Origin of the sequence: Collinsella tanakaei (genome assembly GCF_021531055.1) — a bacterium.
GTDB lineage: Bacteria > Actinomycetota > Coriobacteriia > Coriobacteriales > Coriobacteriaceae > Collinsella > Collinsella tanakaei_B.
On record NZ_JADYTL010000002.1, the window covers coordinates 168,265 to 283,020 of the forward strand.

Genomic DNA, 114,756 nt, shown 5'->3' on the forward strand with positions numbered 1-114,756 from the left:
CCGCGCACAAGGAGCAGATCATCGACGCCCTGCGCGCCGCCGGCTTCGAGCCCCAGCTCTCGCAGACCATGCTCTAGCGACAGTGTCCCAAAAGGGGCCAGGAGAAAATTGGGACATCCGGGCGCACATCCGGATGTCCCAATTTTCTCCTGGCCCCTTTTGGGACATTTGGGACACCGCTGGCGCTAGGTTGTCGCTCTCGTGATCGTCTTCGCACCGATGCCCGTCAAGCGCTCGATTTGACGAACCGACAGCCGGCTGGCGCGAAGCGCGCGCAACAACTCGTCCCTTTTCTCACGCGAAAGGGACTTCACCTCGCTGAACCCGACATCCCCCAGAACGCGCCTGGCAACGTCGCCCGCGTCCTCGTCGGGGATCCGAACACCCTCGACGAACAGGTATTCCGCTGACGGGCCCTCTCGGCAAAACTCCGAGAAACCTTCCGGACCACCAAGCATATCGAGGACGACCTCGGTTTTCGCATACTCCGGAGTGCCCGCATACTCGTGATAGCTACTCCAAGGATAATCCTCGGCATCGCAAATGCCCGCCTTCGAAGGATTGTCGTGAACGTATCTGACCGCCTCGAGAAGATATCGATCGCACTCTATCGGGGAACTTTTGAATCTCCCTTGGAAAACATGGCCGACATGACCCGATCGGGCGTTGAACCATCTCGCGTACCGCATCGTCATCTTCCCCACGGCCTCGCTCAAACGCCCTGTGCGATCGCAAAGGATCACATGCACGTGATTGTCCATAAGACACCAGGCGATGATGTCGATCTCGCAAGCATGTGCATACTCGCGAAGGAGCTTGAGAAAGAACCGCCGGTCTTCGTCGTTCTCAAACAGCCTTTGCTTTCCGTTGCCCCTCACGACCACATGGTAGTAGCCGGATTCGGATATTCTTCTCGCTGCACGCATACGAACCCCTCCCCTAGATATCCCAATATTCTCCTGGCCCCTTTTGGGACATTTGAACCCCCTGGGTCCTCATCTGATACCCAGGGAACAGGAGTCCGACGCGCCGAACATGTCCCAATTTTCTCCTGGCCCCTTTTGGGACTGCCACCTTTTTGGGACATCGGACGCGTCAAGGCCGCTGGCCGAGAGATTGCGCGCTTTTGCCGAGTAAAGTGTTTCCTCTCGATAAACTCCTTGCGCGCAGGTGCGGCACTGTAGCATAGTGGAGCAACTTGAGGAAATGCGACGACAGGGCGAGTACCGGACGGACGCACCACAGCGAGCGGGCGGCGTGAGAACCCGCGGCGGACGGTCGGGAACATACCCTCGAGCAGCCAGGCCGAACACGGACGCGGCCCACGGGCGATCCCCGTGCCGCGCGTTCGCGAGTACGCCGAGCCGGAAGTCCCCCGTTACGGGCATCCTTGCAGGGCAGCTCCCTTGCCAGCGCATCTCCCAGCACACGACACTGCGAGAGCGAGGGGGATCGGATGCAACTGCGAAGCGATGCCATCAAGAAGGGACTGGCCAGGGCGCCCCACCGCAGCCTGCTCAAGGCCGACGGACTCACCGACGAGGAGCTCGAACGACCGCTCGTAGCGGTCATCTCCGCCCAAAACGAGGTCATTCCCGGCCACATCCACCTGCAGCAGATCGCCGACGCCGTGAAGGCCGGCGTGCGCATGGCGGGCGGAACGCCGCTGCAGGTCAACACCATCGGCGTGTGCGACGGCATCGCCATGAACCACGAGGGCATGCGCTACAGCCTCACGAGCCGCGAGGTCATCGCCGACTCCGTGGAATGCGCCGTGCAGGGCCACCGGTTCGACGCCATGGTCCTCATCCCCTCCTGCGACAAGATCGTGCCCGGCATGCTCATCGCCGCCGCGCGCCTGAACATCCCCACCATGCTCGTCTCGGGCGGCCCCATGCTCGCCGGCCGCGACAAGTGCGGGCGCCAGACCGACCTCAACAGCCTGTTCGACGCCGTGGGCCAGGTCACCGCCGGCACCATGACGCCCGAGGAGTGCGCATGGCTCGAGAACACCGCCTGCCCCACCTGCGGCAGCTGCTCGGGCATGTTCACCGCAAACTCCATCTGCTGCCTCGCCGAGGCGCTGGGCCTGGCGCTGCCCGGCAACGGCACCGTGCCGGCCGTGTACTCCGAGCGCATCCGCCTGGCCAAGCAGACGGGCATGAAGGTGATGGACCTCGTGCGCTCCGGCACCTGCGCGCTCGACATCCTGAACGAGAAGTCCATCCACAACGGCATGGTGCTCGACATGGCCTTCGGCGGCTCCACCAACACGATGCTGCACCTCACCGCCATCGCGCACGCCGCGGGTTGCCCCGTGACCATGGACGACTGGGACCGCGTCTCCGACGAGACCCCCAACATCGTGCGCATCGCGCCCGCCGGCCCCCTGCACATCGAGGACCTGAACGCCGTGGGCGGCATCTCGGCCATCATGGGCGTGCTCGGCCGCGCGGGCCTGCTGCGCGACGACGCGCTCACCTGCCACGGCACGGTGGCCGAATGGGTCGCCACGTGCCCCGAGCCCGACGGCGAGATCGTCCGCACCGTCGAGGGTGCCTACTCCCCCATCGGCGGCCTCAAGGTCATGCGCGGCAACCTCGCGCCCGACTGCGGCGTGGTCAAGCGCAGCGCCTGCTCGCCCGACATGTACCGCCATTCCGGCCCCGCACGCGTCTTCGACTCCGAGGAGGAGGCCTGCGAGGCCATCTTCGGCGGCAAGATCAACCCCGGCGACGTCGTGGTGATCCGCTACGAGGGTCCGGCGGGCGGCCCCGGCATGCGCGAGATGCTGACCCCCACCTCGGCGATCTGCGGCATGGGCCTCGACCACTCCGTCGCCCTCATCACCGACGGCCGCTTCTCCGGCGCGAGCAAGGGCCCGTGCATCGGACACGTGAGCCCCGAGGCGGCGGCGGGCGGCCCGATCGCCCTCATCCGCGAAGGCGATGTCATCGACATCGACATCGAGGCGGGCTCGCTCGACGTACGCCTGTCCGATGACGAACTGGCCGCGCGCCGCGCCGCATGGCAGCCGCCTGCACCCAAGTACACCACCGGCGTGCTCTCGCGCTACGCGAAGCTCGTCACGAGCGCAGACAAGGGGGCGTACCTCTCATGATCGACACCAGCACCACCGCAGGCGCCGTGCGCGCCGGAAGCCCGCGAACCGCCGACATGCCCGACGATATCCGCCAGCACGTCTGCACCGGCGCCGCCGCCACGCGTCCCGCGGTCGACATGAGCCGCGAGGCGCGCCTCGAGCGCAAGCGTCGCGCCGTCTCCGGTGAGCCCTTCGGCCCCGGCAGCCATACGGACAAAGAGGGCCGGACCATGACCGGTGCCCAGGCGATCATCGCGAGCCTCGAGGCCGAGGGCGTCGACACGGTCTTCGGCTACCCCGGCGGCCAGGCCATCAAGATGTACGACGCGCTGTACGACTCCACCAAGATCCGCCACATCCTCTCCCGCCATGAGCAGGGCGCGGTGCACGAGGCCGACGGCTACGCGCGCGCCACCGGCCGCGTGGGCGTGGTGCTCGTCACGAGCGGACCGGGCGCCACCAACACCGTCACCGGCATCGCCACCGCCTACATGGACTCCGTGCCGCTCGTGGTCATCTCCGGCCAGGTGACGCGCGGCGTCATCGGCACCGACGCCTTCCAGGAGGCCGACATCGTGGGCATCACCATGCCCGTGGTCAAGCACAGCTTCCTGCTGCAGTCCAACGACGACCTCACGCACACGTTCCGCGAGGCGTTCTACATCGCCTCCACGGGACGCCCCGGCCCCGTGCTCATCGACATCCCGAGCGATCTGGCCGGCGAGGAGATGGTCTTCCACTACCCCGACAAGATCGACATCCCGAGCTACCGCCCCACCTACAAGGGCAACGCCAAGCAGGTCCGCCAGGCCGTGGAGCTCATCCGCACCTCCAAGCGCCCGCTGCTCATGGTCGGCGGCGGCTGCGTGACGAGCCACGCCTGCGACGAGGTGGTCGAGCTCGCCGAGACCATGCAGATCCCCGTGGTCACCACACTGATCGGCAAGGCCGCCATCCCCTGCTCCAACCCGCTGAACCTCGGGCCCGTGGGCATGCACGGCTCCAAGTACGCCAACATGGCCGTCACCGAATGCGACCTCATCATCGCCGTGGGCGCGCGGTTCTCCGACCGCGTGACCGGCAAGATCACCGAGTTCGCCCCGCACGCGAAGGTCATCCATATCGACATCGACCCCGCCGAGATCGGCAAGGTGCGCGACCCGCAGGTGCCCATCGTGGGCGACGCGCGCACGGTCGTCGCGGCCATCAACGAGCGCATCGCCAAGATCGGCGCCGAACCGGTGAGCGACGAGTGGGTCAAGACCTGCTACGAGTGGCGCGAGCGCTGGCCGTTCTACACCACCGACTTCGCCGACTATCCCGACCGCATCGCGCCCGAGATCGTGCTCGAGCGCCTCTCCGCCAAGCTCGACCCGCACGCGAGCGTCGTGACCACGGAGGTCGGACAACACCAGATGTGGGCGCATCAGCACATCCATCGCGAGGAATCCCGCACGTTCATCTCGAGCGGCGGTCTGGGCACGATGGGCTTCGGCTTCCCCGCCGCCATCGGCGCCAAGATCGGCCGTCCCGACTGCCAGGTCGTCTGCATCGCCGGCGACGGCAGCATCCAGATGGACATCCAGGAGATGGCGACCGCCATCGGCAACGGCGCCGCCGTCAAGATCCTGCTCATCGACAACAACGCGCTGGGCATGGTGCACCAGTGGCAGCGCCTGTTCTACCGCGAGCGCTATTCGTGCACCGAGTTCACCGCCAACCCCGACTTCGTCAAGCTCGCCGAGGCGTACGGCTGGACCGCCGAGCGCATCACGCATCCCGACCAGATCGACGACGCCCTCGACCGCATGCTCACCTCCGAGATGCCCTACCTGCTCGACGTCGTCATCCCCACCAACCAGACCGTCTACCCGATGGTCGCCCCCGGCGCCGCCATCGACGACATCATCGGTGCCATCGACGTGACGCTCGGCGGCGTCCGCGTGACCGAGAAGGGCATGAGCCCCGCCGGCGAGCATGCCGGCGCCATCGCCGAGCCCCTGCCCTTGACCGACAACGACGCCGACACGCGCATCGCCGGCGCGACCGCCGATGTCGTCGTGGATGAATCGGCACAGAAGGGAGGCGAGTGAGCATGAAGCACATCCTCTCCGTCCTCGTCGAGAACAAGCCCGGCGTCCTGTCGCGTGTGACCGGTCTGGTGTCGCGGCGCGGCTTCAATATCGACTCGCTCACCGTGGCCCCCACCGAGGACACCACCATGAGCCGCATGACCATCATCGTCGAGGCCGACGAGGTGGGCTACGAGCAGATCACCAAGCAGCTGCACAAGCTCGTCTCGGTCTACAAGATCTCCGACCTCACCGACACCGACGCCATCGAGCGCGAGCTCGTGTTGTTCAAGGTCATCGCCACGCCCGATCGCCGGCACGAGATCATCGAGATCGCCAACATCTTCCGCGCCAACATCGTGGACGTGGGCAAGAACTCGCTCACGGTGGAGGCGACCGGCACGGCGAGCAAACTCGACGCCATGGAGGACCTCTTCCGTGGCTACGGCATCCGCCAGCTCACCCGTACCGGCAAGATCGCCATGTCGCGCGGGGCGAGCGACAAGTAGGGCATCCGCGGCATCCGTCCAGCCCGCGCCATCGGGAATGGGTTGGACGGAACACGTCCCCAACCAACCCATCGGTATCAACGGCCAAGACACGTAAGGAGAACATCATGGCTGTGACTATCTACTACGAGTCCGATTGCGATCCCAAGATCATCCAGGACAAGAAGATCGCCATCATCGGCTACGGCTCCCAGGGCCACGCCCATGCGCTGAACCTGCTCGACTCGGGCTGCGACGTGCGCGTCGGCCTGCGCGAGGGCTCCAAGTCCTGGGCCGCCGCCGAGGAGGCCGGCCTCAAGGTCTGCGACATGGACACCGCAGCCGAGGAAGCCGACGTCATCATGATGCTCGTGCCCGACGAGACCCAGCCCAAGGTCTACGAGGAGCACATCAAGGACCACCTCAAGGCCGGCGACACCCTCGCCTTCGCCCACGGTTTCAACATCCACTTCGGCTACATCAAGGCCCCCGAGGACGTCAACGTCATCATGTGCGCGCCCAAGGGCCCCGGCCACATCGTGCGCCGCCAGTTCACCGAGGGTTCCGGTGTGCCCGATCTGGCCTGCGTGGCACAGGATGCCACCGGCAACGCCTGGGACATCGCGCTCGCCTACTGCTGGGGCGTGGGCGGTGCCCGCTCCGGCATCATCAAGGCCACCTTCAAGGAGGAGACCGAGGAGGATCTGTTCGGTGAGCAGGCCGTGCTGTGCGGCGGCCTGGTCGAGCTCGTGAAGGCGGGCTTCGAGACGCTGACCGAGGCCGGCTATCCGCCCGAGCTCGCCTACTTCGAGTGCTACCACGAGATGAAGATGATCGTCGACCTCATGTACGAGAGCGGCATCCACTTCATGAACTACTCCATCTCCAACACGGCCGAGTACGGCGAGTACTACGCCGGCCCCAAGGTCATCAACGAGGAGAGCCGCGCGGCAATGAAGCAGATCCTGGCGCGCATCCAGGACGGCTCCTTCGCCCAGGAGTTCGTCGACGACTGCAACAACGGCCACAAGTGGCTGCTCGAGCAGCGCGAGAAGATCAACGAGCACGAGATCGAGAAGACCGGCGAGAAGATCCGCTCCATGTTCAGCTGGATCAAGAAGTAATCCAAGACTCGATATAACACGCTCATGACAGGTGCCCGACGTCCCACATGGAAACGTCGGGCACCTGTTCGTTTCCGGGTCGGTTGGGGACGTGTTCCTTTCATCCCCTTCCCCGACCGGAAACTCTGGAACGATCGGATGCGGGGGGCGGCATGGATAGCGACGCGACGGCTCAACACCAGCCGACGCGTCGCTGAACTCCTCGGTAATCCGAGACTCGCCTCAAGGCGCGTCTTCGCGCTACACCACCGTCACGCGGCCGCGGTTGCCCACGATGCCGCGGACCTCGGCCATGAGCGGGATGGAGCGGGCATTCACGCGCGTGGGGATCTCGGCGCGCATGGTCTGGCCGTCACCCTGCTCGATGAACAGCTCCACGCGGTCGCCGCCCGGATTGGTGGCGAGCACGGTGGCGAGACGCGCCATGTTGCCCTGCGAGAAACGCGAGCTCGGCACCATGATCTCGAAGACCTTGGGACGGTTGTTCTCCTCGGACAGCTCGAGCGGCAAGATCTCCTGGGCGATGATCTGGTCGCCGCGGTCGGAACGCTCCAGCTTGCCGCGCACCCGGATGAAGGCGTCCGACAGCACCGCACCCGTCTCGGGGTCGGTCTCGCCGTACAGGTACCCCTCGGCCTCCTTGTAGGTCTTGGGGAACACCACGACCGTGGCCTCGCCCTCCATGTCCTCCAGGCGCACGATCGCCATGGGGTCACCGTTTTTGGTCACGCGCTTGGAGACCTCGGCGACCATGCCCGCGAACCAGAACGGCTTGCCCTCGGGAATCTCCTGGTTGATGGTGCCCTCGCCTGCAGGGTTCGCCATCTCGAAACCCGTGTCGATCTGCGACAGCGAGTACTCGCGCGCCTTGGCGAGTGCGTATTCGAACGGTCGCAGCGGATGGTCGGAGACGTAGATGCCCAGCACGTCGCGCTCAGCGGACAGCTTCATGTGGCGGTCCCACTCCTGGCCGTCGGGCTCGGGGATGACGACCTCGAAGCCCGAACCCTCGACGTCGCCGAACACGTCGAACAGCGACGTCTGACCGGCGGCGCGGTCCTTTTGGCGCTTGGTCGCGGCGTCGATGATGTTCTCGGGATTGTTCTTGTCCACGAAGCTCATGAGTTGGCGGCGCGGATAGCCGGTCGAGTCGAAGGCGCCCGCCTTGATGAGCGCCTCGATGACGCGGCGGTTGGCCTGGGAGGAGTCCACGCGGTCCACGAAATCGTGCAGGTTCTTGAAGGCGCCGCCGCGCTCGCGCTCGGCGATGATGGCATCGGCGACACCCTCTCCCACGCCGCGGATGCCCGCCAGGCCGAAGCGCACGCCCTCGGCGGTCGCCGTGAACTCGCGGCCCGACTCGTTGACATCAGGCGGCAGCACGGGGATACCGTCGTGACGGCAGGCGGACACGTAGTGCACGATCTTCTCGGTCTTGCCCGTGTAGGAGGTGAGCACCGCCGCCATGTACTCGTGCGGATAGTGGGCCTTCAGCCACGCGGTCTGCATGACCAGGATGGCGTAGCCGGCCGAGTGGGACTTGTTGAACGCGTAGGACGCGAACTCCAAGACGTCGTCCCAGATCTTCTGCGCCGTCTCGCGCTTGTAGCCGTTTTTCTCGGCGCCGTTCATCCAGTGGTCGTAGATGGTCTCGTCCTCGCCGTCCGACCAGTTGAAGACCTGCTCGGTGAGCATCTTGATCTTCTTCTTGGCCACGGGCTTGCGGATGCGCGAGTCGGACTCGCCCTTGGAGAAGCCGCACATCTCGACCGAGATGTTCATGACCTGCTCCTGGTAGACCATGGTGCCGTAGGTCTCGCCTAGGATGTCGTCCAGGCGCGGATCGTAGGAGACCGCGGGCTCCTTGCCGTTCATGCGGTTGATATAGGACGAGACCATGCCCGCGCCCAGAGGACCGGGGCGGTACAGGGCGATCAGAGCGACCACGTGCTTGTACTCGGTGGGCTTCATGTTCTTGATGGTCGCCGTCATGCCGGCGGACTCGATCTGGAACACGCCCGCCGTGTGACCGGCCTGCATGAGCTCGAAGATCTTGGGGTCGTCGAACGGGATCGCGTCCACGTCGATGTCGATGCCGAAGTTCTTCTTGATGTTGGCCTTGGCCTTGGAGATGACCGTGAGGGTGCGCAGGCCCAGAAAGTCCATCTTGAGCAGGCCCATATCCGCGACCGTATGGCCTTCGTACTGTGTGATCTCCACGCCGCCCTTGGTGTCGAGCTTGGTGGGCACGTGCTCGTTGACCGGGTCGCGGCAGATGAGCACGGCGCAGGCGTGCACGCCCTCGCCGCGCGTCAGGCCCTCGATGGCGAGCGCCGAGTCGATGATGCGCCGGGCGTCGTCGTCTTTCTGATAGGCCTCGGCGAAGTCGGGGTTGTACAGGTCCTCCTTGCCCTCGACGCGCGTGAGCACCTGCTTGAGCTTGACCGATGGGTCGCTCGAGATCATCTTGGACAGGCGTTGTCCCACGTAGACCGGGTAGTCCAGCACGCGGGCGGCGTCGTTGATGGCTTGCTTGGCCTTGATGGTCGAATAGGTGATGACGTGGGTGACCTTCTCGGGGCCGTAGAGCTGTCGCACGTGCTCGATGACCTCGAGGCGCCGCTCATCGTCGAAGTCCATGTCGATATCGGGCATCTCGGAGCGCTCGGGCGACAGGAACCTCTCGAACATGAGGCCGTTGGACAGCGGGTCGAACGTGGTGATGTCCATGGCGTAGGCGACCAGGGCACCCGCGGCCGATCCACGGCCCGGCCCCACACCGATGCCGTTTTGCTTGGCCCAGCGCACGTACTCTGCCACGATCAGGAAGTAGGCGGCGAAGCCCTTCTCGCAGATGACCTTGTACTCGTACTCGAAACGCTCCTGGATGTTGACGCCGCCGATCGTCTGCTCGCGCCAATCCTCGCCGTAGCGCTTCGCCAGGCCCTCCTCGCACTCGCGGCGGAACTGGCTCTCATGCGTCTCGCCGGGATCGAGCAGCGGGTAGTTGGGCAGGATGATGCTGTCCCAGTCGAGCTCGACGTTGCACTTCTCGGCGAGCTCGACGGTGTTGTCGCACGCCTCAGGGCAGTACGGGAACAGCGCGCGCATCTCGTCCTCGGTCTTCATGTAGAACTCGGAGCCCTGCATGCGCATGCGGTTGGGGTCGTCGACCTTGGAGTTCATGCCGATGCACATCATGATGTCCTGCACCGGGGCGTCGTCGCGCGTGAGGTAGTGGAAGTCGTTGGTCGCGATGACCTTCACACCCACGCGGTTCGCGATATCGATGAGCTGGCGGTCGAGCTCCTCGTCGGTCATGCCGGAATCGGTCGTGATGCCGTGCTCCTGGATCTCGATGTAGAAGCTGCCGGGCTCGAACAGGTCGCGAAACGTCTCGGCCCAGGCGACGGCCGTGTCGATGTCGCCGCGGTCGATGCACTTGGGGATGATGCCGGCGATGCACGCCGAGCTGGCGATGAGGCCCTCGCGATGGCGGCGCAGGTTGTCCAGCGTCACACGCGGCTTGTAGTAAAAGCCCTGCACGGCCGCCTCGGACACCGTCTGCATGAGGTTGACGTAGCCGGTCTCGTTGCGCGCGAACAGCACCATGTGGTACAGCTCGGGCTTGCGGTCGCGGGCGAGCGTGTCGTCGGGGGTGAAGTACACCTCGCAGCCGAAGATCGGCTTGATCACGAGCGGCGGCTTGGTCGCGTCGAGGTTGCCTGAGCGGTCCCATTCCTCCATGTCCTTCATGTACTGCGCGTAGCCGCGCGGGTTCTTCTCGGGATCGGGCTGCTCGAGCTCGTCGCGGCGGCCCTTCTGGAGAAACGACTTGTCGTGGCTCCAGGTCTTGTACTCGGGCGTGCCGTGGTTCACGGCATCGCAGGCAAGACCGAGCTCGGGGACGCCGTACATATAGCCGTGATCGGTGATGGCCACGGCGGGCATGCCGAGCTCGACGGCGCGGTTTACCATATCGCCGATACGCGTGGCACCGTCGAGCATCGAGTATTCGGTGTGGTTGTGCAGGTGAACAAACGCCATGTACGCTCTCGCTTTCCGCCTTCGTCGTTTCGCAGGAAGCATTGTACCGCACGGCGCGGACGCGCCCGGCTCCCCTGCCGGCGGTCGCGCAACGCCCACAGGCAGGAGTACGGGCGGACCGAAACGCGGCAGGCGCGCCCCCCATCCCATGGGAAACGCGCCTGCCGTGGATCTCGGATATGGGTGCGGCGATGTCCTGCGACGGCTACTCGATGTAGATGAGCTCGTCCAGCTCGTCGATCGGCCACATGGGACGGAAGATGCGACGGAACGGCAGCTTCTCGTAGATCTGGTCGGTCGGACCGGGGGTGAGCGCCATGATGTGGTAGGCGGTCTCGGGGATCAGGTACGTGTCCAGATACCCCATCTTGACCACCACGATGTCGTAGTCGTGGAACTCCACGCCGGCGGCGTGGAACTGCTCCATGTGGCCGTACTGGACGTTGTGCGGCATCACGAGCACGTCGATGCCGGTGCCGTCGACCGTCACGATATAGCAGGAGCCGACGATCTTCTGGGAACCGACCGCGGCGTCGCCCACGCAGCTGAGCGTGCCGGCGAGCTCGACCGGCGCGGACACCTCGTCGGCGCCGACGCCGAGGGAGAACTCGACATGGTCGCCCACGTTCGCCGCGGACAGCTCGCGGCAGGCATCCACGTCGTTGACGCCGGCGACGAGCACGCGCTTACCCCGCAGGTCCTGCGCCAGAAGCTCGCGAAGCACGACCGTGCCGCAGCCGGAGGAGCCGGCGCCGCAGTTGTCGCCCGAGTCGGTGATGACGGCGGTCTTGCCCTCGAAGGCCACCGCCCGCGCCACGGCATCGGCCGCGTCGCCGTAGTTGCCCCCGAAGGTGAACTCGTCGCGATGCTCCCATGCGTAGCGGGAGATGCGCTCGGCGACCTGTTCGCAGTACGCGGCATCGGCCGGCGTGTTGGGAACCACGACCACGGCGGCACCGAGCTTGTCGTCGTCGTGGCGCAGGTAGCCCACGTGGTAGGAGCAGGAGAACACCCGCTCGTCGGCCTCGGCCTCGTCGAGCAGGCGGTTGATGGAGCGCATCGGCTCGTTGGCCGACACGCTGCGCTCGCCCTCCACGATGATGGGCAGCTTGCGCATGACGGGATGCATCGGACGGCGATGCCGCATGAGGTCGACGAGCTTCTCGGCGACGATACGCCAGGTATCGACCGTGTCGATATGCGGGGACTCGCGGAAGCAGCGCAGGATGTTCACGCGTGAGGCGAGCTCGGCGGTCACGTTGCCGTGCGGATCGAGCGCCAAGGCGATGGGCATATGCACGCCCACGATCGCGCGGATCCGGCGCAACAGCTCGTGCTCGCCCGACACGCAGTCCAGGCCGCGCACGCCACTCGCACCGTGCAGCTGCAGGTAGATCGCATCGATCTCGTCGAGATGTGCGCGAAGGTCGTCGATGATGCGCCCGGCGATGAACTCGTAGGCGTCGTGCTCGATCATGCCGCTCGGATTGATGCCCGCGAAGATGGAGGGCACGATCTCGATACCCCGTTCCTCGAAGATATCGCGGATGCGCATCTCGTCGATGCACTCCTGACCGTACAGCAACAGGAAATCCTCGAGCTTGGCATCGCGGGCAACGTGCTCGTTGCACTCCGCGCTCATGTGGGCGACGAAAACCTTCATGGCGACTCCTCGATAGGGCGGACAGCATCAAGCTCGTCACCCTAGCACAAACCGGTCGCCGATATGCATATCGCGGGCAAGAACACGTACGGGACACATAGCGGTGCGGACACCGGTCACGCCGGCGCCCGCACCGCGGCGAGCCCTACAGATCGTAGGTCACGACCTGCGGTTGCGTCGGATCGTCCGCATCGGGGACCTCGACGCGGACGAACGCGAGCCGCACGTGCGCGTAGCCCGCCCGATGCAGCACATCTGCATACACGCGTGCTTGGAGCGCATGCTTGTCCTGCAGCTCCGACGGCGTCTCGTGCGCGCTGCCACCGGTCTTGTAGTCGATCACGAGCGCGCGATCCGGATGTACGGGATCGGTCGCCAAGGCATCGATGGCGCCCTCGGCGAACCGCCCGAACCGCTCGCGGATCCGCGCCTCGTCGATTCCGAGCGAGTAGAACGGGACCTCGGCGCGGACCTGGGGCCATGTGCGCAACTCCCGACGGACCCGCGACGCCTCCCAGCGGTCGAGCGCCGTCTCGAGACGCGCGCGCTGCGCCGCGCTCACCTGCCAATAGCGCGCGAGCGCGTCGATACGCTCGACGGGGACATGCTCGAAGCCCGTCTCGATCAGCCACTGCGCGGCCGCATGGAACGCCGAACCGAGCGCGGTCGGATCGTCCTGCGGACCCGGCGCGGCATCGACGGCATCCGCGGGCACGTCCGCCTGCCCCGTCGCCTCGATCAGCTCGACGATCTCGCCGGCAGGCGCCGGTTCCCCGTCGGCACGGGCGGTATCGGGCGACGCCGTCGCGCCGATACGCTGCTCCTCGGGTGCCGTGACGGCAGCCTCCCCGCCCCCTCGGTCCTCGGCTTCGGCGTGCAGCTCCTTGGCGATGGACGAGTAGCTGTACGACGCGCGCGGCGGACGGGCGGCGGGTACGGCACGACACGCAAGCTGTTCGGGGTAGACGAGCGTGAAACTGTCCGCCTCCTCGTCCCGAACCGCATCGTCGCGCCCATCGACGGGCGCGCACGCCCCCTCGTCGCCTTCGTCCGCGGATACGGTCGCCTGATAGTCCTCACCGCCGTAGACGAAGTCGCGCAGGGCGATCAACTCGAAGTCGCCCTCGCGGGAGTCGTCGAACACGAGACGTCCGGCATCGAGCGGATGCGCGCCCTCGGGCAGGATGCGCGCGAGCACCGGACCGGTGAGGTCGTGCTCGTCGTCGAGCGTGAGCTCGGGTACCTCCCCCCTGCCCACCTTCGCGTCCATGGCCAGGATCAACAGCTCCTTCGCACGGGTCATGGCCACGTAGAGCAAACGGGCGCGCTCCTCGAGCTCGCGCTGCTCGGCCTCGGTGCGCATGGCGATGAAGGCCTCGGCGGCCGACCCGGTCGCGCATACCTCGTCGAACGCCTCGGGCGTCAGCCATTCCCCGTACAGTTTGCGGAACCGCTCCTCGACCTTCACCTCGGCGATGCGGACGCCGTCGGCGCGCACCGTGCCGGAAAAACGGGCTGGGACGAGCGCCGCCTCGACGGCGCCGGGAACGCGGCGCGTCTGCATGCGGTCGCCGTTGCGCTTGGTCGAGAAGCAGTCCGCGACCGCGACGATCGGGAACTCGAGACCCTTCGAGGCATGCACCGTCATGATGCGCACCGCGCCGCCCCCCTCCTCGTTGAGGGCGCCGGGCGCCTGTTTGGACGCGAGGGCGGCATCGAAGGCGCAGGCGACGGCACGCGGCCCTTCGCCCACCTTCGCCTGGGCCTCCTCGACCATGTCGAGCGCCTTCAGGACGTTCGCCGCGACGGCGCGCCCCTCCGGTCCCTGCGCGGCGAGGCGCACCATCCAGCCCGACGCGCGCACCACCTCACGCGCGATGTCGGACGGACGGTCGCGGCCGACACGCGCGAGTGCGACGCGCAGGACGTCGCGCGCCCGCTTGAGCAGCGGCAGGTCGTCGAGACCGGGTGCATCGCCATCGCTCATGAGGCCGGCGTCGGCGTTGCGCCGGCGCGTCTCGCCCGTCGCGGCGTCGAACGCCGTGCATAGCGCCAGGAACTCCTCGGCGCCCAAGGCGAACATGGGAGATGCCAGAAGGGGTACGAGCCCGGGCGTCGTGTCGGCCGGATCGGCGAGCGTCCACATGAGCGCGCGCACGCTCGCGACCTCCGCCGTCGACGAGAACACCGAGCCGCCCGCGATGACGCAATCGAGCCCCTCGGCGCGGATGGCGTCGGCGTAGATACCCGAATGCGTCATGCCGCCGAGCAGCAGCACCATGTCGCCCACGGGCTGTCCCGCATCGGCGAGGGCGCGGAACCGCGCGGCGATGGCAGCCGCCTTGGCCTCGGCGCGCTCCTGGGAGGTACCGCCCGCCACGAGCAGCGCCTGGCGACGCGAGGCCGCGGTGGCGACGAGCGTGTCGGTGCGCCCCTCGTTGGGCTCGAGATCCAAAAAGCCCCGCATGAGCCCGCCGTGCTCGCCGTCGAAGATGCGGGCGACGTAGGCGAGGATATCCGCATGGCTGCGGAAGTTGCGCACCAGCCGCACGACCGACCCGGCGTCGGGGCGCGCGGCATCGTCCCGCCCGTCCGCGATCAGCCGCTCCTGACGGCGGAACACCTCGACCTCGGCACCGCGGAAGCGGTAGATCGACTGCTGCGCATCGCCCACCGTGCACAGGCGACGTCCGCCGTCCGTCAGGTACCCGATCAGATCGACCTGCTGCTGATCGGTGTCCTGGAACTCGTCGATCATCACCATGCGGAACCGGTCGGCGTACGCGGCGCGGATATCGGCTCGGTCACGCAACGCCGTATAGGCGAGACGCAACAAATCGTTATTATCGAGCACGGAGGCCTGAAGCTTGAGGGCGCGGTACTCGCGCTCCACGGCGCGGGCAAGTGCGAGCAGCGCGTCGAGCGCGTCGCGCCCGCAGGCGAGATAGGCGTTGACGAATGTGTCGGCGACATCGGCGCGCAGCAAGTCGAGCTGCTCTTTGGGCAGCGCCTTGCTCGGCCGGGGAATCTCGCAGCTCATCATGCAGCGCGTCAGGTCGGCGAGGGTGCGCCCACTCGCGGCGTAGGCGTCGATCGCCGCAAGCGCATCCCGGCCGATCTGGGCCGCCTTGGGACTTGCGTCCAAGCAGGCGCGATACGCGTCGGCGAGCGATTCGACCCGGTCCTCGCCGTGCGCGAGCCGCACGTCGTCCATGCCGTTCGGCAGGCTGCACGAAAGCTCCAACAGACGCCTGACGAAGCCCTGCACGCTTCCGGTCCCCTCGCGCGCCGCCGGGCCGCCCTCGCTTTTGAGCGGATACCACGCCAGCAAGTCCGCGAGCCGATAGCCGCCTTCGATCGCGCCCGTCTCCTCGGCATGCGCGATCGCGCGGTCGACGGCCTGCTCGATCAGCTCACCGGTGTCCTCCAGGATGCCGAATTCGGGGTCGAGCCCGAGCTCCAACGCATGCGCACGCAGGATGCGGGCGCACATGCCGTGGATGGTCGAGATCCACGCGTCGTCGACGGCGAGCGCCTCGCGATCCATGCCGGCGTCGATGAGCGCCGCGCGGACACGTTCGCGGATCTCGGCGGCGGCGTCCTTGGTGAACGTGATGGCGAGCACCTGGTCGAGATGCTCGATGAACGGCCCCGATTCGGGCGAGAGGGCCCATAGGATGCGACGGGTGAGCGTGAAGGTCTTGCCCGAGCCCGCCCCCGCGGACACGAACAGCGGTCGGTCGAGCGTGGTGACGATCTCGCGCTGCTGCAGCATCAACGTGGATAGGTCCATGATCCTCACGCGTCCCTTCGAACGAAGCCGAGCGGATGGTTGTGCACGCAGCTCGGCTGTACCTCGGATGCCGCCGTGACGCAGCCGGCCGCAAGCTCCTCCAAGCGGATGCCGACTTCGCGCTCCACCCGATCGAGAAGCTCGTCGAACGCCATGGTCCCCCCGGCGTCGGCCGCGGGGAACCCGTCGCGCAGCCCGGGGACGCGCCCGTCGCCGGGGACCTCCTCGGCGAGCTCCTCCGAGACGGCTCCGCGCATGGCGACCTTGCCCTTGGTGGCGAAGTACACCGCCCCGCGCACGTCCAGGTCGAGCGCGCGCCTGAGCGCCTGGGCGTAGATCAGCGTCTGCGTGTGCTCGGGCAGCCAACGGGGGTCGTCGGCCGGTGCGACGCCCGTCTTCTTGTCGGGCGCCGTCGGGTCCTTGAGCCGAAACGGCGTGACGTCGGAGCGGTGCTTGTAGTCGATGACCACCGCATGCCCCTCGGCGTCGACGTCCACGCGGTCGATCCTGCCGCCGAGCGGCCAACCCGCGTACGTGACGCCCAAGCCGTTGAACGAGTACTCGAGATAGGCCGGCGCGTACGCGGCAAGCGCATCGGCCTCGTAGCGCACGACCTTTTCCAGCTGGGGCAAGATCTCGTCGACCTGCTTTTTCTGCGCGACCGACAGCGGCACGAGCGGCGCCGACGAGGAGGTCTTGCCGCGTGCGTGCTCGGCGGCGACCTCGGCGAACACGTCGTGCAGCAGCGTCAGCGAGGCGTCGAGGTTCTCGGGTGTCACGCGCGCGGAGCCGTCTTCGAGGAGGCGCTCGTGGAAGCGGTCCATGACGTCATGGACGAAGTTGCCCTTCTCCATGTTGGTGAAGCCGGCGTCGATGACGGAGGGGCGCAGACGGGACGACACGAACCAGCACAGCGGACAGGCGGAGTAGGTCTCGATCTGGGATGCCGAGAATTGGCGCGGCACCGGGTGGCCGTCGGTGTCGACCCGCGTGAGCACGAGGTAGCGCGTCGCCTGCGGCGAAAGCTGCCGGGGCGGCAGGCACGACACGCGCTCGAGGCGCGCGGTACGCCCGTCGGCGGCATCGAAATCGCCCGCAACGTCCTCCTCGCCCACCCGACGCACGTGGGCGCCATCGCCCACCGCCGCGCGCAGCTCGGTCCAGATGGCCGCCGGATAGCGGTCCTTCGCCTGGCGATCGTGCGTCACGCGCGCCAAGATACGCGCACCGCGTGCCGCCGCAAGGGCGCGGTACGTCAGATCGCGCAGGCAGGCGGCAGGCTCGAGCTCGAGGGCACGGGCGTCCAGGCGCGTCGCGAGGGTCGTGCGGGCGCTCTCCTCGTGCGACAGCGGATAGCTCGCCACGTCGACATCGGCGAACAGCAGCGCGTCGACCGAATCGGCTTCAAGACAGGCGGCGTCGGCGAGCGTCATGAACGCCACCTCGCCGGCGGGCTCGGCATCGGCGGAACCTTCCACCTCGATGCGCTCGCGCGAGACGACGCACAGTCCGTCAAGCACGCGGCACGCGACCGCCTGGCCCACACGCAGGGCGTGCGCGTCGTCGGCGACCACCTGCAGGGCGCGCTCGGCCATGGCACGTTCGACGGCGATGCGGCACGGGCCGTCACGCGACCCGAACGCCTGCGCAGGCAGCTTCTCGATCGCGGCGCAGATGGTCTTGAACGCCGATACCGGACGGTCCTGCCAGAGGAACTGAACGACGTCGGAGCAGATGGCCGGAACCGAGGCGAAGGGATGGTCGGCGGGAAGCTTGCGGCGGGCGGCGGCGACGCGCGACTGCACGCTTTGCAGCTCGCGTAGCACGCCCTCGACGCCCAGTGCCCGCGAGGAGCGGATCTTCTTGTCGAATCGTCGGGCGGTCGGGATGTCGATGCCCGACAGGGGCGAGTAGAGCCAATCGGAGAGCTCCGGGGCGGGCCACCACTCGGCCGCGCTGCCGGAACCGTCGAGATCGGCCTTCATGCGCCCGACCAGGTCCCGCAGCGCCGTGAACTGTCGGCCCACCGCCGTTCTCTCGAACCGCACGAACCGTGTGACCTCGGAGGCGATGCCCCGGGATGCGAGCCATGGCGCGAGCCGGTCGGCGAGTTCGGCGGGGCGCGCGGACACGACGACCGCGTGGCGACCCGGGGTGCCGACAAGGCGCGTGAGTTCCTCGGCGTAGGCGCGATCGCGGGCATGCGGCCCCGCGACCTCCAAAAAGCCGATCTCGGGTACACGGGCGATGCGCTCGGGCGCATCCTCACAGACGACCTCGCAGCCGGCGGAACCGAAGGCGCGGGCGAGCGAGGCCGCCCACACGCCCTGCTCGCCGCGCAGCAGCACGGAAACCTCGCCGATACGCGCCACGACGGATAGCAGGCGGGCCAGATAGGCGGGCACCTCGGTCACATCCCGCAGCACCACGCAGCCGGCCGCGGCGATCGGCGTGCGGTCGAGCGCGGATGCGAGACGGACCGCGGCGTCGGAGGCCTCGATCAACGCGCGGGACGCGAGCGCATCCCGATAGCGGGCAAGCAGGTCGAGCACCACGGCCTCGGCGGGACCGCCGGCGCCACCTTCCGCCGACGCGTCGGCGAAGGGCAGCAGGTCGCGCGCGATCGTGGCGAGCAGACGCACGGTGCCGGGGTTCGCGCGCAGTGGGGCGAGTTCGGACTCCACACGGGCATACAGGATGTCGGCCATGAGCAGCTGGCGTTGGATGCCCGTACACGGATGCTCGCCGCCTCCGAGCAGCTCCCACAGGTTCCCGATCCAGTCGCGCACCGTCGTGACGTCGACGCCCAGGCCGCAACCGGCCTCGGCGAGCGCGGTACGGACCACATCGCGCTCGCCGATGGACGGCACGAGCAGCGTGCACCGCCCGTACCGGGCGACAGCCTGGGCGATGAGCTCTACCTCCGCATCGTCGGGCCGCGTACCGGCCTGCGTGCCTATGATCCGTACTGCCATGGTCCTCCCGCGCTTTCCGTCGGCGGCGTTGTGCTGACACTATCCTACACGCCCGCATGGACATGATGACGAGACGGCACCGGGCCCATCGGCATCGGGCGCGACCCCTCGCATCCGACGGGGATGGATCCGGCGCCACCCGTTACCTCGACATCGCAAAAAACGTCCCCGACCCGCAGGCATGCGGACCGGGGACGGACGGGTACATCGATGCGGGCCATCAGGCGCGGCCGCGCTCCTGGTCCTCGAGCTTGATCAGGACGCGACGGTAACCGCCGTGCTCCCCGTTGAGCGCCTTGGATACACGACTCACCGTCGTCGACGATGCACCGGTGCGCGCCTGGACCTCGACGTACGGCTCGCCCTCGTCCAGGTACCGGGCGACCTGCAGGCGCTGCCCGAAATCGCAGACCTCACGCGGCGTGCACAGGTCGGTGAGGAACGAACGGACATCGTCTTCGGTCTCGAGCAGCAGCACAGCTCGGACGAGCTGCTGCACGTCCGGACGCTCGAACATCTTCTCGATATTCATAAGACACCGCCAAATCTACCTATAACAAGCCGAATTGATACCAAGAATGAGATTCAAATGCGGATAATATTCAACACCCTCGAATGAACACCCACGTGATGCAGTGTAACACACCACTTTGCTAAAGTGCCGATGCACCCGGCCAACGGATGCAACGTCCATCGAACGTACCCACCTCGCCTGCGAGCCGTCGGCCTCGCCTCAGCGCCCGATCACCCGGATACGGCCGTCGAGCCCCGACGTCCACGCCACCCGATCCGCATCGTCGACGATGACGGCATCGACGCCGTCGAGCGCCTCCACGAACGCCAGGGCCCCCGCCGCCCCCAGCATCACCGCCGTCGTCGAGTATCCGTCGCAATCCAGCGAGCGTGCCGCCACGATCGTCGCGCTCACCACGTCGGTCGCGGCGGGCATGCCGGTCGTCGGATCGAGGATATGGTGATAGGTCGTACCTCCGCGGATAAAGCACCGTTCGTGCAGCCCGCTCGTGACGACCGACCCGTCGACCACGTCGACGACCGCGCGATGCCGTGCGCGACCGAACGGGTCGCGGATGCCCACACGCCACGGCGAGCCGGTTGGCGGAACCGGCCCTGCAGCCGCCTGCGCGACGCTTTTCGCAGCACAGGCGGAATCCGGGCGCCCGCCGCGGACGAGCACGTTGCCGCCCAGGTTCAAGGCGAAGCGCCCGATACCGTGCGCCGTCATGATCTTCGCCAGGTCGTCGGCGATATAGCCCTTGGCGATGCCGCCGACGTCGAGGATGGTCGCCGGATCGGCTATGGCGAGCGTCGGCGCCCCGTGCGCATCGTATCCCAGCTGCACAAGACGGTAGTCCACATGGCAAAGCGCCTGGGCCAGAGCGCGCGACGACGGGATGCGACCGGCATGGAAGTCCCAAAGCGACGTCACGGTACCCATCGTGATGTCGAAGCGCCCGTCGCTGCGCTCGCAGTACCCGAAAGCCAGCTCGAGCAGCTCCGCCGTCTCGAGTGCGACCGCGATCGGCTCGGGCGATGCCGCGTGCGCACGTGCGATGTCGGAATCCGGCCTGGTTCGCGAGAGCCTGCGCTCGAACCACACGCAGCGCTCCCAGCACGCCTCGAGGGCGGTATCCAGGCGCATCCGGACCGATGGCGAGGTCGCCGCCTCGCCGTCGTCGGGGTAGGCATGCAGGCGCACCTCGGTATCGAACGCCGCGAACGTCACGGCACGCCCGCCGCCCTCATCGAGAAACGCCGCGCGCGTTCTGGGTTTTCCGTGTTCGCGACCGCTTCGCACAAAACGCCCTTCCCTATGGCACAATCATCACACCCATGATAGCGTCGATCCATCCGACGCCCACCCGACGAAAGGCGGCGCACATGCGCTTCATCCTCAACTGGCTGCTCATCTCGATCGCCATCTCCGTGGCGGCCTATATCGTGCCCGGCATCGAGCCGTACGGACCCGCCGACCCATGGCTGTGCTTCGCGTTCGTCGGGCTGTTCCTGGGCTTGGTGAACTCCCTCGTCAAGCCGGTGATCACCGTCATCTCGCTGCCGGTGACGATCCTCACGCTCGGTATCTTCCAGCTCGTCGTCAACAGCCTCATGCTCGAGCTCGCCAGCTGGTTCTCGCTGAACCTGCTCGGCGCGGGCATCGTCATCAACGGGTTCGGGGCTGCGTTTTTCGGCGCCATCGTCATCAGCATCGTGAGCGCCATCTTGAACGTCGCCACGGCCGACGCCCGATAGCGCGAACCGCCGCGAAGGGCCACGGACGCACCGTCCCGCGCGGACGCGGTTGCGCTACGGCTGCGTTAGAGGCAGTCGATGCCGCGCGGCGACGCCGCGAGGTCGGCGATGGAGATCCCGTCGAGATACGCCGCGATCATACGGTCGAGCTCCGACCACATGTGGATCGTCGGGCAGTCCCGAGCGCGCTCGCATCCCGTCTTGCCGCCTTCGAGGCACGAGACCGGTGCCAAACCGCCCTCCGTCAGGCGCAGGATCTCGCCGACGGTATAGCGCTCGGCGGGACGCGTGAGCCGGTAGCCGCCACCCTTGCCGCGCATGCCCGACAGCATGCCGTTGCGCACGAGCGCCGACAGGATGTTCTCGAGGTACTTCTCGGAGACCCCTTGGCGGGCGGCGATCTCCTTCAGGGGCACGCGGCCATCCTCCTGATGTTCCGCCAAATCGACCATCACGCGAAGCGCGTATCGTCCCTTCGTCGAAACCAGCATGGCTCTCCCCCTCCCAAACGTCCGTACAGCAGCAGGATACCAAAGAGTTGACATAAAGCCGACGTCGGAATAGCGAGGAACCGAGGGGTCGTTTTATTTACAGAACCCTCCCGAACGGACCATCCCCGCCCGAGCGCCCGATACGGGGTATACCGATATACTGGAACCAACGATACGTCCGTCCGGATAAGGAGCGTCCATGGAGCGCATTCGCACATCCGTCGACCAGCTGATCGGCCACACCCCCCTGCTCGAGCTCACCGGCATCGAGCGCGACCTTGGCCTCGGCGCCCGCGTCGTCGCTAAACTCGAGTACTTCAACCCAGCGGGCTCCGCCAAAGATCGCGTCGCCCGGCGCATCCTCGACGACGCCGAAGCGGCGGGTACCATCCGTCCGCATGCGGGGTGCACGATCATCGAGCCCACAAGCGGCAACACCGGCATCGGGCTCGCCGCCCTGGCCGCCGCCCGCGGCTACCGCCTCATCATCACCATGCCGGATTCCATGAGCCCCGAGCGCCGCAAGCTCATGGAGGGCTACGGCGCCGAGGTCATCCTCACGCCCGGTGCGCAGGGCATGGCGGGCGCCATCCGTCGCGCCGAGGAGCTCTCGCGCGAGATCGACGGCAGCATCATCGCCGGCCAGTTCACCAATCCCGCGAACCCCGCCGCCCACGAGGCGACGACCGGCCCGGAGATCTGGGAGGACACCGACGGGGGCGTCGACGTCTTCGTCGCGGGCGCCGGCACGGGCGGCACGATCACCGGCGTCGGGCATTACCTGCGCTCCAAGCGCCCCGACGTGCGTATCGTCGCCGTCGAGCCCGCCGGCTCGCCGGTGCTGTCGGGCGGTGAGGCCGGACCGCACGGCCTGCAGGGTATCGGCGCCGGTTTCATCCCCGAGGTGCTCGACACCGACGTGTACGACGAGGTCGTCCCCGTGACGGACGAGGACGCGCTCGCCTGCGCCCGCCTGATCGCCCGCACCGAGGGCGTGCTGGTGGGCATCTCGTCGGGCGCCGCCGCATGGGCCGCGATCGAGCTTGCCAAGGACCCGGCATACGCCGGCAAGACGATCGTCGTGCTGCTGCCCGATACCGGCGAGCGCTACCTGTCGAGCGCTCTGTTCGCCGAGTAGGCGCGACGTGACGACGGCAAAGCGGGCGCTCGTCGCCATGAGCGGCGGCGTCGATTCGAGCGTGACGGCCTATCTGCTCAAGCAGCAGGGCTACGACTGCATCGGCGCCACGATGCTGCTGCACGACGGCCCGGCGGGAACGGACGGTGCCGGCGCCTGCGGCTCGTCGCGCGACGCCGACGACGCCGCGAGCGTGGCGCGTGCGCTCGGGTTCCCCCACCACGTCCTCGACCTGCGCGAGACGTTCGCGCGCTGCGTGGTGGATAAGTTCGTGCGCACCTACGAGGCGGGCCGCACTCCCAACCCCTGCTGCGACTGCAACCGCTACCTCAAGTTCGGCGCGCTGCTCGACCACGCCCGGGAACTCGGGTGCGACGTCGTGGCGACCGGCCACTACGCGCAGGTCGCGCCTCCCGCGCAACCGGACGGGGCATGGCGGCTCACCAAGGGGATCGACGCCGCCAAGGAGCAAAGCTACGTGCTCTACGCGCTCACCCAGCGGCAGCTGGCGCATGTGGTGCTGCCGCTCGGCGCCCTCACCAAAGATCGTGACGTGCGCCGCATCGCGCGTGAGCAGGGCTTCGTCAGCGCCGAGAAGCCCGACAGCCAGGGGATCTGCTTCGTGCCGGACAACGACTTCGCCTCGTTCATCGAGGGCCGCCGCGGAAGCGCCCTGCCGGAAGGCGACATCCTCGACACGCACGGCGCCGTGCTCGGACGTCACCGGGGTGCGCTGCGCTACACCATCGGCCAGCGCAAGGGCCTGGGCGTCGCCGCCGCGCACCCGCTCTACGTATGCGGCATCGACGTCGAACGCAACACGGTGACCTTGGGTGATGTCGACGACCTGATGGCGGGCGAGCTTATGGCCGACGATTGGATCTGGAGCGCTCCGGCGCCCGCGATGGAGCGGCGCCTGCGCGATGCCGGGAAGACCGGGATCGCCGTCGCGGCCAAGATCCGCTACCACCAGCCCGACCAGGCCGCGCGCATGGCGCTCGTCGATCCCGATGCGGGGACCAGCGGCGGCATACGCGTGCGCTTCGAGACGCCCCAGCGCGGCATCGCCCCCGGCCAGGCCGTCGTCGTCTACGACGGCGACACGGTCCTCGGCGGCGGCACCGTCCGCAACGCACGGATGTAACAAAACCCCTGGGGTTTTCTTACATCGCCCCACTCGTGTAACAAAACCCCTGGGGTTTTATTACATCCAGCATGAACGAAAAGGGCGACCCGCCCGATCGGCAGGTCGCCCCATGCAACGGAACCGCTGAGGTCACGCTACTTCATGATCTTGCGGAACAGCTCCACGACGGTGGCGTGATCGGCGTCGCGCGGGTTGCCCGGGTAGCAGGCGTCGGCCAGCGCGTCGTCGGCGATCTGGTCGAGCTCGTCGGCGGTGATGGCCTCGCACACCGTGGGGATGTCCACGTCGACGGACAGCTGACGCACCGCGGCGATGGCGGCGTCGGCGGCCTCATCGGTCGTCATACCGGTGGTGTCCACGCCCATGGCGACGGCAACGTCGGCCAGGCGCTCGGCCACGACGGGCTTGTTGAACTCCATGGCGATCGGCAGCAGCATGGCGCAGGCCACACCGTGCGGGGTGTCGTAGTGGGCGGACAGGGTGTGCGCCATGGCGTGGTCGATGCCCAGACCGACGTTGGAGAAGCCCATGCCGGCGATGTACTGGGCGAGTGCCATGCCCTCGCGGCCGCTTCCGGGCTGACCGCTCTTGGCCTCGGCGACGGCGTCGCGCAGGTTCTTGGCGATGAGCTCGATGGCCTTGAGGTGGAACATGTCGGTGAGCTCCCAGGCGCCGCGGGTGGTGTAGCCCTCGATGGCGTGGGTCAGCGCGTCCATACCGGTCGACGCGGTGAGGCCGGCGGGCATGGTACCCATCATCTCGGGGTCGACGACGGCGACCTCGGGGGCGTCGTTGGTGTCGACGCACACGAACTTACGGACCTTCTCGACGTCGGTGATGACGTAGTTGATGGTGACCTCGGCCGCGGTGCCGGCGGTGGTGGGCACGGCGATGGTGAACACGGCGTGGTTCTTGGTGGGAGCGACGCCCTCGAGCGAGCGAACGTCGGCGAACTCGGGGTTGTTGATGATGATGCCGATGGCCTTGGCGGTGTCCATGGCCGAGCCGCCACCGATGGTCACGATGGAATCGGCCTCCGCGGCCTTGAATGCCTCGACGCCGTCCTGGACGTTCTTGATCGTGGGGTTGGGCTTGATCTCGGAGTACATGCTCCACGCGATGCCGGCCTCGTCGAGCAGATCGGTGACCTTGGCGGCGACACCGAACTTGACCAGGTCGGGGTCGGTGCAGACGAAGACCTTCTTGTAGCCGCGACGGGTGATCTCGCCGGGGATCTCCTTGATGGCGCCGGCGCCATGATAGGAGATGGTGTTGAGAACGATTCGATTGGCCATAGCCGCCTCCTTTTCTGAGCGGGACCGTGCGCCCCGCGCATATCGACGCGCCACGCGGGCGCATCGTATCTAACCGAATTGCATTATATGGATTTGACACCCGCCACCCGAAAGGCATCGACGAGCCGGGTTCAATCCTGCAAAAACGTTTTATCGAATCCGCGAACGGTCGAAATATGGTTACGAACGTGGTTCGCATATACGAACATATGGATATACGCCGCCTTCGCGGAGCCGGGGCGGCACCTGCCGGCTCGGTACTCCGTTAGTCGTCGGGCGCCACTTTGCGACACAAGCCTACTCGAGATGGTAGAGCTCCTCCATGAACTCCCAGTCGCCGTGCTCGCCGAAGGGCTTCATGTTCGGGCCGACCGCCGCCCACCACTCCTGCGTGCGGGGATCCGCCGCCATCTTGGCCATGTCGGCCTCGTAGTCGTCGCCGGTGTACTCGTAGTACGAGAACAGCAGACCGTCGTAGTAGTAAATCGAGTAATTCTGCAGGTTACAGGCCTTGATCATCTCGTTGACACCCTCGAAGGGCGCTGCGTGGTAGGCCTTGTACCGCTCGTAGCCCTCCTCACCGTTCGTACGCGAGATGGAACCGAAGCGTTGGATCTTGCCCATAGTGACCTCCTCGTCGACATACCTCGACTCTACCCCAGATGGCTTTCCGCAAACGTCGACGCATCGCCGAAGGCGCCCGATACGGCGACGCGCGGAATGCGACGCCGTGCGTTTCGCGCGTCGCCGGGCACGGCTTCGCCCGCACGGGCCTTCTAAGAGCAGTACCGCCAGTCCGGGTCGGTGAGCGCGCGGGCGAGCCCCAAACCCATCGGGAGGAACAGGATGATCATCACGGCGCGGATGATCCACTCCATGGCGTCGAGCGTCTGGAACACGCCCATGTAGTACACGGCGCGATACATGTAGAGGCCGGGCACCATGATCACGATAGAGGGCACCGTGATGGAGATGCGCGGGAACGACATCCTGCTCGCCACCACCGACGCCAGAAGACCGGCGCTCGTCGCGCCCACGAACGCCGCCGCCTCGGGAGGCATAGCCGCGAAATCGACCAGCGTCAGGCGCAGCGTGTTGGCGATAGCACCCACGACACCCGCCGTCGCCGCCATCTCGAGCGTCGAGTTGAACATCATGGAAAAGCCAAAGACGCCCACGAAGCTCGCGACGAGGCGCAACGCGAGCACGACCGCATCGGAAAGCCCCTGGTCGGTGAACTCATCGGGCGAAAGCTCGACCATCATCGCCACGAGCCATGCCACGAGCGTCGCCACGATGATCACGGCCACCGCGTACGCGAGACGCTCGAGGCCGGAGCGGAAGTCGAGCTTCGCGATGTCGAGCCCACTGGTGATGAGCGGGAAGCCGGGGATCACGAACAGCATGGCGCCGATGTAGCCCGCCTCATGCTCGAGCGCCCCGGGTATCGCAAGCGACAGCAGCGACAGACAGCCGAGATAGGCCAAGCAGGCGACCGCGACGGCGACCCCGATGCACACGAAGTGTGTGAGCCTGCGGTCGAGCATGATGCGGCGCACGAAGTTGCCGAGACCCGCCCCCACGAAGGCGCAGCCCATCTCGATGGGACCGCCGCCGAGCAAAAACACGAAGGCCGCGCACGCCGCGGCGGACGCCAAGCCGACCGCCCAAGGCGCGTAGTTGCCCGGCGTGTGCTCGATCTTGTCCATGCGGTCGTGGAACTCGCGCACGGTGAAGGTGTCGCCACGCGCCTGCACCTCGCGGGTGAACTGCTCCATGAGGCGAATGCGCTCGGTGTTGACGCCGGTGGTGTGCAGGGAGATCACCTCGGAGAAGCTCGTGTGCCCGTCGATGCAGGTGCACTCGATCGTGGTCAGGCTCACCGCCGCCGAGATGGTCACGCCCAGCACGTCGGCTATCTTGTTCATGCAATCGCGCACGCGCCAGCTGCCCGTACCGCCCGCGAGCAGCAACAGGCCCGCGCGGCAGATGATGGACGACTTGTCGTCGAGGTCGGCGTCGACGGCGAGCATGTCGTCGCAATCGGTCACCTCGTGCCAGGGCACCGCCATGTGGTTGCGATGCCGCACGCGGGCGCGATGCCCGTGCGGCACGTACGAATGGGAGAGCGCCTCCCGAATCCCCGAAACGACGTGGTTGTCATCAAGCGCCATGGGCAGAACCCCTCCCTGTCTCGCGCGTCCATCACCATATTACCTGACATGCGAAAACGCGAGGGTCGGTAACATGTCGAATAACCCCAGGGGTTTTTCTACACGTAAAATAACCCCAGGGGTTTTCTACATGCTTCCACATGCGCGTCCGTGTCGACGTGACGGAGGTACAGCCCGATTCGGTATACAGGCACCCGGGTGCGCGGCATCCGCGTATACTTGCACCGAAAGCACGACGACCCGCACAAGGAGACCCCATGGCAGACCGCTCGCAGTTCCTACCCGTCTCACGCGCCGATATGGATGCGCGCAGCTGGGATGCCTGCGATTTCGTCTACGTGTGCGGCGATGCCTACGTGGACCACCCCTCGTTCGGCATGGCGATCATCACCCGCGTGCTCGAGGCGCACGGCTATCGCGTGGGCGTCATCTGCCAGCCCGACTGGCGCGACCCGGCGAGCATCGCCGCGCTGGGCGAGCCGCGCCTGGGCTTCCTCGTGTCCGCGGGCAACATGGACTCCATGGTTAACCACTACTCCGTGACCAAGCACCGGCGTCGCACCGACGCCTACACCCCCGGCGGACGCGCGGGTGCACGCCCCAACCACGCGGCGGCGGTCTACGGCAATCTCATCCGCCGCACGTACAAGCACACCCCGATCATCCTCGGCGGCATCGAGGCGAGCCTTCGCCGCCTTGCGCATTACGACTACTGGTCCGACGGCCTCAAGCGCTCGATTCTGCTCGACAGCGGAGCCGACCTGCTCATCTACGGCATGGGAGAGCACGCGATCGTCGAAGTCGCCGACGCGCTCGACGGCGGCCTTCCCATCGATCAGATCACCTATGTGGCGGGCACCGCCTACCGCATGCGGGGCGGTGAGGAGGCGCTTGCCGAGGTATACGACTACGAGCTGCTGCCCTCGTGGGACGAACTCGTCGCCGACCGGCTCGCCTACGCCCGTAGCTTCGCCGTGCAGTACCGCAACATGGACCCCATCACGGGTGGCAGGCTCGTGGAGCCCTACCCACACGGCGTCTACGTGGTGCAAAACCCGCCGGCAGCCCCCTTGACGACCGAGAAGATGGACGCGGTCTACGAGCTCCCCTACGCGCGTGCGTGGCACCCCGATTACGACCAAGCGGGCGGCGTCCCGGCGTTTTCCGAGGTGAAGTTCTCCATCTCGTCCAACCGCGGCTGCTTCGGCGAGTGCTCGTTTTGCGCGCTGACGTTCCATCAGGGCCGCATGCTGCAGGTGCGCAGCCGCGAGAGTATCGTGCGCGAGGCCGAGGCGCTCACGCATGACCCCGACTTCAAGGGATATATCAACGACGTGGGCGGGCCCACGGCGAATTTCTTCCGCCCCGCCTGCGACAAGCAGCGCGAGCACGGCGTGTGCCAAAACCGCCGTTGCCTGTGGCCGACCGTATGCAAGAACATGGTGGTCGACGAGGACGGCTACGCCGACCTGCTGCGCGAACTTCGCGAGCTGCCCGGCGTCAAGAAGGTCTTCGTCCGCAGCGGCATCCGATTCGACTACGCGATGGCCGACCGCTCCGACAGGTTCCTGGAGGAGCTGGTGCGCCATCACGTGAGCGGACAGCTTCGTCTGGCGCCCGAGCACGTGAGCGACAAGGTGCTTGCCATCATGGGCAAGCCGAGCCGCGCGGTGTACGACGCGTTCTGCACGCGGTTCCGCGAGATCTCCGAGCGCTGCGGCCTCGAACAATACGTGGTGCCCTACCTGATCAGCAGCCATCCCGGCTCCACCCTCACCGAGGCGGTGGAGCTCGCCGAGGCCGTTCGCGACATGGGTTACATGCCCGAGCAGGTGCAGGATTTCTACCCCACCCCGTCGACGATGTCGACCTGCATGTACTACACCGGTGTGGACCCGCGCACCATGGAGCCCATCTACGTGGCGCGCGACCCGCACGAGAAGGCCATGCAGCGCGCGCTCATCCAGTACCGCAAACCCGAGAACTACAAACTCGTGCGCGAGGCGCTCGAACGCGCGGGCCGGCGCGACCTGATCGGCTACGACCGGCACTGCCTGATCCGTCCCGTCCCTCCGCGCAACGGCGCCGGCGACGGCAGACGCGGCAAGGGCGGCAAAGCTGCCGGCGGACGCGATGCGAAAGGGGCACCGGCGGAAAAGGGCGGCAAGGGCAAAGGCAAGGGCAAGGGCAAGGGGTCGACGGGCCGCGGCTCGCACGGCTCCGCGCCGCACGCGCGCAACCGCGCCGCACAGGGCCGCGAAGGCGCCCGGGGCGGACGCCGCCGCTAGCATATGGAGTTATGTCTGGGCTCTCTCACATGGTTTACGGTTCGGTTTTACCGGGATCCGGCGAGTAGCACGTAAAACAGCAAGCCCCGTACCTGCTGATTCTTTCGCCGAACGTCGCTCCTACTCGAAAGACGCCACTAAAACCGAACCGTAAACCCACCTTCGCCGCTTCGCCGCCGCATGAGAGGCTACATCTGACATTTTGCCACATCCGGGTGCGAGGCGAGCTGGAACAGCTGGATCCCGATGACGACCATCGAGACGGACGCCAGCACGGCAAAGGCGACGCCTCCCACCTCGAGCAGCGTCGACAACTCGTAGACGAAGTACGAGGAGAAGTTCACCGCCAGGTGCAGGCCGATGGAGTACACGAGCGCGCCCGTTCGCCACGCGATCCAACCCAGCACGACACCGAGCGCGAAGGCGTACAGTCCTTGAACGATGTTGAGGTGCAGGATGCCGAACAGCGCCGCCTGGATCAGGTTGGCGGCCCAAAAGCCCCGCGATGCCAACGGCGGCATCTTCGGCATCGGCGTGCCGGTGTACGCGCGCCAAGACCGGTCGCGCCAACGCGCCGCCCATTCGGGACACATCGCGCGAAGCGCGAATTCGAAGACCACGCCGCGGCAGGCGAGCTCCTCGGTCACCGGGGCGCCTACCGCCAAGATCAAAACCGACAGCATCGAGAACTCATTCGTGACCCCGTCGTTCATGATCTCGGAGTACTCGCTCTGCAGATCGGGGACAAGCGGCAGCAGGTACGACAGCGCATACCCGATCACCAGCTGAAAACCGATTCCCAGCAGCGCGATCGCCACCACGCGCAGCGCGACCGCCCGAGGCCCCCTCACCATGGTACCGCAGCGCTCCCTGATGAAGGAAACAGGCCGCAGGTGGAGCCACCAGGGCAAAAACACCGCAAGGCAGCCGAGCTGGGACGCGAGCATCGTCGGGCCGATGATGCCGCTGGCGATCGCATCCGCATCGCCGGACGGATCGAGGATGACGGCGAACACCGCCAGGACGACCGCCCCGACGATGGAGAACACACCCTGCGCGACGATGACGGCGGCAAAGGCCCCAAGCGCCGCCAATAGGTACCGAAACGCCTGGGCACCGACCGAGACCGGCTGGTCCGAGGGCCGCGGAGGCAGCGGCACCGGCGCGGGCACGGACGGCAGGGGCTCCGCAGCGGACAGCGGCGCCCCCGCGGACTGGGTCGGCTCAGGCTCGAGCGCGGGCTGCCGCACGGCGGCGCGTTGCGGCTCTCCGCATCCGGTGCAAGAAGCTTTCATATCCCCATCTGAAGGATGCCGACCTGTATCCATCGGCTCCCGATCGAATCCGCTCATGACATCACCTCGGAGGAAGTATCCCCCGAGACCGGCTCCCCAAACACACCTCGAGCGGAGATGTCGAACGGAAACGTCCCGCATCGGTTGAATGCGGCGATGAACATGCGGATGGCGTTGGAGGGCGTCGTGCCCACCTGTCGGGTCGCCGCCGCGAAGGCTGCCTTCTCCTCGGGCAGGACCTTCGCGACGACCGGGGTCATACGCTCTGCCATGACGTTAGGTCCTTACTGGTCGGTTGCTACTGCGTGTACCGCACGCGCGGTGCAGCATGGTGCGATGGTGCTTCGGTGGTATTACTTGGTATTCCGATATTATACCCCGCACCAAACTATAGCAAAGGCGCCCTCCCTATCGGGCGCTTCAACGAAAAATGGGGGCCGAAGCCCCCATTCGTCACCGTGAACGGCTCATGGCCGCACGCGACATCTGCCGCGTGCCGGATGTCGCTTAGCGCTTGCCACCGCGATCGCCCGGACGGCGGGTGGAACGGCCACGACCGGCCGACCCGTAGCTCGCGCGGTTGTCGCGACCACCGGAGCGACCTCCGCGCGAGCCCGCATGGGCGGCACGGCGGGCGCGTCCGGTCGGCTCATCGTAGTTGCGCCATGCATCGCGACCGGAACGCTCGCCGCGCTCGGCGGCGCGCTCATCGCCCGCGCGGGCGACACGATCGGCACGCGCCGACCGCTCCTCGCCGCGACCCGCTTTGCCGCGATGGGCGCGGGCGCCGTCACGGCCGGAGCGCTCCTGGTGGCGACCATGCACGACGGGGTCGCCGAACCGCTCGGCACGACGCTCGGCGCGGTTCTTGGGACGGGCATCCTGCTGGGCGGCAGCGGAGGCGGAACCCTGCGCGGACGGCTCGTCCGCGCGCACGCGGGCGCCACCCGGACGCTTGCGGGAAGACGGACGCGATGCGCCGCCCTCCTCCGCCGCCGCGCGCGCCGCGTCGCGGGCGGCGCGGCGCTCGATATCGCGCTGGCGCGGAGCGCGCTGACGGGGCTCGCGTTCACGCTTCTTGGCGGCCTTGGAACGCTGGTTGCGGCGCTTCTTGGCCTTCTTGGACGACACGTGCTCAGCCGGCACGCGGTCGGGATCGACCTCGGGCGCGCCCTCGCCGGTGCGGATATCGCCGGCATCGTAGAGGTCGACGGTCTTGCCCATCAGCGCCTCGATATCGAAGAACTCCGCCACGTCCTCGGTCGTGACGAACGTGAGTGACCAGCCCTCCTCGCCGGCACGGCCGGTGCGGCCGATGCGGTGGATGTAATCGGTCGGCTCCTCGGGCACGTCGAAGTTCACCACGTAGCGCACGTCGGTGATGTCGATGCCGCGGGCGAGCACGTCGGTCGCCACGAGCACCTGCACCTTGCCCTCGCGGAACTCCTGCAGGGCGCGCTCGCGCTGCGCCTGGCTGCGGTCGCCGTGGATCGTGCCGCACGTCAGCCCGGCGCGTGCCAGCCTGCGGGCGCAGGTGTCGGCGCGGCGCTTGGTGCGCACGAACACGATGACGTGCTCGGGCCCCTCCTTCTTGAGCACCGCGGTGAGCGCAGCGTTCTTCGCATCGCGCGAGACCGGCAGCACGTACTGCTCGACCGTATCGGCGGTCGAAGTGACCGGTGCGATCTCGACACGCACCGGATCGCGGACCAGGTCGGTGATGGCGCCCACACGCGACTCGTCGAGCGTCGCCGAGAACAACAGCGTCTGGCGTTCATCGCGGCACGCGTCGACGATGCGACGCACCTGGGGCAGAAAGCCCATGTCGAGCATGCGGTCGGCCTCGTCGAGCACGAGCACGCTCACCTCGTCGAGGTTGGCGGACTCCTGGTCGATCAGATCCACGAGACGGCCCGGCGTGGCGACGAGGATGTCGCAACCGCGGGCGAGCGCCTGCTTTTGCGGGACATAGCCCACGCCGCCCACCACGGTGACGGCGACGTGGCCCGTGCGCGCGGCGACGGCGCGGCAGACCTCCTCGATCTGCTGGGCAAGCTCGCGCGTCGGCGTGATCACGAGCATCGAGGGGCCACGGCCCTTCGCGGGGTTGCGCCGACGACGGCCGCGCTCGCCCTTCTTGACGGGCGGCACCACGTGCGGCAGGCGATCCATGGTGGGCAGCAAAAACGCCGCGGTCTTGCCGGTGCCGGTCTGCGCCGCGGCGAGCAGGTCGCGGCCGGCGAGCACCTCGGGGATGGCGGCCGCCTGCACGGGCGTGGGCGACTCGTAGCCCATGTCCGCCACGGCGGCGAGAACCGTCTCGGACAAGCCGAGATCGGCGAAGGTCGAAACAAGCTGTTCGGTTGTAGCCATAAATGCACAGTCCATTCCATACGGCGCATCGCGATGGCACGCCGCGTTCGAAGCATCGATCGGGTTGCAAAGGGGCGGTTCGCGCAGGATCTACGGTATTCACACGCGATGGAGCAGGTTCCGCCGCGGACCAGTATACGGACGCAACCGATAAACCCTATGGGAATGGCGTGGACACACCCGAACACCACGAAATCGCGGGCATCCCGGCGCTACGGGGTGAGATCGGACGACTGGTTTGCGACAAGTTTGAACCCGGCCCCTTCTTGTCACCCGACAAGTTGGCCCCTTCTTGTCACCCGACAAGTTTGTACCTGGCACCATCTTGTCAGGAGACGCGCTCCACGAGCTTGGGGCTGGCGAACCAGTCCACGTGCCCGCACGTCGCGCAGATGAGCGTCACCGCCGAGTCGCCCGCCCACTCGAGGCCTATGAACGAGCCCGCACGCCCGTCGAGCAGTGCGGAACTCTCGAAGAAGCGATGACTGCCGCAGTGCGGGCATGTCACCGCATGACCGGCGACCGCGTAGCGCTCTCCGGACTCGTCGCCGTTCAGCGCCTTGGAGAATTCGGAGAAGAACCCCATGGGCCACCTTCCTTCCGTCGCGCGAGCAGTTGTCCCGCTTATACCCGATGCCGCGACAAGATGGTGCCAGGTACAAACTTGTCGCGACAAGTTTGTACCTGGCACCATCTTGTCGCGTTCGTTACTTGACACCCCCTGGGGGTGGGGGTACTCTGCAAGCAGCAACGAAGGAAAGGAGCCACCATGGCTCATGAAAAGTTCGATGTCGGCGGCATGACCTGCGCCGCATGCCAAGCGCATGTGGACAAGGCCGTCTGCAGCCTCCCCGGCGTGACGGACGTCTCGGTGAACCTGCTCTCCGGGTCCATGACGGTGGACTACGACGAGACTCGGCTGAGCGCCGATGACATCTGCGCCGCCGTGGACCGCGCCGGCTATTCGGCCGCCCCGGTCGCCGAGGCCTCCAGCGGCGGTGCCGTGCAGGCGGGCCCGGGTGCCGCTCACCACGAGTCCCCCACCAAGAAGCTCGAGGCGGCTGCCGACGCCATGAAGACGCGCCTGGTCGTCTCGATCGTCTTTCTCATCCCCCTGTTCTACATCGGCATGGGCCACATGCTGGGCTGGCCGCTGCCGAGCGTCTTCACCGACCATATCCACGCCATGACGCTCGCGCTCACCATGTTCATGCTCCTGCTGCCCATCCTGTACATGAACCGCGCGTACTTCATCAACGGCTTCAAATCGCTCGTCCACCGGGCGCCCACCATGGACGCCCTCATCGCCATCGGCGCCGCGGCGAGCGTGGCGTGGTCGGTCTACGCCATGTTCGTCATGGCCGACCAGCTCGCCTACGGCGATGTGCACGGCGCGGCGGCCACGGCCATGGACAACCTGTACCTGGAGAGCGCCGGCACCATCCTCACCCTCGTGACCGTGGGCAAGTACCTGGAGACCCGTTCCAAATCCAAGACGGGATCGGCCATCGAGGCGCTCATCGACCTCGCGCCCAAGACGGCGACCGTCGTCGCGGCGGACGGCAGCGAGCAGACGGTGGATGTGGACGCCATCCAGGTCGGGCAGACCGTGCGGGTGCGCCCCGGCGAGTCGATACCGGTCGACGGCATCGTACTCGACGGCACCTCCGCCATCGACGAGAGCGCGCTCACCGGCGAGTCGATCCCGCAGGAGAAGAACCCCGGCGACACCGTGCACGCCGCGACCATCAACCGCACCGGCTCGTTCACCTTCCGCGCCACGCGCGTGGGCGCCGACACGAGCCTCGCCAAGATCATCCAGCTCGTGGAGGACGCCAACGCGACCAAGGCGCCCATCTCGCGCCTGGCGGACAAGGTCGCCGGCATCTTCGTCCCCGTCGTGCTGCTCATCGCGCTCGTCACGTTCATCGTCTGGATGGTCGTGGCCGCCGACGTCAACGAGGCGCTCACCGCCGGCGTCGCCGTCGTGGTCATCAGCTGCCCGTGCGCGCTCGGACTTGCCACGCCGGTCGCCATCATGGTGGGCACCGGCAAGGGCGCCGAGATGGGCGTGCTGTTCAAGAGCGCCGAGGCGCTCGAGACCCTGCACGGCGTCGACACCGTCGTGCTCGACAAGACGGGCACGGTCACGCAGGGACGCCCCGCCGTGACCGACATCCTGCCCGCGACGCGCGCCGACGGCCGCACCCTGAGCGAGAAGCAGCTGCTCAAGCTCGCCGCGGCGCTCGAGAAGTCGAGCGAGCACCCCCTTGCCGAGGCCATCATGACCGCCGCCGACGAGCGTGGCATCGTCGCGCGCCCCGTCGCCGACTTCGCCGCCATCCCCGGGCGCGGCGTGACCGCGCGCGAGGGCGACAACCCCATCGCCGCCGGCAACGCGCAACTCATGGCGGAGCTCGGCATCGATATCGATCGCGTACAGCTCGAGGCGTTCGCCCGCGACGGCAAGACGCCGCTGTTCTTTGCCAAAAACGGCGAGCTCGTCGGCACGATCGCCGTCGCCGACGAGGTCAAGCCGACGAGCAAGGCCGCCATCGAGGCGCTCGGACGCCTCGGCGTGCGCGCCGTCATGCTCACCGGCGACAACCGCACGACCGCAGACGCCATCGCACGGCGCGTGGGACTTGCGGACGTCATCGCCGACGTGATGCCCGCCGATAAGGAGCGCCACGTCCGCGAGCTGCAGGATTCCGGCCATACGGTCGCCATGGTCGGCGACGGCATCAACGACTCCCCCGCGCTGGCACGCGCCGACGTCGGGCTGGCGATCGGCGCCGGCGCCGACGTGGCCAAGGAGGGCGCCGACGTCGTGCTCATGCACAGCGACCTGCTCGACGTCGCCCGTGCGATCGAGCTGTCGCGCGCGGTGATCCGCAATATCAAGCAAGACCTGTTCTGGGCCCTATTCTACAACAGCCTGGGCATCCCCCTTGCCGCCGGCGTGCTGTACCCGGTGCTCGGCTGGCAGCTCTCGCCCATGTTCGGCGCGGCCGCCATGAGCCTGTCGAGCGTGTGCGTGGTGAGCAACGCCCTGCGCCTGCGGGGGTTTCTCCCCAAGATCGCGGATATGGGACAATAGGGCAGGCGCGGTTTCGCACGATTTAGCCGAAACAGCCTGATCCCGCACACCATACGATGGGCGTCATAGACGCCATCGAGGAAGGAGACCGACCATGAACTACACGATCAAGACCGAGGGCCTGCACTGCGGCCACTGCGACGCCGCCGTGGAAAGCGCGCTGCTCAGCGTCGCCGGCGTGACCGACGCCGACGCCGATCACGAGGTGAACGTCGTGACCGTCGAGTGCGACGACACCGTGACCGAGCAGCAGCTCACCGACGCCGTCGAGGGCGCCGGCGACAGCTTCAAGGTCATCGAGATCAAGGCGGCGTAACCGCCATGATGGCCGACCACGACCGCATCACGCGCCTGCTCAAGACGGCGCGCGGGCAGATCGACGGCATCTTGCGCATGGTGGACGAGGACCGCTACTGCATCGACATCTCCACGCAGCTCATGGCCACCGAATCGCTCCTCGCGCGCATCAACGCCGACGTGCTCAAGGCGCATGTCGAGGGCTGCGTGCGCACGGCGATGGAGACGGGCGACGAGGCGGAGAAGGACGCCAAGCTCGCCGAAGTCGAGATGATCATCGAAAAGCTCGCGAAGTGACGCTCCGCTCGGGGATGCCCCGCGCTTAGCCCGACCGCACAGCCCCTACCGCATGACAACAGCCGCCCCGCGCACGCCCGATCACGGCGTGCGCGGGGCGGCTGCCCGCGGTTCGGGTTGAACCTTTTTCTGAGATTGTATGCTTCATGCGCCCCTCCACGCGAAACGGCGCCGAAAACGAGTAAAATGCTGCCTGTTCGACCGACTGTCACGAAACGAGGCCTTTGCCCATGAACGATTTCATGAACGGACGCCGCGGCGTCGACGAGCTCACCACCACGCTGGGTGGCGCGAGCATGATCCTCGCCCTCATCGGGTCCATCTTCTCCATCTCCTGGCTCGGCTGGATCGCGCTGATCCTCGTGGTCATCGCGCTGCTTCGCGCGTTCTCCTCCAATATCGAGGCCCGTGAGCGCGAAAACGAGATGTTCCGCGATCTGCTCGCCAAGACGCCGTTCGGTAACGGCATGCCCGGCACCTCGCACGCCCAGGGCCCTGCCGGCAACCCCGGTGCCGGCGATTTCGACCGCAAGAAGCGCACGGCGCAGACCATGTGGGAGAACCGCAAGACCACGATGTACTTCAAGTGCAAGAACTGCGGCCAGCTCCTGTCGGTGCCCCGCGGCAAGGGTCGCATCCGCGTCACCTGCCCCAAGTGCGGTACCAAGGTCGAGAAGCGCTCCTAACGCGCTCCTTGCAGCCACTCAAACGACCGTTTTGGCGGGCACCTTCGGGTGCCCGCTTTTTATTCATGAGCTCGCTGATAATATGCATGTTTTCGGCATCGAAACGAGCGGTCGATTGTTCGTCCGTCCGGAGTGCGCCAAAAACGAAGTGTTACTAGTTAAAATCCATGCAGCGCGGAGGGCGACTCGCCCTTTCGAGATTTCTCACAAGCACCGAAAGGGGCAATGAGACCGAAATCCGCGGTCTCAAAACGACACTTCCAGACATATGGGCCATAACTGACATGCATAAATCAAAAGCGCGCCGTATTTCAACTAGTAACTGCTCGATTTTGTAACCGCACCGAAACCCCAAGCGCTTGGCGGCCCCAAGGCGCATAGGCAAAAGCCCGATAGCACCCGTTATGACGGAAAATCGCCTAGACGATCGGCATGGCCTCCCACGACCCGTCGGAGCGGGGCACCTCCACGCTGCGATAACCCACGCGCGCGGCGTGATCGTACGCTTGGGCGATCCCATCGCACATATCCTGCGGCGCATGGGCATCGGAACCAACGGTGATGGGCACCCCCGCACGGAAGAAGCGCTCGAGCAGACCTTGGGCCGGGTAGTAGTCCCCCACCCCCTTGCGCCATCCTGCGGTCGAGAGCTCGACCCGCTTGCCGGTATCGTGCGCGCACGCGGCCATCTCGTCCCACAGCGGACGCAGGTCGATCGTCGGCGCGAAGCCCTCGTTGGCAAAGCGCATCGCCAGGTCGGGATGGGCCATGGTGTCGAACAGGTCGCACGCGCAGGCGCGACACCACGTGGCGGCGTAGCGACACCACACCTCGTCGGGCCCGAGCTCCCGCCAGATGCGCCGGTCGCTCGCGTCGTCGATCCACGCGCCGCCATCGACCGGACCCAACCAGTGCACGCTACCCAAACGGACCTGCGCGCCCGCGCTCCAGCGCCGGATGTTCTCCTCGCAGCCCTCGTACCAGTCGCATTCGAACCCGTAGATGTACTCGAGCTCGGGATGCGCGGAGGCCGCCTCGTCGAAGGCGGCGCGGTGCGCAGCGAGCTCGTCCTCGACCACCTGCACCTCACCGGCAGGATCCATGATGTGCGGCAATGTGAGATGGTCCGTGGCGACCATCACCGCGCACCCCGCCGCCACGGCAGCGGCGGCGTTCTCCGCAAACGTGCCGACGCCGTCGGAAAACCGCGTATGCGTATGGGTGTCGACGATGGAACGGGCAGGTAGCGAGCGCATCATGGAAACCTCGATTCAGCAAAGCGTGCGCGCCGCGACGGGACGCCGGGCCACGGCGCCCCGTCCCTGCGCGCGATATCGCATCCCAACGATTGTACCGTGCAGCGAGCTACCGAAGCGCACAGGTCCAGGCGGTCTTACCGGACGCATCGGTACACTCAAGCCGGACGTAGGTCTCGTGGCCCGACAGCCTGAACTCGACGTGCTCGAGCGCATCCCCGTCCGGTGCGATCACGGTGCGGTTCCCGCCGATGGGACCGCCCGCCACCATGGTCACCCGCTCGCACGGACTGCAATCGACCCACAAGGTACCCTTACGGATGCCGAACCCCTGGATCTCAGGCCCGCTGGACGAATAGTACTCCCCCGCCATCAAAGCGCGCACGACCGCATCGCGCGTGAGCGACTCCGCACACACGACGACCCAGCCCCCGAACACGTCGTCGAACGCGGTGACGTGATGACTGTCATCGGAGGCGACGCCGCCCACCGCGACGCCGCGACGCAACAGCAGGTCCCAGTACACGGTATCCGCTCCGTCACCGCCCTCGTTCACGGTGTCGTAATTGAACACCTCGATACCGAAGATGCCGTCGAGACCCAAGATGTCCTCGGGTTCGATCCGGCTCCAGATGGGGTGGTTGTACATCACGGCACAGCCGCGACGCGCCAGCTCGTCACGCAGTGTGCGCGCGACGGACAGCCCGTCCCAGCTGCCATGGTAGACAAGGGGCTCCAAGCGCTCCATATGCTCGAAGCGCGCCGGTGCGGTGGCGACCATCTCATCGGTTCCCAGGATACCGTGCATGTGATGGCAACGCATCCGGGCGTGCCGGTCACAGGAATCATCGGCGAACAGATACGCGGACGCCTCGATGCCGGGCAGCAGGATGAAATCCTCGTCATCGAATTCGCTCGAAAGATCGGTGAACACATCGTGCTCGGACAGACACAGGAACTGGTAGCCATGTGTCCGGAAATCGGCGACCACCTCGGCGGGCGTCAGGCGTCCGTCCGAGATGGTGGAGTGGGCATGCAGGTTGCCCCGGTAGCGGCCGGTACCCGCGGGCAGGCCGACCTGATCGCTGATCATAATCGCTCCTTGTCGGTGAGCGCCCGCCGGGACGCAACCGTCCCGGCGGGCGCGGAGGATACGGACACCCGACGGCTACGCGGCCGTCCGCGCGAACGCCGCCTCCACGGGAATGTGCAGGCAATCGTGCTTGGGAATCGCGACGAAGACGCGCTCGCCATCGTCGAACAGATGGAAGCTGCGGAACAGCGTGTCGACACGGAACTCCACACCCGACGCCTCGAGCGTGTAGCGCAAGACGTTGCCGCGCGGCACGTTGCGCACCACGGTCGCCTCGACGACATAGGCCGCGTCGTCGGCCAACGGATCGGCGGAGACACCGATCGTCTCGGGACGGATCGCCACGACGTGCCCGTCATCGGCCGCCTCGCCCGTAAGCGCGCGGAACTCATCTGCGCGAAGGATGTTGTAGCTGCCGATGAAGCTCGCCGCGAACTCCGACACCGGATTCGTGTAGACCTGCACCGGACTGCCCGCCTGCTCGATGCGACCGGCGTGGAACAGCTGGATCACGTCGGACATGACCATGGCCTCGTCCTGGTCGTGGGTGACGAAGATCGTCGTGAGCCCCAGCTCCTGCTGGATCTCGCGGATGCGGCTCTGCAGGGCGCGGCGCAGCTTGGCGTCGATGGCCGACAGCGGCTCGTCGAGCAGCAGGACATCGGGCTCGGTCACGATCGAGCGTGCGAGCGCGGCTCGCTGCTGCTGGCCGCCGGACAGGCTCGCCGGGTAGGAGCGCTCCTTGCCGGTGAGCTCGACCATCGCGATGGCCTCGGCGACCTTCTTCTCAATGACGTCGGGCGCCACTTTCTGCATCTTGAGGCCGAAGGCGATATTCTGCTCCACCGTCATGTTGGGGAACAGGCTGTACTGCTGGAAGACCATGCCGATGTTGCGCTTGGACGCCGGCACGTCGGTGATGTCGCGTCCGTTGAGGATGATCTGACCCTCGCTGACCTGCTCCAGACCGGACAGGCAGCGCAGCAGCGTGGACTTACCGCAGCCGGACGGGCCGAGCAGCGTCACCAGATCGCCCTTCTCGATACCGAAATCGATATGGTCGAGGACGGTGTTGTCGCCGAAGCGCTTCACCACGTTCTTGAACTCGATGTAGGACATCGCATTACTCCTTCTCGGTTTTCCGTGCGCTGCTCTGCAGCTTGAGGACCAAGGCGGTCACCGCGCCCACCACCAGGAAGATGACGACGACGATGGCGCTCGAAAGGCCGCTCGATTTATCCATGTTGGCCTGCAGGAACACCTGGATGTTCTGGTAGTTGGTGCCCGCGATGTTGTTGGCGAGCACGAAGTCGCCGAAGACGATGCTTTCGGCCAGCAGGCTCGACACGAGGATGCCCGAAACGATGTTGGGCAGGACCACCTGCACGTAGGCGCGAAAGCGTCCGCAGCCGAGCATCTCGGCCGCCTGGATGAGCATCTCCGCGTCGATGGCGTTGAGCGCGTTGCGGATGCCCTGGTAGATATAGGGCAGCACGAGGATGGTGTAGGCGCCGAACAGCATCACCATGCGGTTGGACAGGATCGTGCCCGTACCCGTGTACAGCGAGATGATACCGATCGACAAGATCACGCCTTGCAGCGCGTAGGGGATCATGCACACGAACTGCATGACGCTGCCGAGCTTGCGGTTGATCGCGACGACCGCGTACATCGCGAGCAACAGCAGCACGATCGTGATGATGACGCTCACCAGGCACAGCACGAGCGTGCGGCCGATGGAGGCCCAGAAGGTCGCGTTGCTGAACAGCTCGATGTAGTTGCGCAGCGTGAACCCGGAGGGCAGGATGTCGGTCCATTCCACGAACAGCGAGTAGATGAACGTGATGGCAAACGGGAGCAGCAGGTACAGGCCTACGACGGCAAGGAAGATCTTGGCGCCGAGCGAGGTCTTCCCACCGCGCGGCGCGCTTTTGGCATGGGCACTCATACGATCTCACGACCTTTCGCGGCACGCTTGGTGAAGTGGTTGTTGACGAGGGTGCACGCGACCATGAGCAAGATGAGCACGACGGCAAGAGCGCTACCCGTCGCGGCGTCCACCTGGACGTCGCCTTTGAACTTCGAGGTGATCTGCAAGGGCAGCAGGGCGAAGTTGTTCATGACGAGCGCGTAGGCGGTCGCATAGGCCGCCAGCGCGTTGGAGAACAGCACTGACAGCGTGCCCAGGATGGACGGCATGAGGTTCGGGATGACGATCTTGAACCAGTAATCGACCGAGCTCGCCTTGAGTATGGTCGCCGCCTCGCGCCACTCCTTGCGGATACCGGAAAACGCGGGCAGAAGCAGCAGGGTCGCCAGCGGGATCTGGAAATAGATGTACAGGATCACGAGACCCTGGCTGCCGTACAGATCGAAGTCGGCCAAAAACGGAATGCCCCAGGTGCGCCCCATGATGGTGAGCACACCGGAATTGCCCATGAGCACCATGAAGGCGAAGGCGAGCGGCACGCCGGAGAAGTTCGACATCATGTTGAGGATGAGGGTGAAGACGCCCCGCACGCGCTCGCTCGACTCGTAGGCGAAGCGCGCGGCGAGAAACGCCACCACGATGCCGACGATAGCCGACAGCAAGCTGATCCAGACACTGTTCCAGATGGATTGCTGGTACAGCGGCGTCGTGAAGATCTTGATGAAGTTCTCGAAGCCGAGTGCGCCGGATTCCTTACCGATCAGGCTGTCGATCAAGATCTGTGCCAAGGGTAGCAGCTCGTAGGCGATGACCACGAGCGCGAACGGGATGAGTGCGGCGTATCCGAGCCACGTGCGGCGCATCGGCGCCTTGGCCAGGGAGCCCGCGGAGGAAGGTGTCGCCATATTCGACCTCCTTTGCAAACAAGACGCCGTGACGCGGGGCAGCTGGCGCAGCCGCTCCGCGTCACGGATCAGAAGGGGTTTCGGGTGATTAGCCGATCATCGGGATGATGTTCTCCTGGTACCAGGTGATGAGCTCCTCGCACACGCCGGTCCACTTGTCGTTGTCGACATCTACGACGTTGTCGCCGTAGGCGCTATCGTCAAGATGGAGCGCCTTGACGTCCTCGGGCAGCTCGACGTCGCGAATCGGGGTCGCGAAACCGCGGGCGAGGTTGATCTGGCCCTCGTCGGACAGGATGTACTCGCGAGCCAGGCACGCGGCGGCCGGATGCGGCGCGTACTTGTTGATGATGGTGCAGTAACCCGAGCGCACGCTGGCATCCTGCGGAATGGTCACCGTAAAGGAGGCGTCCGGATTGTTCTCGAGGATCTGGGCGCGATAGTTCATGGTGTTGTAGTCCCAGTGCAGGGCGACCGCGATCTCGCCGCTCTCGAGGCGCGCGATGGAAGGGTCGCCGGTGTCGAGACGGCCGGCCTCGGCGAGCTGGGTCAGGAAGTCATAGGCGGGCTGCATGTCGTCGATGCCACCGCCCAGCGCATACGCGGCGGCGAGCACGGCATACTGCGAAGAGGCGCCGGCGACGACATCGCCGATGGTCACCTTGTAGTCGCCGTCGAGGATGTCCTGGTAGCTCGTAGGCGCGCTGGGAACCTGCTCGTCGTTGGCGATGAAGGACATGGTGCCGTAGTACCCGACCACCCAGTCGCCGTCATCGTCCTTGGCCCAGTCGGGAATCTCATCCCAGTAGCTGGTCTTGTACTTGAGGGTGACGCCCTCCTCCTCGGCGGTCGGACCCCACTGCTGACCCACGTCGCCGATGTCCTTGGTGCCGTCGGTGCCCTCCTGCTTGAACATGGCGATCTCCTCGGCGGAGGACATGTCCTGATCGGTGTGGGCGATACCGTACTCGGCCTCGAGATCCTCCCAGGTCTCGATCCAGTTGGCCCAGGTGTCGGGCATGCCGACGGAGTTGACCTCGCCCTCCTCCTGAGCCTGCGCGATGATCTCGTCGAGCGACATGCTGTTGTAGTCGACTTCCTCCACGGCCTCGCCGCCCTCGCTGCAGCCCGTCAGGCCGATGCTCGCCGTGGCGGCCAGCCCGGCGGCACCCGCCAGCATCGCAAAGAACTGCCTACGCGACATACCGCGCTCGATCGCCGCGCGAACAACCATGTTCCTATCCATGGATGCTCTCCAATCTCCTCTTCGTGGAAAACCGTTTGCGCGGCGGGAAAACCCCTTCGACTCGATGGGGTGCCCGAGCTAGACGTCGTACTCGGAAAACACGCCGCGCGCAAAACCTCGGCCACTATACCGAGCCGATTGGGCGCCCAGGCGCGGCGGCCCTCATCCCTTGCAGGCGCTTGACGGATTTTGCGAAAGCGCTTACATCCCGTCCGCGCCTCTTGATGTATCCGATACGAAGCGCTTACGAACGCGGCTTGGGAGCGTTGCGTGCCGCCATGAAAAAGGCCCTCGCATCACCCGGATGCAAGGGCATTCGCACGTCCGCGCGCAAGCGCGGGCGGATCTTCGTGATATGGGAGCCTAGCGGTTGTCGCTCACGATGTTCAGCAGGCGGATGAACACGTTCACGATGTCCAAGAACAGGTTGCACGCCATGAACACCGCATTGGGTACCGTGGGTGCCACTGTCGTCGCCACATACATGTCATAGCCGATGAAACCGCAGAACACCACGATCACCGCGATGTCCAGCCATGTCTGGTCCACGCCCAAGAACATCATGACGAACTGCACGACGATGAGCGCGAGCAGGCTGATGCTGAGCACGCCCGCGATGCGCTGGAACACCTGCGGGAACGCCAGGCCGAGCGCACCGAACACGGCGGTGATGCCCGCCGTGGCGATAAACGCCGTGTTGATGGTCGGCAGGCTGTAGTTCATGAGGACCATGGACAGCATAAGCCCGAACGTGCAGATGAACAGCGCGAAGCCAATGAGCGAGCGCACGACGGACTGGCGCTTGACCGCGCTGCTCATGAGCACGATGCCGGCGATGGTGCCGACGATCGAGCCGAGCATGTACAGCAAGACGTTATGCGACATCCACATGAGGAACGCCGGTGTCGAGACGATGTTGACACCCAGGCTCATCACGCAGAAGCCCAGAAAGATCAGGCCGGCGATGATAAGGTTATACAGACGCGGGCTGATGGGACGCGCGGCGTGCTCCTCCGCCCTGATCGGGGAGATGTCCCGTTGGATCTCGTTCATATCGATCCCTTTCACTCGAAGGTTTCCATATTGTACCCATGCGCAAGGACCCCGCAGGCACGAGCCGGATCTTTTTACCGCCTCGGCATCATATATGGATGGAGCGCCGACCCTTACGGCGAGCGGGCCTCGCGCGCGATTGCGCGCGAGGCCCGCTCGGATAGACATGATCGGCTCAGTCGGAGTCGGCTACTCCTCGACGAGCTCAAACTGGTCGGGACCGACGCCGCAAACAGGGCAGACGTAATCCTCGGGTAGCTCGGGCGTGTCGACCTCGACCTCGTAGCCGCACACGACGCACACGAACTTATACTTCTTCTCGTCAGCCATGATGACATCCTTTCGTAGGCGATGAACGTATGGCTAGTATATCCGGTTCGCGTGAAATCTAACCGACGATTCCGTCAACGATGATTCTTCGCAATCAGGACATATTCTCAATATAAAGAGAAACCGTCCTTTTGGACGCTACCCCTGATAGCTGGATGCCTTGGGCGGGGTCTTTCCCTTGAGCGTCGAGTGGTAATAGCCGTAGGTGAGCGGCTCTTCGTCCGAGAGCCGCCGGGCATCGACCACATCGCCGATGAACAACAGATGTGTGCCCACGTCCACCGTCTCCACCACGCGGCATGCGAACAGCGCGCAGACATGCTCCGGCGAATACGGGCTTCCCACCGCCGAGGTCTCGCAGCCGTACTTGTCGAACTTGTCGAAATTCGCGCTCGTGCGAAACCCGAAGTTGCCGATATAGGGCATATCCGCCGTCTTGTCGATCGCCGTCACCGTGAACGCACCGGCGCGCGCGATCACGCCCGTCGTGACGTTGTCCTTGTGCACGGCGACCATAAGCCGCGGCGGCTCCGCGGTCACCTGCGTGGCGGTGTTGATGACGCAACCCGCACGCTGGCCGTCCGCCTCGGCGGAGACGACATACAGCCCGTAGCTCATCGAGAAGAACGCGGTCATATCCATGGGAGTCCCTTCCTCAAAATGAATACTGATGCCCTTATACCCGCTCACCGCAGGCAACGCGGGGCGCGCAGGGTCGCAATCCCCCACCGAGCTTTAGGATGCGAGCTTGACTCGATACGTCGAGATCGCCTCAAGGGCTTCATTCTCAGGAAGGCCGGTCAGCTGCAGGTCGGCGACGTACGCCTCGAAGATCGACAGCGCCGTGTCCTCCTCCACGCTCGCAACGCCCGGATCCGCTCCCCACGCAAGCAGCTGGTCGATAGCGTCCTCCGTCTGCTCGAGACAGGCCGCCTCGTCCCCGTCGTAGGCATCCCAATAGCCCTCGAACGCGCCGGCGCACGCCCACATGAGGGGCGTCCAGCCGGTGTCCTCATCCTGAACGTTGATGTCCGCACCGCGCTCGACCAGCGCCTGCACGGTCTCGAGTTCGGCGTTGCCCTCCTCGCACACCCATAGCAGCGGATACTGGGTGCGGTAGGCATCGCCCGAGATATCGGTGCGGGAGAGCGGCGCGTTCACGTCGATGGGATACCCGAGCTTATCGAGCTCGTCGAGCAGCGGCCCCACGCATCGCGCGGAGCGGTACTCGAAGGCGAGCGCGAGCAGGTTCTCGGGCGTGTCGCCCTGCGCATCGTCGAAGGCGAACGTGGTCGCCTCCAAACAGCGTGCGAGCTCGTCGGGATTATCGTGCCGCACCGCCTCGCATGCGTCGTTGTAGCTGGCCGTGGTGTACTCCACCGCAAACGGCACGATGACCTGCGTGAGCGAGATGGCGAGCACGGGGATGCTGATGGCGTACAGCACGATGGGGATGGCGATGAGCGCACCGAGCTTCTTGCCAGCAGCGCGCCTGCGGGGCGTGCGCACGGCGAAGACGATCGTCAGGATGACCGCCACGAGGAACAGTCCGAGAGCGCCCAGAAAGGCGATGAGAAACGCAGCGCCCATCGCGAGCAGCGCTCCCAGCAAGACGAGAACCGAGCAACCTCCCATGGGTCCCCACGCCCATCGGTGCCTATCGGCCGCGCTGCTTGAGGGCGCGGTCGATCTCGCGCTGCACGTCGCGTTTGGCCATGTCCTCACGCTTATCGTAGAGCTTCTTGCCGCGGCCGAGACCCAAGGTGAGCTTCACGCGGCCGTTGTCGTCGAAGTACAGCTCGAGCGGCACGAGCGCGTAACCGCGGTTGCGCAGCTTGGCATCGAGGTAATCGATCTGCTTGCGATGGAGCAGCAGCTTGCGCCGACGGTCCGGATCGCGGTTGAAGATCGAACCATGGCTGTAGGGATGGATGTGCACGCCCACCAGCCAGCACTCGCCGCCGCGGATGAGCGCGAAGGTGTCGGTGATCTGACAGGCGCGCTCACGCAGGCTGCGGACCTCGGTGCCGGCGAGCACCACGCCGCACTCGAAGGTCTCCTCGATGAAGTACTCGTGGTGCGCCGAGCGGTTCTTGGCGATGGTCTTGCGCTCCTTGCGGCTAGGCATGGTCGACCTCCCCCGCTTCGGGCGCAGCACCGGCATCGTCGGCGCGCTCGGCCGCGAGCTCTGCATCGGATTCGCGGATGAGCTTGACGAGCGCCCGGCACGCCTCGTCGCCGATCAGACCGCGCGCGCGGACCGTCAGCTGCGTCGCCTCGTTGCGGTCCCCCGCCGCGGCGGCATCCGAGGCGCACATGAGCAGGCAGATCGCGATCTCGGCCGACGGATTGGCGTCGACGCCCTGCGTCGCGAGCTCGGCGAGGGCCTCCTCGTCGGTGGCCTCGGCCGCCTCGGCGCGCTCGGCCACCATGCGCTCGACGAGGGCCTCCACGCGCGCATCCTGCGGCGCCAGACGCTGCGCCACACGAGCACAGCCGGACGCGGCGAGGGCGTTGTGCGCGTCGAGGAAGAATTCGCCCAGGTTCGCATAGGCGCGCGCCGCCGAGCGCGCATCGCTCGCGCGCTCGATGACCGAATGGCTGAGCGCGGCCCACTCCTGCGTGTCGTCCAGCGCGCGGAACAGCTCCGCCAAATCCAGGCGATAGGCGCAGTTCATGGGGTTCCAGCGCACGGCCTGCGAGAGCGCGTTGCGCGCGCTCACGTAATCCTGCTGGCAGATATAGGCGAAGGCGAGCGCGGCATACAGGCGGTCGAACGGAGCGTCGAGCTGCACGAGCGTGCGCGGGTCGCGCTCGATACGGCGATAGGCCAGACGCTCGAACGCGTCGGCAAAGCTGAAGTACTGCACCTCATCGGTGGTCTTGCACTCCGCGTCGATATATTCCTCGGCAAGCTCCACGAGGCGCTCCAGCAGCGGTGTCGCCTGAGCGAGGTCGCCAGCCGCCAGATACGCCTCGGCCTGCGCGATATCCATCTCTGAAACAGGTAGGTCCACGGTTCCTCCCAAACGTTCGTCAGGACCATCAGTGTAGCGCACGGCGCACGTGGATGAGCTCGAAATCGACGTGCCCGCGAATCGGATTGGCGCCCACGACCTCGACGATGACGCGCGTCCCCAGCGTGAGCGCGCGCCCCGACGACGTCCCGGTCAGCTGGAAGCGCTCCTCATCGAGGTCCCACCACTCGTCGCCGCCGAGCGCGGACAGGCGGATCAACCCCTCCGCGCCGGTGTCGTCCAGGCGCACGAACGCCCCCATCGCGTCGATCCACGACACGCTTCCGCTCAAGCGCTCGCCGATGCGCGACGCATAGTACTGGGCGACCTTCACCTTCTGCGAGGCATGCGCCGCCGCATCGGCCGTCCGCTCAGCCGCGCTCGACTGCCGACACAGCTGGGGAAGCACGCGCACGAGCGCCTGATCCCCGTTGCCCACGAGCTCGGAGGCGCGGTCCCGCGACGCCGCCGCACCCAACCGGTCGCGCGCAAGCTGCCACTTGAGCACACGGTGCACGAGCAGGTCGGGGTAACGTCGGATGGGGCTGGTAAAGTGGCAGTACGCCGGCGCGCCCAGGGCATAGTGCCCCAGGTTGTGCGGACGGTAGACCGCCCGTTGCATCGCGCGCAGCAGCACCGCGTTCACCAACGGGGCAAAGCCCGTCTCGCGGCTGGATGCGACCGCGCGCTCGATCGCCGCAGGATCGCCGGCGCGAATACCGGCTGCCGTCTCGCGGTCGATCGCACCGATGCCGGCGAGCGTCTTGGCGGCATCGGAGAGCTCATCGGCAGATGGCGCCTCGTGCACGCGGTACGCCGCCTCGAGGCCGCGATCGGACAGCCAGCCGGCGACGCACTCGTTCGCGAGGAGCATGGCCTCCTCCACGAGCGACGTCGCCCGCGTACGCTCACGCTTGACGATACGGCACGGCATGCCATCCTCGTCGAGCAGGGCATGGATCTCGACGGTCTCGAAATCGATCGCCCCGCGCGCATGACGGATCTCGCGCCGTCTGCCTGCGAGCTCGTCGGCATCGCGCAGAAACGCCGCGAGGTCGACCCCGCACCGCGCGGCATCCGCGCACATACCGCGTGCCCGTTCGAGCGCCGCGGCACGGTCCGGCGACAGCACGTCCGTCGTGCCGTCGGCCCCGTCGAGCAAGGCATCTGCCGCCTCGTAATCCATGCGCACACGGGACCTGATCACACTCGGATACGGCGTGAAGCCGCGGACCCTACCGCGTCGGTCGAGCTCGATGTCCACCGTGAACGCCAAGCGTTCCTCGCCGGGTACGAGCGAGCACAGATCGCACGACAGCTCCTCGGGCAGCATGGGCAGCACGCGATCGGCCAGGTAGACCGAGGTGGCACGCCGCCGCGCCTCGAGGTCCACATGCGACTCCCACGGCACGTACGCGGACACGTCGGCGATATGCACGCCGAGCTTCCATCCACCCTGCGCCGTGCGCTCGACCGAGATCGCATCATCGAAATCGCGCGCGTCGATCGGATCGATCGTCAGCAGAAAACGGTCGCGGATGTCGCGCCGCAGCGGATCGGCAAGCGCCGCATCCACGTCCAGCGTGCGGGCGCGCGCCTCGTCGACGGCCGCCTGCGGATAGCCGTCCGCCAGGTCGTAGCGCGCCATCACGCACTGGATGCCCAGATCGGGCGCATCGGCACCGCCGATGCGGCGCTCGATCGTCACGACACCCGACTCGTAGCGCGTAGGATAGCTCACGATGCGCGCACTCACCACGTCACCGGGCTCGACGCCGTGATCGGCCGCCGACCGGTCTCGCGGCAAGACGAAGAAATCCTGGCGGATGCGGGTATCGAGTGGACGGATGACGCCCAACGGGCCGGCGATATCGTAGGTTCCGACCAACACGTCGGTCACGCGCACCTCGGTGCTCTCGACGACGGCGCGCATCTGGCCGCCGGGCCCGCGATGCAAACTGACCGTCACGGTATCGCCGTTCATCGCCTCGCGCACGCCGCGCTGCGTGAGACGGAACATACCCTCGGCGGTCTCGACGTAGGCGCCGGCATCCGTGATGCGCACGGTCCCGGTAAGGCGCCCCGTATGCCGGGAGCGCGTCGGACGGCGCGAGGCGCCTTTCCGCTTACGTCCCATGTCGTCTCCCCTCTTCATGTCTGTGTACGTATACCCACTGCAGGCTAGCCGCACGCCGGAATGCCCGCTCGCCCAGCTGCCGAGGGCTGTCGGATCTGCAAAACCCCTGCCCGTCGGCACATCGTTGACGCGAATCCGAAGCAAAGCGAACTCCTGCGGCTGCCGTGCGGGCGAACGCGTCGGCTGCACGTCGGTGAACGTCCCATGCGTACCGCCAACTTGCTAAATTTGCACTTTTCGGGGGTTTCGATCGCCGGTGTAGTTCGACGATATGTTTTGCTTTGCGTTCTAGACTTTCTATTTCGTCAGATTTCCAGCATGTCGCCAAAGCAGTCGCGAAACCCCCGAAAAGTGCAAATTGAGCAAGTTGCCCGACGCCACGGCGCTCAGACAAGGGTGGGACCGGCGCCCCGACGTCGCATTCCGTAGCGATACCCGACCGATCCCGACAAAAAAGCGCCGAGCCGCCCGCGAGGACGACCCGGCGCATCGAATCGCGTTACGCGAACGGCGTTAGACCTTGAGGTAGCGACCCATGGCGATCGCGGAGCCGAACAGGCCGATCACGATGCCGACGAGCACGAGCGCGCCGTAGGTGATGAGGTACATCTCGATCGGCAGGTTGAACGAGATGAACGACACGGCGTTCTGCAGCGCGGGGATGCCGAAGTTGCGGATCAGCTCCAGCACGCCGATGGCGAGCAGGGCGCCGAGCAGCGACTGGATGACGCCCTCGGTGATGAACGGCCCACGGATGAAGCTGTTCGAGGCGCCCACGAGACGCATGATGCCGATCTCGCGACGACGCGCGGTGATGGACAGACGGATCGTGTTGTTGATGAAGATGAACGCGATGAAGGTGAGCAGGCCCACGAGCACCACGGCGGCGATGCGGATGTAGGTGGTCACCTGGAACAGGCGGCCGACCTCCTCCCGGCCGTACAGGACGCTCGCGTTCACGTCGGCGTCGACGTTGTCCTCATCGGGATCCTCGTCGTCGACGATCTGACGGAAGTCCGCATCCTCCTTGATGCGCTCGGCGGTCGACTGGACCTGCGAGGGATCCTCCATCTCGATCACGAAGGAACGAGGCAGCGGGTTCTCGCCGTCGAGGGCGGCCAGCGTAGCATCGGCGTTGTTGGAGATGTTGCCGGTGTAGTCGGCGAGCGCGTCCTCCTTGGTCTTGAAGTCGACGCTCTTGACGTTCTCCCAGCTCTCGAGCTTGGTGCGGAACGCCTCGACCTGCTCGTCGGTGGCATCGTCGGAGATGAAGGCGTTGATCGTCACCTGCTGCTCCACCGTGCCGATCACGGAGTTCACGAACGCGGAACCCATGATGAACAGGCCGATGATGAACAGGGACAGAAAGATCGTGATGACCGCGCCGAGCGAGGTGCCCAGGTTGCGGACGAAATGGCTGCCCGCCTCGCGCAGCGAATATCCAAAGTTACTAGGCGCCATAGCTGCCGTAACCTCCCCTCTCCTGGTCGCGAACGACATGGCCGGCCTCGAGCGCGATGACGCGGCGATGCATGGAGTCGACCATCTCGCGATCGTGCGTGGCGACGACGACCGTCGTACCGGTGCGGTTGATGCGCTCGAGCAGCTTCATGATGCCCAGCGAGATCGCCGGGTCGAGGTTGCCCGTGGGCTCGTCGCAGATGAGCAGCGGCGGACGGTTGACCATCGCGCGCGCCACGGCGACGCGCTGCTGCTCGCCGCCGGAGAGCTGATCGGGATAGGAATCCATCTGATCGGCCAGACCGACCAGACGGAGCACCTCGGGAACCTGGCTGCGGATGACCGCGCGGGGCTTGCCGATGCACTCGAGCGCGAAGGCGACGTTCTCATACGCCGTCTTGTTGGGCAGCAGCTTGAAATCCTGGAACACGGTACCGATCTGACGACGCAGGAACGGGACCTTGCGGTTCTTGATGCGCATGAGGTCCTGACCGGCGACCAGCACACGGCCGGACGTGGGCTTGACGTCGCGCACCATCGTCGACAGCAGCGTGGTCTTACCGGAGCCGGAGTGACCGACCAGGAAGACGAACTCACCGGGATAGATCTCGATGTTCACGTCGTCGAGGGCGGGCTTGTTCGGCTGCGCCGCGTAGATCTTGGTGAGGTGCTCCATGAGGATGACGGGCTCCACGCCCGCCTCGCGCGCCATCTTCTTGCGCGACTCACCGACCGGCGCGAACACCGACGTGAAGTCGGGGCTCTGCAGCGCGGTGTCGACATCGGCGATCTGGCGCTGCTCGGACAGATCGGTCGAGGCGACCGCCGGGCCGGCCTGCGTCATGAACACACCCGTCGAGACGGGCGCCGGAGGCTGATCGGGCGAGGGGATGTTCGCCAAGGGCATACCGCCCGCCGGTGCGGGGGCGGGTGCCGCCAGCGGATCGGCCGTCTGGGACGCCGCCATCTGCTCGGGTGCCGGATTGTAGGCGAAAGGATCCGCTACGGGCTGCGCCGTGGGCGCTGATGCCTGCGAGAACAGGTCTTCGCCATCGGTTGAAGCGACGTGGCCGGGAACGTACTGCCCGCCCGTCGTCGCCTGAGGCGTCGCCTGCTCGTCACCGGGCTTACGGAAGTGGTTACCCACTATAAGCTCCTTCGTGTCGTGCGTTTGAACTACATATACGTCGCTATTCTATCAGGGAATCGTTCCATGCACAGAGTTTGCATGCATATCCACGATTTCGAACACCCTATACATAGAGCCGCGACACGGGACGCGGCGCGGCGGCCACCGGGCCGTCGCGCCGCGCGCATGCGATATCGGGTGGATACGCGACCGCACGGATCGCGGTATCGTGGATACGGAGCTAGTCCTCTTCCCCGGGAAGCGAGCCGAACGCCTCGACGTACTCGTCGTCATCCATCCAGTCGATGATGTCGCCGGGCTTGCAGTGCAACGCCTCGCACATGGCGGTCAGCGTGGAAAAACGGATGCCCTTCAGGCGACCGGTCTTGATTCGGGAAACGTTGACGGGCGAGATGCCGATCTTCTCGGCAAGCTCGAGGGAGGACATCTTACGGTCGGCCATCATACGGTCGAGTCTCATGACAATCGGCATTGCAACCACCTTCACACGATGCTGCTGGAATCTTGCTTCAACATTCTACCGTACTCGAAAACTCCCGCAAGCGCGAAAAACATCGCAGAAAACATTAAGAGTCGTAAATCGAGCTCCGGGCGGACGTCAGCGGGCTGGAACCAGGCGAACATGCTGGTAGGCGGCGCGTACTCGATATGCAGCAAACCGAACACGACCAGAAACGCATGAAGGTACCCCAGCACGATCAGCCGCTCGCTTTGGCGCCTGGAGAAGATCTCGGATCTGATCGCGATCGACCAGATGAACAGATCGAAATTCCAGGCGATCGCGACGTTGGCGACGATCTCGACGGCGCAGAGCAGCAGATAGGCGATCTCGCCATGCGAGATGCCGGATTGTGCGAGCGCCGGAAGCATCGTCAGCATACCCAACGTCACCAAGCCGGTACCCACGGCTATCACGACGCAGATGAGCTTGATCGCCAAAACGACGAGGAGCTTTTGGCGCGGCCTGGGCGCCACCGCATCCTCATGGACGGCTTCACGCAGCGTGGTCACGGTTCCGTATCCTCCTCCCCGATCCGATTACAGTCCGACCAGCAGCCCGAAGATCTCGACGCACAGGGAACGGGAATCGGTATTGGCATCGATCGCGAACAACATGTCAATCTTCCTTTCCGGTTGGGCACGTCGACGCCACCGCGTCGACGGCGATGTCCAGGGCCCGGTCGTAGTAGGCGCAGTACGGATCCATACCGTCCACCCGACCGGCGGCGAGGTAAGCGCGCGCCCGACAACCACCTCCACACAGATAGCGCTTACCGCAGGCAGAACAGGTCCCCAACGCGTCGACCGCCGGCAGATCGAACGCGGAAAGGGCGCAGGAGATATCGTCGATGGGGTCGTGGAATATGTCGGCGAGCCTGAAGGGAGGCATGTGGAGCATGTGGCACGGATACAGCGATCCATCCGCCGCCACGCTCACGCCCGTCCTGCCCGCGCCGCACGACCGACAGGCCGCCAGCGCGCGGCGCGCCGAAGGCTCCGCGTCGGCGTCGTGTGCGGACAGCCCCGCCGAAGCCAGGACCTCCGCCAACCCGGTCAGACACGTCCGGTCGGGCATAAGGTCGCCGAGCACCTCGGGAGATCCGCTGAGCAGGCTGAAGCCCACGCTCGCACCCAGTTCGCGCCCAAGCCGGAGATAGTCCGGGATATCGCCGACGTTGCGCGCGTGCACCGTCGGCAGGATGCGGGCGGCGATACCGGCGTCGCGAACGGTCGCGACCGCCTTCACGAGCGCATCGAAGCGCTGGTCGCCGCGAAGATGCGCACGGGCGGCGCGTCCGGTCCCGTCGAACGAGACGGCGACCGTGTCCACGAGCCCGGCAAGCGGCTCCACGCGATCGGGCGTGCACAGGGTCCCATTGGTGAGCACGCTCACCGAATCCATACCCGCCCTGCAGGCCGCGCGGGCGATATCGGCGAGGTCGTCGCGCAGGAAGGGCTCACCGCCCGAGACCACCAGCCGGGTGACGCCGAGCCGCGCCAACACGTCGAGTGCGCGTTCGAGCGAGGCGAGGGCGGGATCGGCGTCGCGGTTGCGCCCCGCGTCGTTCGAATAACAGCCGATACAGGACAGGTTGCACCTGTTCGTGACATGCACGTACGCCGACGCGAGACGGGGCTGCCGCGGTTCGTCGAAAAAGCCCCGGCCATCCAGATACGCCACGAGCTCGGCACAGGAGTCCGAAACCTCCTCGCGAGACACGTCGCGCACCGCCAGCGCGTCCGCGAGCGCTGCACCCTCCGCCGTCAGGCCCACGATCGTCCCGGTGCCGGTGTCGGCCGCAACCGGGATGCCGCCCATATCGAAGCGCACGATATCCCTGTTGAACCGCATGGTGCATCACCCCTCGTCGTTCCCGCTTCGCGTGGGCCCATTATCCGACGCCCTCAGGACAGGGGTGACCGATACAGTTTACGTTTGAAGAAAAACTTGCGATATTTCGTAGAGGCCGGATTGCGTTAATCCATGCTCGAGGATGGGCATGGCACGGAAATCCGGGGCCATCCGCGCGATGGCACTCGATCAGGCGTCCGCACGGACCAGCGTACCCGAGATCTGCATCGTCTCGTCGCTGGAGGGCCCGAACAAAAACGGCGGCTCGGTGTAGTCGACCGACATCGAGACCACGAGGCTGCCGTCCAACCCGAGCGCGCCCTCGATGGAGGCGGACCCCGTGCCACCCGAGCTCGTCCCCGTGCCGCTGAACGTGTACGCCAGACCGTCCACCTGCCGATACGCCGCCGTCGCATCGGTCGGCTCCGCCGCCGTGAGCGTGCACTGCAACGTACCGCTCACCGGTGAGCTGCCGAAACCCGGCGTCGATGCGCGGTACTCGATGGCAAACGAGCCGCTCGTCGCATCGAAGCCGAGCACGCGGAACGATGTGATCTGCGAAAGGCCGCTATCCTGCGCCTCATAGACCCCCTGGAAGCGATCCGCATCGTAGGAGGTGGCGAGCTCGGCGTCCCCTTCGGAGCGCGTCCACGCCGTGCCGTCGAACGCGTACGTGTACGACGTGCTCACCGTGGTCACGCCGAACCACAGGTCGTAGGCCCGCTCGGCGGTATAGGTACACCGCTGGTCGGCGGCGTCGAAGCTCGGATCGAAACCCTGCGGGAAATCCGGGTCCTCGGTCACGCCCGCGATGGCACGCGTGGTGGCAGAGGACGCGATGATCGCCCCGGACCAGCCGGAATCCGTCGCAGGGGCGTTTTCCAGCTCGGAATAGCGCGTCTTGTCCGCGGAACGGGCGACCTTGAGGGTCGCCTTCGCCTCGCTGGAAAAGCTCTCGTTCTCGAGATGCGCGGTGACGTCGACCAGCGTCGAGCCGTCATCGTCTGCCTGCGAGGAGACGATCTGCACGTCGGACAGACGATACGGGGCGGCCTCGACGTAGTCGTCGGAGGCGAAGCCCGCCATGAACTCCGCATCGGCCTCGAGGATCTGCTGGACGGCCGTATCACTTACCTGCGACAGGTGCGCGATGCCCCACCACGCCGCGATGGCGATGAGCACGACCGCCGCGAGCCCGGCCGCGACGGCGACGGCGCGGCGACGGCGCGAGGGGGCGGGAGAAGCGACGGCATCGTCGCCGGCTCGCTGCCCGTCGGCTGTCGAGGCATCGGCCTGCTGCACGGCGGCGCGGATCGCGGCGGGAAGCTCCTGCGTGCCGCCGGAACGCGTCGCCTCGGTGAGCATGGCGGTCGTCGCCGCGGGGATGAGCAGCGTCTCCATCGCCTGGTCGCGCTCGTGCATATCCTGGGTGGCGACGGCCGCCGCCTCGCAGGCGTCCGCGAACTCCGGCGTCCCCGTCGACGGGAGCACCCGCGTCGGCGCGCTGTCGGGCGTATCGAATCCGTTGTCGTGCTGCGTATCGCTCATCTACGATCTCCACTCGGCCGTGACGCCATGCGCGGTGGACGCGGCGTCATCCGTGAAAAGTGTACCCTAACCCGGGCAGGGCCGATCGGACGCGCGGCAGGTCCAACGGATAGGCGCGCCGCGATGGCCCGCGCCGCCGACACCGGGCTTCGCCGCGGCGCTCGCAAGGAATCCCCGTATCGTATCGATAGGAAAAGCCGGGCACCGCGATGCGCGCGACGCCCGGCTTCGAAGCCTTCCGGCATGGCCGTGGTGAAACCCTAGGCCATGAACGCCTCGACGGCGGCCACGATGCCCTCGGCATCCAGACCGTACTTGTGCAGCAGGTCGACAGCTGGACCGGACTCACCGAACACGTCGTTCACGCCGACCTTCTTGACGGGGACGGGATGCTTCTCGGCAAGCGCGGCGCAGACGGCGTCGCCCAGACCGCCGATCACCGAGTGCTCCTCGCAGGTGACGACGCGGCCGGTCTTGGTCGCGCTCTCGACGATGACGTCCTCGTCGAGCGGCTTGATGGTGTGGATATTGATGACCTCGGCGTCGATACCCTTGGTGGCCAGCGTTTCGGCGGCCTCGAGCGCGGCCTGGACCATGAGGCCGCAGGCGACGATGGTGACGTCTTTACCCTCGCGCAGCTTGATGCCGCGGCCGATCTCGAACTCGTAGCCGTCGTGGTCGTTGATCACCGGCACGGCCAGGCGGCCGAAGCGCATGTAGACCGGACCGTCGAACTCGTAGGCGGCACGCACGGCGGCCTTGGCCTCGACGTCGTCGGAGGGTACGATCACCGTCATGCCGGGGATGGTGCGCATGAGCGCGATATCCTCGCAGCACTGGTGCGTGGCGCCGTCCTCGCCCACCGAGATGCCGGCGTGCGTCGCGCCGATCTTGACGTTCAGGTGCGGGTAACCGATGGAGTTGCGCACCTGCTCGAACGCGCGGCCGGCAGCGAACATCGCGAACGTGCTCGCGAACGCGACGCGACCGGTCGTGGCGATACCGGCGGCGAGACCCATCAGGTTGGACTCGGCGATGCCCGCATCGAAGAAGCGGTCGGGATAGGCGGCCTTGAACTTGCCGGTCTGGGTCGCCGCCGCGAGGTCGGCGTCCAGGACCACGAAATCGTCATGCTCGGCGCCGAGCTCGACGAGTGCCTCGCCGTAGCTCGCACGCGTGGCGACCTTCTTCACGTCAGCCATGTCTTTAAGCCTCCTTCGCGAGCTCGGCCATGGCCTGCTCGAACTGCTCGTCGTTGGGTGCCTTGCCGTGCCAACCGACGTTGTTCTCCATAAAGGACACGCCCTTGCCCTTGACGGTCTCGCACACGATGCACGTGGGCGCGCCCTCGGTGGCGCGGGCCTCGGCGAAGGCGGCGCGGATCTGGGCCATGTCGTTGCCGTCGGCGACCTCGATCACATGGAACTTGAAGGCGCGGAACTTGTCGGCGATGGGCATCGCGGAGTTGACCTCCTCGATGGTGCCGTCGATCTGCAGACCGTTGTGGTCCACGATCAGGCAGAGGTTATCGAGTGCGTGGTTGCCGGCGAACATCGCGGCCTCCCAGACCTGACCCTCCTCGATCTCGCCGTCGCCGAGCAGGCAGTAGGTGCGATACGCATCGCCCCAGTGCTTGGCGGCGAGCGCCATGCCCACCGCGGCGGAGATGCCCTGGCCGAGCGAGCCGGTGGACATGTCCACGCCGGGCGTGTCGTTCATGTTGGGGTGGCCCTGCAGATGGCTGCCGATATGGCGCAGGGTCTCGAGGTCCTCCTTGGGGAAGTAGCCGCGCTCGGCGAGCACGGAATACAGCGCGGGCGCGCAGTGGCCCTTGGAGAGGACGAAACGGTCGCGATCGGCCTTATGCGGATCGGCAGGGTCGATGTTCATCTCCTCGAAGTACAGGTAGGTGATGATATCGGCCGCGCCGAGCGATCCGCCGGGATGGCCGGACTTGGCGGCGTGGACGGCCGTCACGATGCCGCGACGGACCTCGTTGGCAACCTTTTTGAGCTCGTCGTCGCTCATTGGTGCCTCCTTTCGTGGGCGTGCACGGGGACATGCCCTTCCCCGCGTCACATAGACCATGCAACGGCACCGTTCGGGTGCCGACCTCGACCGTTCGGAGCGCGTCGGCGCTCCGCCCGCAGGCACCTTCACCATACCACACGCCGCTGTTCACCTCGTGCGCTTTCGCGTAACGGAGTCAAAGCGGCCACGAGCGTGCGTCCATCGGTCGCGCGAGGGTAGGGCCCTTCGCTGGTCCTCGGCCTTCGGCCTGCGGAATCGCTCAGGGCCCTGTCCGCGCGACCGGTGGGGACGTTCCACCCAAAACGACCACGGGGGCGCGCCGCCCTGCCATGATGCGGCAAGGCGGCGCGCCCCCGTTCGTCACGTGCACATCGGCCTGTCGTCGTCCGATCAGTCGCCGAGCTCCTTGAAGCCCTCGCCGATCGCCTCGGTCACGTCCGTGAAGAACATGATGGCCTCGGGATCGCGCTGGGCGACGATCGTCTTCAGGATCGACACCTCGCGCCGGTCGAGGATGATCATCAGCATGGGGCGGTTCTTGCCGCTCCACACGCCGCGCGCGGCGAGCTCGGTCACGCCGCGGCCCATCTCGTACATCACGTCGTCGGCGATGGCGGCGTGCGACTCCGAGATCACGAAGGCGGCGCGGCGGCGGTCGGTGCCGTCGACGACGCGGTCGATCACGATGCCCATGAGGACCATCGCCAAGGCCGCGTACAGGGCGTTCTCGACGGAAAAGACCGGCGCGCTGCCCACGCACACCGCCACGTCGATCGCCATGACGGTCGAGCCGACCGGCAGCGAGGTCTTGCGCGAGATGATCTGGGCGATGGTGTCCGAGCCGCCCGTGTTGACGCCGCAGCGGAACACCAGCCCGTAGCCGAGACCCGAGATGATACCGCCCCACAGGGCGCACAGCATGAGGTCGCCCTTATCGAACGGCACGACGAAGGGGGCGAACAGATCGGTGAAGAAGCCGAGCAGCACGAAGCCGGTGATCGTCTGCACGGCGTAGCGCGCGCCGCCCGTGCGGACCACGAACAGCAACAGCACCGCGTTCATGACGATGGTCTGGATACCGACGGGCAGGTTGACGCCCGCACGGCGCCCGAGCTCGGCGATGATGGTCGCCAGACCCGTCAGGCCGCCGGCGGCCAGGCCCTGGGGGACCATGAACATATCGACGGCGAAGGCCGCGATGGCGCAGCCCACCACCACAAAAGGAAGGTCGCGGACGAACCGCGACCGTATGATGCTCTGGATATCGATTCGCTTCGGCATAGCCCTCCTCGCACCGATCGGCTCACGCTATTGTGCCACAACGGCGCGGCACGGCAATCGGCGGCGGGCGCGGCGCCTACTCGTTGCCGGTCGCCCAGCGGTGGTACCCCACGACGAAGCGGTCCAGATCGCCGTCCTCGAGGACGGCGTCCACATCGCCGGTTTCCACGCCGGTACGCAGATCCTTCACCATCTGATAGGGATACAGCACGTAGCTGCGGATCTGGTTGCCGAAGCCGATGTCGGTCTTGGGACCGCGGATCTCGTCGAGCGCCTCGGCGCGCTTCTGGAGCTCCAGCTCGTACAGGCGCGCCTTCAGGATCTGCATGCACGCCGCCTTGTTCTGGATCTGGCTGCGCTCGTTTTGGCAGGTCACGACGATGCCCGTCGGCAGGTGCGTCACGCGCACGGCGGAGTCGGTGGTGTTCACGCCCTGGCCGCCCGGACCGCTCGCATGGTAGACGTCCACGCGGATGTCGTCGGGCGCGACCTCGATCTCGATGTCGTCGGGCAGCACGGGGATGACCTCGACGCCGGCGAACGTCGTCTGGCGGCGCTTCTTGGCATCGGTGGGGCTGATGCGCACCAGACGGTGCACGCCCGCCTCGGCGCGCAGCATGCCGAAGGCGTTCTTGCCCTCGACGGTGAACGTGGCGCGGTCGATTCCGATCACCTCGGCGGCCGGGCAATCGTTGATCGTGACCTTCCATCCGCGGCGCTCGCAGTACTTCATGTACATCTTGAACAGCATGAAGGTCCAGTCCTGGGCCTCAAGACCGCCCTGGCCGGGCTTGATGGTCACGATGGCGTCGCCATGGTCGAACTCGCCGGTGAACCACGACGACAGCTCGAGCTCGTCGATCTTGTCGCGCAGGGACGCGGCGGTCTGGGTCGCCTCGGACAGGAGCTCCTCGTCCCCGTCCATCTCGGCGGCGAGCTCGAGCGCGGCACGCGCATCCTCGAGACCCTCGCGTGCGCGGTCGACCGCCTGCACGTCGTCGCGGACGCTCGCGAGCTCGGCCATGGTGGTCCGGGCCGCCTCGGCGTCGTCCCAGAATCCCGGGGCGGCGCTGGCGCGCTCGAGCTCCGCGACCCGCTCGCGTTTCTCATCGACATGGAGGTAGGAGGACACCTCGTCCAAGCGCTCCGAAAGCGCGTCGAAGTCCTCGGCGGAGACGAACTCGCGCTCCATTAGCGGTTCCTGCCGTGACAGTTCTTGAACTTCTTGCCACTGCCGCATGGGCACGGGTCGTTGCGTCCCACGTTGGCGTACGGATCGTTCTCGGCCTTCACGTACGTGCGCACACCGGCGCCGGCGGTGCCGGCCGTGCCCTGCGGAGCGCGTCCGACCTGGTCGGCAGCCTGAGCGGCGGCCTGGTTGCGCAGAGCGCTGCCACCGTCCGGATCGGCCGGACCCGAGTAAGTTGCATGCGAGAGCGCCGGGGACTCCGCCGGCTCGGTCGCAGGCGTGGCGCGCTTGACCTCGATGCGCAGGACGGTGCGCAGGTAATCCTCGTACATGGTGTCGACGAGCGTGTGGAAGGCCGCGAAGGCCTCGGACTTGTACTCGACGAGCGGGTCGCGCTGGCCGAAGCCGCGCAGGCCGATACCCTGCTTGAGATAATCCATCTCCTGCAGGTAGTTCATCCAGCGCGTATCGATGACGCGCAGCATGACCTGGGTGTTGAGGTCGCGCATGAGCTTCTCGCCGAGGTTGTCGGCCTTGCGCTCGTAGCACTGCTCCACATAGGCCAGCACGTCGCGCTTGAGGTCCTCGTAGGACTCGTCGGCAAACGTCGGGGCGTCCTGCTTGCCCGTGAGCTCGACGAGCCACTTGTGCAGACCATCCAGGTCGCGCTCGCCGTCGTGCGAGTCGACCGCGCAGAACTCCTGCACGCAGCGCGAGACGGTGTCGTCCATGACGTCGTCGATGTGGCCGGCGAGGTCCTTGCCGTCCAGGATCTTGTTGCGCTCGGCGTAGATCACCTGGCGCTGCTTGTTCATGACGTCGTCGTACTCGAGCACGTTCTTACGCATGGAGAAGTTGATGTTCTCGACCTTGCGCTGCGCGCCCTCGACGGCCTTGGAGATGATCTTGTTCTGGATCGGCATGTCGTCGGGCATGTCGTAGCGCTGCATCATGGCGCCGACCTTGTCCATGCGCTCACCGCCGAACAGACGCATGAGGTCGTCCTCGAGCGACAGGTAGAACTGCGTCTCGCCCGGGTCGCCCTGACGGCCGGAACGGCCGCGAAGCTGGTTGTCGATACGGCGGGACTCGTGGCGCTCGGTGCCGATCACGCACAGGCCGCCGGCGGCGAGCACCTGCTCGCGCTCCTCGGCGCACTGCGCCTTGGCATTGACGAAGTTGGCGTCGTAGGCGCGCTCGTACTCCTCGGGCGACTCGACCGGGTCGATTCCCTGCTCCAGGGTCTGCTCGCGGGCGAGCTCCTCGGCGTTGCCGCCGAGCAGGATGTCGGTACCACGGCCGGCCATGTTCGTGGCGATGGTGACGGCACCCAGGCGGCCCGCCTGGGCGACGATATGCGCCTCGCGCTCGTGGTACTTGGCGTTTAAGACCTCGTGCGCGATGCCGCGCTTGTTGAGCAGGCGCGACAGGCGCTCGGAGCTCTCGATGGAGACGGTGCCCACGAGCACGGGCTGGCCGACGGCGTGACGGGCGGCCACATCCTCGGCGACCGCGTTGAACTTGGCGTCGACGGTGCGGTAGACGAGGTCGTCGTTGTCCTTGCGGATGACGGGCCTGTTGGGCGGGATCACCTGCACGGCGAGGTTGTAGATCTCGCGGAACTCGGCGTCCTCGGTGATGGCGGTACCGGTCATGCCCGCGAGCTTGTCGTAGAGACGGAAGTAGTTCTGCAGGGTGATGGTGGCCAGCGTCTGGTTCTCCTCGCGCACGAGCACGCCCTCTTTGGCCTCGATGGCCTGGTGCAGGCCCTCGGAGTAGCGGCGGCCCTCCATGATGCGGCCCGTGAACTCGTCGACGATCTTGACCTCGCCGCCGGTGACCACGTACTGCTTGTCGCGGTGGAACATGTACTGGGCCTTGAGCGCCTGCTGCAGGTGGTTCACGAGCTGACCGGACAGGTCGGCGTAAATGTCGTCGATGCCCAGACGCTGCTCGATCTTCCTCAAGCCCTGCTCGGTGGCGGCGATGGTGTGCTTGGCCTCGTCCATGACGAAGTCGCCGGTGGGCTCGGGCTTCTCGCCGCCCATCATGGCGTCGAACTCGGGCTCCTCACCGCGGGTGAGGCCGCGGACGGCGCGCGCGAAATCCTTGTAGGTGCTGGCCGACTTGGTGCCCGCGCCGGAGATGATGAGCGGGGTGCGCGCCTCGTCGATGAGGATCGAGTCGACCTCGTCGACGATGGCGTAGGCATGGCCGCGCTGCACGCGTTGGGCGGCACGGATGACCATGTTGTCGCGTAGGTAGTCGAAGCCGAACTCGGAGTTGGTGCCGTAGGTGACGTCGGCGTCGTAGGCGGGACGCTTTTTGTCGAGCGGCATGCCGTTTTGCAGCAGGCCGACCGTGAGGCCCAAGAAGCGGTAGATGCGGCCCATCCACTCGGAGTCGCGCTTGGCGAGGTAGTCGTTGACCGTCACGATATGGACGCCCTTGCCGGGGATGGCGTTGAGATAGCCGGCGAGCGTGGAGACGAGCGTCTTGCCTTCGCCGGTCTTCATCTCGGCGATGTGCCCTTCATGCAGGGCCATACCGCCGATGAGCTGCACGTCGAAGTGGCGCAGGCCCGTCGTGCGCTTGGACGCCTCACGGACCACGGCGAAGGCCTCGGGGAGCATGCCGTCCAGGCTCTCGCCGCCCGCGTACCGCTCGCGGAACAGGTCGGTCTGGTGGGCGAGCTCGGCATCGTCCATCTTCTCGTAGGTGGGCTCGAGGTCGTTGATCTTGTCGACGATCTTCTCGTAGCGCTTGAGGTCTTTATCCGCTCCGAAAGAGAGCAGCTTGGACATGAATCCCATACGGTGTTCCTTCTCGTATCTCGTGCGCACGGAATGTGCGCAGACACAGCCGAGGATTACTCTAGCCAAACGACGTGTCCGATATGCGCAGGTTGCGTGCAGACACAGGGAAACCACGGCGGTGATCGCGCCCGCCGGTCGTGGGCGGGCAGGGCCCTTCGCTGGTCCTCGGCCTTCGGCCTGCGGAATCGCTCAGGGCCCTGCCCGCCCACGACCTTCGACCCCCGTCGATGAGTTTTGGCGGTAATCGGGGTTGGAGCTCGTCCACCGCAGTGACGCGGGGCCGTTGACGGCGACCGGACGGATGCTCGCTGCGCTCGCCCCCGTCCGGTCGCCGTCAACGGCCCCGCGTCACTGCGGACACTGTTTCTCGAAATGATTGGGTACCATGGTCGTAGGCGCTACGGACAGGAGAGGTTTTATGCGACAGATGAGATTGCGCAAACGCGCGGTGACCGACGTTGGCGAGATCCGACGGATCATCGAGGGATGCCAGGTGCTTCGAATCGGCTTGACCGACGAGGAGGGCATGTTCATCGTGCCGGTCAACTTCGGATATGCGTGGGATGAGGCGGCAGGAATCCCCCGCTTCTATGTGCATTCGGCAAGGCAGGGGCGCAAGGCGGAGGCGATTGCCGGCGGCGGTGCCGAGGGGGTGGTCGTCGCGTTCGAGCTCGATCGGGATGGCGGGAATATCGTGGGTGATTATTCGTGTGCGTACTCGCGTTCCTACGAGAGCGTCATGGGATGCGGGCGTATGCGCGAGGTTGTGGATGACGCGGAGCGCGAGATGGGGTTGCGCCTGCTCATGGCGCATGCGGCGCCCGGGGCGCCGGCATCGTTCACGCATGAGGGCATGGGGCGCGTCGCGATCTTCCGGCTCGACGTCGAGCAGCTGAGCGCCAAGCGACGGTCCTGATGAACTGGCGACCAGCGCCAATCGGGCGAAGATGCGTTTACGGTTCGGTTTTTGGAGGTACAGCGAAGTAGACGCGTGAGACGCACCTCCTCTACCTGCTGCTTCTCATCCCGAAAACGCGCTTGTACTCGGAAGGGGCTCGAAAAACCGAACCGTAAACCACATTGAGGCTCGAGCTCCCTATTCGGCGGCACATGTAATAAGCCTCCAGGATGTTTTCACGCAAGAAAACGGGGCCCCGCGATGGCGGAGCCCCGTTTCGATCCCGATGGGATATGTGCGCGAGTTACTCGGCAGCGGCCTCGGTGACCTCGGCCTCGGCGGCAGGAGCCTCGACGGCCTCCTCCGCAGGAGCCTTCGCGGCCTCAGCGGCGGCCTTCTTCTCGAACTCAGCGGCACGCTTGGCCTTGGCAGCAGCCTTGGCCTCACGCTCGGCGGCACGCTTGGCGGCCTCCTCCTCGGCCTTCTTGGCGCGCTCGGCCTTCTTGGCGGCCTCGCGCTCGAGAGCGGCCTGGGCGGCACCGCCGAACTTGTCGGCGAAGCGCTGGACGCGTCCGCCGGTGTCGACGAACTTCTGCTGGCCGGTGTAGAACGGGTGGCACTCGTTGCACAGCTCGACCTGCATCTCGGGCTTGGTGGCGCGGGTGACGAAGGTGTTGCCGCAGCTGCAGCGCACCGTGCACTCGACGTACTCGGGATGGATTCCGGACTTCATGGCAGGGCTCCTCTTCTATCTGGCCCTGGTTGCCGACCAGGGCGCAAAGGGTGTCTTGGTTTCCGACCAAGACATAAACAGCCTGCCTAGAATAGCACAGCTCGCACGCACCCACAAAATGTCCCGAAATGCTCCTGTCCCCTTTTTGGACGCGGTCCCCTTTCGGGACATCTCGGGATACAATGATGCGGGTATCCCGTCACGACCGTAAAGGGGGCCTCCATGGCCGAAACCGCATCCAACCGCATCGTCGTCACCGTGCTCGGCAAGAACCGCCCCGGCATCGTCGCCGGCGTCACCCGCGTGCTCGGCGAGGCCGGCGTCGATATCCGCGACATCACGCAGAGCATCATCGAGGACATCTTCACCATGACCATGCTCGCCGACATCTCGGAGAGCAGCCTCGACTTCCACGAGCTGCAGGAGGCGCTCGCGCACGCCGGCGAGCTCGCGGGCGTCACGGTCACCGTCCAGCGCGAGGACGTATTCAACTTCATGTACCGCCTGTAGCGCACAGCGGCGGAAAGGACAGCCATGATCGTATTCTCCGACATGGACGGCACGTTCCTCACCACCGACAAGCGCGTGAGCGAGGGATCCATGCAGGCGCTCGACAAGCTGGCCGAGCATGGTATCGAGTTCGTCCCCTGCACGGGCCGTGCCCTCGTGGGCATCCCGCAGGAGGTCCTCGCGCACCCGAGCGTGCACTACGCCGTGAGCTCCAACGGTGCGGTCGTGAGCCGCATCGCATGCGACGCCGAGGGCGCCGTCTCGTCCGAGACGCTGCGCCGCGTGCCGCTGTCGCGCGCGAAGGCCCTCGAGGTGCTGCAGATCGCACGCGCCCACGACGTGACCTTCGACATCTTCGCCGACGGGCACAGCTACCTGCGTCGCGACCTGTACGACCGCCTGGCCGAGTTCGTCCCCGACGACCCCGGCACGCTCGATTCGATCCGCTGGAACCGCGCGCCGGTCGACGAGGAGCCCGAGCAGACCCTCGCGCGCGTCGACGCGCTCGAGCGCCTCGCCATGTACTGGTACGACCCGAGCGACCGCGACGCCATCGTCGAGGCGCTCCGCCATGTCGACAACATCACCGTGACCCGCTCCTACCCCATGAACATCGAGGTCATGGACAAGGACGCGTCCAAGGCGGCGTCGATGGCGTGGCTGTGCGAGCAGCTGGGCATGAGCGCTGCCGATGCCGTCGCGTTCGGCGACAACTTCAACGACATGAGCATGATCGAGCTTGCGGGTCTCGGCGTGGCCGTCGCGAACGCCGAGACCGAGGTGCGCGAGGCGGCGGACATGTGCTGCGCGAGCAACGACGAGGACGGCGTGGCCAGCGTCATCCTCGAACGCCTCGGCCTCAGCTAGGGAGACGCCGATCGATTGCTTTCGCGCAGGCGCCCGGCACGGGGCCGACTGACGCGAAGTGAGCCGGTCGGCATGGGACCGACCGGCGCGAAATGAGCCGATCGGCGCTTTTCTAGTCCAGCTCCTCCAGCACGCGGCGCAGCTCCGCCTGCACGGCATGGTCGCGGTTGCAGCCGACCACGCGATCCGCCACGGCGCGCAGGGCGGGGCGGCCGTTCGCCATCGCGCAGCCGCATCCGACGAGACGGATGATCTCGTAGTCGTTCATGGAGTCGCCAAAGGCCATGACCTCCTCGGGCGCGATGCCGTAATGGTCCATGAGCTGCGCGATGCCGGTCGCCTTCGACACGCCCGCCTGCATGGCGTCGATCCACGCATTGCCCGAAGGCGCGAACACGAACTCGTCGCCCAGCTCGCGCGACAGCACGTACGCGTAATCCATCACCGCGCCGTCGTCGCAAAACACGCTCGCCTTGATGATGTTGACCTCGGCGCTCGGCAGCTCCCAGATTCGCTCGACGTTCGGAAGGTCCTTGTCGACCTCGCGCACGAACTTGCCCTCGTCGTCGAGCAGGTAGGACTTCGTGCGGTCGAACAGCGCCAGGTGCAGGTTGTCGAACATGCCGACGGTGCGCGCCAGCCTTTTTATGGCCAGGTGCGAATAGACCTCGCGGTCGACGAGCTCGCCTTCCGCATACACCTGCGCGCCGTTGGACGCGACGAAATCCATCAGGTCGACCACGGGCTCGAAGAACTCGCACAGACGGTCGTAGCGACGGCCCGAGGAGGCAGCGAAGCGCACGCCCTTCTCGCGCAGCGCGCGGATGAGGTCATAGGTCTCGGGCGGCACCTGGCTGCGCTCGTCGAGCAGCGTTCCGTCCATATCGGATGCGATGAGTTTGATCATAGGGGCATTCCCTTCATTTCCTATCTTTTTGCACACTGTGGGGCTTCCTACCCAAAAACAGCCCGGACCTAACAGGGATCCGGGCTGTCTGACCATACCTTTACGTCTCCATGACACGCGCGTGGCACACAGCGGCGCCAGACCGGCTGCGCTCGCGCCGGACGACGCCACGGGCGCCTATGCGCTGATAAGGCAATCGTAGATGGCCTTGAGGTCTGCCGCGCAAAGCGGCTTGATGGTGTTGGAGGGACTGCCGCTCGCCATGGCGTCGGCCGCCATCTTGGGAATCTGCGCCCGAAACGCGGCTTCATCGATGCCGTGCTCGCGCAGCGTCGGGATCCGCAGCTCCTCGAGCAGGCCCTGCAGCGCGTCGAGCAGCTCCAGAGCGGCCGTCCGATCGTCCTCGGCGCGGCTCACGCCGGCATCGCGCGCGACGGCGGCGAACTGCGGATAGGCCCCGTCGACCACGAAGCGCAGGCACTCGAGCACGATCATCGCGTTCGACAGGCCGTGCGGCACATGGAACAGCGCGCCGATGGGCCGGCTCATGCCGTGCACGATCGTGACGCTGGCGTTCGAGAAGGCGATTCCCGCCTCCGTCGCGGCGATGGCCATCTGCTCGCGCGCCCCCACGTTCGCCCCATCGCGCCAGCACGCCGGCAGGTTCGCGAAGATGAGCCTGATGGCGGAGACCGAGAAGGTGTAGCTCATCGGCTGCATCTTCTTGGACGTCGCCGCCTCGAGCGCGTGGCACAGCGCGTCCACGCCCGCGTTGGCCGTCACGACCGGCGGCGCGGTGAGCGTGAAGCGCGGGTCCACGATCGCCACGTCCGGCATGACCGAGGGGCCGGCGAGCAGCATCTTCACGTCGTCGCGCGTATTGGAGATGATGGTGAAGCGCGTGACCTCCGAGCCCGTGCCCGCTGTGGTGGGGATCGCCACGAGCGGCGGGCGTTCGCAGGCGATGGTGGCGCCCATCTGGTCGTCGATGTCCGCATCGAGGGCGACCATGCAGGCGATGGCCTTCATGGCGTCGATGGGACTGCCGCCGCCGAGGCCGATGTACATGTCGCAGGGCCGCTCGCGCGCGAGCTCGACGCCGTGCGCGATCATCGTGTCGGTCGGCTCGCCGGTGATGTCGCTGTAGACCGTGACGGCGATGCCGACCGAGTCGAGCGCGGCGGTCAGCGTGTCCAGGTTTCCGAGCGCGACCATGAGCGGGTCGCACACCACGAACGCGCGTGTCCCGAACCCGCGCAGGATATCGAGCGCATCCTCGAGCGCGCCGGCGCCCGTCACGATGTTACCGGGGATGGAGAACCGATACGCCATCGTACTACTCCTTCCCCATGATGACGGCGGTGCGGTAACCGCCGGGCTGCACGGCATGCTCGAAGGCCGCCGTGATGTCGTCGAACGCGAAGCGGGCGGAGACGAGCGGCGAGACGTCGATGATCTTCTCGCCCAGCAGGCGGCACGACTCCTTGAAGTCGACGTAGTCGGCCATGAGCGTGCCATAGAGCTCCATCTTGCCGTAGTGGATCTTGTTCACGTCCACGCCGACCTCCGGCGCCGGATAGCCCGCCGCGAAGAAGAGCACCTTGCCGTGGAACTTCTTGAGCATGCCGAACGCCTGCTGGTTGGCGACCGTGAGGCCCACGGCGACCACGACGCTGTCCGCCCCGCGCCCGTCGGTGCGATGACGCACCTCCTCGACCACATCGCAGGTCGAGCCGTCGACGACCTCGAGGCCGAGCTGCTCGGCGACGCGGACCTTGTCCGGCATGACCTCCGTGACGATGACGCGGGCACCGCTGCGCGCCGCCACGAGCGCGTTCAGCACGCCCATGGTGCCCGCACCGATGACGACGATGGTCTCGCCCTCGTGCGGATCGATCTTGCGCAGACCGTTCACGACCGTGGCGAGCGGCTCCAGAAAGCCCGCCTCGGGCGCCGGGATGCGCTGCGCGAACTTGTAGATGGACTCCTGCGACTGCACGACGTACTCGGCGCACCCCTCGTAGCGGCCGTAATAGCCGTCGGCCCACTGCGTGTCGTAGGACTTCACGCCGGGCGCCTCCGAGGTGCGCCCGTCGCGCGCCTCGTCGGAGTACGGGTCGTACTCGTGGCTGCCGCCCACGAAATCGCCGGGCTCAAGGCCGCGTACGGCCTCGCCCACCTGCAGGACCTCGCCCGCCCACTCATGACCGAAGGTCATGGGCAACGGACGGTTCGTGCGCGCGCCGCTCCATAGGCCGAACTCCGACGTGCACAGGTTGCACGACATGATCTTGACGAGCGCGTCGTGGGGGGCCAGGTCGCGCAGGCGCCTCTTGACGATCCACGCATCATGGGGTCCTGCGATGATGGCCGCACGGGTTTCGGAGACGATAGGCTTCATGGTTACTCCCCTTCCGCTGCCGCGCCGAGGTGCCCGACAGCTTGACGTAGACAGACGATGGCGAAACTAGATCCTGCCAGCGGAATCGAACAGCTCGATATAGTGCATGAGCTTTTTCTGATAGCCGTCGCGGCAGCTGTCCTCCATGAGCTGCGCGGGCTTCTTCTTGACGTTGGTGAACTCGTCGGCGCTCGCGACCTCCGCGGTGCCGGCGCGCACCGCGAACTCGTGCTCGAGCGCCTCGAACCATGCCTCGCCGAGCTCCGTGTACAGATTCACCTTCTGGATACCGGTCTTCACCGCACGGTGGAGGTTGTCGTCGCCCGTGCCCGAACCGCCGTGCAGGACGAGCGGGATCTCGAGCATGCCCGAAAGCGTCTCGAGCAGATCGAATTCGAGGTGCGGTGTGCCCTTGTAGGCGCCGTGCGACGTTCCGACCGCAACCGCGAGGCAGTCGACACCGGTACGCTCGACGAACGCCTCCGCCTCCTCGGGGTGCGTCAGGCCGGCGTCGCGGGTCTTCTCGTACTCCACGCCCTGGCCCACGTGACCGAGTTCCGCCTCGACCGTCACGCCGACGGCATGGGCGATGCGCACGATCTCGGCCGTCTGGACGGCGTTATCCTCGAAGGGCAGCTGGGAGCGGTCGACCATCACCGAGCTGTACCCGGCGCGGATCGCACGGATGATGTGCTCGAAGGGACCACCGTGATCGAGGTTGAGCGCCCACGGGATACGCGGGTGCCGTGCGCCGACGAAACGGGCGATCTCGCCGGTCTCCTCGATGCCCATCGCGTAGCCGACATCGAGGATGATGGGCGCACCGAGTTCCTCGGCGGCATTGAACGCCGCTTTGACGCTCTCCTTGTTCCACACGTTGGGCGCCGCGACGGCATAGCCGCCCCGCTTCGCCTCGATAAGCAGATCCCTCATAGGCTCGAGCATGATCATCAGTCCCCTCGTCTCATCTGAGCCTGTCTGGCACTTTAGAAATTACAACTCATTGTTTGAGAATTCAATACTCATTTCGCAAGTTTCTCAAAATTCTTTTGTAGTTTCTAAAGTTTCAAGGGAAGTAGTTCGCCTTTCGGGCAGCCATCTTTTAGAATCTTTTGTAGAAACGAAAGGACCCCACCCATGATGAACGAACGCCGCGAGGCCATCGTGCGCCTGGTCGACAGCCAGGGCAGCGCCACCATCGCCCAGCTGAAGGACGCCTTCCCCGAGGTGTCGGAGATGACGATCCGCAACGATATCAAGGCCCTCGACGCCGACCATCGGCTCGTGCGCATTTACGGCGGCGTGCGCTCCATCGAGACCGCCGTGGGCGCGGACGGCCTCATCGACCTGCGCCGCAACAAGAACGTCGCCGCCAAGAACGCCATCGCGCGCAAAGCGGCGGAGCTCATCACCGCCGGCACGAGCGTCTACCTCGACTCGGGCAGCACGGTAGCGGCCCTCGCCGCCGCCCTGCCCGACGTGCAGCTGCAGGCGTTCACCTGCGGCATCTACAACATCCTCGAGCTCGGTCGCTACAGCTATATCAAGACCATCGTCCCCGGAGGATCGCTCAACCGCTACAACATGTGCCTACACGGGAGCCGTGCGGTGCGCGAGGTCGCGCGCATGCATTTCGACCAGGTGTTCATCGGCGCGTCCGGCTATTCCGCCTCATGTGGATTCACCTGCGGCTCCGACGAGGAGGCCGAGCTCAAGCGGACGGCCATCGAGCGCGCCGACACGCGGATCATGCTGTTCGACTCGAGCAAGATCGACCACGCCTCGACGTTCACGTTCTGCGACATCGACGACATCGACATCATCGTGACCGAAGACGGACTGCCCGACGAGCTGCAGGCGCGCTGCCAGGCCGCAGGCGTCCGCATCCTGTAGACTTCCCGCGGTTTTCGTCCGCCGGAGCACGCTCAAAACCGATACCCCAGTTTAGGGTTCGGTTTTGGGAGGCCCCCTTCGGTATACAGCGCTCTCGCCATCACGAAAGGCCAGCTCAGAGCGTCGACAAAAGAGCGTCTACTTCGAGGGCCCGCATAAAACCGAACCCTAAACGGGGGTATGGAAAATCGGAAGGGCAAACGGGCGTCCCAAACGCGGAAGGGCCGCCGGAGCGAATGCCCCGGCGGCCCTTCCGCGTTGCCGTATCTGTCGGATGCGCTACTTGAGGCGCGCGTACTTGCGCTTGCCCACCTGCAGCACCACGCCGGTGTGCAGCACGGCGGGGTCCACGTTATAGCTCTTGGGCGCCACCGGCTGCTGGTCGATCTTCACGCCGCCGCCGTCGATGAGGCGACGCGCCTCGCCGGCCGACGGGGCGAGCCCGGCGTCCTTGAGCACGCCGGCCAGATAGATGAGACCCTGGTCGTTGGGTGTCAGGTCGACCTCGACCTCGGCGATGTCCTCGGGCAGCTGGGACTGCTTGAACACGCGGTCGAACTCGGCCTGCGCCTCGTCGCCCGCACCGGCACCGTGGTAGGTATCGCACAGGTCGCGACCGAGCGCGCGCTTGAGCTCATAGGGATCTGCCGAGCCGTCGGCGAGCGCCGCCTCGATGGCGTCGACCTCGTCGGGCGTCTTGGAGCTCGCCAGACGGTAGTACTTGCCGATCATCTCGTCGGGGATCGACATGGTCTTGCCGAACATATCGGCCGGCTCGTCGGTCAGGCCGATGTAGTTGCCGTAGCTCTTGGACATCTTGCGCACGCCGTCGGTGCCCTCGAGCAGCGGCATGGTGAGCGCGACCTGCGGCTCCATGCCCATCTTCTCCATGAGCTCGCGACCGGCGAGCAGGTTGAAGAGCTGGTCGGTGCCGCCCATCTCGACGTCCGCATCGATCTTGACGGAGTCGAACGCCTGCATCACGGGATAGAGGAACTCGTGCAGGGCGATCGGCGTCTGGGACTGGTAGCGCTTGGTGAAGTCGTCGCGCTCGAGGATGCGCGCGACCGTGAACTTGGAGCACAGCTCGAGCATGCCCTTGAGGTCGAGCGACAAGATCCAGTCACCGTTGTGGACGATGGTCGTCTTCTCGGGATCGAGGATCTTCATGGCCTGGGACACGTACGTGGCCGCGTTGGCCTCCACCTGCTCCTGCGTGAGCTGCGGGCGGGTGGAGTTCTTGCCGGACGGGTCGCCGATCATGGCGGTGCCGTTTCCGATGATGAGCGTCACCTTATGGCCGAGATCCTGGAACTGGCGCATCTTGCGCAGCGGAACGGCGTGGCCCAGGTGCAGATCGGGGCTCGTGGGGTCGACGCCCAGCTTGATGTTGAGCGGCAAGCCGCGCTCGAGCTTCTTTTTGAGGTCGGCTTCGGGCACGATCTGAGCCGCGCCCGAGGTGATGATGCGCATCTGCTCATCGACTGGCAGCATCGGTCATCCTCCTAGAAATAGCTAGCGCCCTCGCCCATATCGACGCGGATGCGGCGCGGGCGGTGCTGATATGCAGTGAACCGGTCTATTGTACCGAAGTTGCATGCGAACGGCGTGCACAATCGGGCGTCGGCGCGCCGTCGCCTTGCATTCCGCACGTTTCGCCGCGGCGGCGGGCACGCGGGCACGCGCTCGACGGCGCGCGTTCCGTCGCGGGCACGCGCGCCTACGCCGTGAGCACGCAGACACCCGCCTCGCGCAGCGCGGGCAGGTCGTCCGCCAGGTCGCGCGGGGCCTCGCCGAAGATGCGCGCGCGCCCGAGGGCGTCCACCCGTACCGGCAGCTTCGCGCCGGACGCCTCGACCAGATAGCGCGTCTCGCGACGACGCGAACAGGCGGCGTGATCGGCGTCGCACGGACCCTCGGCGGTGAGCAGGCAATGCTCGCACACCATGAGCTGCGGCGCACCGTGTACAAGCACGCCGACGCGCCCGGTGGGCACCGCCGCGGCGATCGCGAGCACCTCGGATACCGCGAGCTCGTCGGGTAGCCAGACGCGGCGCGCGCCCAAGCCGAGCAGCCAGCGAACCGTCGCGGCGTTCGTCGCCGAGACCGGCGCCGCCACATCGAAGGGTGCCCCCGCCTCACGGGCGATATCGACCTGTCCCAGATTGCGACAGACGACCGCCCGTGCGCGCGAACACAATGTGCGCACGCGGTCCTCGTCGGCACGTCGACAGGGCTCGTCGAGCACGACGGTGAGCGACCCCACGAGCTCCTCCCATGCCGCGTCCTCGGCCAGCCGCCACGCGAAGACAGCGACCTCCCCCTCGGGGTCGTCGCGAAGCGCGACCCGCGCACGCGCGACGTCGTCGACGAGCATGACCGATCGCGGCGGCATGGCCTGCGCGCGCGGACCCGACGTCCCCGCACTCGTATCCGGAACCGTCGTGCACCGCTGCCCGGACAAGTCCGACGGACACGGCATGTGATCCACAGGCGCGGGCGCAAGCTCCAGCGCCTCCGCGCGCATCCGCTCGACCGCATCGGACGCCTCGGCGAGTACCCGCGCGCTCGCCGTCAGGTGCACCGGGCTGCCCACGCCCACGCGCCGCTTGCAGCGAACGCGGATGGAGGCGCCCGCACACCCGTCGACCTCGCAAGGAACCAGCGGGTAGCGCACCGGCACGTCCGAGGGCGCATCCGGTGGCAGGATGGTCCGGATCTCGAGCGTGTCGCCCGCGCGCACGGGGTGCTCGAGCGCGACCGTCACCTCATGCGCGCCGCGGTCGACGACCGTGCCCACGCGGACACCCTGGTTGATGGCCCGCTCGAAGCTCATGAGCTCGCACCCGGACGTTCCGCGAAGGTACGCGTCGGTGAACCCCCGGTTAAACGACGTACCGAGTTGGAACGCGAGCTCGTCAAGGCGGGCATCGTCCAGCGCATCCCCGCCCGCCGCAAGCGCATCGAGCGCGGCGCGGTACGTGCGCACGACGTTGAACACATAATCGGGGTTCTTCATGCGGCCCTCGATCTTGAGGGCGGACACACCGGCGCGGACCAGGTCGCGAAGATGCCGGATGGACAGGTAGTCGCGCGGGCACAGCAGACGGTCCCCCGCCACGGCGGCACGCGCGCGGCCCTCATCGTCGACCAAATCGTATGCCAGACGGCACGGCTGCGTGCAGTCGCCGCGGTTGGCGGACCTGCCGCGGCGTATCGCCGAGAACGCGCACGCACCGGAATAGCAGATGCAGATCGCCCCGTGGCAGAACGCCTCGATCGGCACGTCGGTCGCACAGAGATCGGCGAGCTCGTCTACAGACAGCTCGCGGGCGCACGTGACGCGGACCGCGCCCAGCTCGCGGGCGGCAAGACGGACCGCCGCGGCCGACATCGCACCCGCCTGCGTGGAGAGGTGCACCTCCATGTCGGGCAACGCGGCGCGGACCGCCCGCGCCAAGCCGGCGTCTGCCACGATGAGCGCATCGGCGCCGGCTGCCTGCGCGCAACGCGCGAGTTCGAGTGCGGCGGGCAGCTCGCCTTCGCGCAGGTAGACGTTCTCGGTCACGTACACGCGCGCACCGCGCCCATGCGCCACCGCGCACGCGCGGCGAAAATCGGCGAGCTCGATGTCGCGAGCCGCCGCACGGGCGTTGAACGCCCCGAGCCCGGTGTACACCGCGTCGGCGCCCGCCGCGAGGGCGGCGAAGAACGCTTCGAGCGAGCCCGCGGGGGCCAGCAGCTCCACGATCCGTTTCGTCATGCCCTCGACGCCCTCCTTTTTCTCGTGTCTCCCGGCATGTCGGCACCGTCCCCTTACGCCGTACCCGCAAGGTGCACACAGGTATGCAGTCAGTCTGGAATTTGCCACGGCACAGGATACCCGAGCGCACGTCGCGATGTGTTGCGGTAATGTGTCTTTATCTATGTTCAATGGGTTTGTCGGCACGTTGGCAAACAAATCAGTTGGAGGTTCGCCCATGGGTCCTCGCGAGCGCAACAAACGCCTTCGCTCCAAGACACATACACTCCCCGCGATCATCGCCTCGTTTTTCGGGTTTTTCCTGATCTTCTGCGTCGCATTCGGCATCGGTATGGTCGCCAACGTCAACCGCTGGCTGTCCGATCTGCCCGACTACACGGACGCCGATAACTACATGGTGTCCGAGCCGACGAGCATCCTGGACTCCACCGGCGACGAGATCGCGACGCTCTACATCCAGAACCGCGACATCGTCGAGTACGATCAGATCTCTCCGTACGTACTCGAGGGCATCGTCGACGTCGAGGACGAGCGCTTCTACGAGCACCCGGGCGTCGACCTCATCGGCATCGGCCGCGCCGTGGTGAGCCAGCTCACCGGCGGTTCCGAGGGTGCCTCCACCATCACCCAGCAGCTCGTGCGCAACACGATCCTGTCCGAGGAGCAGTTCGACACCACGCTCGAGCGCAAGGTGCGCGAGGCATGGATCGCCCTGCAGATGGAAAAGATCTTCTCCAAGGAGGAGATCCTCACCATGTACCTCAACACGATCTACTTCGGCCACGGCGCCTACGGCATCCAGACCGCGTCGCAGACCTACTTCTCCAAGGACGCCTCCGACCTGACGCTCTCCGAGGCGGCGCTGCTCGTGGGCATCCCCAACGCGCCGGACTACCTCGACCCCACCAAGAACCCCGACGCCGCCGTCGAGCGTCGCAACAAGGTCCTCGACAACATGCTGCGCCTGGGCACCATCACCCAGGAGGAGCACGACAAGGCTCAGGCCGCCGAACTCAAGCTCGACGTGACCGAGCAGCCCGTCGACGGCACCTACTCCCAGCCCTACTTCGTCGACTACGTCAAGAACCTGCTGTCCGAGCAGTTCTCCACCGACGCCCTGTACGCCGGCGGCCTGACGATCACCACGACGATCGATCCCGTCATCCAGAAAGCCGCCGAGGAGGCCGCCTTCTCGCGGATGGACTCCCTCGATGACGACGACCTCGAGGTCGGCATGACGGTCATCGACCCCAAGACCGGATACATCAAGGCCATGGTCGGTGGCCGCGACTACTACGGCGACGACAACCACGTCAACTACGCCACCTCGCGCCGCTCCACGGGCTCCACCTTCAAGGCCTACACGCTGGCTGCCGCCATCGAGGACGGCATGGATCCGTTCCACACCTACCTCAACTGCAACTCGCCCCAGGCAATCGGCGGCTACACGGCCCTGCAGAACTACGGCGGCTACTCCTACGGCGTGCGCACGCTCGCCTCGGCGACCGCCATCTCCTCCAACACCGGCTACGTGCAGGTGGCGCTCGCCATCGGCAACGACAAGATCATCGACATGTGCGAACGCCTGGGTATCGACACCGAGGCCGCCGGCATGGATCCGTACGCCTCCTCGCTGACGCTCACCGGCGGCGCCTACGGCTGCTCGACACTCGAGATGGCCGAGGCGTTCTCCGCGTTCGCCAATGGCGGCGAGCACCGCGACGCCGTCGCCATCACGCAGATCACCAACCGTGAGGGCGAGATCCTCTACGAGCATGAGGACGATCCCGAGCAAGCCATGTCGAGCGCCGTCGCCGAGGCGACCACCCAGGTGCTCGAGGGTGTCATGACCGGCGAGGGCACGGGTGCCTCCGGCTATCCGTACGCCATCAACCAGCCCGTCGCCGGCAAGACCGGTACCGCCGGTACCGCGAGCGACACGACCGACCTGTGGGTCTGCGGCTACACCCCGCAGCTCTCCGTGTCGATCTGGGTCGGCCGTCCCGGCACGAACGCCCCCATCCCCTACCTGCACACGCAGCACACCGTCCTGCCCATCTTCCAGGCGTTCATGAACGCCGTGCTGGCGGACACGCCGCGCGAGGAGTTCCCCACGAGCGACGAGCAGATCCAGTACAAGAAGCAAAGCGACTGGGATTTCGCGGGCGGCAACTACAACAGCGCCTCTCGCGGCGACAAGGACGACGACGAGCAGTCCGATGACGAGCGCGACGGCGATTCCGACGATACGCGCGAGGATCGTCCCGACGACAACACCGATAGCAACACGGGCGGTAATACCGGTGGGAACACGGGTGGCAACACCGGTGGCAACACCGGCGGCGGCACCGTGCCGGAGCCCGAGCCGGAGCCCGAACCGGAGCCTGAACCTGAGCCTGAGCCTGAACCGGAGCCTGAACCTGAGCCCGAACCGGAGCCGGAGCCCGAGCCCACACCGGATCCCGGAACCGGTACCGAAACCCCGGCGTAACCCTTACGCATGACGGACCCGAGCGCGCAAAACGCCCTCGGGTCCGTTTCGTTTTCGACCGCGTGATAGAACGTCGGGCGCGATTTTGCCCCGCCACCGCATCGGCATGCGAAAAGGGCGCGGACCCCATGCGAGATCCGCGCCCTTCGTCGTATCGCTTCGCGGGAGAAGCAGCCGGCTTCCCTACTTGCGCACGCTGCGCAGCTTGGTGATCATGCGCTCGAAGCGCTCACCCTGCTCGTCGCTCTTCGCGATCACGAGGATGGTGTCGTTGCCGGCAAGCGACCCCAGCACGTCGGAGAGCTCGGCGGCATCGATCGCCGCCGCGATGCCCGATGCCGTACCGGGCTGGGCCTTGACCAGCACGAGGTTGTTGGCGCGCGACACGTCGATGACGAGCTCGGAGACCATGCGCTGCAGATGCAGATCCTCGGCGAGCACGTAAACGCCCTCGGGCAGCTTACGCAGGCCCATGTCGGCGATATCGCGTGAGACCGTCGCCTGCGTGCAGTCGAACCCGCTCGCCTTGAGCTCCTCGACCAGCATGCGCTGCGTGCGTACATCCTTGTTGCGAACGATCTCGCGAATCGCCTCCTGACGTCCGTTGCGCTTTTTCGCCATAGGCGACCAACCCCCTGTCGTATTCGAATAAGTCCGCCCTACTTTAGCGTTCTGGAGTGCGCGCGTCCAACGAGACGTCACGATTTAACAAATATGACTCAATACACCGTAAAACAGGCGATTTACTCTTGGCTGTTGCATAGATTGCGCGATTTGCCCGAAATACCGAATACCGCGACAGCGCGTTCGCGATGCGAGATGCCCGCCTAGAGCAACTGCCCGAGCGGCAGATGCGAGATGCGTGCCAGCTCGCGCAGGCGGGCGCCGAAACAACACCCCTGCGCGTTGCCCTGCGCCATGGGCTTGTACATGATGCCGAACTCGCGCGAATCGGATGCGACCGCTGCGAGCGAATCGCGCGTATCCGCGGCGTCGAGCATGTGCTGCACGCGGGCCAGGCGCTCTTGGGACGAAGACGAACTCGTCCCGACGCTCGCGTTATCGATGCACTCGATCAGGCGGCGGACATGGCGCCGATGGATGGGGGCGGCGACTTCGGGGTCGGTATCCATCCCCCACTGCGCGACGAGCGACATCATCTGCGCGTGCTCGTACGAGCACCGCTCGGCAAGATCGGGATCGAAAGGCTCGCGGCCGTCCGTCTCGAAGACGACGGCGTGATAGAGAGGGCCGTCGACGGTCCCCATGCGCACCGCATCGCGCAGGCACGCAAGGACGAACGCGAAGCCCTGGTCCACGGTCGACGGCACCTCGGGGCGCTGGCGGGCGAGCTCGCGCTCGACCACGACGCCCGCCGCGGTGTCGAACAGCCCGCGCTCGTAGAGGGTCCCGACCGCATGGCGGATGTCATCGTCGCTTGTCCACACATGGCGATCGAGATCGAGCAGACGCGCGCGACAGGACTCGCGGCGACGGTCCCACACGTCTTCCGAGCGGGACGCGAAGACCATCTGCAGCTCGTCCGCCTCGGCCGAATCCACAAGCGCGGACAGCGCGTCCGGGGCGAGCCAGTCGGCCTGGCGCATGAACATGACATAGGAGCCGCGCGCCTCATGCAGACCGCGACGGAATCCCGCCAGCACATCATCGGTATCGAGGGTCACGGATTCCACGCGGATATCGCGGTCGCGATAGCTTTCGAGCATCGAGGGGGTCCGGTCCCGCGACGCGCAATCGACCACGACGAGCTCGACGCCGGAGCACGATTGGTTTAGCACGCTGTCGGCCGCGCGCGCAAACGTAGACGCGCCATCATGAATTGCCATGATGACGCTCACGCGCGGTCGCTTTGGTGCTCGATGGGCCACGTCAGCCTCCTGGGGACACGGTCTATACGGCCATAGTAGCACCAGCGGACCGCACGTCCGCGCACGCGGCATCGCGCAGGCGACGGCATCAAATGAATCACATCACGCCGCCACAGCTTCATCATCTTCGGCTGCCACGCAGCAGGCGCGCCCATGCGAAAAACCGAGCCGGCACCTTCCCGGCAGTGCCCGCCCGCTTACGGGCAAACGGTGAGCGCACCGTTGTCGTAGGCGACGTCCATGAAGCACAGGCCGCGCGCGGGTGCGGTCGGACCGGCGGCGGCGCGGTCGCAGGCCGCGAGCACCTCGTCGACCCAGACGGGATCACGACGATGGCACCCGACCTCCACGAGCGTCCCCACGATCGTGCGGACCATGGAGTGCAGGAAGGCGTTACCGCGGATCGTGAACGCAAGGCATTCCTCGCCGAGCGCCTGCTCGCGGGCGAACGTCGCCTCCATCACGCAGCGATGCGTCGGCTTGCCGACCGCCGAGGCGGTCTTGCAGAAGCTCTTGAAATCCCGCTCGCCCAGTAGGCGATCCGCGGCGTCCTGCATGGCGTCGACGTCGAGCGGCAGACGATGCCACCACGTCACCGACCGGGTGAGCAGCGGCGGGGCGTCGCCGGTGACGATGCGGTACGTGTAGGTCCGCGAGCGGGCATCGAAGCGCGCCGAGAACCCGGGGGCGGCGTGATAGACCCCGCTCACCGCGATGTCGTGCGGCAGCAGCGCCGCGAGCGCCCGCATCCAGCGGCTCCGCGTCACCTCGAGCTCGGATTCGTGGACGGGCAGGCTGACGTACTGGCCGACCGCATGGACGCCGGCGTCGGTCCTGCCGGCGCAGGTGAGCTCGATCTCGCGACGCAGGAACGTCTCGAGCGCACGGCGGATCTCGCCGGCGACGGTCGTCTGCCCGGGCTGCTCGGCAAAGCCCGAGTAGACAGCGCCGTCATAGCCCAGTCGGAACACGAGCGTGCCGTCGAGCTCCTCGGGCGTACCGTGGTCGACGGATGCGATCGGGCGCGTCTCCTCCTGCGTCATGGGACCTTCCCTTCCGTATCGTATCTACACGAGCCACGCCGCGAGCGGGATGGCCGCGGCGACCAGCACGCCGACGACCAGAACGACCCGGTCACGGCACGTAAGCGGCGGTAGCGTGATGAGCGCGCCGTCGCCACCAGCATAGCATCGGGCCTCCATCGATTCGCCCAGACGCTCGGCGCGGCGGAACAGGCTCACCACGAGCGGCGTGAGGACGGATGCCCACGACGAGACGCGCGCGACGATCCCGCCGCGCTCGAAGTCCACCCCGCGGGAGCGCTGCGCGAGCTGGATGCGCGAGAACTCCTCCGAGACGATGGGGATGAACCGCAGCGCAAGCGACAGCATGAGGCCGATATCGGCGACGGGCACCTTGAAGCGGGCGAGCGGCGACAGCAGGCTCACGCAGGCATCGGCGAGCTGCGGAGGCGTGGTCGAGGCGGACACGCTCAGCGCCAGCCCGAGCAGCACCACGATGCGCGCCACCGCCACCACGCCGCGAAGGCCGCCCGCCGTATCGATCCCGACCGGTCCGACAAGGGCGATATCGCCATGGCCGTCGAGCGCGAGCGCGTTGGCGGCGAGCGTGAACGCGAGGATGAACGCGACGGGCAGCAGCGAGCGCGCATGCGATGCGACATCGAGCCGCGCCGTGCGGCACACCAGCACGAGCACGACGATCCAGGCGAGAAACGCCCAGGAGATGCCGGTCGCGAACACCGCGATCGCGGCGGCGAGCAGCAGCGCGATCTTCACGCGCGCATCGATACGGGCAAGCGGGGTGTCGCGGGCGACGAAGGCGCCGAGCGGATTGGCGAGCCTCACGGGCGATCACCGTCCAAGGCTTCCCGCAGGGCGCGCGCGAGCTCGAACGAAAGCGGCGCATCCAGCCCGGCGGCAGCGAACGCACCGGCATCTTCGTGAAGCGAGCCGGCCGAGCCGATCCAGACGATACGACCATCGCGCACGAAGACGACACGATCGACCACGTCCAGCCATTCCTCGAGGTCGTGGCTGATGATGGCGACCGCACGCCCGGCGTCGGCGAGATTGCGGGCGAGCGCATGCATATGGTCGCGACCGGCTGCGTCGAGGCCCGCCGTCGGCTCATCCAGGATATAGGCGACGGCTTCGAGGGACAGCACCGAGCCGACCGCGACCCGACGCGCCTGCCCGCCGGACAACTCGAACGGATAGCGGCCCATGAGCGCGTCGTCGAGCCCGACGAAACCCGCCGCACGCCGCACGCGGGCGGCGACCTCATCCTCATCGCAGCCGAGATTGCGCGGCGCGAAGGCGAGCTCGTCGGCGACCGACTCGCAGAACAGCTGGTCCTCGGGACGCTGGAAGGCCATCCCCACGTCCCCCGGACGCGGCGCGGCGCCACAGACCGCCACCGTGCCGGCATCGGACGCGATCAGGCCGGCGGCGATGCACGCGAGCGTCGACTTGCCCGATCCCGACGTACCGGCGATCAGTGCGACCTCACCGGCGCGCAGGTCCAGGGAGACATCGCGCAGCACCTGCTCGCGGCCGTCATAGGAATACGAGACGCCGTCGATCGCGATGACGGGATTCGCGTTCTCGGGACACGCGTCGCGACGTACGCTGTCCGCCACGCGACCCTCGCAGCATGTGAGCGCATGCGCGAGATCCGCCCGATCGATGCATGAAGCCCTGTAACCCTCGAGAAGCCACGAGACGGCCGCCTGCGGTGTCGGCGTACCCGACGGGTGGAATCCCCGCCCACAGGCGTATCTGAGCGCCTCTACCGCAGGATGGGACACGATGGTCCCATCCCACAGATCGGCATGGTCGAGCAGCAGGTCGAGCGGAGCACCCTCGAACGCCACACGGCCCGCATCGAGCACGACGACGCGCCGCGACGAGAGGATCTCGAGCGGATCGTGGGTGATCTGCACGATGCCGATATCCGAGGCGGCGAGCTCGGCCACGAGCGCGCGGTAGCGCGGGCGCGCCGACGCGTCGAGCATCGAGGACGCCTCGTCGAGTACGATGTAGGACGGCTCCATGGCGAGCACGCCGGCCAAGGCGAGCCGCTGCTGCTCGCCGCCGGACAGCGCCGTCGTGTCGCGACGCTCCAAGCCGTCGAGGCCCACGCGCGCAAGCGCCCGGTCGACGCGTGCGCGGACGGCATCGTGATCGAGCCCGAGATTGCGCGGGCCGAACGCCACCTCATCGAAGACGACGGTCGACACGAGCTGGTCGAAGGGATGCTGGCGCACGAGCCCCACGCGGCGGCGCATCTCGCGGCGGTCGGCTGCCGAGCGCGCCGGGTCGGCCCCATCGACCGTAACCGAACCGGTGTCGGGCAGGCGCATGGCGCACAGGAGGGCACCGAGCGTCGACTTGCCCGAGCCGTTGGCGCCCACGAGCGAGACGATCTCGCCGGCGTCGACGCGAAGCGAAACGCCGTCGAGCGCCGCGGCGTCCCCGCCGCGGTAGAGCACCGAAACCTTGGATGCCTCGAGCATGAACGCCTCCCCTCCTATGTGCCCGATTATGCCTTCAATGAAAAAAGGGCACGTCATGCGACGTGCCCTTGAACAGTGCGAACCTGAGCAGCGCAGCGCTACTCGGCAGCGGTCTCCTCGGTGGCCTCGGCCTCGGCGGTCTCCTCGGCGGGAGCCTCCTCGACAGCCTCGACCTTCTTAGGGGCCTTCTTGGGCTCGGTGGCCTTGGCCGGCGCGGCCTTCTTGACGACCGGCTCGGAAACGATCTCGATGATGACCATCTCGGCGTTGTCGCCCTTACGGTGACCGAGCTTCATGATGCGGGTGTAACCGCCGTTGCGGTCGGCCCACATGCCCTGAGCGGCCTTCTCGAAGATCTCCTTGACGAGATCCTTATCGCCGAGCTTGGCGATGGCCAGACGACGGGAGTGCAGGTCGCCCTTCTTGGCCCAGGTGATGATGGGCTCGGCGAAACCGCGGAGCGCCTTGGCGCGGGTCTCGGTCGTCTTGATGCGATCGTTGGCGAAGAGCGCCTGGGCGAGGCTCTTCTTCATGGCCTTGGTGTGGCTCGCGTCGGTACCGAGCTTCAGGCCCTTCTTCCTGTTGTGACGCATAGGTGTGGTCTCCTCTATTACAGATAGGGCATTAAGCCTTGAGGCTCAGGCCCATGGACTCGAGCTTGTCCTTGACTTCCTCAATGGACTTCACGCCGAAGTTGCGGATATTCAGCAGGTCGTTCTCGGAGAACTCGACGAGCTGACGCACGGAGTGGATGCTGGCGCGCTTCAGGCAGTTGTAGGAACGGACGGACAGGTCCAGATCCTCGATCTGCTTGTCGAGCTCAGCATTGTCGCTGGTGGTCTCGGGGGCGAAGATCGAGACCTCCTCCTCCGCCTCGGGGGCGTCGGCGAGGTTCATGAACGCAGCCATATGCTGGTTGATGATGTTCGCAGCCTGCACCACGGCCTCACGCGGGGTGATGGCACCGTTGGTCTCGATTTCCAAGACCAGGCGGTCGTAGTCGGTGTGCTGGCCGACGCGGCACGCCTCGACGAGCTTGGCGCAGCGGCGGACCGGCGAGTACAGCGAGTCGACGTGGATCACACCGATCGGGTCGTTGTCGCGCTTGTTGCCCTCGTAGGACACGTAGCCGCGACCGTGACCGATGCGCATGCTCATGGTGAGGTGGCCACCCTCGTTAAGCGTGGCGATGTGCTGCTCGGGGTTGACGAGCTCGAACTCCGCAGGGATGAAGAAGTCAGCACCGGTGACCTCGCACGGACCGTCGACCGAGATGGTCGCGGTGCCCTCGACGTTGGTGCCGAGCGAATGGAACACCAGACCCTTGACGTTCAGGACGATGTCGGTGACATCCTCGACCATGTTCGGGATGGTCATGAACTCGTGCTGGGCACCATCGATCTGGATGGCCTCGACCGCAGCGCCCTCGAGCGAGGAGAGCAGGACGCGGCGAAGCGAGTTACCGAGCGTATCGCCGTAGCCGCGCTCAAGCGGCTCGACCGACACGCGGGCGGACGTCTCGTTGATCTCTTCGACCTGAACCTGGGGCCTAATGAATTCTGACATGTAATACCTCCAGCCTCAGCAGCCCAAACGGACTACTTAGAGTAGAGCTCGACGATGAGCTGCTCGTTGATGTCGCCGCTGATCTGCTCACGGCTCGGGTTGGCGAGCACGTTGCCGGACAGCTTCTCGATATCAACTTCGAGCCAGCCGGGAACCTCGAAACGCTCGGACTGGATGAGAGCCTCCTTGATGGGGAGAAGATCGCGGTACTTCTCGCCCACGGCGACGACGTCGCCGGGCTTGACGAGGTAGGAGGGGATGTCGACGCGACGGCCGTTCACGGTGAAGTGACCGTGGCGGACGGACTGGCGAGCCTCCTTGCGGGTGCGGGCGAAGCCCAGGCGGAACACGACGTTGTCGAGACGGGTCTCGAGCAGCATCATGAGGTTCTCGCCGGTGATGCCGGGCATCTTGCGGGCGCGGACGAAGTAGCTGTGGAACTGCTTCTCGAGCACGCCGTAGATGAACTTGACCTTCTGCTTCTCGCGCAGCTGCATGCCGTACTCGGATTCCTTACGGCGACGCTTGGGCTGACGCTTGGATTCCTTGCCGCTGTAGCCGAGCTCAGCGGGATCGATCCCGAGCTGACGGCAGCGCTTGAGAACCGGAGTCCTATCGATTGCCATAGTTTATCGATCCTTTCGATGAGTTACACGCGGCGACGCTTCTTGGGGCGGCAGCCGTTGTGCGGGATGGGGGTCTTGTCCTGGATGCTCGAGACCTCGAGGCCGGCGGCCTGAAGCGAGCGGATCGCGGTCTCGCGACCCGAGCCGGGGCCCTTCACGAAGACGGCGACCTTGTGCATGCCGTGCTCCATGGCGATCTTGGCGCAGGCCTCGGCGGCCATCTGGGCGGCAAACGGGGTGGACTTACGGGAACCCTTGAAACCGACGGTACCGGCGGACTTCCAGGCGATGACGTTGCCCTGGGAGTCCGTGATGGACACGATCGTGTTGTTGAAGGTCGAACGGATGTGGGCCTGACCCACGGAGATGTTCTTGCGATCGGAACGCTTGATGCGCGCGTCACGCGCGTTGCGCTTGTTCTTAGCAGTAGCCATAGGTAGTCAGTCTCCCTTATTTCTTCTTCTTGGCACCGATCTGGCGCTTCGGACCCTTGCGGGTACGAGCGTTGGTGTGGGTGCGCTGGCCACGGACAGGGAGGCCCTTGCGGTGACGGAGGCCGCGGTTGCAGCCGATGTCCATCAGACGCTTGACGTTCTGGTTGCGCTCACGGCGGAGGTCACCCTCGACCATGATGTGGTTCTGGTCGATGTACTTACGGATCTTGTCGACTTCCTCGTCGGTGAGGTCACGGACGCGGGTATCGACGTTGATGCCACAGTCGTTGCAGATCTTGGTGGCGGTGGTGCGGCCGATGCCGTAGATGTAGGTCAGACCGATCTCAACGCGCTTCTCGCGCGGAAGGTCGACACCATTGATACGGGCCAACGTTGGTCTCCTCTCTTAGCCCTGACGCTGCTTGTGGCGAGGATTCTCGCAGATGACGAGAACCTTGCCGTGGCGCCGGATGATCTTGCACTTATCGCACATCTTCTTGACCGAAGGACGTACCTTCATCGTTCTTCCTTTCGGTAGTGCTCAAACTACAAATGGAATGTATCTACTCGCCCAGCCGCAGGCGTGAATAACTGATGGCTGGATGGACATGCAAACGCGATCGTACGGTTGAGCAGGCCTTACGATCGCAGAGATGCACGTGTGGTGCGGTCGCTACTTGTAGCGATAGGTGATGCGTCCGCGCGTCAGATCGTAGGGGGAAAGCTCCACGACGACCTTGTCGCCCGGCAGAATGCGGATGTAGTTCATACGGATCTTGCCCGAGATGGAGCAGAGAACCGAATGACCGTTCTCGAGCTCAACACGGAACATCGCGTTGGGCAGGGGCTCGGTTACCGTGCCCTCGAGTTCGATAGCATCTTCCTTCTTCAAAGCAATCATCTTTCTCTAGAAAACGACAGCAACTGAGAATGATAACAAAAAGCATGCTGAGGATGGCAGATTCGTAATCGCTCCACAATTGATCGAGGGGTGTGGGCGCGGGGCCCTGATATACCCGTCGTGCTCAGACAGTCCTCGGCCTTCGGCCTGCGGAACTGCGCGCGGCGGGTATATCAGGGCCCCGCGCCATAGCTCAACCATTGTAGGGCGTTCTAAATGAGGGTCTCCCCAGCTTGCGAAATCATTCTCAGTCGTCGGAAGTCGTTTTGGCACGTGGGCGGAAAGCGGGGTCGCAACCCGGACCCCTCCCCTATGCGACCTCAGTTGCCGCTTGGAATGGAGGAGCGCATGCCGCGCATGCGCCGGCGGCGGGAAGTGGCGCTGGTAAGCGCCCGACCCGCCGCCGCGATCCGCCCCTCTTTGATGTGCGAACTATCCCCGTTACAGGAAGGGCCCCGGGATATCCTTACGGCGCAGTTCCGCAGCGCGAAGCGCGAGGACTGTTTGAGCACGGAAGGATATCCCGGGGCCCTCAGGAGTCGTTTGGGATCGGACCGCTAGAGCTGGCCGCCCTGCATGGAGCACCAGGGGCCGCGCTCGTCGACGGTCAGGATAACCGGACCGTCGTCGGTGATGGCGATGGTGTTCTCGTAGTGCGCGGCGGCCAGGTGGTCGTTGGTCGCGACGACCCAACCGTCGGCACCGGTGGTCACATGGTTGGTGCCGAGCGTGATCATCGGCTCGATGGCGATGACCATACCGGCCTGCAGACGGACGCCGCGTCCCTTCTTACCGTAGTTGGGGACGTTGGGGTCCTCGTGCATGTTGCGGCCGACGCCGTGACCGACGTAATCGCGCAGCACGCCGTAGCCGTGGGCCTCGGCGAGCGTCTGGACGGCATGTCCGATGTCGCCGATGTGGTTGCCCGGCACGGCCTGCTCGATGCCGGCCTTGAGACAGTCGCGCGTGACCTCGCACAGGGCCTGCACCTCGGGCGAGGGCGTGCCGCAGTAGAAGGTCCACGCGTTGTCGCCCACCCAGCCGTCGACGATCGCACCGGTATCGACCGAGATGATGTCGCCGTCGCGCAGGATGACATCCGGGTTGGGGATGCCGTGGACGACCTGATCGTTCACGCTCGCGCAGATCGTGCCCGGAAAACCGCCGTAGCCCTTGAACGCGGGCACGCCGCCGTGCATGCGGATGATCTGCTCGGCGAGCTGATCGAGCTCGAAGGTCGATACGCCGGGGCGCACCATGGCCCCAACGCGGCGGAGCGCCATCTTAGACAGCGCTCCAGCCTTCTTCATCTGCTCGATCTCTTGTGCAGACTTGATCTTGATCATAGACCGAGGACTTCCTTCGCAGCGGCGTAGACCGCGTCGATCTTGCCCTGGCCATCGACGATCTTGAGCTTGCCCTGGCCGCGGTAGTACTCCACGAGCGGGGCGGTGTTCTTCTCGTAGACGTCCAGACGGTTGGCGATCGTCTCGGGCTTGTCGTCGTCGCGCTGGTACATCTCGCCTGCGCACTTGGGGCAGACCTCATCGGCGGCGGTGCCGGTGTAGCCGCAGTCGCGGCAGGCACGACGGCTGGAGAGACGGTCGATGATGACGTTCGAGGCGACGTCGACCAGCAGCGCGCAGTCGAGCTCGCGATGCAGCCCGGACAGCTCGGAGTCGAGCGTCACGGCCTGGACCGTGTTGCGCGGGAACCCGTCGAGGATGAAGCCCTTCTGGGCGTCGTCGGCGGCCAGGCGCTCCTTGACCAGGTCGATCACGAGCTGGTCGGGGACGAGCTCGCCGGCATCCATGTACTTCTTGGCCTGGATGCCGAGGGCGGTACCGCCCTTGACGGCGGCGCGAAGAAGGTCGCCGGTGGAGATGTGCGCGACGCCGTACTCGGCGACGAGCTGCTGGGCCAGGGTGCCCTTACCGGCACCGGGCGCTCCCAAAAGCACGAGATTCATCGGTACTCCTTACCTTCGTGAACCTACTTGAAGAACCCGTCGTAATCGTACATCTTGAGCTGGCTCTCCAGCTTGGCGATGGTGTCGAGCACCACGCCGACCATGATGAGCACCGAGGTGCCGCCGAAGGCCTGGATGAGCTGGTTGCCGGTGAACGAGAACACGATGGACGGCACGATGGCGATGAGCGCCAGGAAGATGGCCGACGGCAGCGTGATCTTGTTCAGGGCGTTCTTGATGTAGGCCGCGGTGGCGCGACCGGGGCGAACGCCGGGGATGAAGCCGCCCTGCTTCTTGAGGTTCTCGGCCGTGTCCTCGGGATTGAACACCATGGAGGTGTAGAAGTACGCGAAGAACACGATGAGGGCCACGTTGAGGATCCAGTTGATCCAGCCGGACGACAGCGCACCCGCGACCGCCTGGATCCAGCCGATGCCGGGGAAGAACACGGCGAGCTGGGCGGGCAGGTACAGGATGGCGCTCGCGAAGATGATGGGGATGACGCCGGCGGTGTTGACCTTGATCGGCAGATAGGTGGACTGGCCACCCATGATGCGACGGCCCACGACGCGCTTGGCGTACTGCACCGGGATGCGGCGCTGGCCGCGCTCCAGGTACACGATCAGCGGGATGACGAGCAGGATGACCACCACGATGACCGCGGTGAGGATCAGGCTCGCCGAGGTGCCGTCGGACACGGACGAGAAGATCGCCTGGGGCAGGCCCGCCATGATGTTGGCGAAGATGATCAGGCTCATGCCGTTGCCGATACCGCGCTGGGTGATGAGCTCGCCGATCCACATGATCAGCATGGCGCCGGCGACAAGGGTGCCGACCACCATGATGTCGAGGATGACCTCGGGAGCGCCGGCACCCGTGAACGAGATGCCGAAGCTCTTGAAGAGGAACAGGTAGCCCACCGCGTTGAGCAGCGCGAGCGCAAGCGTCAGATAACGGGAGTACTGGGTGATCTTGGTCTGACCGACCTCGCCCTCGCGAGCCAGCTCATGCAGGGACGGAACCACGCTCTGGAGCATCTGCATGATGATGGAGCTCGTGATGTAGGGCATGATACCCAGCGAGAACACCGAGACGTAGGAGAGCGCGCCACCTGAGAACAGGTTCAGCAGCGCCATTGCGCCCGAGGCGACCGTGTTGCCGGTCGCCTCGAAAAGGCCCAGCATCGCCTGGAAGGGGATGCCGGGCACAGGGACGTGGGCACCGACGCGGTACACCACGAGCATAGCAATGGTGAAGATGATCTTGTCGCGCAGCTCCTTGATACGGAATGCGTTTTTAAGACCAGTTAGCACGGGAGCTCGACCTTTCCGCCGGCGGCCTCGATCTTGGCCTGGGCGGAAGCCGAGACCTTGTCGACCTTGACCGTGAGCTTCTTCGTGATTTCACCGTTGCCGAGCACCTTGACGGGCTCGAATTCGTTCTTGATGATGCCGGCGGCCTTGAGCGCGGCACCGTCGACGACAGCGCCGTCCTCGAACTTCTCCTCAAGACGGGAGACGTTCACGGGCGCGAACTCGATGCGACGGGGGTTCTTGAAGCCGGGGAGCTTGGGCAGACGCATCGCGAGCGGGGTCTGGCCGCCCTCGAAGCCGGCACCCTTGGTGCCGCCGGAACGCGAACCCTGGCCGTTCTGACCACGGCCGGCGTAGGTGCCCTGGCCGGAAGAGTTGCCGCGACCGATGCGCTTGCGCTTGTGAGTAGAGCCCGCGTTGGGCTTAAGGTCATGAAGCTGCATTGCTACTCCTCTACAATCTCGACAAGGTGCTTGACCTTGAAGATCATGCCGCGAACGCTCTCGTTGTCGGCGATCTCGCGCACCTCACGGATGCGGTGCAGGCCGAGCGCGCGCACGGTCCTCTTCTGGTCCTCCTTGCAGCCGTTGATGCTGCGGACCTGCTGAATCTTGATGGTCTTAGCCATGCCTACTTCTCCTTCCCGACAAACATCTGGGAAACGGTGATGCCACGGCGCTCGGCGACATCCTCGGGGCTGGAGAGCTCCTTGAGGCCCTCGGCAGCGGCCTTGATGATGTTCAGGCCGTTGTCGGTACCCAGGGACTTGGACAGGACGTTCTTGATGCCCGCGAGCTCGAAGAGGGGGCGCACGGCGCCGCCGGCGATGACGCCGGTACCCTCGACAGCGGGCTTGATGATGATGCGGCCGGCACCGAAGTGACCGATGACCTCGTGCGGGATGGTGCCCTCCTCGGTCACGGGAACATGGAACATGTTCTTCTTGGCGTCGATCGTGGCCTTGGAGATGGCCAGGGGCACCTCGGCGGACTTGCCCATGCCCAGACCGACGTTGCCCTTGCCGTCACCGACGACCACGAGGGCCACGAGCGACATGCGACGGCCGCCCTTGACGGTCTTGGACACACGGTTGATGAAGACGACGCGCTCCTCGAACTCGGAGGCCTCGCGCTGCTGCTTGATGTTGCGAGCCATTTGCTACATACCTCCTAGAACTTCAGGCCGGCGGCGCGGGCGCCATCGGCGAGGGCCTTGACACGGCCGTGATAGATGCGGCCGCCGCGGTCGAAGGTGACGGCCTCGATGCCGGCGTCGAGGGCGCGCTTGCCCACGAGCTCGCCGACCTTCTCGGCAGCCTCCTTGTTCGAGGTGGTCATGCCCTCGAACTCCTTCTCGAGCGTCGAGGCGGACACGAGGGTGTGGCCCTTGGTGTCGTCGACGATCTGAGCGTAGATGTTGGCGTTGGTGCGGGTGACGCGCAGGCGCGGACGCTCGGGGGTACCGAAGATCTTGCCGCGGACACGACGCTGACGGCGCTTGAGGCCTTCCCTCTTCGCCTTGTTCTTATCCATGCGAAACTCCTTAGAAGTACTGTGCCGGCACCTGACGGGGTGCCGGTCTTACCGGCGTGGGAACGCCTACTACTTAGCGGCCTTACCGAGCTTGCGGCGGATGTGCTCGCCGACATAGTGGATACCCTTGCCCTTGTAAGGCTCAGGCGGACGCTTGGAGCGGATCTCGGCCGCAACCTGGCCGACCTGCTGCTTGTCGATGCCCTTGACATGGATGTGGGTGTTGTCGGGCACCTCGAAGGTGATGCCTTCGGGAGCGGGGTAGGTCACGGGGTGCGAATAGCCGAGCGAGAGCTCGAGGGTCGTGCCCTTGAGCTGGACACGGTAGCCGACGCCGGCGAGCTCAAGGGACTTGGTGAAGCCCTCGGAGACGCCCTCGACCATGTTGGCGATGAGGGCACGGGTCAGGCCATGGCGAGCGCGGGTCTCGCGCTCATCGTCGGGACGGGAGACGGTCAGGACGCCATCCTCGACGTTGATGGCGAGCTTGTTGTAGAAATCCATCTCGAGGGTGCCCTTGGAACCCTTGACGGCGATGTGGTTGCCGTCGACTGCCACTTCGACTCCGGCGGGAATCTGGACAGGCTTATTACCGATACGAGACACGGGTGTATCCTTTCCTTCTACGCGCCGAAACGACTACCAGACGAATGCGATGATCTCGCCGCCGACACCCGTCGCGCGGGCATCGCGGTCGGTCATGACGCCGCGGCTGGTGGAGATGATGGCGGTACCGAGGCCACCGCGGACGCGGGGCAGGTCGGCGACGCCGGCGTACTTGCGCAGACCGGGCTTGGAAATGCGCTTGATGCCCTGGATGACCTTGGTCTTCTTGGGGCCGTACTTGAGGGTGATGTGGAGGGTCTTCTGGGGGACGGTATCCTCGACCGTGTAGCCCTCGATGTAGCCCTCCTCGTAGATGACGCGTGCGATCTCCACGAGCTTCTTGCTGCTCGGCATGGAGACCTCGGCCTTGTTCGCAGAATTCGCGTTGCGAATGCGCGTCAGCATATCTGCGATCGGGTCTGTGACGTTCATGCAGATTCTCCTTCGTTCTTGATGAACCTGTGCCACCGGTTCTCATCCACCCGTAGCGGACGAGCCTTGAGAATGGCACGATCTTCCGTGCAGCGCGCCTGTTTGGGCGCGGTGCGCTGGCAGTGACTTACCAGCTGGCCTTCTTGATGCCGGGAAGTTCGCCCTTGAGCGCGAGCTCGCGGAAGCAGACACGGCACAGACCGAACTTACGGTAGACCGAGTGCGGACGGCCGCAACGCTGGCAACGCGTGTACTCACGCGTCGAGAACTTCTGCTTGCGCTGCTGCTTGACGATCATCGATGTCTTAGCCACTTATTTCCTCCTCACTGATGTGTATCAAAGCGCCGGACGGGCAGCACGCCGGTTGCGCGCCGCCCGGAGCCGGGGCAGATGAACCTATTTCTTGAACGGGAACCCGAAGGCGTCCAGAAGGGCCTTGGCCTCTTCGTCGGTCTTCGCGGTCGTCACGATGGTGATGTCCATACCGCGGGTGCGATCGATCGAGTCGAAGTCGATCTCGGGGAAGATCAGCTGCTCGGTGACACCCATGGAGAAGTTGCCGCGGCCGTCGAAGCTCTTGGGCGAGATGCCGCGGAAGTCGCGGATACGGGGGATGGCCACGGAGGTCAGACGGTCGAAGAACTCCCACATGCGGTCGCCGCGCAGGGTGACCTTGGCGCCGATCGGCATGCCGGCACGCAGGTGGAACGATGCGATGGACTTGCGGGCGCGGGTGACCATCGGCTGCTGGCCGGTGATGGCGCGCAGGTCGCGGACGGCACCCTCGATCGCCTTGGAATCGGTGGCGGCCTCGCCGACGCCCATGTTCACGACGATCTTCTCGAACTTCGGGATCATCATGACGTTCTTGTACTGGAACTTGTCATGCAGCTGCTGCTTGACCTCGTTGTCGTACTTGGCCTTGAGGCGCGGGACGTACTTCTCTTCTGCCATGTTCACTCCTTCGGGGTTTTAAGCACGGGGCAAGTGGCTCGGCGGTCGGCGGCCGGTATGCACGGCCTGGTGCCTCGCTGTCCTCGTGCCTCCTGTCGCGTTCACGCCGGGTATGGCGGACCGGCATGACGATTGACCGACAGGAGCCGGGCAATACGAGTCGGTATGATACGCGTATGCGGCGCCGATTGCCAGAAAAACCTTGCATGCTGTGGAAATCCACATTTTCCCGCGGAAACGGGCAGGTGCATGTGGTGCCGCGGGGATGTAAAAGCACCCCAGGGGTTTTCTTACACCGGCGCGGGATATTCCCGCGCCGGTGTAAGAAAACCCCTGGGGTGCTTTTACATCCCCGCGGCACGCCGCAACCGGGTGCATTTACATCTGCCCGCAGGAAGGCCGGACGCCGTCAGTTCATCCGATAGAGCGTGAACGCGATCTCGCCGTCATCGTAGCGGGCCTCCACCACGGCGGTGCCGCTGTAGATGGGCGTGGAGCTCGCCCCCACCGCATCGAGCATGTCGGAGAGCGGCAGCCCGTAGGTGTCCATGGAGATGTCCTCCGGCAGCAGCGAGCTCGACGGCTGGTAGACGTCGAAGGTCACCTGGTAGAGGTTATCGCCCAAATCCGTGGCCGAGGTCACGGCCGAGACACCCTGGCTCGGCCAGGCGACGCCCGTCTCGTAGACGTAGTAGAACCAGCCGTCGTGCACGGTGCCGCGATCGGCGTTCGGCGCGTGCGTCTCGCCGGGGTTCTTGTCGTAGACCAGATCGCTTTCGGTGAAGGCGAGCCCGAAGTAACGGTCCATCAGATCGATGAAGTAATCGGCGGGGATGCGCATGGCGTAGCCCTCGTCGCCCATCGCGTCGCCGCTCGACACGCCCTCCAGGTGCGGGTTGTTGTTGTAGGCCATGTGGTACTGCATGAAACGGATGAGCTCGAAGCGCATGTCGTCGGTGAGCGGCTCGTCGCGATCGAAGTGGTCACGCGTCGTCAGGCCGGCCGCCAGCTCGGAGAAGTTCGAGATGAAGACGTTGATCGCCTCGTAATCGTCTCGATCGGACAGGTCGAGCTGGATGGAGCTGGGCACGAACTCGCGGGTGGGCTGGGATTCGACCCGCTGGGTGCGCCCGACGGCGCCCGTGCCATCCGCATCGGCGCCATCGTCCGCATCAGCCTCGCCGGCGGCGGACTCCCCCGTCGCGTCGCCCTCGTTCATGACCACGCTGATCGAGGTGCCGGAGGTCACCGGCTCCTCCTCGTGCTCCCACGGCGCCGTGATGACGCCCGTGGCGAACAGGACGGCCGGGACGCCGATGAAGATCGCGATGAGGACCACGGCGATGACGGCGACCGTCGGCGCCTTGGAGGCGCGCTGGGGCGCGGGAGTCTGTTGCTGGGACGTGGGCTGAACTGCGGTGTCGCCCGCAGGGGCCTGGGAGGCCGCCGTGTCGAGCGGAGCCCCGCACTCCGTGCAGAAACGCGAACCCTCCGCCATGATGGTTCCACAGCGCTGACAGATCATCGCAATCCCCCGTCATCCGATCGAATATCCCTCGGCATCCCATTGTAACCCCCATGCAAAATAACCCCAGGGGTTTTATTACACGAAGGGCATCTCCCGATGCCCTTCGTGTAATAAAACCCCTGGGGTTATTTTGCATGGTGTGTCGAAGTGGGAACTAGTCGTTGCGCTTCTGCACGATGGCGCCGACGACGGTGAGCACGATGACGCCCACGAGGATCGGCGTGGCATAGGCGGCGGAGAAGTCGCCGCCGATATAGGAGGACAGGGCGTCGAAGGTCGCGGCGGCATCGCCCGGGACGGCGAGCTCGGCGAGCTTGCCGAACGACAGGACGGCCGCGAGCAGGTTGGACGAGACGAACGTCGCGCCGGCGTACGCCGTGCCCAGGCGCACGAACAGGTCGCACCAGCGCAGGGCGGCAAGGCCGATCAGCAGCGCGGCGACCGCCATGATGATGCCGAGGTAATCGCCGGCTTCGGCGGGAAGCAGCATCGTCACGATGAAGCCGAGGGCCGCACCCGACAGCGCGCCGATCGAAAACACGCCGGCCTTGTACATGTACTTGGACAGCAACGCGGCCACGAAACCGACCACGACCGCTACCACGATCGAGGTCGCGGAGCCCTCGGAGGCGGACAGGCCGATGTTGAGCACGCCGAGGAACACGAGCGCGCCGAGCATGATGTAGAACAGCTTCTTGCCGACAAAGCAGGCGATGGCGCCCGCGGCGATGTTGACGAGCAGGTACAGGATCACGAATGCCATGACGATCCTTTCGCACGATCGATATGACCCGGCCATGACAGCGAAACCGCCCTGCGCTGGCAAAGGAATATCCGACGATACGCCGACTCCCCTGCTATCGACCCCCTTCGCACGCGGCTCGTGAACCGATCGTTCAGTGCGGGCGCGGCAACAGGGCGGTGCGGCGATGCTCGATCATCTGGGCCGCGATGCTCACGGCGATCTCGGCGGGCGTCTCCGCATGGATGGGAAGGCCGATGGGCATGTGCAGCCGCTCGGCGTCCTGCGCGGAGAAGCCGTCCGCGATCAGGCGGTCGCGCACGAAGCCCGTCTTGCGCTTGCTGCCCAAGCAGCCCACATACGACGGATGCGCCGCAAGCGCCTGGGAGATGACCTCGTAGTCGCTACCATGCCCCGAGGTGGCGCTCACCACGAGGTCGCGCCCGCCGATGGAGCACGTCGCGGCGAGGTCGTCGTAATCCACGAGCCTGCGCTCGAGCGCACCCGGCAGCAGCTCCTCGGTCAGCATCTCGGGACGGTCGTCGCAGGCGATCACGGCAAAGCCGGCGGCGGAAAGCGCCGCCGTCAGCGCGCGCCCCACATGTCCGCAGCCGAAGATATAGGTGAAGCCCTCCGGACAGATGGGCTCGAGGTAGCGTCCCTCGGCCACACCGGCGACGATCGCATGCCGGTCGGCCGGATGCTCCACGGCCACAGGCAGCGTGCCCGCCACCGTGCGAGCCGAGTCCCGCCCGTGCGCCGCGCCGTCGGGCGCCTCGCCGAACGGAGCCAGATCGAGGGCGAACACGCCCTCCCCATGCGCGGCGAGCACGTCGCGCACGCAGGCGAACACGTTGCGCTGCGAGGCGTCGACATACAGGTAGCATAAGGTGATCAGCCCGCCGCAGATCATGCCGGTATCGCTCTTCTTACCGCCCATGGTGTAGCTCACGGTACGGGACGCCCCCGCAGCGAGCAGCTCGGACGCCTCGGTGAGGGCGATATCCTCCACCTTGCCGCCGCCGACGGTGCCCGCCGGGGCGCGATCGGCGAACACGGCCATCCACGCGCCCGCGGAACGCGGCGAGGACCCTTGCGTCCCCATCACCATGACGAGCTCGGCGGTCTCGCCCGCATCCAACGCGGCGAGCAGTCGGTCGACGATCTCGATTTTCTCCATGAAGGGCCTTCTCTCTCGTGTATCGGATCCCGCGCACATGCCGGGATGACGAGGCGCGTGGATGCGCCCGGACCGCGACGCTCCGGGACGGAACGTGTCGCGCGCTAGGCGAAGTGGCAGATCGCCTCGAGCACGCCGCCTCCCACCGCGCTCGCCTTGTCGGACACCGTCGTGCAGAACGACGCGTCGCCGCGCGGGTCGATGTCCCCCGCCTTCATGCCCGCATGCGCCATCACGCCGGGCGCGAGCAGACCGCGCAGCACGCCGTCGATGGTCGCGAGCACGGGCTCGCCCGCCACACGGCCCACGACCTCGCCCGCGCGCACGGCGTCGCCGATCCGACGGACGCACTCGAACGGCCCGTCCGCCGGCGTGCGCAGCACGCGGTCGGCACCCACGCCGGCGATGATGCCCGGCACGCCCGTGTTGGCGATGGGCGAGCCCGTGTAGAGCACGCGCCCCAGGTAATGGCCGCGCTTGGTCTCCACCGCCGCATGGCAGTCCTCGCCCGCGGTGAAGCCGGGGCCCACGCCGATCACGATCGGCGCCATATCCATCGTCGTACCCAGGTTGCGCTTTGCCAAGATGGCGTCGACCACGGCGTCGGGAGCGAGCTCGGTGACGCGCTCCGCCTCGGGATCCACCATGACGGCGATCTCCCCGCGCGCCGCGATCGCGCGCGCCTCGGCGACCGTGGACGCCAGCTTGCCGAAGACGTCCTCGACCTGCGCGTGGCCGCAGCGGATGGCCTCGCTCATCGCCACCGTGCGCCGGATGCACGTGGGCTCGGCGATATCGGCCATCACCACCTGCATGCCCGCGCGATGCAGCCTCAGCGCGATACCCGTCGCCAGATCGCCCGCCCCGCGGATATATGCCAACATGCCCGTTTCGTCCTTTCGTGTCGGGGAGCCGGTCGGCTCCACCCCATCATGGTACCGTGTCAGGTAAGCGCATACGACGCTCATGGAGGCGAGGCATATGAACTCTCACCGCACCCACGCCCTCACCGATCTTTTGCAGCAGGTACGCGGCATCACGGCCGTGATCGGCGGCGGCGGAAAGTCGACCCTGCTCGCCTGCGGCGGCCGCGGACTGGCCGCACGCGGGGCGCGCACGATCCTGGCCACATCGACCCACATGCTCCCGGTTCCGGACGTCCCCCTCGTCGAGCGGGGCGCACGGCCGTCCGCCGGATGCGGCGCAGGCGCGCCCACCGGCAGCGAGGCGACCCTCTATCAGGTAGGCGAGCTGGAATCGGCGACCGGTAAGCTGACCGCGCCCACCGCGGCCTGGAACGAGCTCGCCGAGGCAGCCGACCACGTCCTCGTGGAGGCCGACGGCTCGCGCGGCCTGCCCTTCAAAGCCCATAACGAGTACGAACCCGTGATCCCCGAAGGCTGCGCCCGCGTCATCTACGTGGTCGGCGCCTCGGGGTTCGGACGGCCGGTATACGACGTCGTCCATCGTCCGCAGGTGTTCCGGCGCCTGACGGCGTGCGCCCCCTACGAGCCGGCGACGCCCGAGCTCGTCGCCCGCGGCATCGCCGCCGAGGGGCTGGTGGGCATGCCCGACGACATGATCGTCGTGAACCAAGTTGAGGACGAGGCGGCGCTGGCGGCGGCATGCGCCCTTACCGCCGCGCTCGCCGACGTCGTCACCTGCCCCGTCTACGCCGGAAGCCTCCGCGCCGGCCAGCTCATCCGCCTCGCCTGACAGCCCAAGTAGATCAGTTGGGGACGTGTTCCATCCAACCCATCTCATCCGGATGGGTTGAGATGAACACGTCCCCGTTCGACCCGTCCGTGTGCTTGTCTAGCGGCGCACGTAGGTGCCCGGATGCTCACCCGTCGGCGCACCGTCGCGGGCGGCGAGCACGCCGTTCACGTACACCAGATGCGCGCGGCCGTGGGCTTCCATGCCCTCGTAGGGGGTGTAGTCCACCGCCTGCTGCTGGGTCTCAGCCGAGATCGTCCACCGCGCGGCGGGATCCCACACGCACACGTCGGCGTCGGCGCCCACGGCGAGCCGGCCCTTGCGTGGCCACATGCCGAACACCCGCGCCGGCCCCTCGCTCATGAGATGCATGAGCTCCATGGGTCCGAGCTGCCCCTCGAAGGTCGTCGCCATCACCGCGGGACGGTGCTCGATGCCCGGACCGCCGTTGGGGATCCGGGTAAAGTCGCCGATACCGCGGTCCTTCTGGCCGTGCAGGTTGAACGAGCAGTGGTCGGTGGCGATAGAATCGACCTCACCTGCGAGCACGGCGCCGCGCAGGGCGGCGATGTCGGCGGGCTTGCGCAGCGGCGGGCTCATCACGTACTTGGCGCCCGCGAAGCCGTCATCCCCCGCCTCGAGATAACGCGTGTCGTCGAGCGTGAGGTACTGCGGACAGGTCTCGACGAAGATGCCCCGCTGTCCGCGGGCACGCGCCGCACGGACGGCGTCCAGGCCGAGCGAGGTCGACAGGTGCACGACGTTCACCTTGGCGCCGGTGATGCGGGCCAGATAGAGCAGGCGCGAGACGGCGTCGGCCTCGGCCTCGGCGGGACGCGACAGCGGATGGCCCTCGGGGCCGGTGATCCCGGCGGCGAGCACCTCGCGCTGGAGCTCGTTCACCACGTCGCCGTTCTCGCAGTGCACGCACAGCACCGCGTCCAGATCGCGCACGACCTCGAGGCAGCGCAGCGTCTCGGCGTCGGTGAGTTTGAGGTGGTCGTAGGCCAGGTAGGTTTTGAACGAGCTCACGCCCGCCTCGCGCATGCGGCGCATCTGGGCGGGGCTGTCCTCGCCCCACTCGGCGATCGCCATATGGAAGCCGTAGTTCGCGGTGCACCCCTCCCCGCTCGCTGCGCGCTTGTGCCACTCGGCGAGCGCATCGTCCATGGTCACGCCGCGATCGGCGGTGGCGTAGTCGACGATCGTGGTGGTACCTCCGCAGGCGGCCGCGCGGGTGCCCGTCTCGAAGCTGTCCGCGGTCCAATCCATGCCCGTCCAGCACTGCAGATGGGTGTGGGCGTCGATGAACCCCGGGAAGACCCAGCAGCCGGCGGCGTCCTCCACCGTATCGCCCGCCGCAGGCTCGATATGCGCCTCGATGGCCGCGATCTTGCCGCCGTCGAGCGCGATGTCGCCGCGCCGCAGGCCCTCGGGCGTCACGAGCGCGCCGTTTTTGATGATGATCATGCTCGAATCCCCTTTCTGAACGATTCGAAAACCCCGGTGGTGCGACTCACCGAGGCAGAGTACGGCCGTTTTGGTCGTCATCACACCCCATATGACATGCGATCCGCTCCAGATCGGCCGGCGCGTCCGCGTCGAGCAGCTCCTCAGGTGCTCGCGCCTCGACGCAGGCGACCGCCGTGCCCGTCGCGCGCAGCACCGCACGGCCCCCGTCATCGCCGGGCACCGTCCAGAACGCCTCGAAGCACGAGGCCGGGAACAGCACCGGGCTCGCCGGCTCCCCCGCCCAGGCCAGACGGTACGCACGAACCGGATCGGCAGCGAAGGCGTCGGCCAGCGCGAAAAAACTCGCCGCGGACACGAGCGGCTGGTCGCCCGGCAAAAACAGGCAACCGTCCCAACGCGCCATACCGGCGGCAAGACCGGCGCATGCCGACGCACGCCGGGTCGCCCGCCCCCTTTCCGGACAGACGACCTGCGCATCGGGGCGCGCACGCCGAACCGCGGCGACGACCTCGGGCCAGCGGGTCGAAACCACGACCTCGAAGCGCTCGGCGGGCACGGAGGCGATTGTGCGCACGATGAGCGGCTCGCCCGCAAGCGACGCGAGCAGCTTGTTGCCCGCACCGCTCGCCGCGGCGAAGCGCGTGCCCTCGCCGCAGGCCATGACCACGCACCCGAGCCTCATCCGCTCACCTCCCGCTATCGACCCGGCAAAGCGCTGCGCCTTGCCGGACGCGTCCCGTCGCCGGACGTCTCGTCGTATCCAATCCCAACAGTAGCAAAACGGGGTGCCCCGCGCCCGGGACACCCCCATTGGAAAGGAGAGACGGATCTATGCGCGGGCGATCGTTGTGCCCGTCTTGCCCGCCAAGCCGTCGGCGGCCTTCTCGAGCAGGGTGATGAGCGACGTGCGCCCCTCCTTGCTCTCCACGAAGGCGGCAGCGGCCTGCACCTTGGGCAGCATCGAGCCGGTGCCGAACTCGCCGGCCTCACCCAGCTCCGCGGCGCGCTCGGGCGTGAGGGTATCGAGCCACTCCTCGTGGTCGGTGCCAAAGCCCACGGCGACCTTCTCGACGGCGGTGAGGATCACGAGCGAGTCGGCATCGAGCTGCTCGGCGAGTTTCTCGGCGGCGAAGTCCTTGTCGATGACGGCGGCCGCGCCCTTGAGGTGGTGTCCCTCGGTCTGGATCACGGGGATGCCACCACCACCGCAGCACACGACCACGTGATCCGCCGCGACGAGCGACGAGATCGTGTCGAGCTCCACGATGGAGACGGGCTTGGGGCTCGCCACCACGCGACGATAGCCCTTCTTCTCGTCATGCATGAACTCGTAGCCGCGGTCGCGCGCAAGGTCGTCGGCCTCCGCCTCGCTCATGAACGGGCCGATGGGCTTGGTGGGATTGGCGAACGCCGGGTCGTTCGGATCGACCTGGATCTGGGTGAGCACCGTGGCCACGCCCTTGTCCATGCCACGGTCGAGCATCTCCTCACGCAGGGCGTTCTGCAGGTCGTAGCCGATGTAGCCCTGGCTCATGGCGCCGCACACCGACAGCGGGCAGGGAATGTACTTCTCGGGGTCGGAACGCGTGAGCTCGGCCATGGCGTTGGCGATCATGCCGACCTGCGGGCCGTTGCCGTGCACGATGATGACCTCGTTGCCCTCCTCGATGAGGTCGACGATGGCGCGGGCCGTGATCTTGACGGCGGCCATCTGCTCGGGAAGGTTGGAGCCGAGGGCGTTACCACCCAGGGCGACGACGATGCGACGGGACATGCGAAACCACCTTTCGTGGAAATCTGGCGTATGGGAAAGCGATCGAGAAATGCGGCAGCGCCCGGGGCCATCCGACGCCGTCCGGGCGCTGCCGTCATGAGAGAGGACTATTTGGGCTCCGCTGCTCGACAAAACCGCGGAGAAGAACCGACGCCGCACTGAAAGCACTCAGTCAACGAACAAGGTAGCCTTGCAGGTAGAATACTCGGCCGACCAACGCAAGATAGCCTTGTAGGTAGAGTACTCAGTCAGCGAGCGGCTGACTGGCGAGGCGAATCGCCTTGAAAGAGGAGGGCATAGGGCTTTTGCCCATGCCCGACGATTGAAAGGCGAGGTGCCCGCCAGGCAGCCGCGCAGCGTCGAGCGGTTCCGCGGTTCGGTAGAACCGCGGAACGATTACTGCTGATTCCAGCGCGGGGTCGCGGCGGCCTCGAGGGCGCGCAGGGTCTCGACCGGGTTCTTGCACTTCTGCAGGAAGATCATCGCGGCGATGGCGTACGGCTTGTAGCTGGCCTCCTTGTACATGCCCACGCGGTGCATGTCGAAGACGTCGGCCATGACCTCGCCGTGCTCGCAGGAGACGCCGGAGATGTCGGCGGGCAGCGGGTGCATGAAGATGGTGTCGTCGCCGTGAGCGGTCTTGGCCATGAGCTCGCGCGTGGAGCACCAATCCATGTGGGTGGCGTTCTGGGCGAGCAGCTCCTTCTCGAGCGCGGCGATGCCCGCGTCGTCACCGGCGGCGTACAGCTTCGTGCGCTGCTCCATGGCGGCATAGGGAGCCCAGCTCTTGGGGATCACGATGTCGGCGCCCTCGAAGGCCTCGGCCATGGTGCCGACCTGCTTGAAGGTGGAGCCGGACTCGGCGGCGTAACCCTTGGCCTTCTCGACCAGGTCGGGCATGAGGTCGTAGCCCTCGGGATGGGCCAGCGTCACGTCCATGCCGAAGCGCGGAAGCAGGGTGATCAGCGACTGCGGGCAGGACAGCGGCTTGCCGTAGGAGGGCGAGTAGGCCCAGGTCACGGCGACCTTCTTGCCGCGCAGGTTCTCCAGACCGCCGAACTCCTCGATGAGGTAGAGCATGTCGGCGGAGGACTGGGTCGGGTGATCGGAGTCGGACTGCAGGGAGATCAGCGTCGGACGATGGTCGAGCACGCCGTCCTTGTAGGCCTCGTCGACGGACTCGGCGACCTCGGCCATGTAGGCGTCGCCGGCACCGATGTACATGTCGTCGCGGATGCCGATGACGTCGGCCATGAACGAGATCATCGTGGCGGTCTCGCGGACGGTCTCGCCGTGGGCGATCTGGGACTTCTTCTCATCGAGGTCCTGCAGCTCGAGACCGAGCAGGTTGGTGGCCTTGGAGAAGGAGAAGCGGGTGCGGGTGGAGTTGTCGCGGAACAGCGACACGGCGAGGCCGGAGTCGAACACGCGGGACGAGATGTTGCGCTCACGCAGGTCGCGCAGGGCGGCGGCGACGGCGTAGAGGGCCTTCAGCTCGTCGGTGGACTTGTCCCAGGTGTGCAGGAAGTCGGCGTCGTACATGCCGGCGAAGTCGAGACCGGACAGCTCCTCGAGCAGCTCGTTGAAGGACTTGGCCATGGTGAGATCCTCTCTCTTGAGCCCTGCCTCACAGGGCACTTGCAAACGGGTTCATCCCCTGTCCCATGTCCCAAAAGGGGCCAGGAGAAAAATGGGACACGGCGTGGCGCCCATCCCGGATGTCCCAATTTTCTCCTGGCCCCTTTTGGGACATGGGAGGACTGGGACGGTGACCGGCGGGCCCGCGCGGCAAAGCATGGGGAAAACGCGCGGGCACCGGTCGGGCAAAAGGAGCGGCTACTTGATGTCGTTATCCGTGGCGCCGGCGCGGAACACGGTCACGTCGCCGGTCTTCTTGGACGGATCGTAGAGGTTGAGCGCGGCGGTGTAGAGCGCGGCGCAGGTCACGAGGTCCTGCTTGTAGGTGACCTCGTTGGGGGCGTGCGCCTGGCTCTCGGCGCCGGGGCCGAAGCCCACGCAGGGGATGCCGTAGCGGCCCTGGATGGAGACGCAGTTGGTGGAGAAGGTCCACTTGTCGGTCAGCGGACGGCCGGCGCGCTTGTCCATGGACTGCTCCACACCGATGCGCTCGGTGCCGTACAGCTCGTGGTGGGCGTCGACGAGCGCCTGGACATGCGCGGCGTTCTCGGCGTTGATCCAGGTCGGGAAGTAGGCCTCGGTCTCGTAGACGGTGCCCTTCCAGCTGGGACGGTCGTACATGTACATGGAGACCTCGACGTCCTCACCGTACTTCTTGACGGACGGAAGGTCGCGGATCTCCTGCAGGCAGGAGTCCCAGGTCTCGCCGGCGGTCATGCGGCGGTCGATGGAGATCGCGCAGGAGTCGGCCACGGCGCAGCGGGAGGGCGAGGTGTAGAAGATCTGGGAGACGGTGCAGGTGCCGCGGCCCAGGAAGCGGGCGTCCATGTAGTGCTCGGGGTTGTACTTGGGGTCGAGCATCTTGACAAGGCCCTTGATGTCGGTGGACTCGTCGCAACCGTTGTTGTTGAGGGCGCGGACGTCGGCGATGATGTCGGCCATCTTGTAGATGGCGTTGTCGCCGCGGTCGGGCGCGGAGCCGTGGCAGGAGATGCCGTGGACGTCGACGCGGATCTCCATGCGGCCGCGGTGACCACGGTAGATGCCGCCGTCGGTGGGCTCGGTGGAGATCACGAACTCGATCTTCTCACGCGCGTCCTCGGGGCCGTCGAAGTACTTGTTGACGATGTACTGCCAGCACATGCCGTCGCAGTCCTCTTCCTGGACGGAGCCGACGACCATGATCTTGTAGCCCTCGGGGATGAGGCCCATGTCCTTCATCATCTTGGCGGCGTAGGTGGCCGACGCCATGCCGCCCTCCTGGTCGGAGCCACCGCGGCCGTAGATGACCTCGTCGTCCTCGTAGCCCTCGTAGGGGTCGTGGGTCCAGTTGTCTCGGTTGCCGATGCCGACGGTGTCGATGTGGGAGTCGATGGCGATGATCTTGTCGCCCTCGCCCATCCAACCGATCACGTTGCCGAGGCCGTCGACCTCGACCTTGTCGTAGCCGAGCTTCTCCATCTCGGCCTTGATGCAGGCGACGACCTCGCCCTCCTCGCAGGACTCGGACGGGTGGCTGATCATGGCGCGCAGGAAGGCGGTCATGTCGGGGCCGTAGTTGGCGGCTGCCTGCTTGATGGCGTCGAAGTCGAGTTCCTTGGTCATGGGGCTCAAATCCTCTCTTTGGATGATGATGGACGTATCGGGCGGGCGGGAGGCCCCATATGCCTCCGTGCTCAAACAGTCCTCGCGCTTCGCGCTGCGGAACTGCGCGCGGAGGCATATGGGGCCTCCCTCGCACAGCCGGTTCCTCCTCAGCGTCCGACGCGGCGGACAGTCGGACTGCAACTCAATCGATCTGCCACCCTCTCTCGTTGCGGAAGGGAAGATGGCGCGTCGCTTCGCGACGCCTTTAGCAGGAGGGGTAGGCGCCGTCCCAGACGACCTTGCGGTAGTTGACCGGGTCGGTGTCGCCCTCGGTGGAGAACAGCAGCACCGAGCTCTCGGCGGTCAGGCCGATGGTCTCGCGCAGGTCGGCGTACTCGTCGGACTCCATGAGGGTCGTGATGAGGCCCGTGCCCACGGCACCGGACTCGCCGGAGATCACGCGGGGGTCGCCCGTCAGCGGGGCGCCGAGCACGCGCATGCCCTTGGCGGCCACCCAGTTGGGGCAGGCCACGAAGACCGATACGTGGTTGCGCAGGATGTCCCAGCCGAGCGTGTTGGGCTCACCGCAGGCCAGACCGGCCATGATCGTGGGCATGTCGCCGTCCACGATGCGGGGCTCACCGTCGCCGGCCACCGCGCCCTTGTACAGGCACGCGGCCTCGTCGGCCTCCATGACCACGAAGGTCGGCGGGTTGTCGGGGAAGCGGTTCACGAAGTAGCCCACCACGGCGCCCGCGAGGCTGCCCACGCCGGCCTGCACGAACACGTGCGTCGGGCGCTCCACGCCGGCCTCGGCGTACTGCTCGGCGGCCTCGGAAGCCATGGTGCCGTAGCCCTCCATGATCCAGCTCGGGATCTCCTCGTAGCCGTCCCAGGCGGTGTCCTGGACGATGACGCCGTTCTCGCAGGCGTCGGCCTCGGCGGCGGCCATGCGGACGCACTCGTCGTAGTTGACGTCCTCGATGGTGACCTGGGCGCCCTCGGCGGCGATGTTGTCGAAGCGGCTCTTCACGGAACCCTTGGGCATGTGCACGACGGCCTTCTGGCCGAGCTTGTTGGCAGCCCACGCCACGCCGCGGCCGTGGTTGCCGTCGGTGGCGGTGAAGAAGGTGGCCTGGCCGAAGTCACGGGCGAGCTCGTCGCTCGTGAGGTAGTCGTAGGTCATCTCGGACACGGGCTTGCCGGTCTTCTCGGCGATATAGCTCGCCATGGCAAACGACCCGCCCAGCACCTTGAAGGCGTTCAGGCCGAAGCGATAGCTCTCGTCCTTGACCGCCAGGTTGGCGAGTCCCAGGTCGGCGGCGAGCGCATCGAGCTTCGCCAGCGGCGTCACGCTGTACTGCGGGAAGCTCTGGTGGAAGGCGCGCGCCTCGCCCACGTGCTCGAGCGACATGATGCCCAGGTGAGCGTCATCGCTCTTGGGCATGGTGTTCGCTACCCATTTGATTGTCTCGGCCATGCTTTACATTCTCCTTTGCCGATCCTTTGTAAGGCCCCGCAGATACGCGCATCGCCGGTTCGGACCGCTCCGTCCGGTGGCTCAACTTTTATCAGGCGGCCAAACAAAAAGTTTTGCTGAGAAAGTTTTATCACATGTGAGAGAAAATTGTCCAGACTCTTTGTAAGGTTATGCGACCGGTAGAAAAGCGCCGCTAAACGGTATTTTTGCGGGTGGATTGTACGATGTGTCCATTTCTGTCAGGATAAACCTAACAAAAAGTTTGGAAGGAGCTTACCGGGATGACTCCTGCGCAGATCGAATTCTACAAGCGCCTCGCCCATGGGCTCGCTTTGCAGTTTGGCCCCAACTGCGAGATCGTGGTGCATGATCTGGAGGCCGACGACCTTGACCATTCCATCGTGGCGATCGAGAACGGCCATATCAGCGGACGGCGCCTGGGCGACGGTCCCAGCCACGTGGTGCTCGAGGCTTTGAACGACGACGCCGACAAGCTGCACGACCGTCCCCCCTACCTCACCAAGACCGAGGACGGCAAGCTGCTCAAGTCGAGCACGATCTTCATCCGCGACGATGCGGGCTGGCCCCGCGGGATCCTGGCGATCAACTTCGACATCACGCTCATGACGGCGTTCTCGAACACGCTCGGGTCGCTCATCGGCACCGACGGCAGCGTCGCCGAGCCCGAGCCCATCACCAAGAACATCGGCGATTTGCTCGACGACCTGTTCCGCGAGTGCGAGCAGATGGTCGGCAAGCCGGCGGCGCTCATGACCAAGGAGGAGCGTGTGCGGGCGATCGGCTACCTGGACGAGCGCGGCGCGTTTTTGATCCGCGAGTCGAGCCAGAAGGCCTGCGAGTTCTTCGGCATCTCCAAGTACAGCTTCTACAGCTACCTCGACGAAGCCAAAGCCTCCGACTAAGTTTGGTGCGGGGGTGGCAAGATGGTGCCGGGTGCAAACTTGTCTCCTGACAAGTTTGCACCCGGCACCATCTTGTCGCGTATCACGGCGATTTTCGATACCCCCGTCTACGGTTCGGTTTTGAGGGCATCTACCGAGTAGGACCGTCTTTCGGCTCGAAGGGCCCGCAGGTACAGAGCTTGCCGATTCTTTTGCTACTCGACAAACCCCTCAAAAACCGAACCGTAAACGAGCCTGCCGGTTTTCCGTCAACGAGCGACAAGTTTGCACCTGGCACCATCTTGTCAACGGCGCGTTTACCGGACGGTGGAGGCCTTTCCCTATCATGGGCGACAAGATTGAACCTGGCACCATCTTGTCGGAAGGAACTTACATGCTGAAGGATGCGATCATGGGATTGGCAGTCGGCGATGCGCTGGGCGTGCCGTACGAGTTCCGCGCGCGCGACACGTACCAAGCCTCCGAGGATATGGTCGGCGGCGGTTTTCACAGACAGCCGGCGGGCACGTTCTCGGACGATACGTCCATGACGCTCGCCACCTGCGACAGCCTGCGCGCAACCGGAGGCGCGGTGGATGTCGACGACATGCGCCGTCGCTTTATCGCTTGGATGGAGCAGGGCGCATACGCCATCGACGGCCGCGTGTTCGACATCGGCGGCACCACGGCAGCCGCCCTGCGCGCGGGCGTCGGTGCTGCCGGCGAGCACGACAACGGCAACGGCTCGCTCATGCGCATCCTGCCGCTCGCCTTCACCGACGCCACCGACGACCAGATCGCGCAGGTCTCCGCCATCACGCATGCGCATAGCACGTCGCGCCGCGCGTGCGTGACCTACGTGCACCTGGCGCGCGACCTTGCCGCGGGCATGTCGGTTGCCGATGCGATCGCGCGCATCGAGGACACCACGGCACCGTTTACCCGCCTGCACGACATCGCTCAGCTCCCCCGTCACGAGATCCACTCGAGCGGCTACGTGGTCGACACGCTCGAGGCAGCCCTGTGGTGCCTTGCCACCACGACGAGCTATGCCGACTGCGTACTCGCCGCCGTGAATCTCGGCGAGGACACCGACACCGTCGCCGCAGTGGCAGGCGGCCTGGCGGGCATCGTCTACGGTGCGGCCGGCATCCCCGGGCGATGGCTCGACGCCCTCCGTGGCCGCGACATCATCGACCGCTGTCTGTTCTGAGCGAATAACGAAGAACGACCTCGGAACCGCCGCATGACGCACAACGAGCGGACCCCAAATCAACCGGTTCCGACCCGTGGCGATGGGTTAGAACGAACACGTCCCCAAACGACCCATCAGGTGTGGGTTGGAACGAACACGTCCCCAAACGACCCATCAGGTGTGGCACAGGGACCATGGTATGGCGAACACGGCTACCGCTATAATGACTCGACACGATACCGTTTCGTCACGAGCCATCGAGGTAGCGATATGAAGAAGTCCACCTTCCTTGCGAATTTCGCCGTCTGGGTCGCCATCGCGGCGGTCTGCTGCGCCTTTCTGGTCTGGTACAACACGGGCGACACGGAGGCCGCGCGCACGGCCGCGCTCGCGACCGTCCCGGGCACCGTGGGCATCGTGCTCGCCGCACCCGTACTGCTCTACGCCATCGGCGCCGTGGGCGGCCTGCTGTTCGTCTACCTCAAGAAGGTCCATGTGACGAGCACCATCAAGTCCGGCTGCTTCATCCCCGCGACGCTCGCGCTCGCGCTGTTCGTCGCCGCGGTCGTGCCGGTCATCTCGCTCGGCGTGGACGAGGGACTCGCCCTGCCCACGGTCATCGTGGTCTACAGCGCCAGCATGGCGCCGCTGCTGATCGTCGCGCTCGGCGTCCTCTACGCCGTCGGCATCGCCCCGCTCAAGGAGTAGCGGGCACGCCAGCCACCGGACGCCACCGATCGCAATCGGCTTTCGGCCGCCTGCAACCCGCAAGCGCAAACCACCCGCACGGCCCTACGCCGTAAACGGCCACTCCCCTGCCGCCAGGGCCTCGATCGCCGCCGCGACGGCGTCGTCCTCGCAGCGGCCGATATGCCAACGCGCCCGCTCGGCGGCATCCTGCGAGGCGTTTTCCACCGCAACGGCATGCCCCGCGACCTCGAACATCGTCACATCGTTGCCCGCGTCGCCGAACACCACGACCTCGTCGGCGGTCACCCCGAGGTGCTTGCAGAGCACGCGCAAGGCGCTGCCCTTGTTCCAACCCGTCGGCATGATGTTGGAGAACCCCGCCATGGGCACGTCGAAATCCAGGCCGTCGATCGCGTCGTTCAGCTGCTCGACGAACGCCTCGGTGCCGGCGCGGTCCTCGTCGACGAAGACGTTCGCCTTGAGCACCGGCGTATCGGGTAGCGTGTCGAGAGGCACGCAGGCGCGGGCATACGGCTCGGAAACGCGCGCCAAGATCTCGCGCTCGCCCGCCACGAGCCGCGGCGTCACGCCCTCGAACACGAGCAGGCCCGCACCCGGCGCCTCGCGGACGAACTCGAGCGTGTCGCGCAGGGCGTCCGCCGGCAGCAGCTCCTCGCGGATCTTCTCGCCGGCGCAGTAGACCTCAAGGCCGTTCGTGGCGATCGCCGTGGCACAGCACGCCTCGTCGCCGCGGAAGAACGGCGCGATCTGCACGCGCCCGCGCCCGCTCGCGGGCCCCACGACCATCCCCGCATCGAGCGCCGCGTGGAACGCCGCCACCGTGCGCTCGGACACCGAGGAAGCACCTTTGGGCATGACGGTACCGTCGATGTCGGTCATGATGAGCTTGATGCGGGACGCGGATGGGGCGGGCATGGTGCGGCTTCCTTTCGGATGGCAACTATGAGGCTATGTGTCGTTGCATCACATTGTAGTCGTGCGCACGGTAGCATATACGGACAATCAGGTGGCCGCCGATTCGCGCCCTGCGCTCAGTCGCTTCCGCGCTCAATCACTCATCTGTTCGCGATACCACTCATCGCGCCTGCCGTAGATCCTCGCGATCACGCCGCAACGCGTGGTCTTGCCGCCCACGATGCCGAAACGACGCCGATACGAGGCGAGCTCTTTCGAGGATAGGCCGATCCCGTCCGCCTCGCTATTGAACAGCGGCTCGGATACAAGGCGCCGAAGCGAAGCCGATCCGGACGCGTCGGCAAGTCGAGCGAGTTCCTGAGCACGCAGGCCCACCACCACGGCATATTCGATCAGCTCGGCCGCCGAAACCCCGGCATCGCCGATGCGCTCACCGGAATCGGCAGCTGCCCGTAGGCGCGTCGCAAGCGTCTCGAGCCGCTCGACCACCAAAACACCCGCCGGCGTGAGGGCACGGGTGCGGATTAAGCGTTGGGACAGGGCGAGCAGCACCGACGAGGCGATGAAGACGACAATGGTCACGGGCGACGGCACGGCGCTCGAGAACCAGATAGCGCCGACCAAGCCCATGAGCACGAACGCCACCGAAAAGCGGTTATGGCGCTCGCTAGCATGACCGTCGTCCGGATCGATTAATCCGGCTTTGGCGCATGACGACTCCGCCAATCCGGCAAACCGGTAGATCTGGTCTCCCACAACCTCGGTGGTCCACACGCTCTCGTCCATCACCTCGCGCAGATAAACACGTCGAGATCCCTCGGGAAAAATGAGATCCGTCGCCGCGCGCCCCAACTCGTCGGCGCAGTCGGGGTCGCCGCGTAGCACGAACTCCATAAGGCCGTCTTCAAGCGATGCGTGCCGGATCTCCATCACGCCAGCGCGCAACAGGCGGAGCACCGTCGCCACGAACACGCGGACCACGCCCTGATCGTTCACGACCCACGCGCACAGATCGGCCTCGAATCCGTTCGGAACAAGCTTGTGCCACGGTGCATCCACCGACACGGCGCGGTGAGACCCTGCCGCGGCGCGGTCGAGCGCCTCCTCGGCATGCGCGCGACGGTACATGCCCCATGCGACGATCCCAACGACGCCGAAATAGATAGCCGCTACGACAAGGGAGAAAACGACCGTCGACACCGTGTCGGCGACCTCATAGGACATGAGCTCACCGCGCACCAGCGCCTCCGCCAACGCCTCGCGCAGATACTCCGGTAGATAGAACAAATCGAGCAACGACGGGGAATCCATGGGCTTCCAATCCTACACGCGCCGCGCGGCAACGACGGCCACACGGCGCGAGGTGCAAAAGGGTAAAACCAGCGTAGCGTGCGAAAACCACGGAACGTGTAAGGGGCGGGTAAGTACTGAGGCAGCTGCGCGACAAGCGGCACTGCGGCGTTCTCCCGGCAGTCTTCAGAAAAACGCCCCACAGGGCTCGGCAAACGAGCACCTGCGGGGCATTGGATGCCATGGCGTGCCCGCCCTTTAGGACGGACACGATCGAACGCGCGATGGGTGCGCGGCAGGGCGCGTTATGCTCAACGAGCGGGTGAACATCGACAGGCTCCAAGCGGCCGCATCGCAAGCGCTCTTACGCCTATGCGACGGCAACGACCGGCTCGAGCAGATCCTCCACGCGGCAGCGCAGCACGCGCGCGAGGCGCTCCATCGACGCCGCCTGGGCACGATTGATGTCCTTGTTACGCTGCTCGTACATCTGGATCGACCTTAGCGACACGCTGGAGAGCTCCGCCAGCTCGCGCTGCGTATAGCCACACGCACAGCGAAGCCGCGCGAGGTTCGTCGGGACCCGGCGATCGGCCATGCGCTCGGCGAACAGCCGCGCCATGCGCTCCTCGGACGCCTCGTGCCACGGATGGTACAGCCCGACCAGCACGTCGAACGGCAACACGTCGAACAATTGCGTGAATGTCAACGCAAACCGCCACTGGATATAGGCGGCGACCCACCCTGCCCAGTACTCAGGCGTCCGACCCGTACGCACCGCAGGTTCGGGTGCGGCACGCCCGTCATCATATCCGAGCTCGAGGCTCATATCCCAAAACAACTCGATACCTGAGCGCCCAGATACCACCCACGGCGCGCCCGTCTCAAATTGGCGCGCAAGGGAGCTGGCGGCGAACAGCGCGGCAACCTCGCGTCCCTCGGCGCCGTAATCGTTGATCGCGTACTCGAAGAAGCATCCCAGGCATGCCATGGCATCCTCGAGGTAGAGCACGTCATAAGCACGGACGGGCGCGTGCTCAGAAGAGCCGCGGGTCATGAGCGTCCACCTCCCCGAGCAAGAGGTCGCGAACATATATGCCATCACGGTCGAACAGTGCCGTAAGGGCCTGATACCGTCGCCGCGCCTGCATGTCGCGCGAGGCGCGACGCGGGCCGTACACCTCGTAGGGTGCCACTTCGAACCCCGCGAATCGAATTCGATCGAATGCCTTAGCGCTCACGAGCACAACCTGTTCCCCAAGATTCCCCAAGCGCAGAGCTTCGGAAAGCTGCCCAACCGAAATCGTGTTGTTGAGAAATGCCCGAGCGAACGCGAAATACGAATCGTCCGCGCTGTAACCGCGAATCACATCGAACCCCGACGTGTCGAGCAAAAAGATCTCGAGTAGACAGCCTCGGGCCTCGCGGGCAATCGCGTTGGAAAGATCGACACGCCGGTTGACCAACAGCAACGCGAGCCACGCGAGA

105 protein-coding genes (2 of these 105 cut by a window edge) are annotated in these 114,756 nt (G+C 66.1%); 22 read left to right on the forward strand and 83 right to left on the reverse strand.

Annotation, left to right across the window (positions count from 1 at the left end):
• Positions 1-77, forward strand: the 3' portion of a protein-coding gene (ilvA, locus tag I6E04_RS02920) for a threonine ammonia-lyase (RefSeq protein ID WP_235421675.1). The gene continues 1,144 nt to the left of window position 1, outside the view; 77 of the gene's 1,221 nt are visible here — the last part of the coding sequence; its start codon lies off the left edge, out of view; it ends in the stop codon at positions 75-77.
• A gap of 108 nt (positions 78-185) precedes the next feature.
• Here ilvA and I6E04_RS02925 read toward each other — a convergent pair whose 3' ends face one another.
• Positions 186-926, reverse strand: coding sequence for a transposase (locus I6E04_RS02925; RefSeq protein WP_235421676.1), 741 nt, complete (start codon positions 924-926; stop codon positions 186-188).
• 530 nt (positions 927-1,456) lie between these two features.
• On the opposite strand from I6E04_RS02925, the gene ilvD reads away from it, so the two are divergent.
• From ilvD to ilvC, 4 genes are all read left to right on the forward strand, one after another.
• Positions 1,457-3,121: a dihydroxy-acid dehydratase gene (ilvD, locus tag I6E04_RS02930; RefSeq protein ID WP_235421677.1), complete on the forward strand. Its 1,665-nt coding sequence runs from the start codon at positions 1,457-1,459 to the stop codon at positions 3,119-3,121.
• Entirely contained in the window at positions 3,118-5,196 is a 2,079-nt protein-coding gene (ilvB, locus tag I6E04_RS02935; RefSeq protein ID WP_235421678.1) for a biosynthetic-type acetolactate synthase large subunit, read from the forward strand. Before ilvD ends, ilvB begins: the two co-directional genes overlap by 4 nt.
• 2 nt (positions 5,197-5,198) lie before the next feature.
• Positions 5,199-5,684 carry an acetolactate synthase small subunit gene (gene ilvN / locus I6E04_RS02940; RefSeq protein ID WP_235421679.1) on the forward strand — a complete coding sequence of 162 codons (486 nt, stop codon included), beginning with the start codon at positions 5,199-5,201 and terminating at the stop codon, positions 5,682-5,684.
• Positions 5,685-5,791: 107 nt separating this feature from the next.
• Positions 5,792-6,787, forward strand: coding sequence for a ketol-acid reductoisomerase (gene ilvC, locus I6E04_RS02945; protein WP_235421680.1), 996 nt, complete (start codon positions 5,792-5,794; stop codon positions 6,785-6,787).
• A 240-nt stretch (positions 6,788-7,027) separates the two neighbouring features.
• Here the strand turns inward: ilvC and dnaE are convergent, their stop codons facing one another.
• From dnaE to I6E04_RS02975, 6 genes are all read right to left on the reverse strand, one after another.
• Positions 7,028-10,834: a DNA polymerase III subunit alpha gene (gene dnaE, locus I6E04_RS02950; RefSeq protein ID WP_235421681.1), complete on the reverse strand. Its 3,807-nt coding sequence runs from the start codon at positions 10,832-10,834 to the stop codon at positions 7,028-7,030.
• A 205-nt stretch (positions 10,835-11,039) separates the two neighbouring features.
• Complete coding sequence (locus I6E04_RS02955) at positions 11,040-12,497, reverse strand: M81 family metallopeptidase (RefSeq protein ID WP_235421682.1); 1,458 nt, start codon at positions 12,495-12,497, stop codon at positions 11,040-11,042.
• A gap of 145 nt (positions 12,498-12,642) precedes the next feature.
• Positions 12,643-16,290 (reverse strand): UvrD-helicase domain-containing protein, encoded by a 3,648-nt coding sequence (locus I6E04_RS02960; protein WP_235421683.1) that lies wholly within the window; start codon positions 16,288-16,290, stop codon positions 12,643-12,645.
• 5 nt (positions 16,291-16,295) lie between these two features.
• Entirely contained in the window at positions 16,296-19,265 is a 2,970-nt protein-coding gene (locus I6E04_RS02965; RefSeq protein WP_235421684.1) for a PD-(D/E)XK nuclease family protein, read from the reverse strand.
• A 220-nt stretch (positions 19,266-19,485) separates the two neighbouring features.
• Entirely contained in the window at positions 19,486-19,797 is a 312-nt protein-coding gene (locus I6E04_RS02970) for a YerC/YecD family TrpR-related protein (protein ID WP_235421685.1), read from the reverse strand.
• Between the two features lie 201 nt (positions 19,798-19,998).
• Complete coding sequence (locus I6E04_RS02975; protein WP_235421686.1) at positions 19,999-21,081, reverse strand: FAD:protein FMN transferase; 1,083 nt, start codon at positions 21,079-21,081, stop codon at positions 19,999-20,001.
• Between the two features lie 83 nt (positions 21,082-21,164).
• Here I6E04_RS02975 and I6E04_RS02980 point away from each other — a divergent pair, with 83 nt between their 5' ends.
• Complete coding sequence (locus I6E04_RS02980; RefSeq protein ID WP_235421687.1) at positions 21,165-21,536, forward strand: phage holin family protein; 372 nt, start codon at positions 21,165-21,167, stop codon at positions 21,534-21,536.
• A gap of 65 nt (positions 21,537-21,601) precedes the next feature.
• On the opposite strand, the gene I6E04_RS02985 is transcribed toward I6E04_RS02980, so the two are convergent.
• Complete coding sequence (locus tag I6E04_RS02985; protein ID WP_235421688.1) at positions 21,602-22,027, reverse strand: RrF2 family transcriptional regulator; 426 nt, start codon at positions 22,025-22,027, stop codon at positions 21,602-21,604.
• A gap of 199 nt (positions 22,028-22,226) precedes the next feature.
• Here I6E04_RS02985 and cysK point away from each other — a divergent pair, with 199 nt between their 5' ends.
• Both cysK and mnmA read left to right on the forward strand, forming a co-directional pair.
• On the forward strand, positions 22,227-23,165 hold the full coding sequence (cysK, locus tag I6E04_RS02990; RefSeq protein WP_235421689.1) for a cysteine synthase A: 939 nt from the start codon (positions 22,227-22,229) through the stop codon (positions 23,163-23,165).
• A gap of 7 nt (positions 23,166-23,172) precedes the next feature.
• Positions 23,173-24,309, forward strand: a complete 1,137-nt coding sequence (gene mnmA / locus I6E04_RS02995; RefSeq protein ID WP_235421690.1) for a tRNA 2-thiouridine(34) synthase MnmA — start codon at positions 23,173-23,175, stop codon at positions 24,307-24,309.
• Between the two features lie 137 nt (positions 24,310-24,446).
• Here mnmA and fucO read toward each other — a convergent pair whose 3' ends face one another.
• The 3 genes from fucO to I6E04_RS03010 all read right to left on the reverse strand — a co-directional run bounded on the left by fucO (position 24,447) and on the right by I6E04_RS03010 (position 27,781).
• Positions 24,447-25,607, reverse strand: a complete 1,161-nt coding sequence (gene fucO, locus I6E04_RS03000; protein WP_235421691.1) for a lactaldehyde reductase — start codon at positions 25,605-25,607, stop codon at positions 24,447-24,449.
• Between the two features lie 297 nt (positions 25,608-25,904).
• Positions 25,905-26,231, reverse strand: coding sequence for an L-rhamnose mutarotase (locus I6E04_RS03005; protein WP_235421692.1), 327 nt, complete (start codon positions 26,229-26,231; stop codon positions 25,905-25,907).
• Positions 26,232-26,383: 152 nt separating this feature from the next.
• Positions 26,384-27,781: a threonine/serine ThrE exporter family protein gene (locus I6E04_RS03010; RefSeq protein ID WP_235421693.1), complete on the reverse strand. Its 1,398-nt coding sequence runs from the start codon at positions 27,779-27,781 to the stop codon at positions 26,384-26,386.
• A 257-nt stretch (positions 27,782-28,038) separates the two neighbouring features.
• Between I6E04_RS03010 and I6E04_RS03015 the strand changes: the two genes are divergently transcribed.
• Positions 28,039-30,069 (forward strand): YgiQ family radical SAM protein, encoded by a 2,031-nt coding sequence (locus tag I6E04_RS03015; protein WP_235421694.1) that lies wholly within the window; start codon positions 28,039-28,041, stop codon positions 30,067-30,069.
• Positions 30,070-30,257: 188 nt separating this feature from the next.
• Here the strand turns inward: I6E04_RS03015 and I6E04_RS03020 are convergent, their stop codons facing one another.
• From I6E04_RS03020 to I6E04_RS03035, 4 genes are all read right to left on the reverse strand, one after another.
• Positions 30,258-31,364: a CPBP family intramembrane glutamic endopeptidase gene (locus I6E04_RS03020; protein ID WP_235421695.1), complete on the reverse strand. Its 1,107-nt coding sequence runs from the start codon at positions 31,362-31,364 to the stop codon at positions 30,258-30,260.
• 53 nt (positions 31,365-31,417) lie between these two features.
• Positions 31,418-31,636: a type II toxin-antitoxin system RelB/DinJ family antitoxin gene (locus I6E04_RS03025; protein WP_235421696.1), complete on the reverse strand. Its 219-nt coding sequence runs from the start codon at positions 31,634-31,636 to the stop codon at positions 31,418-31,420.
• A gap of 235 nt (positions 31,637-31,871) precedes the next feature.
• Positions 31,872-33,737, reverse strand: a complete 1,866-nt coding sequence (locus I6E04_RS03030; RefSeq protein WP_235421697.1) for a DEAD/DEAH box helicase — start codon at positions 33,735-33,737, stop codon at positions 31,872-31,874.
• A 328-nt stretch (positions 33,738-34,065) separates the two neighbouring features.
• Positions 34,066-34,323 (reverse strand): DNA-binding protein, encoded by a 258-nt coding sequence (locus I6E04_RS03035; protein WP_235421698.1) that lies wholly within the window; start codon positions 34,321-34,323, stop codon positions 34,066-34,068.
• A 183-nt stretch (positions 34,324-34,506) separates the two neighbouring features.
• Here I6E04_RS03035 and I6E04_RS03040 point away from each other — a divergent pair, with 183 nt between their 5' ends.
• The 4 genes from I6E04_RS03040 to I6E04_RS03055 all read left to right on the forward strand — a co-directional run bounded on the left by I6E04_RS03040 (position 34,507) and on the right by I6E04_RS03055 (position 38,117).
• Positions 34,507-36,837, forward strand: coding sequence for a heavy metal translocating P-type ATPase (locus I6E04_RS03040; protein ID WP_235421699.1), 2,331 nt, complete (start codon positions 34,507-34,509; stop codon positions 36,835-36,837).
• A 94-nt stretch (positions 36,838-36,931) separates the two neighbouring features.
• A complete protein-coding gene (locus I6E04_RS03045) occupies positions 36,932-37,153 on the forward strand; it encodes a heavy-metal-associated domain-containing protein (RefSeq protein WP_235421700.1) in 222 nt (73 codons plus the stop codon).
• Between the two features lie 5 nt (positions 37,154-37,158).
• Positions 37,159-37,431 carry a metal-sensing transcriptional repressor gene (locus I6E04_RS03050; RefSeq protein WP_235421701.1) on the forward strand — a complete coding sequence of 91 codons (273 nt, stop codon included), beginning with the start codon at positions 37,159-37,161 and terminating at the stop codon, positions 37,429-37,431.
• A gap of 230 nt (positions 37,432-37,661) precedes the next feature.
• A complete protein-coding gene (locus I6E04_RS03055) occupies positions 37,662-38,117 on the forward strand; it encodes a zinc ribbon domain-containing protein (RefSeq protein WP_235421702.1) in 456 nt (151 codons plus the stop codon).
• A gap of 419 nt (positions 38,118-38,536) precedes the next feature.
• Here I6E04_RS03055 and I6E04_RS03060 read toward each other — a convergent pair whose 3' ends face one another.
• The 24 genes from I6E04_RS03060 to secA all read right to left on the reverse strand — a co-directional run bounded on the left by I6E04_RS03060 (position 38,537) and on the right by secA (position 64,910).
• The gene (locus I6E04_RS03060; RefSeq protein ID WP_235421703.1) at positions 38,537-39,373 is read right to left on the reverse strand and encodes a PHP domain-containing protein; all 837 of its coding nucleotides are present in this window, start codon (positions 39,371-39,373) and stop codon (positions 38,537-38,539) included.
• 109 nt (positions 39,374-39,482) lie between these two features.
• Complete coding sequence (locus tag I6E04_RS03065; RefSeq protein ID WP_235421704.1) at positions 39,483-40,466, reverse strand: hypothetical protein; 984 nt, start codon at positions 40,464-40,466, stop codon at positions 39,483-39,485.
• 75 nt (positions 40,467-40,541) lie between these two features.
• On the reverse strand, positions 40,542-41,585 hold the full coding sequence (locus I6E04_RS03070; protein ID WP_235421705.1) for an ABC transporter ATP-binding protein: 1,044 nt from the start codon (positions 41,583-41,585) through the stop codon (positions 40,542-40,544).
• 4 nt (positions 41,586-41,589) lie between these two features.
• On the reverse strand, positions 41,590-42,414 hold the full coding sequence (locus tag I6E04_RS03075; protein ID WP_235421706.1) for an ABC transporter permease: 825 nt from the start codon (positions 42,412-42,414) through the stop codon (positions 41,590-41,592).
• Positions 42,411-43,301, reverse strand: coding sequence for an ABC transporter permease (locus I6E04_RS03080; protein ID WP_235421707.1), 891 nt, complete (start codon positions 43,299-43,301; stop codon positions 42,411-42,413). The genes I6E04_RS03075 and I6E04_RS03080 overlap by 4 nt, the downstream gene beginning before the upstream one ends.
• Before the next feature lie 88 nt (positions 43,302-43,389).
• The gene (locus I6E04_RS03085; protein WP_235421708.1) at positions 43,390-44,535 is read right to left on the reverse strand and encodes an ABC transporter substrate-binding protein; all 1,146 of its coding nucleotides are present in this window, start codon (positions 44,533-44,535) and stop codon (positions 43,390-43,392) included.
• 375 nt (positions 44,536-44,910) lie between these two features.
• Positions 44,911-45,600 carry a Bax inhibitor-1 family protein gene (locus tag I6E04_RS03090; RefSeq protein ID WP_235421709.1) on the reverse strand — a complete coding sequence of 230 codons (690 nt, stop codon included), beginning with the start codon at positions 45,598-45,600 and terminating at the stop codon, positions 44,911-44,913.
• A 189-nt stretch (positions 45,601-45,789) separates the two neighbouring features.
• Positions 45,790-45,930, reverse strand: coding sequence for a rubredoxin-like domain-containing protein (locus I6E04_RS03095; protein WP_066834651.1), 141 nt, complete (start codon positions 45,928-45,930; stop codon positions 45,790-45,792).
• A gap of 138 nt (positions 45,931-46,068) precedes the next feature.
• Complete coding sequence (locus I6E04_RS03100) at positions 46,069-46,572, reverse strand: flavin reductase family protein (RefSeq protein ID WP_235421710.1); 504 nt, start codon at positions 46,570-46,572, stop codon at positions 46,069-46,071.
• Positions 46,573-46,665: 93 nt separating this feature from the next.
• Positions 46,666-47,565, reverse strand: a complete 900-nt coding sequence (locus tag I6E04_RS03105) for an ankyrin repeat domain-containing protein (RefSeq protein ID WP_235421711.1) — start codon at positions 47,563-47,565, stop codon at positions 46,666-46,668.
• A 22-nt stretch (positions 47,566-47,587) separates the two neighbouring features.
• On the reverse strand, positions 47,588-48,058 hold the full coding sequence (smpB, locus tag I6E04_RS03110; RefSeq protein WP_235421712.1) for an SsrA-binding protein SmpB: 471 nt from the start codon (positions 48,056-48,058) through the stop codon (positions 47,588-47,590).
• Positions 48,051-48,947, reverse strand: a complete 897-nt coding sequence (locus tag I6E04_RS03115) for a hypothetical protein (RefSeq protein WP_235421713.1) — start codon at positions 48,945-48,947, stop codon at positions 48,051-48,053. Before I6E04_RS03115 ends, smpB begins: the two co-directional genes overlap by 8 nt.
• A gap of 28 nt (positions 48,948-48,975) precedes the next feature.
• Positions 48,976-51,084, reverse strand: a complete 2,109-nt coding sequence (locus I6E04_RS03120; RefSeq protein WP_235421714.1) for a ribonuclease R family protein — start codon at positions 51,082-51,084, stop codon at positions 48,976-48,978.
• A 513-nt stretch (positions 51,085-51,597) separates the two neighbouring features.
• Entirely contained in the window at positions 51,598-52,545 is a 948-nt protein-coding gene (gene ftsX, locus I6E04_RS03125) for a permease-like cell division protein FtsX (protein WP_235421715.1), read from the reverse strand.
• Complete coding sequence (gene ftsE, locus I6E04_RS03130; RefSeq protein ID WP_235421716.1) at positions 52,535-53,692, reverse strand: cell division ATP-binding protein FtsE; 1,158 nt, start codon at positions 53,690-53,692, stop codon at positions 52,535-52,537. The genes ftsX and ftsE overlap by 11 nt, the downstream gene beginning before the upstream one ends.
• 223 nt (positions 53,693-53,915) lie before the next feature.
• Positions 53,916-54,167, reverse strand: a complete 252-nt coding sequence (locus I6E04_RS03135; RefSeq protein ID WP_235421717.1) for a helix-turn-helix domain-containing protein — start codon at positions 54,165-54,167, stop codon at positions 53,916-53,918.
• A gap of 11 nt (positions 54,168-54,178) precedes the next feature.
• Positions 54,179-54,706 (reverse strand): hypothetical protein, encoded by a 528-nt coding sequence (locus I6E04_RS03140; RefSeq protein WP_235421718.1) that lies wholly within the window; start codon positions 54,704-54,706, stop codon positions 54,179-54,181.
• Positions 54,707-54,812: 106 nt separating this feature from the next.
• Positions 54,813-56,048 (reverse strand): radical SAM/SPASM domain-containing protein, encoded by a 1,236-nt coding sequence (locus I6E04_RS03145; protein ID WP_235421719.1) that lies wholly within the window; start codon positions 56,046-56,048, stop codon positions 54,813-54,815.
• Positions 56,049-56,237: 189 nt separating this feature from the next.
• On the reverse strand, positions 56,238-57,596 hold the full coding sequence (locus tag I6E04_RS03150; protein WP_235421720.1) for a hypothetical protein: 1,359 nt from the start codon (positions 57,594-57,596) through the stop codon (positions 56,238-56,240).
• 260 nt (positions 57,597-57,856) lie between these two features.
• Entirely contained in the window at positions 57,857-58,798 is a 942-nt protein-coding gene (locus I6E04_RS03155) for a transketolase family protein (RefSeq protein WP_235421721.1), read from the reverse strand.
• A gap of 4 nt (positions 58,799-58,802) precedes the next feature.
• A complete protein-coding gene (locus tag I6E04_RS03160) occupies positions 58,803-59,624 on the reverse strand; it encodes a transketolase (protein ID WP_235421722.1) in 822 nt (273 codons plus the stop codon).
• Between the two features lie 393 nt (positions 59,625-60,017).
• Positions 60,018-60,908 (reverse strand): YitT family protein, encoded by an 891-nt coding sequence (locus I6E04_RS03165; protein WP_235421723.1) that lies wholly within the window; start codon positions 60,906-60,908, stop codon positions 60,018-60,020.
• Positions 60,909-60,984: 76 nt separating this feature from the next.
• Positions 60,985-62,100: a peptide chain release factor 2 gene (prfB, locus tag I6E04_RS03170; protein ID WP_235421724.1), complete on the reverse strand. Its 1,116-nt coding sequence runs from the start codon at positions 62,098-62,100 to the stop codon at positions 60,985-60,987.
• On the reverse strand, positions 62,100-64,910 hold the full coding sequence (gene secA / locus I6E04_RS03175; protein ID WP_235421725.1) for a preprotein translocase subunit SecA: 2,811 nt from the start codon (positions 64,908-64,910) through the stop codon (positions 62,100-62,102). The genes prfB and secA overlap by 1 nt, the downstream gene beginning before the upstream one ends.
• A 421-nt stretch (positions 64,911-65,331) precedes the next feature.
• On the opposite strand from secA, the gene I6E04_RS03180 reads away from it, so the two are divergent.
• Positions 65,332-65,829: a pyridoxamine 5'-phosphate oxidase family protein gene (locus tag I6E04_RS03180; protein ID WP_235421726.1), complete on the forward strand. Its 498-nt coding sequence runs from the start codon at positions 65,332-65,334 to the stop codon at positions 65,827-65,829.
• A gap of 286 nt (positions 65,830-66,115) precedes the next feature.
• Here I6E04_RS03180 and rpmE read toward each other — a convergent pair whose 3' ends face one another.
• Positions 66,116-66,544, reverse strand: coding sequence for a 50S ribosomal protein L31 (gene rpmE / locus I6E04_RS03185; protein ID WP_235421727.1), 429 nt, complete (start codon positions 66,542-66,544; stop codon positions 66,116-66,118).
• Positions 66,545-66,766: 222 nt separating this feature from the next.
• Between rpmE and I6E04_RS03190 the strand changes: the two genes are divergently transcribed.
• Complete coding sequence (locus I6E04_RS03190; protein WP_235421728.1) at positions 66,767-67,054, forward strand: ACT domain-containing protein; 288 nt, start codon at positions 66,767-66,769, stop codon at positions 67,052-67,054.
• A 24-nt stretch (positions 67,055-67,078) separates the two neighbouring features.
• Positions 67,079-67,921, forward strand: a complete 843-nt coding sequence (locus tag I6E04_RS03195; RefSeq protein WP_235421729.1) for an HAD family hydrolase — start codon at positions 67,079-67,081, stop codon at positions 67,919-67,921.
• A gap of 112 nt (positions 67,922-68,033) precedes the next feature.
• Here I6E04_RS03195 and I6E04_RS03200 read toward each other — a convergent pair whose 3' ends face one another.
• From I6E04_RS03200 to I6E04_RS03215, 4 genes are all read right to left on the reverse strand, one after another.
• Positions 68,034-68,828 (reverse strand): Cof-type HAD-IIB family hydrolase, encoded by a 795-nt coding sequence (locus I6E04_RS03200; protein WP_066834199.1) that lies wholly within the window; start codon positions 68,826-68,828, stop codon positions 68,034-68,036.
• A gap of 177 nt (positions 68,829-69,005) precedes the next feature.
• Positions 69,006-70,160 (reverse strand): iron-containing alcohol dehydrogenase, encoded by a 1,155-nt coding sequence (locus tag I6E04_RS03205; RefSeq protein WP_235421730.1) that lies wholly within the window; start codon positions 70,158-70,160, stop codon positions 69,006-69,008.
• Between the two features lie 4 nt (positions 70,161-70,164).
• Complete coding sequence (locus I6E04_RS03210; RefSeq protein WP_235421731.1) at positions 70,165-71,229, reverse strand: zinc-dependent alcohol dehydrogenase; 1,065 nt, start codon at positions 71,227-71,229, stop codon at positions 70,165-70,167.
• A 66-nt stretch (positions 71,230-71,295) separates the two neighbouring features.
• Entirely contained in the window at positions 71,296-72,174 is an 879-nt protein-coding gene (locus I6E04_RS03215) for a class II fructose-bisphosphate aldolase (RefSeq protein WP_235421732.1), read from the reverse strand.
• A gap of 192 nt (positions 72,175-72,366) precedes the next feature.
• Between I6E04_RS03215 and I6E04_RS03220 the strand changes: the two genes are divergently transcribed.
• Positions 72,367-73,122 carry a DeoR/GlpR family DNA-binding transcription regulator gene (locus tag I6E04_RS03220; RefSeq protein ID WP_235421733.1) on the forward strand — a complete coding sequence of 252 codons (756 nt, stop codon included), beginning with the start codon at positions 72,367-72,369 and terminating at the stop codon, positions 73,120-73,122.
• Between the two features lie 279 nt (positions 73,123-73,401).
• Here the strand turns inward: I6E04_RS03220 and tyrS are convergent, their stop codons facing one another.
• Together tyrS and I6E04_RS03230 are read right to left on the reverse strand one after the other, a co-directional pair.
• The gene (gene tyrS / locus I6E04_RS03225; protein WP_235421734.1) at positions 73,402-74,616 is read right to left on the reverse strand and encodes a tyrosine--tRNA ligase; all 1,215 of its coding nucleotides are present in this window, start codon (positions 74,614-74,616) and stop codon (positions 73,402-73,404) included.
• Between the two features lie 226 nt (positions 74,617-74,842).
• On the reverse strand, positions 74,843-76,885 hold the full coding sequence (locus tag I6E04_RS03230; protein ID WP_235421735.1) for a U32 family peptidase: 2,043 nt from the start codon (positions 76,883-76,885) through the stop codon (positions 74,843-74,845).
• A 217-nt stretch (positions 76,886-77,102) separates the two neighbouring features.
• On the opposite strand from I6E04_RS03230, the gene I6E04_RS03235 reads away from it, so the two are divergent.
• Positions 77,103-79,376 carry a transglycosylase domain-containing protein gene (locus I6E04_RS03235; protein ID WP_235421736.1) on the forward strand — a complete coding sequence of 758 codons (2,274 nt, stop codon included), beginning with the start codon at positions 77,103-77,105 and terminating at the stop codon, positions 79,374-79,376.
• A gap of 183 nt (positions 79,377-79,559) precedes the next feature.
• Here I6E04_RS03235 and I6E04_RS03240 read toward each other — a convergent pair whose 3' ends face one another.
• The 27 genes from I6E04_RS03240 to yqeB form a co-directional block, all read right to left on the reverse strand.
• The gene (locus I6E04_RS03240) at positions 79,560-79,997 is read right to left on the reverse strand and encodes an arginine repressor (RefSeq protein ID WP_235421737.1); all 438 of its coding nucleotides are present in this window, start codon (positions 79,995-79,997) and stop codon (positions 79,560-79,562) included.
• Between the two features lie 206 nt (positions 79,998-80,203).
• On the reverse strand, positions 80,204-81,223 hold the full coding sequence (locus I6E04_RS03245) for a glycosyltransferase family 2 protein (protein ID WP_235421738.1): 1,020 nt from the start codon (positions 81,221-81,223) through the stop codon (positions 80,204-80,206).
• Positions 81,224-81,462: 239 nt separating this feature from the next.
• Positions 81,463-82,308, reverse strand: a complete 846-nt coding sequence (gene truA / locus I6E04_RS03250; protein WP_235421739.1) for a tRNA pseudouridine(38-40) synthase TruA — start codon at positions 82,306-82,308, stop codon at positions 81,463-81,465.
• 24 nt (positions 82,309-82,332) lie between these two features.
• Positions 82,333-83,133 (reverse strand): energy-coupling factor transporter transmembrane component T family protein, encoded by an 801-nt coding sequence (locus I6E04_RS03255; RefSeq protein ID WP_235421740.1) that lies wholly within the window; start codon positions 83,131-83,133, stop codon positions 82,333-82,335.
• Positions 83,130-84,803, reverse strand: coding sequence for an ABC transporter ATP-binding protein (locus tag I6E04_RS03260; protein WP_235421741.1), 1,674 nt, complete (start codon positions 84,801-84,803; stop codon positions 83,130-83,132). Before I6E04_RS03260 ends, I6E04_RS03255 begins: the two co-directional genes overlap by 4 nt.
• Positions 84,804-84,901: 98 nt before the next feature.
• The gene (rplQ, locus tag I6E04_RS03265) at positions 84,902-85,396 is read right to left on the reverse strand and encodes a 50S ribosomal protein L17 (RefSeq protein WP_235421742.1); all 495 of its coding nucleotides are present in this window, start codon (positions 85,394-85,396) and stop codon (positions 84,902-84,904) included.
• A gap of 31 nt (positions 85,397-85,427) precedes the next feature.
• Entirely contained in the window at positions 85,428-86,369 is a 942-nt protein-coding gene (locus I6E04_RS03270; protein WP_235421743.1) for a DNA-directed RNA polymerase subunit alpha, read from the reverse strand.
• A gap of 32 nt (positions 86,370-86,401) precedes the next feature.
• Positions 86,402-86,995, reverse strand: coding sequence for a 30S ribosomal protein S4 (gene rpsD / locus I6E04_RS03275; RefSeq protein ID WP_235421744.1), 594 nt, complete (start codon positions 86,993-86,995; stop codon positions 86,402-86,404).
• A 23-nt stretch (positions 86,996-87,018) separates the two neighbouring features.
• Entirely contained in the window at positions 87,019-87,429 is a 411-nt protein-coding gene (gene rpsK, locus I6E04_RS03280) for a 30S ribosomal protein S11 (protein WP_235421745.1), read from the reverse strand.
• A 16-nt stretch (positions 87,430-87,445) separates the two neighbouring features.
• Positions 87,446-87,820 (reverse strand): 30S ribosomal protein S13, encoded by a 375-nt coding sequence (rpsM, locus tag I6E04_RS03285; RefSeq protein WP_204559653.1) that lies wholly within the window; start codon positions 87,818-87,820, stop codon positions 87,446-87,448.
• Positions 87,821-87,835: 15 nt separating this feature from the next.
• A complete protein-coding gene (gene rpmJ / locus I6E04_RS03290; RefSeq protein ID WP_006363204.1) occupies positions 87,836-87,949 on the reverse strand; it encodes a 50S ribosomal protein L36 in 114 nt (37 codons plus the stop codon).
• 153 nt (positions 87,950-88,102) lie between these two features.
• Positions 88,103-88,321: a translation initiation factor IF-1 gene (infA, locus tag I6E04_RS03295; RefSeq protein WP_009141477.1), complete on the reverse strand. Its 219-nt coding sequence runs from the start codon at positions 88,319-88,321 to the stop codon at positions 88,103-88,105.
• 566 nt (positions 88,322-88,887) lie between these two features.
• A complete protein-coding gene (gene map, locus I6E04_RS03300; RefSeq protein ID WP_235421746.1) occupies positions 88,888-89,676 on the reverse strand; it encodes a type I methionyl aminopeptidase in 789 nt (262 codons plus the stop codon).
• Complete coding sequence (locus I6E04_RS03305; RefSeq protein WP_235421747.1) at positions 89,673-90,299, reverse strand: adenylate kinase; 627 nt, start codon at positions 90,297-90,299, stop codon at positions 89,673-89,675. The genes map and I6E04_RS03305 overlap by 4 nt, the downstream gene beginning before the upstream one ends.
• Positions 90,300-90,322: 23 nt before the next feature.
• On the reverse strand, positions 90,323-91,612 hold the full coding sequence (gene secY, locus I6E04_RS03310; RefSeq protein WP_235421748.1) for a preprotein translocase subunit SecY: 1,290 nt from the start codon (positions 91,610-91,612) through the stop codon (positions 90,323-90,325).
• Positions 91,606-92,055, reverse strand: coding sequence for a 50S ribosomal protein L15 (rplO, locus tag I6E04_RS03315; RefSeq protein ID WP_235421749.1), 450 nt, complete (start codon positions 92,053-92,055; stop codon positions 91,606-91,608). Before rplO ends, secY begins: the two co-directional genes overlap by 7 nt.
• A gap of 2 nt (positions 92,056-92,057) precedes the next feature.
• Positions 92,058-92,240, reverse strand: a complete 183-nt coding sequence (rpmD, locus tag I6E04_RS03320) for a 50S ribosomal protein L30 (protein ID WP_072415187.1) — start codon at positions 92,238-92,240, stop codon at positions 92,058-92,060.
• A gap of 2 nt (positions 92,241-92,242) precedes the next feature.
• Positions 92,243-92,767, reverse strand: a complete 525-nt coding sequence (gene rpsE, locus I6E04_RS03325) for a 30S ribosomal protein S5 (protein ID WP_235421750.1) — start codon at positions 92,765-92,767, stop codon at positions 92,243-92,245.
• 14 nt (positions 92,768-92,781) lie between these two features.
• The gene (gene rplR / locus I6E04_RS03330) at positions 92,782-93,144 is read right to left on the reverse strand and encodes a 50S ribosomal protein L18 (RefSeq protein ID WP_235421751.1); all 363 of its coding nucleotides are present in this window, start codon (positions 93,142-93,144) and stop codon (positions 92,782-92,784) included.
• A gap of 69 nt (positions 93,145-93,213) precedes the next feature.
• Positions 93,214-93,750: a 50S ribosomal protein L6 gene (gene rplF, locus I6E04_RS03335; RefSeq protein WP_235421752.1), complete on the reverse strand. Its 537-nt coding sequence runs from the start codon at positions 93,748-93,750 to the stop codon at positions 93,214-93,216.
• 33 nt (positions 93,751-93,783) lie between these two features.
• Positions 93,784-94,182: a 30S ribosomal protein S8 gene (gene rpsH, locus I6E04_RS03340; RefSeq protein WP_235421753.1), complete on the reverse strand. Its 399-nt coding sequence runs from the start codon at positions 94,180-94,182 to the stop codon at positions 93,784-93,786.
• A 127-nt stretch (positions 94,183-94,309) separates the two neighbouring features.
• The gene (locus I6E04_RS03345; protein WP_087205372.1) at positions 94,310-94,495 is read right to left on the reverse strand and encodes a type Z 30S ribosomal protein S14; all 186 of its coding nucleotides are present in this window, start codon (positions 94,493-94,495) and stop codon (positions 94,310-94,312) included.
• An 84-nt stretch (positions 94,496-94,579) separates the two neighbouring features.
• The gene (gene rplE, locus I6E04_RS03350; protein ID WP_235421754.1) at positions 94,580-95,137 is read right to left on the reverse strand and encodes a 50S ribosomal protein L5; all 558 of its coding nucleotides are present in this window, start codon (positions 95,135-95,137) and stop codon (positions 94,580-94,582) included.
• Positions 95,138-95,546: 409 nt separating this feature from the next.
• A complete protein-coding gene (locus tag I6E04_RS03355) occupies positions 95,547-96,662 on the reverse strand; it encodes a zinc-ribbon domain-containing protein (RefSeq protein WP_235421755.1) in 1,116 nt (371 codons plus the stop codon).
• A 157-nt stretch (positions 96,663-96,819) separates the two neighbouring features.
• Positions 96,820-97,428, reverse strand: coding sequence for a hypothetical protein (locus I6E04_RS03360; protein WP_235421756.1), 609 nt, complete (start codon positions 97,426-97,428; stop codon positions 96,820-96,822).
• A gap of 133 nt (positions 97,429-97,561) precedes the next feature.
• Positions 97,562-98,587 carry an XdhC family protein gene (locus I6E04_RS03365; protein ID WP_235421757.1) on the reverse strand — a complete coding sequence of 342 codons (1,026 nt, stop codon included), beginning with the start codon at positions 98,585-98,587 and terminating at the stop codon, positions 97,562-97,564.
• Positions 98,588-98,691: 104 nt separating this feature from the next.
• Positions 98,692-99,471 (reverse strand): selenium-dependent molybdenum cofactor biosynthesis protein YqeB, encoded by a 780-nt coding sequence (gene yqeB, locus I6E04_RS03370; RefSeq protein ID WP_235421758.1) that lies wholly within the window; start codon positions 99,469-99,471, stop codon positions 98,692-98,694.
• A gap of 97 nt (positions 99,472-99,568) precedes the next feature.
• Here yqeB and yqeC point away from each other — a divergent pair, with 97 nt between their 5' ends.
• Positions 99,569-100,303, forward strand: a complete 735-nt coding sequence (gene yqeC / locus I6E04_RS03375; RefSeq protein ID WP_235421759.1) for a selenium cofactor biosynthesis protein YqeC — start codon at positions 99,569-99,571, stop codon at positions 100,301-100,303.
• 99 nt (positions 100,304-100,402) lie between these two features.
• Here the strand turns inward: yqeC and hydA are convergent, their stop codons facing one another.
• From hydA to dpaL, 6 genes are all read right to left on the reverse strand, one after another.
• Entirely contained in the window at positions 100,403-101,773 is a 1,371-nt protein-coding gene (gene hydA / locus I6E04_RS03380; protein WP_235421760.1) for a dihydropyrimidinase, read from the reverse strand.
• Positions 101,774-101,819: 46 nt separating this feature from the next.
• Positions 101,820-102,458, reverse strand: coding sequence for a nucleotidyltransferase family protein (locus I6E04_RS03385; RefSeq protein ID WP_235421761.1), 639 nt, complete (start codon positions 102,456-102,458; stop codon positions 101,820-101,822).
• A 147-nt stretch (positions 102,459-102,605) separates the two neighbouring features.
• On the reverse strand, positions 102,606-103,550 hold the full coding sequence (arcC, locus tag I6E04_RS03390; protein WP_235421762.1) for a carbamate kinase: 945 nt from the start codon (positions 103,548-103,550) through the stop codon (positions 102,606-102,608).
• 396 nt (positions 103,551-103,946) lie between these two features.
• Positions 103,947-105,149 (reverse strand): knotted carbamoyltransferase YgeW, encoded by a 1,203-nt coding sequence (gene ygeW / locus I6E04_RS03395; protein ID WP_235421763.1) that lies wholly within the window; start codon positions 105,147-105,149, stop codon positions 103,947-103,949.
• A gap of 237 nt (positions 105,150-105,386) precedes the next feature.
• Complete coding sequence (locus I6E04_RS03400; protein WP_235421764.1) at positions 105,387-106,793, reverse strand: YgeY family selenium metabolism-linked hydrolase; 1,407 nt, start codon at positions 106,791-106,793, stop codon at positions 105,387-105,389.
• 247 nt (positions 106,794-107,040) lie between these two features.
• Entirely contained in the window at positions 107,041-108,255 is a 1,215-nt protein-coding gene (gene dpaL, locus I6E04_RS03405) for a diaminopropionate ammonia-lyase (RefSeq protein ID WP_235421765.1), read from the reverse strand.
• A gap of 281 nt (positions 108,256-108,536) precedes the next feature.
• Between dpaL and I6E04_RS03410 the strand changes: the two genes are divergently transcribed.
• The 3 genes from I6E04_RS03410 to I6E04_RS03420 all read left to right on the forward strand — a co-directional run bounded on the left by I6E04_RS03410 (position 108,537) and on the right by I6E04_RS03420 (position 111,060).
• The gene (locus tag I6E04_RS03410; protein ID WP_235421766.1) at positions 108,537-109,178 is read left to right on the forward strand and encodes a helix-turn-helix transcriptional regulator; all 642 of its coding nucleotides are present in this window, start codon (positions 108,537-108,539) and stop codon (positions 109,176-109,178) included.
• A 373-nt stretch (positions 109,179-109,551) separates the two neighbouring features.
• Positions 109,552-110,370, forward strand: coding sequence for an ADP-ribosylglycohydrolase family protein (locus I6E04_RS03415; protein ID WP_235421767.1), 819 nt, complete (start codon positions 109,552-109,554; stop codon positions 110,368-110,370).
• A 252-nt stretch (positions 110,371-110,622) separates the two neighbouring features.
• Positions 110,623-111,060 carry a hypothetical protein gene (locus tag I6E04_RS03420; RefSeq protein WP_235421768.1) on the forward strand — a complete coding sequence of 146 codons (438 nt, stop codon included), beginning with the start codon at positions 110,623-110,625 and terminating at the stop codon, positions 111,058-111,060.
• Positions 111,061-111,144: 84 nt separating this feature from the next.
• Here the strand turns inward: I6E04_RS03420 and I6E04_RS03425 are convergent, their stop codons facing one another.
• The 4 genes from I6E04_RS03425 to I6E04_RS03440 form a co-directional block, all read right to left on the reverse strand.
• Entirely contained in the window at positions 111,145-111,978 is an 834-nt protein-coding gene (locus tag I6E04_RS03425; protein WP_235421769.1) for an HAD family hydrolase, read from the reverse strand.
• Between the two features lie 132 nt (positions 111,979-112,110).
• On the reverse strand, positions 112,111-113,289 hold the full coding sequence (locus I6E04_RS03430; RefSeq protein WP_235421770.1) for a DUF2207 domain-containing protein: 1,179 nt from the start codon (positions 113,287-113,289) through the stop codon (positions 112,111-112,113).
• 349 nt (positions 113,290-113,638) lie between these two features.
• Positions 113,639-114,325, reverse strand: a complete 687-nt coding sequence (locus I6E04_RS03435; protein ID WP_235421771.1) for a helix-turn-helix transcriptional regulator — start codon at positions 114,323-114,325, stop codon at positions 113,639-113,641.
• On the reverse strand, positions 114,306-114,756 hold the 3' portion of the coding sequence (locus I6E04_RS03440) for a DUF3990 domain-containing protein (protein WP_235421772.1). Its footprint extends 218 nt past the window's final position; only the last 451 of its 669 coding nucleotides appear in the window; the start codon falls outside the window, past its right edge — the gene reads right to left on this strand; its stop codon occupies positions 114,306-114,308. The genes I6E04_RS03435 and I6E04_RS03440 overlap by 20 nt, the downstream gene beginning before the upstream one ends.

What these genes read in the sequence shown, in the direction of transcription:
- I6E04_RS02925 (WP_235421676.1), bottom strand. Translation starts at nt 926, where the DNA reads ATGCGTGCAGCGAGAAGAATATCCGAATCCGGCTACTACCATGTGGTC.
- ilvD (WP_235421677.1), top strand. Translation starts at nt 1,457, where the DNA reads ATGCAACTGCGAAGCGATGCCATCAAGAAGGGACTGGCCAGGGCGCCC.
- ilvB (WP_235421678.1), top strand. Translation starts at nt 3,118, where the DNA reads ATGATCGACACCAGCACCACCGCAGGCGCCGTGCGCGCCGGAAGCCCG.
- ilvN (WP_235421679.1), top strand. Translation starts at nt 5,199, where the DNA reads ATGAAGCACATCCTCTCCGTCCTCGTCGAGAACAAGCCCGGCGTCCTG.
- ilvC (WP_235421680.1), top strand. Translation starts at nt 5,792, where the DNA reads ATGGCTGTGACTATCTACTACGAGTCCGATTGCGATCCCAAGATCATC.
- dnaE (WP_235421681.1), bottom strand. Translation starts at nt 10,834, where the DNA reads ATGGCGTTTGTTCACCTGCACAACCACACCGAATACTCGATGCTCGAC.
- I6E04_RS02955 (WP_235421682.1), bottom strand. Translation starts at nt 12,497, where the DNA reads ATGAAGGTTTTCGTCGCCCACATGAGCGCGGAGTGCAACGAGCACGTT.
- I6E04_RS02960 (WP_235421683.1), bottom strand. Translation starts at nt 16,290, where the DNA reads ATGGACCTATCCACGTTGATGCTGCAGCAGCGCGAGATCGTCACCACG.
- I6E04_RS02965 (WP_235421684.1), bottom strand. Translation starts at nt 19,265, where the DNA reads ATGGCAGTACGGATCATAGGCACGCAGGCCGGTACGCGGCCCGACGAT.
- I6E04_RS02970 (WP_235421685.1), bottom strand. Translation starts at nt 19,797, where the DNA reads ATGAATATCGAGAAGATGTTCGAGCGTCCGGACGTGCAGCAGCTCGTC.
- I6E04_RS02980 (WP_235421687.1), top strand. Translation starts at nt 21,165, where the DNA reads ATGCGCTTCATCCTCAACTGGCTGCTCATCTCGATCGCCATCTCCGTG.
- I6E04_RS02985 (WP_235421688.1), bottom strand. Translation starts at nt 22,027, where the DNA reads ATGCTGGTTTCGACGAAGGGACGATACGCGCTTCGCGTGATGGTCGAT.
- cysK (WP_235421689.1), top strand. Translation starts at nt 22,227, where the DNA reads ATGGAGCGCATTCGCACATCCGTCGACCAGCTGATCGGCCACACCCCC.
- fucO (WP_235421691.1), bottom strand. Translation starts at nt 25,607, where the DNA reads ATGGCCAATCGAATCGTTCTCAACACCATCTCCTATCATGGCGCCGGC.
- I6E04_RS03005 (WP_235421692.1), bottom strand. Translation starts at nt 26,231, where the DNA reads ATGGGCAAGATCCAACGCTTCGGTTCCATCTCGCGTACGAACGGTGAG.
- I6E04_RS03010 (WP_235421693.1), bottom strand. Translation starts at nt 27,781, where the DNA reads ATGGCGCTTGATGACAACCACGTCGTTTCGGGGATTCGGGAGGCGCTC.
- I6E04_RS03015 (WP_235421694.1), top strand. Translation starts at nt 28,039, where the DNA reads ATGGCAGACCGCTCGCAGTTCCTACCCGTCTCACGCGCCGATATGGAT.
- I6E04_RS03020 (WP_235421695.1), bottom strand. Translation starts at nt 31,364, where the DNA reads ATGAAAGCTTCTTGCACCGGATGCGGAGAGCCGCAACGCGCCGCCGTG.
- I6E04_RS03025 (WP_235421696.1), bottom strand. Translation starts at nt 31,636, where the DNA reads ATGGCAGAGCGTATGACCCCGGTCGTCGCGAAGGTCCTGCCCGAGGAG.
- I6E04_RS03030 (WP_235421697.1), bottom strand. Translation starts at nt 33,737, where the DNA reads ATGGCTACAACCGAACAGCTTGTTTCGACCTTCGCCGATCTCGGCTTG.
- I6E04_RS03035 (WP_235421698.1), bottom strand. Translation starts at nt 34,323, where the DNA reads ATGGGGTTCTTCTCCGAATTCTCCAAGGCGCTGAACGGCGACGAGTCC.
- I6E04_RS03040 (WP_235421699.1), top strand. Translation starts at nt 34,507, where the DNA reads ATGGCTCATGAAAAGTTCGATGTCGGCGGCATGACCTGCGCCGCATGC.
- I6E04_RS03045 (WP_235421700.1), top strand. Translation starts at nt 36,932, where the DNA reads ATGAACTACACGATCAAGACCGAGGGCCTGCACTGCGGCCACTGCGAC.
- I6E04_RS03050 (WP_235421701.1), top strand. Translation starts at nt 37,159, where the DNA reads ATGATGGCCGACCACGACCGCATCACGCGCCTGCTCAAGACGGCGCGC.
- I6E04_RS03055 (WP_235421702.1), top strand. Translation starts at nt 37,662, where the DNA reads ATGAACGATTTCATGAACGGACGCCGCGGCGTCGACGAGCTCACCACC.
- I6E04_RS03060 (WP_235421703.1), bottom strand. Translation starts at nt 39,373, where the DNA reads ATGCGCTCGCTACCTGCCCGTTCCATCGTCGACACCCATACGCATACG.
- I6E04_RS03065 (WP_235421704.1), bottom strand. Translation starts at nt 40,466, where the DNA reads ATGATCAGCGATCAGGTCGGCCTGCCCGCGGGTACCGGCCGCTACCGG.
- I6E04_RS03070 (WP_235421705.1), bottom strand. Translation starts at nt 41,585, where the DNA reads ATGTCCTACATCGAGTTCAAGAACGTGGTGAAGCGCTTCGGCGACAAC.
- I6E04_RS03075 (WP_235421706.1), bottom strand. Translation starts at nt 42,414, where the DNA reads ATGAGTGCCCATGCCAAAAGCGCGCCGCGCGGTGGGAAGACCTCGCTC.
- I6E04_RS03080 (WP_235421707.1), bottom strand. Translation starts at nt 43,301, where the DNA reads ATGGCGACACCTTCCTCCGCGGGCTCCCTGGCCAAGGCGCCGATGCGC.
- I6E04_RS03085 (WP_235421708.1), bottom strand. Translation starts at nt 44,535, where the DNA reads ATGGTTGTTCGCGCGGCGATCGAGCGCGGTATGTCGCGTAGGCAGTTC.
- I6E04_RS03090 (WP_235421709.1), bottom strand. Translation starts at nt 45,600, where the DNA reads ATGAACGAGATCCAACGGGACATCTCCCCGATCAGGGCGGAGGAGCAC.
- I6E04_RS03095 (WP_066834651.1), bottom strand. Translation starts at nt 45,930, where the DNA reads ATGGCTGACGAGAAGAAGTATAAGTTCGTGTGCGTCGTGTGCGGCTAC.
- I6E04_RS03100 (WP_235421710.1), bottom strand. Translation starts at nt 46,572, where the DNA reads ATGGATATGACCGCGTTCTTCTCGATGAGCTACGGGCTGTATGTCGTC.
- I6E04_RS03105 (WP_235421711.1), bottom strand. Translation starts at nt 47,565, where the DNA reads ATGGGAGGTTGCTCGGTTCTCGTCTTGCTGGGAGCGCTGCTCGCGATG.
- smpB (WP_235421712.1), bottom strand. Translation starts at nt 48,058, where the DNA reads ATGCCTAGCCGCAAGGAGCGCAAGACCATCGCCAAGAACCGCTCGGCG.
- I6E04_RS03120 (WP_235421714.1), bottom strand. Translation starts at nt 51,084, where the DNA reads ATGGGACGTAAGCGGAAAGGCGCCTCGCGCCGTCCGACGCGCTCCCGG.
- ftsX (WP_235421715.1), bottom strand. Translation starts at nt 52,545, where the DNA reads ATGGCGCCTAGTAACTTTGGATATTCGCTGCGCGAGGCGGGCAGCCAT.
- I6E04_RS03135 (WP_235421717.1), bottom strand. Translation starts at nt 54,167, where the DNA reads ATGCCGATTGTCATGAGACTCGACCGTATGATGGCCGACCGTAAGATG.
- I6E04_RS03145 (WP_235421719.1), bottom strand. Translation starts at nt 56,048, where the DNA reads ATGCGGTTCAACAGGGATATCGTGCGCTTCGATATGGGCGGCATCCCG.
- I6E04_RS03150 (WP_235421720.1), bottom strand. Translation starts at nt 57,596, where the DNA reads ATGAGCGATACGCAGCACGACAACGGATTCGATACGCCCGACAGCGCG.
- I6E04_RS03155 (WP_235421721.1), bottom strand. Translation starts at nt 58,798, where the DNA reads ATGGCTGACGTGAAGAAGGTCGCCACGCGTGCGAGCTACGGCGAGGCA.
- I6E04_RS03160 (WP_235421722.1), bottom strand. Translation starts at nt 59,624, where the DNA reads ATGAGCGACGACGAGCTCAAAAAGGTTGCCAACGAGGTCCGTCGCGGC.
- I6E04_RS03165 (WP_235421723.1), bottom strand. Translation starts at nt 60,908, where the DNA reads ATGCCGAAGCGAATCGATATCCAGAGCATCATACGGTCGCGGTTCGTC.
- prfB (WP_235421724.1), bottom strand. Translation starts at nt 62,100, where the DNA reads ATGGAGCGCGAGTTCGTCTCCGCCGAGGACTTCGACGCGCTTTCGGAG.
- secA (WP_235421725.1), bottom strand. Translation starts at nt 64,910, where the DNA reads ATGGGATTCATGTCCAAGCTGCTCTCTTTCGGAGCGGATAAAGACCTC.
- I6E04_RS03180 (WP_235421726.1), top strand. Translation starts at nt 65,332, where the DNA reads ATGCGACAGATGAGATTGCGCAAACGCGCGGTGACCGACGTTGGCGAG.
- rpmE (WP_235421727.1), bottom strand. Translation starts at nt 66,544, where the DNA reads ATGAAGTCCGGAATCCATCCCGAGTACGTCGAGTGCACGGTGCGCTGC.
- I6E04_RS03190 (WP_235421728.1), top strand. Translation starts at nt 66,767, where the DNA reads ATGGCCGAAACCGCATCCAACCGCATCGTCGTCACCGTGCTCGGCAAG.
- I6E04_RS03195 (WP_235421729.1), top strand. Translation starts at nt 67,079, where the DNA reads ATGATCGTATTCTCCGACATGGACGGCACGTTCCTCACCACCGACAAG.
- I6E04_RS03200 (WP_066834199.1), bottom strand. Translation starts at nt 68,828, where the DNA reads ATGATCAAACTCATCGCATCCGATATGGACGGAACGCTGCTCGACGAG.
- I6E04_RS03205 (WP_235421730.1), bottom strand. Translation starts at nt 70,160, where the DNA reads ATGGCGTATCGGTTCTCCATCCCCGGTAACATCGTGACGGGCGCCGGC.
- I6E04_RS03210 (WP_235421731.1), bottom strand. Translation starts at nt 71,229, where the DNA reads ATGAAGCCTATCGTCTCCGAAACCCGTGCGGCCATCATCGCAGGACCC.
- I6E04_RS03215 (WP_235421732.1), bottom strand. Translation starts at nt 72,174, where the DNA reads ATGCTCGAGCCTATGAGGGATCTGCTTATCGAGGCGAAGCGGGGCGGC.
- I6E04_RS03220 (WP_235421733.1), top strand. Translation starts at nt 72,367, where the DNA reads ATGATGAACGAACGCCGCGAGGCCATCGTGCGCCTGGTCGACAGCCAG.
- tyrS (WP_235421734.1), bottom strand. Translation starts at nt 74,616, where the DNA reads ATGCTGCCAGTCGATGAGCAGATGCGCATCATCACCTCGGGCGCGGCT.
- I6E04_RS03230 (WP_235421735.1), bottom strand. Translation starts at nt 76,885, where the DNA reads ATGACGAAACGGATCGTGGAGCTGCTGGCCCCCGCGGGCTCGCTCGAA.
- I6E04_RS03235 (WP_235421736.1), top strand. Translation starts at nt 77,103, where the DNA reads ATGGGTCCTCGCGAGCGCAACAAACGCCTTCGCTCCAAGACACATACA.
- I6E04_RS03240 (WP_235421737.1), bottom strand. Translation starts at nt 79,997, where the DNA reads ATGGCGAAAAAGCGCAACGGACGTCAGGAGGCGATTCGCGAGATCGTT.
- I6E04_RS03245 (WP_235421738.1), bottom strand. Translation starts at nt 81,223, where the DNA reads ATGGCAATTCATGATGGCGCGTCTACGTTTGCGCGCGCGGCCGACAGC.
- truA (WP_235421739.1), bottom strand. Translation starts at nt 82,308, where the DNA reads ATGACGCAGGAGGAGACGCGCCCGATCGCATCCGTCGACCACGGTACG.
- I6E04_RS03260 (WP_235421741.1), bottom strand. Translation starts at nt 84,803, where the DNA reads ATGCTCGAGGCATCCAAGGTTTCGGTGCTCTACCGCGGCGGGGACGCC.
- rplQ (WP_235421742.1), bottom strand. Translation starts at nt 85,396, where the DNA reads ATGCGTCACAACAGGAAGAAGGGCCTGAAGCTCGGTACCGACGCGAGC.
- I6E04_RS03270 (WP_235421743.1), bottom strand. Translation starts at nt 86,369, where the DNA reads ATGTCAGAATTCATTAGGCCCCAGGTTCAGGTCGAAGAGATCAACGAG.
- rpsD (WP_235421744.1), bottom strand. Translation starts at nt 86,995, where the DNA reads ATGGCAATCGATAGGACTCCGGTTCTCAAGCGCTGCCGTCAGCTCGGG.
- rpsK (WP_235421745.1), bottom strand. Translation starts at nt 87,429, where the DNA reads ATGGCTACTGCTAAGAACAAGCGCAACGCGCGTGACGCGCGCATCAAG.
- rpmJ (WP_006363204.1), bottom strand. Translation starts at nt 87,949, where the DNA reads ATGAAGGTACGTCCTTCGGTCAAGAAGATGTGCGATAAGTGCAAGATC.
- map (WP_235421746.1), bottom strand. Translation starts at nt 89,676, where the DNA reads ATGATCAAGATCAAGTCTGCACAAGAGATCGAGCAGATGAAGAAGGCT.
- I6E04_RS03305 (WP_235421747.1), bottom strand. Translation starts at nt 90,299, where the DNA reads ATGAATCTCGTGCTTTTGGGAGCGCCCGGTGCCGGTAAGGGCACCCTG.
- rplO (WP_235421749.1), bottom strand. Translation starts at nt 92,055, where the DNA reads ATGCAGCTTCATGACCTTAAGCCCAACGCGGGCTCTACTCACAAGCGC.
- rpmD (WP_072415187.1), bottom strand. Translation starts at nt 92,240, where the DNA reads ATGGCTAAGACCATCAAGATTCAGCAGGTCCGCAGCATCAACGGCTGC.
- rpsE (WP_235421750.1), bottom strand. Translation starts at nt 92,767, where the DNA reads ATGGCTCGCAACATCAAGCAGCAGCGCGAGGCCTCCGAGTTCGAGGAG.
- rplR (WP_235421751.1), bottom strand. Translation starts at nt 93,144, where the DNA reads ATGGATAAGAACAAGGCGAAGAGGGAAGGCCTCAAGCGCCGTCAGCGT.
- rpsH (WP_235421753.1), bottom strand. Translation starts at nt 94,182, where the DNA reads ATGAACGTCACAGACCCGATCGCAGATATGCTGACGCGCATTCGCAAC.
- rplE (WP_235421754.1), bottom strand. Translation starts at nt 95,137, where the DNA reads ATGGCAGAAGAGAAGTACGTCCCGCGCCTCAAGGCCAAGTACGACAAC.
- I6E04_RS03355 (WP_235421755.1), bottom strand. Translation starts at nt 96,662, where the DNA reads ATGATCTGTCAGCGCTGTGGAACCATCATGGCGGAGGGTTCGCGTTTC.
- I6E04_RS03360 (WP_235421756.1), bottom strand. Translation starts at nt 97,428, where the DNA reads ATGGCATTCGTGATCCTGTACCTGCTCGTCAACATCGCCGCGGGCGCC.
- I6E04_RS03365 (WP_235421757.1), bottom strand. Translation starts at nt 98,587, where the DNA reads ATGGAGAAAATCGAGATCGTCGACCGACTGCTCGCCGCGTTGGATGCG.
- yqeB (WP_235421758.1), bottom strand. Translation starts at nt 99,471, where the DNA reads ATGTTGGCATATATCCGCGGGGCGGGCGATCTGGCGACGGGTATCGCG.
- yqeC (WP_235421759.1), top strand. Translation starts at nt 99,569, where the DNA reads ATGAACTCTCACCGCACCCACGCCCTCACCGATCTTTTGCAGCAGGTA.
- hydA (WP_235421760.1), bottom strand. Translation starts at nt 101,773, where the DNA reads ATGATCATCATCAAAAACGGCGCGCTCGTGACGCCCGAGGGCCTGCGG.
- I6E04_RS03385 (WP_235421761.1), bottom strand. Translation starts at nt 102,458, where the DNA reads ATGAGGCTCGGGTGCGTGGTCATGGCCTGCGGCGAGGGCACGCGCTTC.
- arcC (WP_235421762.1), bottom strand. Translation starts at nt 103,550, where the DNA reads ATGTCCCGTCGCATCGTCGTCGCCCTGGGTGGTAACGCCCTCGGCTCC.
- ygeW (WP_235421763.1), bottom strand. Translation starts at nt 105,149, where the DNA reads ATGGCCAAGTCCTTCAACGAGCTGCTCGAGGAGCTGTCCGGTCTCGAC.
- I6E04_RS03400 (WP_235421764.1), bottom strand. Translation starts at nt 106,793, where the DNA reads ATGACCAAGGAACTCGACTTCGACGCCATCAAGCAGGCAGCCGCCAAC.
- dpaL (WP_235421765.1), bottom strand. Translation starts at nt 108,255, where the DNA reads ATGGCCGAGACAATCAAATGGGTAGCGAACACCATGCCCAAGAGCGAT.
- I6E04_RS03410 (WP_235421766.1), top strand. Translation starts at nt 108,537, where the DNA reads ATGACTCCTGCGCAGATCGAATTCTACAAGCGCCTCGCCCATGGGCTC.
- I6E04_RS03415 (WP_235421767.1), top strand. Translation starts at nt 109,552, where the DNA reads ATGCTGAAGGATGCGATCATGGGATTGGCAGTCGGCGATGCGCTGGGC.
- I6E04_RS03420 (WP_235421768.1), top strand. Translation starts at nt 110,623, where the DNA reads ATGAAGAAGTCCACCTTCCTTGCGAATTTCGCCGTCTGGGTCGCCATC.
- I6E04_RS03425 (WP_235421769.1), bottom strand. Translation starts at nt 111,978, where the DNA reads ATGCCCGCCCCATCCGCGTCCCGCATCAAGCTCATCATGACCGACATC.
- I6E04_RS03430 (WP_235421770.1), bottom strand. Translation starts at nt 113,289, where the DNA reads ATGGATTCCCCGTCGTTGCTCGATTTGTTCTATCTACCGGAGTATCTG.
- I6E04_RS03435 (WP_235421771.1), bottom strand. Translation starts at nt 114,325, where the DNA reads ATGACCCGCGGCTCTTCTGAGCACGCGCCCGTCCGTGCTTATGACGTG.